The following is a 109,735-nucleotide window of genomic DNA, read 5'->3' as shown; positions in this document are numbered from 1 at the left end:
CAGCGTCCGTTGGCACTGGGCGCGGATCTGGTGATTCACTCCGCGACCAAGTATCTCGATGGACAGGGCAGGGCGGTCGGCGGTGCCGTCGTCGGCCCCGACAAGCTCCTCGAGGAGGTCTTCGGCGTGGTGCGTACCTGTGGTCCGTGTCTCAGCCCCTTCAACGCCTGGATCTTCACCAAGGGACTCGAGACGCTCAGCTTGCGCATGCGGGCGCATTGCGCCAATGCCCAGGCGCTGGCCGAATGGCTGGAGGCGCATCCGGCGGTGGAGCGGGTCCATTACAGTGGGTTGACTTCCCATGCGCAGCATGAGCTGGCGGCGCGTCAGCAAGGGGCGTTCGGTGCCGTGCTCGGTTTCGAGGTACGAGGCGGGCGCGAAGGCGCCTGGTCGGTGATCGATGCCACCCGATTGTTGTCGATCACCGGCAACCTCGGCGATGCCAAGAGCACCATCACCCATCCCGGCACCACGACCCATGGACGCCTGTCGGAAGCACAGAAGGCATCGGCCGGCATCAGCGAGGGATTGATCCGCGTGGCTGTCGGCCTCGAGGACCTCGAGGACATTCGTGTTGACCTGGCGCGTGGTCTGGATGCCTTGGCAGGTGCCTGCACGTCGAATGGTTTTTCCGAATGAAGCGTTCGGCTATTTTCAGCGGACCGGATGATCGGCTCAACGTATAGTGACGCCCATGTCATGACGTTTCGGGAAGATCGCGCATGTGGGGTAACACGCGTTTTGGTTGGGGGCTCGTCAGTATCCTGTTGCACTGGCTCAGCGCGCTGGTCATCGTCGGCCTCTTCGTGCTGGGCTGGTGGATGACCGGGCTGGGCTATTACGATAGCTGGTATAACCTGGCGCCCTGGTGGCACCGCAGCGTGGGCATGCTGCTGCTGTTCGCGACCCTGGGCCGGCTGGTCTGGCGCCTGCTGCAGCCCACGCCGGTTGCTCGGGGACATCGGCTGGAGCGTTTCGCCGCCCATGTCGGGCACATTCTGCTCTATTGCCTCATGCTGCTCGTGCTGGTGAGTGGTTATCTGATCTCCACCGCCGAGGGCGACGGGATCGATGTCTTCGGCTGGTTCCGGGTGCCGGCACTGGTCAGCGGGTTGCCCGATCAGGCGACGCTGGCGGGGACGATCCACTGGTATGCGGCCTGGGCGTTGATCGTGCTGGCGGCTGGCCATGCCCTGGCAGCCTTCAAGCATCATCTGATCGATCGTCACGATGTTCTCGTGCGCATGTTGCTGCCGCGCTACACGCGCCGCCACTGACCGAGGGTGGTGGACGCATTGCATCATCCAACCACAAGGAGAGGACATGATGTTCAAGAAGACTGTGCTGAGCGCCGCCCTGGCCACCGCCACGCTGGTGCCTTTCGCCCAAGCTCAAGCTGCCGACTACACCATCGATACCGAGGGCCAGCATGCCTTCGTGCAATTCAAGATCAGCCATCTGGGCTTTTCCTACATCCTCGGTTCCTTCGAGGAGTTCTCAGGGGGCTTCAGCTATGATCCCGAGAATCCCGATGCTTCCTCGGCGAACGTCGAGGTGGACGTGACCAGCTTGACCACCAATCACGCCGAGCGTGACAAGCACATCAAGAGCGAGGACTTCCTCGACGCTGGGGAGTACCCCACGGCCACCTTCACCTCCACCGGCTTCGAGCCCACCGGCGAGAACGAGGGTGTGCTGACCGGCGACCTGACACTGCATGGGGAAACCAACGAGATCGAGATGCCGGTCACGCTGCTCGGCGAGGGCGAAGATCCCTGGGGCAACTATCGTGCCGGTTTCGAGGGCACTACTACCCTGACGCTTGCCGATTACGGCATCGACATGTCGAGCTTCCCCGAGCCGATGCATGAGCTCGAGCTTTATGTGACCTTCGAGGGAATTCGCCAGTGACGTTGCTCGAATGATGCCGGTGCAGGACGCTGCAAGGCGATCAAGACAGCGATGAAGAACGCGACACCCCCGGCACAGGCCGGGGGTGTCGCGTTTCAGGCGGCAGTCACCGCCTCCGGAACACGAGCTTATGAGGCTTCATTGAGCACGGCGTCCGGGAAATGACGCCGCAGGACCCGGTTCTGGAAAGGATCCACGAACCGGCTGTTGATGATGATGATGAAGCGCTCGAAGGGCTCCTCGGCATTCTGCTGCGTGATGGCATCCACGCTGTGGTAGAGCCGGTCGTCACGCAGGTGCAGAATGTCGCCCGGATCGAGTGTCGCGTCGGCCACCGGCCGGGTACCGGCCTTGTCGGCATAGAGGTGATTGTCGGCACCGGTCACGTTGTGGCGGCTGACCACCATGATGCTCAAGGCCTGGCATCCGTCGGCATGGATGCCCTGGCCCTGGAGAGGGTCGACCTGCCCCTTGCCCCTGACGCCCGTGATCTGCATCAGGATCGGCTCGTTGGCCTGAAGATTCCAGAGCCGCGCCCAGGCGCGCACGAAGGCCTTGACATCGGGGCGCTGCAGGAAGGTCTCCGTCAAGGGGGCATAGTAGCGCAGCCGGTCGGCCATGCTTTCGGCATCATTGAAGGCGCCTCCCTGTGCCATGGGGCAGTGCCCCATGTCCTGAACCTCACCATTCCCGTCCAGGGCCAGCCACGACATGCGCTTCCAGCGTTGATTGACGTAAGGGTCTCTCGGCAGATCCGCCGTGAAGGATTGCCAGGCGGGCAGATCGAGGCGGTCCCGCAGGCTGGTCATCGCCCAGTCCTGCTCCGCCAGTTGCGCCGTGACCTCGGGCGACCAGTAGTCGCCGAGGGAGTCCGACGGCATGGTGGTGCTATCAAATCCATACTTGAGTGTGTCGAGTTTCATGGAATGACTCCTTTCCTGAGAGTGTGACTTTTCGGATCGTTGCCGGAGAACACCGGGCAACAGTAAGGAAAGGAGGAGAGATGTAACTCAATGTCAAAGTCTCGAAGCCATGGGATGGCACCGAAATCAATGAGGCATGCCGTCAGGAGCGGAACGATCGTATTCGTGGCGCTTGAACTCGTGCGGCATCAATGACAGTTTTCATCATGCTTGGTCATGGATGACGTATGAGAAATCTCATACCCTTGTCGGCTACTTCCTACAACAATGAGGGTGGACATGGTCGGTCGCGCTTCGCGTCTACGACAGTGGTTGCGTCGCATCGGAGTGAGACGTCGTGGGAAGCCACCGAACTATACTTGCCCGACGCCGACGGACGACGTGGAGCGGGTCAGGCGTCAGTACCAGGAGAGCGAACAGCGCTTCCGGGCGCTGCTCGAGAGTCTCCCCAAGGTTGCGGTGCAGGGTTATGACCGGGATCGTCGCGTCATCTACTGGAACGAGGCCAGCACGACGCTTTATGGCTACACGGCCGAAGAGGCAAGCGGCAGGCGACTCGAGGACCTGATCATTCCCGACGAGATGCGCGAGGACATGATCGAGGCGCATCGTGCCTGGATCCAGGAAGGGAAGGAGATTCCGGCCGAAGAGCTCGAACTCAGGCATCATAGCGGGGAACGGGTACCAGTGTTCTCCCACCATGTGATGCTTGGTGAGCATACCGAGTCTCCGCTGATGTTCTGTATCGATGTCGATCTGTCCGATCAGAAGCGCGCACGTCGCGACCTGGCCTTCGTCACGCATTTCGATGCCTTGACCCATCTGCCCAATCGGCATGCTTTCGAAACCGAGCTGGAAGAGGTGCTGGAAAACTGCCTTCAGCGACAAGCCGGCCTGACGGTGATCTATCTCGATGTCGACCGTTTCTCCGAGATCAATGATGCCATGGGCTATGAACAGGGCGATCGTCTGCTGGTCGAGCTGGCCCGGCGGCTGGGACAGGAACAGCGATTGGCCGATCTGATGTCCCGTGCGGCAAGTGATGAGTTCGTGATGGCCTTTCCCGGGGTGGATCAGCAAGAGGATATCAGCCGCCTGGTCGGCAAGGTGCAGCAGACGCTGCGCCGACCCTTCGTGATGGAGGAGGGGGAGCGTCGGATCACCGCAGCGATGGGAGTCAGTCTGTTTCCCGATAATGGCCTGAGTGCCCGGGAGTTGATCCGCAATGCCGACGTCGCCAAGAATCGCGCCAAGCTGGATGGACCGGGCGGGCTGCAATTCTTCCAGCAGCATCACCATGATGAGCTGGTCCGCGAGCAGCGGATGGTCGAACAGCTTGAGCTGGCCATCGAGCATCGGGAACTGAGCCTGCATTACCAGCCCCAGGTTTCCGTGGTCAGCGGTCGTATCGAGAATCTCGAAGCCTTGCTGCGCTGGCAGCCACGCGATTCTTCCTCCTTTGTCCCGCCGGGAGAGTTCATCTCGCTGGCCGAGCGGTCGGGGTTGATCCATCGGCTCGGCGATTGGGTGATGGAGGAAGTGTGTCGACAACAGGCCGCATGGCGCAGAGCAGGGTTTTCGACCTCGCGAGTCGATATCAACCTCTCGGGGCGCCAGATGCTGCGGCCCGACACCTTGGCGCGCTTCGAGGCATGCCTGGAACGATATGGCCTGACGCCGCAGGATATCGGAATCGAGTTGACCGAGAATGTGCTCATCGAAGCCGCTCCCCTGGTGCTGGAAGACCTGAGGCGCCTGTATCATCGCGGGGTGCGCATTGCCATTGACGATTTCGGGACCGGCTATTCTTCGCTGAGCTATCTCAAGCACTTTCCCGTCACGGCCCTCAAGGTCGATCGCGCCTTCATGCGCGATGCGCCCAAGCAGCCCGAGGACCGCGCCATCATGGAAGCCGCCATCTTCATCGGCCATCGCCTGGGGCTTGAGGTCGTGGCCGAAGGCGTCGAGAGTGCGGAGCAGCTCTCCCTGATACGCGAGATGCGCTGCGATCTGGCCCAGGGATATTTCTTCTATCGCCCCATGCCGGCGCCCGATATCCAGGTATTGCTGGGCGGTACGGCGGGGTGGTCGAGGTAAGCCCCGCGCTGGTCTGCGAGATGGCGTAGAATGGGGGCTTATCGTGCACTATCCGGAGTCATCGTGAGTCATACCGATACGACCCCTGCGCCGTCGCTGGGCGTGACGCTGTGGCGCCAGACCTGGCCGATGGCCATTGGCGTGTTGTCTCTGCTCGGCTTTCAACTGGTCGACAGTGCCTTCATTGCGCGGCTGGGAACGGCACCGCTGGCGGCGCAGTCCTTCACCTTTCCGCTGAGCTTTCTGATCATCGGCGTTCAAGTGGGAATGGGCATCGCCATTGCCGCCTTGATATCGCGAGCCCTGGGCGCGGGCGAGCAGGCCCGGGCAAAACGCCTGGGCAGTCTGGTACTGCTGAGCGGTACCGGCGTGATCGCACTGCTGGTGCTGTTGCTGTGGTGGCTACAGGCGCCTATCTTCCTGCGTCTGGGGGCAGCGCCCGAATCGCTGGGATTGATTCGCTCCTATTGGACCCCCCAGTTGCTGTCCGCCTGGCTGGGGGCCTGCCTGTATTTCGGTTACAGCCTGTTCCGGGCCCATGGCAACACGCGTCTGCCGGGCGTGTTGATGGTCGTGACCAGCCTGGTCAACCTGGCGCTCGATCCCCTGTTGATCTTCGGTGCCGGCCCCTGGCCCGGCCTGGGGCTGCCCGGTGCTGCCATTGCCACGGTGCTGGCCTTCGCCCTGGGACTGATGATACTGGGCTGGCGACTGGCGGGCCTCGACTGGTTGTCGTGGCAAGGGCTCGTGGACGAATGGCGTCTCTCGCTTCGTCCCTTTGCGGGCATTGCCGGCCCCGCGATGATCAGCCAGTTGATGCCTCCCCTGGCGGCGATGCTTGCCATTTCGGCGGTAGCGAGCCTGGGAGAGGCCCAAGTCGCAGCCTGGGGCCTGGCCAATCGCCTGGAAACGGTATCCTTGATGGTGGTGCTGGCCATGACGATGTCGCTGCCACCCTGGCTGGGGCGCTGCTATGGCGCTGGGGACTGGGCGCAGATACATCGTCTGCTGCGACTGGCGCTGCGGGTTGTCGTGGTCTGGCAATTGGCACTGGGGCTGATCCTGGCGGTGGCCGCGCCCTGGGTGGCGCAGGCGTTGTCGGGCAATCCCGAGGTGCGTGGAGACCTGGCAATGCTGGTACGCTTCATGCTGCCGAGCTATGCGGCCCTGGGGGTCTGCATGCTGGTGGTGTCCGCCGGCAATGCCTTGGGTTGGCCTCTGCGCGCCATGTTGATGTCCGCGGCGCGGTTGTTCGTTTTCTATCTGCCTTGCCTGTGGATTGGGACCTGGCTGGCTGGTCTGACGGGGCTGGCGGCCGGCGCGGCCCTGGGGAATCTGCTGGCCGGTCTGGCAGCCTGGGGACTGTTGCGTCGTGTGCTTTCCAGTCCACGTCGCATGGCGGCGGTATCATCATAGTGTTTTGTTCTGTTTTTGTTGTTTTCTATAGGATTTTAAAAATATTTGGAAATATAATTTGAATTTTATATCTGATTATTATCCATAAAACAGAATAAACATCTATCTTATCGTCCTTATACTGCTTTCCCGAGGCGCCGGGCGGGTGCCGATGGCCTGCTGGCAGCGACCACAAGCACAAGAGGGGAAAGCATGAAGGTATTGATTCTGGGAAGTGGCGTCGTGGGCGTCACCAGCGCTTATTATCTGGCACGCCAGGGCCATGAGGTAACGGTGGTGGACCGTCAACCGTCGCCGGCCATGGAGACCAGTTATGGCAATGCCGGCCAGGTATCCTTCGGTTTTTCCTCTCCCTGGGCGGCGCCTGGCATCCCGCAGAAGGCCGTGAAGTGGATGTTCCAGGAACACGCGCCGCTCAAGATCCAGCCAAGAATGGACCCGACCATGGCGCGCTTCATGCTGCAGATGTTCGGCAACTGCAATGCCGAACGCTATGCGGTGAACAAGGAGCGCATGGTGCGTATCGCCGAACATAGCCGGGCCTGCATCGATGCCCTGCGTGCGGAGACGGGCATCCGCTACGAGGATCGTCAGCGGGGCCTGCTGCAACTGTTCCGCCACGAGAGCCAGGTCGAGGCAGTGGCCAAGGACATGCAGGTGCTCGCCCAGTGCGGCGTGCGCCACGATCTGCTCGATGCCGAAGCGATCAAGGCGGTGGAACCCGCGTTGGCCCGGGTGCCCGGGAAGTTCGTCGGCGGCCTGCACCTGCCCGATGATCAGACCGGGGATTGCCACCTATTTACCAATCGGTTGGCCGACTATTGCCGCGAGCAACTCGGCGTGGATTTCCGCTTCAATGTCGAGGTCCAGCGCCTCAAGCGTGGCGGAAGCGGCATTGAAAGTGTGGTGACCAGCGCCGGCGAATGGACCGCTGATGCCTATGTGGTCTGTCTGGGCAGCTATTCGCCCTTTCTCGTCAAGGACCTCGATATTCGCCTGCCGATCTATCCCGTCAAGGGCTACAGCCTGACCGTGCCCGTCGTCGATGACGGCGGCGCGCCGCAATCCACGGTGATGGACGAGACCTTCAAGGTGGCGATTTCTCGCTTCGATGACCGCATTCGCGTCGGCGGCACCGCGGAGCTGGCGTCCTATGACCTGAGCCTGCTGGAGAAGCGTCGTGCGACCATCGGCATGGTGGTGCGCGATGTCTTCCCAGAAGGGGGGGATGTGGCCAGGGCGGAGTTCTGGGCCGGTCTTCGTCCGATGACGCCGGATTCCACGCCGATCATCGGCGCAACCCGACATGACAACCTGTGGCTGAACACCGGCCACGGTACCCTGGGTTGGACCATGAGCTGCGGCAGTGCCCAGTTGCTGGCCGACCTGATCGACGGGCGTGATACCGCCATCGATCCCGCAGGCCTGGACGTATCGCGCTACGCGGCATGAAGGTGTCATGAGCCGGCATCGAAAAGGCCCCGTCGGACATGCCGGCGGGGCCTTTCGGTTGCCTGCCCGGCCATGCTGCCGGGCAGAGGCCTGGGGAGGCCTCGGCGAACTCAGTTGACGGCGGCGATCGCCTTGGCGAGATAGGGCAGGTTCTCCTGGGAGAAGCCGGCGACGTTGGCACGGCCGGAACGCACCATGTAGATGCCGAACTCATCGCGCAGGCGATCCACCTGTTCCGGCGTCAGGCCGGTATAGGAGAACATGCCGCGCTGCTCGGCGACACAGGCATACTTCTGATCCAGGCCATAGGGCTTCAAGGCCTCGACGAAGTCGCGACGCAGGGTATTGATGCGGTCGCGCATTTCGGTGAGTTCCTCGCGCCAGATGGCGGCGAGCTCGGCCGAATGAAGAATCTCGGCGACGATGGCGCCGCCGTGGGCCGGCGGGTTGGAATAGTTCTCGCGGGCCACGATGGCGACCTGCGAGCGCACGTTTTCCATCTGCTCATTGTCCTTGGCGACCATGATCAGGCAGCCGGTCCGCTCGCAGTAGATGCCGAAGTTCTTCGAGCAGGAGCTGGTGATGATCACCTCATCGAGGTTCTCGGCCAGCAGGCGCGGGCCATAGGCATCCTCGTCGAGACCTTCGCCGAAGCCCTGGTAGGCGAAGTCGACCAGCGGCAGCAGATTGCGCTGCTTGACCACTTCCAGGACCTGTCCCCACTGTTCGCGGGAGAGATCGAAGCCGGTCGGGTTGTGGCAGCAGGCGTGAAGCAGCACCACGTCACCTTCGGGAATCTCCTTGAGGGCGGCGAGCATGCCGTCGAAGTCGAGCCGGTTCTCGGCATCCACGTAGGGATACTTCTTCAGGGTGAGGCCCGCAGCCGGGAAGATGCCGAGGTGGTTCGGCCAGGTCGGGTCGCTGACCCAGATGTCCTTGCCGGGCAACTGGGTGGCGATGAAGTCCGCCGCCAGGCGCAGGGCGCCGGTACCGCCGGGCGATTGGGTGGCGCTGGCGCGACCGGCCTCGAGCACCGGCGAGCCTTCACCGAGCACCAGGGGCAGTACAGCCTGGCCGTAGCGTGGATCGCCGTGGGAACCGATGTAGGTCTTGGTGGACTCGTTCTTGAGCAGCAGGGCCTCGGCATCCTTGACCGCGCGCATCACCGGGGTGTTGCCCTGAGCGTCACGATAGACGCCGACGCCGAGATCGACCTTCTGGGGATTGGTGTCCTTCTTGAAGGCCTCGATGAGCCCGAGGATGGCATCCCCGGGGACCCGCTCAATTTGCTCGAACATTTACTTCGCTACCTCGTCGGTTCTGGCGGCAAGAATGAAATCGTTCTTGTGCAGGCCCTTCATCTCGTGGGACCACCAGGTCACGGTGACCTTGCCCCATTCGGTCAGCAGCGCCGGGTGATGCCCCGCCTGCTCGGCGATTTCGCCAACCTCGTTGGTAAACGCCAGGGCCTGACGAAAGTTGCGGAACTTGAAGATCCGCTCCAGTTGCATGATGCCATCGCGCTCGACGATCTGCCACTCGGGGATGTCGCGACGGTATTGCTCGATTTCGCTCTCGGTGACGTGAGGGGCGTCCCAACTGCACGCCTCGCACTGCTGTTCGGAAAGCTCGCTCATGATGACTCCTCGTCGTTGGGTCTTCCTGGAATGTCTGGGGATGCCAGGGCGTGGACTCAAGGGCACTGGCGCGTTCCGGCACCGACGGCTTCGGTGACTGTGGGGTCAGGCGGAAAGTGACTTGGGCGGAAAGCGCGGCTCGAAGAGCCCCTGCGCCATGGCGTCGTGGACCATGCCCATGATGTCGCGTTCCGATAGTTCATGCAGGGTTTCCAGGCTGTCCAGTACATAGTAGAGCGGCTGGAGAATATCGATGCGATAGGGAGTGCGCAGGGCATCCATGGGGTCGAAGGGAGCATGAACCGGCGTGTCGGACAGCGCATGCAGGGTCTCCTTGGGCGAGGAGATGATGCCGCCGCCGTAGATGCGCCGTCCTGCGGCGGTATCGACCAGGCCGAATTCCACGGTCATCCAGTACAGTCGTGCCAGATAGACCCGCTCCTTCGGTGCCGCCTCCAGGCCCAGCCGGCCATAGGTGGCGGTGAATTCGGCGAAGGCCGGGTTGGTGAGCATCGGGCAGTGGCCGAAGATCTCGTGGAAGATGTCCGGTTCTTGGAGGTAGTCCATTTCTTCCGGGGCGCGGATGAAGGTCGCGACCGGGAAGCGTCGGGCGGCCAGCAGTTCGAAGAAGGTGTCGAAGGGGATCAGGGCCGGTACCTGGGCGGTTTCCCAGCCGGTGGCGGCCTTGAGAACGTGATCGACATCAGCGAGCTGGGGCACATGGTCGAGCGGAAGCGCCAGACGTTCGAGGCCATCCAGATATTCCTGGCATACGCGTCCTTCGATCAGCGCGAGCTGTCGCTCCATGAGAGTCTGCCAGGTGGCATTCTCGCGCGCCGACCAGGCAATGTGCCCGTCGTCATCCGGCATGTGGACCCGATAGCCGGTCTTGCTGGTGATCTGGTCGTCTCGTGCCTTCATGGGATCTCCCGCGGTGGATTGAGGTTGTTATGTGCCTGAGGGATATCCTTGAGCCTAGGCGCTGCGGTGCGGGGATGGCAGGGCCATGCCGCATCGACGGGTGGTTCGTCGAGAGCGGAAGCGTAAGGGAAACGTTACAGTTGTTGGCACCCACGGCCACTCTGGCGAGGTGAAGCGGGATGAGGCGCGTTGTGGCAGGGCAGGTGTCACGTTATCTTGACACTCGAGTCACGTCGACCTGACACGTAATGTCGCGTCGCCCGTTTTCCGATCGAAGAGACCTCCATGCGCTTGAGATTTCATTGCCAGAACCGGATCGGTATCCTGCGCGATATCGTTGCCCACTTTGCTGATTATGGGCTCAACGTCGCCCATGGTGAGGTCGGCGGAGAGCACGGCAATGCCATCTACCTGCATGTGCCCAACCTGCTCAATGCCCAACTGGCCACCTTGAGACCCGAACTGGAGCAGGTGCCAGGGGTGTTCGGGGTGCGCCGCGTCAGCCTGATGCCCAGCGAGCGTCGCCATCTCGAGCTCGACGCGCTGCTGTCGTCGCTTTCCGATCCCGTGATGTCCATCGATATGGAAGGCCATCTGGTGGCCGCCAATCGCGCGGCCGGCCAGCTGCTCGGCGTGCGTGTCGATGAAGTGCCGGGGCTGTCGTTGGACCGATATCTGCCCGATCTGGACCTGCCGGCGCTGATTCGGCGCAACAATGCCCGGGTCAACGGGCTGCGTATCCGCTTGCACGAGGCCACCTATCTTGCCGACATCGCGCCGCTGCATCGCGAGAACCTGGAAGACGTGGCCTCGCTGGCCGGCGCCGTGGTGACCCTGCATCGCGCTGATCGCATCGGCGAGCGCATCTATCAGGTGCAGCGCCAGGAACTGCGGGGGTTCGAATCGCTGTTCCAGTCGAGCCCCCGGCTCGAAGCCTTGATCCGCGAGGCGCGGCGCATGGCACCGCTGGATGCGCCGCTGTTGATCCAGGGCGAGACGGGCACCGGCAAGGAACTGCTGGCGCGGGCCTGCCATCTGGCCAGTGCGCGGGGGCAAGCCCCCTTCATGGCGCTGAACTGTGCCGGCTTGCCGGAATCCATGGCCGAGACCGAACTGTTCGGCTATGCACCGGGGGCCTTCGAGGGGGCTCGCCCAGAGGGCAAGCTCGGCCTGCTGGAGCTGACCGCCGGCGGTACCATCTTTCTTGACGAGGTGGGCGAGACCAGCCCGCGCATGCAGGTCAAGCTGCTACGCTTCCTGCAGGATGGCGGTTTCCGGCGGGTCGGCAGCGACGAGGAGACCTACCTGGATGTGCGAGTGATCTGCGCCACCCAGCAGGATCTTCCCAGCCTCTGCAGTGCGGGACGGTTTCGTCAGGATCTCTATCATCGCCTCAACGTGCTCACCCTGACGGTGCCGCCGCTGCGCGATTGCCTGGATGGCATCGAGGCGTTGGCCGGACACTTCGTCGATCGTGCTGCGCGACAGATCGGCTGCCCGTTGCCGACCCTGTCGCCGGCCGCCGTGGCCAGGCTCTGTGCCTATCATTGGCCAGGCAATGTGCGTCAGCTGGAGAATGTGCTTTTCCAGGCTGTCTCGCTGTGCGAGGGCGGGACCATCGAGCCCGGTCAGTTGCGTCTTCCCGACGTCGGCCAGGCTCCGGGCCTGTCCGGCATCGATCTGGATGGTTCGCTGGCCGATATCCTCGGCGAGGTCGAGCGCCGGGTGCTGGCTACGCTCTATCCGCAGAATCCATCGAGCCGCCAACTGGCGAAACGCCTCGGCGTCTCGCACACCACCATTGCCAACAAGCTCAAGCGACACGGCATCGGTGGAGGAGAGGAGGCATGAAGGCCGGTTTTTCCGGGCGTCTGCCCTTGTGGTTGAAGGTGGCGTTCACGCTATGGATCCTGTTCTGGGCACCGGCCGTGGCCCTCAAGGTCGGCATTCAGAATTATCTGTGGCTGTGCAACCTGGCCAATTTCCTGCTGCTGATAGGCCTTTGGGCGGAGAGTCGCCTGATCATCTCGATGCAGTGGCTGGCCACTGCCCTGGTGGGCAGCCTCTGGGCACTGGATGCAGGCGTTGCCTGGGTGTCCGGATGGCATCCCATCGGTGGCACCGAATACATGTTCGACGCCAATACGCCCCTGGGAGTAAGGTTGCTGTCGCTCTACCACTTGATTCTGCCGCTGGTCGCCGGTGCCGGCGTCGCCCGCCTGGGGTATGCTCCCAGGGCGTTGGTCTGGCAGACCGCATTGACCTGGGTGGCGGTACCGGCCGCCTTCCTGCTGACTGAGCCCTGGCGCAACGTCAACTGGGTGCATGGCCCGTTCGGGACGCCGCAAGGCCTGCTCGACCCTGTCGTCTACTTGATCGGTCTGATGCTGGCCTGGCCACTACTGCTGTATCTCCCCGTCCACCTGGCGACCCGTTTATGGCAGCGGCGTCGCCTGTGACCGTCGTTATGAGACGGTGGGATCAGCGAGGCGCGTCGTAGCGACCGTCCCGACGATGCGAATAGACGACTTGCCAGAGCTGCAGGTCCCGAGCGCGGAAGGCGCCGGCACAGACCGAGAGGTAATAGCGGAACATTCGACGGGTCCGCTCGTTGTAGCGATCGGCGATCTCGTGCCAGTGGGCATCGAAGTTGGCCAGCCAGGCCATCAGGGTACGGTCGTAGTCGGCGCCGAAGTTCTGCCAGTCCTCCATCAACAGCTTGCCCTCGCTGGCGTCGGCGATGTGCTTGATCGACGGCAGGACGCCGTTGGGAAAGATGTAGCGGTTGATCCAGGGGTCGGCGCTGATATCCGACTTGTTGGAGCCGATGGTGTGAAGAACGAAGAGACCATCTTTCGCCAGCAGGCGTTGCACCGTATCGAAGTAAGTGGCGTAGTTGCGGTGGCCGACGTGTTCGAACATGCCGATGGAAACGATGCGGTCGAAGGACCCTTCCAGGTCGCGGTAGTCCTCGAGGAGGATCTCGACCGGTAGTCCCTGGCAACGCTGCCGGGCCAGTTCGGCCTGCTCGCGGGAGATGGTGATGCCGGTGACTTCGACGCCGTAATGGCGTGCAGCGTGCTCGGCGAAGCTGCCCCAGCCGCAGCCGATGTCCAGCACGCGCATGCCGGGGTGCAGGTCCAGCTTGCGGCAGGCGAGGTCGAGCTTGGCGACCTGGGCCTCGTGCAGGTTTTTCGCGTCTTTCCAGTAGCCGCAGGAATAGCACATGGTTTCATCGAGCATGCGCTGGAAGAGGTCGTTGCCGAGGTCATAGTGCGCCTCGCCGACGATATAGGCTCTGGCACGGCTCTGCAGGTTCATGACGCCCGACAGCAGGCGATACTTCCAGCGTTCCGAGCGTGACTTGGCATGCTCGCCCAGCCCGTGGCGCAGCATCAGGTGTGCCATCTCGTCGATGCGCTCGCACTCCCACCAGCCATCCATGTATGCCTCTCCCAGGCCCAGGGTGCCCTGGCGGAGGACGCGCGAGAAGAAATCGGGGTGGTAGACCTGAATGTCCTGGGGTGAACTACCGTTCAGGGTGACGCCGGAGCCGTCCAGCAGCTTCTCGACGGTGTGGCGAGCCCGGGAGTCGGGCAGGGCGACGGGGCCAAGGTGCGGTTCGCTGGTCATGGAAGTCCTCCTGGTCCTTCAGACGCGAATGGGAGAGTGTAGCGGGCCGGGATGTGGCATGTTGGATCAGGTGCGGGTCCTTCAGGACTCCTGTTATAAATACTGAGCGTAGACCAGGCCCAATTGTTCTTGGTAATCAACCCTTTTGACATTCTGCATGAAGGAGTACGGATGAATGTGATCATCGATATCTGTGTGGTGCCCATCGGGGTCGGCGTTTCGGTGTCCGCCCATGTTGCGGCCTGCCAGGATGTCATCCGCGAGGCGGGGCTCGAGCATCGCATGCACGCTTACGGCACCAATGTCGAGGGCCCTTGGGACGACGTGATGGCCGCGGTCAAGCGTTGCCATGAGGTCGTCCATGACATGGGGGCGCCGCGCATCACCACGACGATGAAGATTAGCACGCGAACGGATCGTGTGCAGCACATGGACGACAAGGTCTCGAGTGTGGTCGAGCGACTCGGCGACAAGGCATGATGGCGTCATTGGTGTCAGCCTGATGTGACGCAGTGTAAGGATATCGTTACACGGAGGGAGGGCTGAGCGGGGCGGAGACGGTGCTGTCACGCAGTCTTTACACCAGGGAGCGGTCGATGCCGGTCGATACCGATCGATGCCGGTGATTCGGGCATTCCGGGGTCACGAGGGGAGCACTAGGCTGGAGGCATCTCAGGGCCGAGTGCCCGGTAGACAGCAGCGACCGATACAACCACAACCGACATCGGAGGATGCATGAACGCTCCCGCCAAGACGCCCCGGACCATCAGCGAAACCAATCCCATCGGTACCGATGGCTTCGAATTCGTCGAGTATACCGCTCCCACCGAGGAAGGTATCGAGGCCCTGCGCGCCCTGTTCCTGACCCTTGGCTTCACCGAAACCCGTCGTCATCGCTCCAAGGCGGTGAGCCTGTTCCAGCAGGAGAACATCAATTTCGTGCTGAACGCCGAGCCCGGTAGTCATGCCGCTGCATTCGCGGCCAAGCATGGTCCTTCGGCCTGCGCCATGGCCTGGCGTGTCGCCGATGCCAAGCTGGCCTTCGAGCACGCTGTCGAGGCTGGCGCCAAGGCTGTGGAAACGCCGGTTGGCCCTGGCGAGGTGGGCATTCCCGCCGTCGAGGGGATCGGTGGCTCCCTGCTGTACTTCGTCGACCACAAGGTGGACGGCGAGGGGCGCACTATCTATGACATCGATTTCGAGCCGATTCCGGGAACGAGCCCGCAGGACAACAGCGCCGGCCTGCAGGTCCTGGATCACCTGACCCACAATGTCGATCGAGGCCAGATGAATGTCTGGGCCGACTTCTATACACGCCTGGCCAACTTTCGCGAGATCCGCTACTTCGATATCGAAGGCAAGAAGACCGGCCTGCACTCCCGGGCGATGACGGCGCCCTGCGGCAAGATGCACATTCCGATCAACGAGTCCGCCGACGATACCTCCCAGATCGCCGAATTCCTGCGCGAGTACAATGGCGAGGGCATTCAGCACCTGGCCATGGCCACCGATGACATCTATGCCACGGTGCGCGCGCTCAAGGCCAATGGCATCACCTTCATGACCACCCCGGACACCTACTACGAAAAGGTCGATGCCAGGGTGCCCAACCATGAGGAGAACCTCGAGGAACTGCGTGAGCTGAATCTGCTGGTGGATGGCGGTCCCGAGCAGGGCGTGTTGCTGCAGATATTTACCGAGACCGTGATCGGACCGATCTTCTTCGAGATCATCCAGCGCAAGGGCAACGATGGGTTCGGCGAAGGTAACTTCAAGGCCTTGTTCGAATCCATCGAGGAAGACCAGATTCGTCGTGGCGTGCTCAAGGACGACTGAGCCGTGACGTTCGCCCCCGCCACCTCCTGGCGGGGGCGGGCACGAGGCGCCTGACGAGAACAATCTACCGCCTCTCTGCCCAATCACGACAAAATCCGTCACAATATCGTCGCTGCAATCTGCCATGTCGCGTGGTAGGCGACCTAACAGTGACGGGTAAAACAAGAGTTCCGTGATTCCTGGTGTAACATGACAAAGACTGAACGACCCCGTATCCAGTGGCTCGGCCGCTGGGGCTTCGTCCTGGCGGCTACCGGCTCTGCGGTCGGCCTGGGCAACGTATGGAAATTCCCTTACATGACCGGTGAGTACGGAGGAGCGGCCTTCGTGCTCGTTTACCTAGTCTGCATCCTGTCGGTCGGGGTTCCGGTGATGATGACCGAGATCGCCCTCGGGCGACGCGGTCGTGGTAGCCCCATCGACGCCATTCGCCGGATGGCCAGCGAATCGGGCCGTTCATCGGCCTGGTCGTTGCTTGGCTGGATGGCCATGCTGTGCGGTTTCATGATCCTGTGCTTCTACGTGGTCGTGGCAGGATGGTCATTCGCCTATTTATGGAAGATGCTCAGCGGCGGCCTGGCGGGCTCCAGTGTCGACGACATGGCCGCCATCTTTTCCGCCAACAATGCCAATCCCTGGAGCCTCGGTGCCTGGAGCACGGTAGTGGCGGTGGCCACCATGGTGATCGTCGGCAAGGGGGTGCAGTCCGGTATCGAGAAAAGTGTCAGCTGGATGATGCCCGGCATGGTCATCATGCTGCTCATCATGATCGGCTATGGCGCCTTCTCGGGCGGCTTCGGCGACGCGTTGCGCTTCCTGTTCGCCTTCAATGCCTCGAGCCTTTCGAGCGAGGGCATGCTGGCAGCCATGGGGCACGCTTTCTTCACCCTCTCGCTGGCTTCGGGCGCCATCCTCACCTACGGCAGCTACCTGCCGCGCGAGGCCTCCATCGGTCGTACCACCCTGACCGTAGCGGTGGCCGATACGCTGGTGGCGTTGATGGCGGGCCTGGCGATCTTCCCGGTGATCTTTGCCAACGGCATGGAACCGGGCAGTGGCCCAGGGCTGATCTTCATGAGCCTGCCCCTGGCGTTCCAGGCCATGCCTCTGGGCACCCTGTTCGGCATCCTGTTCTTCGTGATGTTGTCCATGGCGGCGCTGACCTCGTCGATCTCCATGGTCGAGGCCACGGTGTCCTGGTTGACCGATAACAAGGGACTCAGCCGTCGTGCGGCCTCCTGGGGGACCGGCATTGTCCTCTGGGTGATCAGCACGCTGGCGATGCTGTCGTTCAATGTCGGCGCCGAGTGGACCCTGCTCGGCAAGCACTTCTTCGACTGGCTGGACTTCCTGACCTCGCGTCTGATGATGCCCTTGGGTGGACTGGGCATGGCACTGCTCGCCGGCTTCGTGCTCAAGAGCGAGACGCTTCGCGAGGAGCTCGGCCTGTCGCCGCTGATCCATGGTCTTTGGTTGTTCATGGTGCGTTACGTGAGTCCGCTCGGTATCCTGCTGATCTTCGTCGATGCCCTGGGTTGGCTCGATATCGATTTCGCCGCCCAGTGGCCTTGGCTGGCGCTGGTGCTGGCGATCATCACCCTGATTGGCGAACTGACCCGTCCGGGATTGAAGCGCGCCTTCTGCCCCTGACGGCCATAGCAGCCGATCCTTGAACATCGCCCCCGCTTCGCGGGGGCGATGTCATTTCACCCCCTTGGTTGGTTATATGCTTGCGCTGAGTCGTTAGTGGTAATTTTTCGACAATTTTATTACTTTATTGCATATAAAATTTATCCGGTCAGGAATATTGGAATATGAGTGCCGCCTCCCGAACCTCGTCGAGCGATGCCTTGCCGCCGTCGTCTTCCGTATCGATGCCGGGGCGAGTCAGTCTGGTGGGCGCCGGGCCGGGAGATCCGGAACTGTTGACCATCAAGGCCTGGCGTCGCCTGCAGTCGGCGGAGGTGATCCTGCATGATCGCCTGGTGAGCGAGGAGATTCTGGCGCTGGCCAATCCGGATGCCCGACGACTTTACGTCGGCAAGGAGCGTTCCAGGCACAGCGTGCCTCAGGAGGGCATCAACCAGGCGTTGGTAGACTGGGCGCGTGCCGGTCAGCGGGTCGTGCGGCTCAAGGGCGGGGACCCCTTCATCTTCGGCCGGGGAGGCGAAGAGCTCGAAGCCCTGGTCGGCGCGGGTATCATGGTCGAGGTCGTGCCCGGCATCACCGCCGCCTCGGGGTGTGCTGCCTATGCCGGCATTCCCCTGACCCACCGCGACCATGCGCAGTCGGTGCGTTTCATCACCGGCCATCTGCGCGATGGAGGGTGCGAACTGGATTGGCCGACGCTGGCTCGACCGGGGCAGACCCTGGTGTTCTACATGGGGCTCGGGAGTCTCGAGATCATCGGAGAGCGCCTGCAGGCCCATGGTCTGGCGCCCGATACCCCACTGGCGCTGATCGAGCAGGGAACCACGCGACGCCAGAGGGTCCACGTGGGAACCCTGGCCGATTTGCCTTCGGCGGACGATGCGGATAAGATTCGACCGCCGACACTGATCATCGTCGGCGATGTGGTGACGTTGCACGGCGCGCTGGATTGGTTCGATAACGCACGAGCCGGGGCCGCTGGCTGGTTGCAGGGAAAGCACCCGACGCCGTCTGACACGTCTCGAGGCACCTGATTACCGTGAGGAGGCTGGTATGGGTGTACAAGCTGTCGTGAGGTGACGCATGGGGTTTTCCAACAAGACGAGTGGCGCTAAGCGCCATTTCCTGCGACATGGCGTGCTTGCCGTGGCGCTTTTTCTGTTGAGCGGTTGCGCGAGTGATGGCGTGGCCAGCGAATCAGGAATGACACCGATCCAGAAAGGGGTGGCATCCTATTACAGCGACCGTTTTCAGGGGCGCACCACCGCCAGCGGTGTGCCGTTCGATCAGCGGGCGTTGACGGCGGCCCACAAGTCCTTGCCGTTCGGCACCAAGGTGCTGGTGACTCGCCGCGACAATGGTCGCCAGGTCGAGGTCATGATCAATGACCGGGGGCCCTATGTCGATGGGCGCGTCATTGATCTTTCCAAGAGTGCCGCCCGGGAACTGGGCATGCTGGGGCGCGGTGTGGCGCCGGTGGAGCTCAGCTACGTGCGCTGAGCCTTGTATTTGTCGGAAAGGTACCTGGGCTCGCCGAGGTCCTCGACAGTGCTTGACGCTGTCGGGTGATCCGGCGAAGCCTGCTTCTTCTTCCTTCTTCCTTCTTCCTTCGAAACGACCTCTCAGCGTGAGGCATCCTCACGGCCGAATTCGCGACGCCAGCGTGTCAGCAGCGCCTGGCGTTTGAGATCGTCGAGGGTCGCCAGCAGTCCGGGACTCAGCGTGAGCGGGCGCAAGGCGTTGCCGTGCTCGGCACGCCAGGCATCGGCCGTGCCAGGACCGCTCAATGCCGGATGCACGGCTCCGAGGGAGGTCTGCTCGGCGATCACGCCTTGCCCGGCCTCGCTGATCAGATAGTCGAGAAAATGCGCCGCGCTGCTTGGGTGCGGCGCCTGATCTGCCATGAAGGCCAGGCGCTGGATCACCAGGGTATAGTCGTCCGGGACGACCATCTCGAGGTCGGGGTCGGCATTGACGACACGGCGAGCGTAACTGCCGAGCAGGTTGTAGCCGATCCAGTAGCGCCCCTCGGAAAGGCCCTCCAGCATCTCGCCGGTGGTGTCGACCAGTGAGGTGTCGACATCGCCCAGTGCCGTGACCAAATCCCAATAGCGTGGCGAGAGTCGTGATTCCTCGATCGCGTAGGTGTAGCCGGCACCGCTGCGCTGCGGGTCGTAGGTCACGACGCGACCGCTCAGCTCGTCGCGGTGATCGCGCAGGGTCGCCAGCAGCTCGGTGTGGCTGTCCGGCCGACCGTAGCGTTCCACCAGCTCGCGGCGCACCACCATGACGATGGGCTCGAAGGTGAAGGCGAATAGCTCGTGACGCCAACGTGCCCAAGCAGGCCAATCCTGCGCGCCGGGCGTGTCCAGCGGCCGGGCATGACCATCGTTGGCGAGCCGGTACTGCCAGGGCATGGCCGAGGAGATGAGGATATCGGCCTTGTCGGGTGATGCCAGGAAGCGTCGGTACAGGGGCAGGGTATCCAGGTTGCGATAGGTCAGATCGATGTGCGGATGGCGGCGATGGAAGTCCTCCAGCAATGGCCGGATATGTGACACGTCCAGGGCTCCGTGCACGACCAGCTGTGCCGGCCGCTCGGTGTCGGCCGGGTAATGCACCACCTCGGCGATGACGTTGAGTGGAAACAGCAGGACGAACAGCGCAACGAGATGCTTCATCGGGGATCTCCGGGAAACCTCAGAATGACCCTCAGCCCCTGGGCGTCGTGGCCGTCTTCAAGGGACAGACGTGCACCATGGGTCCGGGCGATGCCGTCGACGATGGCCAGCCCCAGCCCGGAGCCATCCGGGTCGTCACTGCCGCGATGGAAGGGGCGCAGCATGAGCAGTCGCTTGGTTGCGGGGATGCCGGGGCCATCGTCCTCGACCTCGAGCACTGGTGGGGCATCGGTGACCCTGACGGTGATGCGGCGGGCGCCATAGCGTCGACCGTTGTCGATCAGGTTGCCCAAGGCCTCCTCGAGTTGCCAGTCCAGCCCTTGTACCTGGACCGTCGCCGTTGGCGCTTCCACGCCGAGATCGACGCCGTCGCGATGACAGGCGCTCCAGTGCTGCTTGACGGTTCGTCGGGCCAGCTCATCGAGGGCGACAGGCGCGAGTTCGGGGCGATATTCGGGGTTGTCGAGCCGGGTCAGCGACAGGAGTTGAATGGCCAGCCGGGAGGTGCGGGCGCTGGTCTCCTGCATGGCGACCAGGGCTTGATGCCACTGGGCCGGATCGTCCTGGCGCAGTGCCAGCTCTGCGCGGGCCGAGAGGCCGGCCAGGGGCGTGCGCAACTGATGCGAGGCATCGCCGATGAAGCGCTCCTGATTGGCGCGTACGCGGCGCATGCGTGCCAGCAATTCATTGATCGTCTCGCGCAGTTCGGCCAGTTCCCGGGGCAGGGGCAGTTCCAGGGGGGCCAGAGTGCGCGGATCCCTGGCGCGGATGGCGCGGCGCAAGCGGGTGAGCGGAGCGAGGGCGGTACGGATGGCGATCACCAGGATAGCGGCGGCCAGCAGGGCCATGCCGAGAATGTAGGCCAGATTGCCGCGCAGTAGTTGGTGGGCCAGGCGCTCGCGTCCTTCCTGGGTATGTGCGACCCGCACCTCGAAGCGTTCACGCTGGCGCCAGTCCTCGAGGCGCGTGCGACGAATACCTTCGCGCAGGGCCATGCCGCGCCATTGGATGTCACGATAGTGGAGCTCGTCATCGGCGCCGGTAGCGGCATCGGCCATGCCCGGCAATTCGGCGTTGCCGGTAACGAAGCGCCCCCGGTCGTCATAGATGGCGTAGAAGACTCGCTCCTCGGCGTCGGTCGCCAGCATCTCGAGTGCGACGGGCGGCAGGTCGAGCCACAAGCGTTCATCCTGCCACTGGACCTGCTCGGCGATCGCCAGGGTCGAGGCCTCGAGCAGTCGATCGAAGGCGCGATCGGCCGTCTGACGGGCATCGAGCCAGGCCTGGAACAGCATCAGTCCGCCCAGTGCCAGCAGTGGCAGCAGCAGCCACGTCAGCAGCCGGCGATAGAGGCTATCCCGGGTGATCACGTTGCCTCCAGCAGGTAGCCGATGCCGCGTACCGTGCGCAGAGCGATGCCGTCATTGTGCAGCCGCTTGCGCAGGCGGTGGACATAGACCTCGATGGCATTGTCGCCCATGGGCTCGCCCTGGAAGGCTTCCTCGGCCAGCCGTGCCTTGTCCACTGGCTCGCCGGCATGACGCATCAGGCAGGCCAGCAGGCGCTGTTCACGTGGTGGTAAGGCAAGGGGTGTGTCGGAGAGGCTGAAGCGTTGTGCCAGGCCATCGAAGCTCAGCGGGCCCACCTGGAGCACCTGGTGACGTTCGCGGCGGCGCAGCAGGGCGCGAATCCTGGCCTCGAGTTCGTCCAGCGCGAAGGGCTTGGCGAGGTAATCGTCGGCACCGAGATCCAGGCCGCGTACCCGATCCTCCACGGCGCCACGTGCGGTGAGGATCAGTACGGGGGTGTCGGGGTCGTGTCGACGCAGGACTTCCAGCACATCCAGACCGCTGCAGCCGGGCAGATTGAGATCCAGCAGAATCAGGGCATGGCCATGATCCGGTGTGTCCAGGTGGTTGCGTGCTTCGCTGCCGTCGGCCAGGTGGCGAACCTGATGCCCCTCGAGTTGCAGGGTATCCACCAGGGTTTCGGCCAGCAGGCGATCGTCTTCCACCAGCAGTACCGTCATGGTGTCGCCTCCTTGCTCTTGTGGAGCCGCGCCACGGCGCTGTCGAGCGCATGGCGCGCTCGTTGCGGGCTGAGTCGGCTCGCCGGCCCGGAAAGCGTCAGCCACAGCGAGGGGGCATGCGGATCGCCTTCCAGCAGATGACATTCCATGGTGCCGCCCGGCAGCGATGGGCGGGGATCTTCGGGGGTGGCGATTTCCCAGCGTTGTCCTGGTCTGAGGTCATGGCGCAGATCGGCAGCGGGCAGAGCGACCAGCCGGCATTCGGCGATGCCTGGCTGGACCTCCAGCAGGGCGGCGGTTTCGCCGGTTTCGGCCGTCAGTCGATCGAGCAGGGGCTGAATGCACGTGGCCAGTTGGCGCGAAGGAGCATGCCGACGTGCCAGGCGCGACGGGCTGCTGCCCAGGCGCCAGCGTCCGTCGGCGCCACGCTGGACATAATCGTGGCGTTCCAGCGAACCGAGCAGGCGCAGCAGAGTGCTCTTGTAGAAACCGGTGGCCTGGGCCAGGTCGGCGAGGGTGAAGTGCTCCTGGGGTGAGTCGAAGGCCTCGAGTACCGTCAAGGCGCGTTCGACGGCTTCAACGCGATCCTGTGCCATGCCATGCCTCTATGTCTCACGGGGTTAAACTTTGGTCGCAATTTGCCTCGGAGGACGTTGACCCGCCGGAGCGTCACGCCTAGCTTTCTATCCTAAGGAACGTTGTTCTGCCTTACAGAATTGTAAGCTAGCCGTCAGCGTCCTTCAAGCGATCTCCATTTCATTGACCTCAGGGGACAACAACAATGTCCATCAAGACGCCGCTCACTTTTGTCGCCGTCGTCGCCTTAACGGCCGGCGCGAGTTCTGCCATGGCCTTCGAGCCGGAGGGCAAGATGGAATGCCTGGCGCCCGCCGACCCGGGTGGCGGCTGGGACTTCACCTGCCGCAGTGTCGGCAAGGTCATGGAAGATCTGGACTTGGTGCCGGCCAGTGTGCAGACCATCAACATGGCCGGTGCCGGCGGTGGCGTGGCCTATGCGCACACCGTCAGCAAGCGCGCCGGCGATGACCAGTTGCTGGTGGCCGCTTCCACGGCGACGACAACGCGCCTGGCCCAAGGGCAATTCCCGGGCATGAACGCCGACATGGTCAACTGGATCGGTGCTCTGGGGGCCGATTACGGCATCATCGCCGTGTCCGACGATTCCGAGTACGACGACCTGCCGGAACTGATGGATGCGCTCAAGGAGGACCCGCGCAGCGTCAAGTTCGCCGGTGGTAGCGCCAAGGGAGGCTGGGATCATCTCAAGGTGCTGATTGCCGCTCAGGCCGCCGGTGTGGAGAACCTGCCGCGAGTTCCCTATCTCTCCTACAACAATGGCGGCGAGGCCATGACCCAGGTGGTCGGCGGCCACGTCGATGCCTTCACCGGTGACATCACCGAGGCTCAGGGGTTCATGGAGTCGGGCGACCTGCGGGTGCTGGCGGTGCTCTCCGAGGAACGCCTGCCCGGTGAGTTCAGCGACATCCCCACCGCCAAGGAGCAGGGCATCGATGCCGTCGGTCCCAACTGGCGTGGCTTCTACATGCCGGCCGATATCTCCGACGACGCCAAGGAGTACTGGACCGATGCCATGGACACCATCTACCAGAGCGAGGAGTGGAAAAGCGTCATGAAGCAGAACGGCCTGATGCCGTTCCACATGAGCGCCGGTGAATTCGAGACGTTCGTCAAGAACCAGATCGATGACATTGAGACACTCTCCAAGGACATCGGGTTGATCAAGTGATGACCTTCAATGACCGTATCTTCGGTATTCTGATGATCGTCCTGGCCGTCGCGTACGGCTGGGGCGCGACCCAGTTTCCCGAACCGTTTGGCGGCAGCGAGGCTGTCGGTCCCGAGACCTTTCCCTATCTGCTGGCGGCAGTGCTGACGGTGTCGAGCCTTTACCTGATCGTGCGGCCCGACCCGGACAACGCCTGGCCCTGGAGCCGTACCGGCGTCGAGCTGGTCATTGCCGTGGTGGTGCTGTTGCTCTACACGGCCCTGCTGCAGCCATTGGGCTTCATCATCAGCACTACCTTGGCAGTCGGCACGCTGTGCTGGCGGATGGGTGCGACCCTGCCCAAGGCCTATGTGACCGGCGCCGTGGCCGGCGTGGTGGTGTTCCTGGTATTCAACTATGCCCTTGGCCTTGCGCTGCCGCTGGGTCTGCTGTCGTTCCTGGAGGTTGGCTGATGGAAACTCTGGGTTATCTGATGGACGGTTTTGCGGTCGCGCTGGCACCGCACAACCTGATGTTCGCCTTGCTGGGGGCCTTTCTCGGCACCCTGATCGGCGCTCTGCCGGGCCTCGGGCCGGCCAACGGCGTGGCGATTCTGATTCCGCTGGCCTTCACGCTGGGGCTGCAGCCTGAGACCGCGATGATCATGCTCACCGCGGTCTACGCGGGTGCCATGTATGGTGGGCGCATCTCGTCGATCCTGCTCAATATACCCGGTGACGAACCGGCAATGATGACCTGCCTGGATGGCTACCCGATGGCCAAGAAGGGCAAGGCCGCCGAAGCCCTGGCGATTTCTGCCGTGGCCTCCTTCATGGGCAGCCTGATTGCCACCATCGGCCTGATTCTGCTGGCTCCCTTGCTGGCCGATTTCGCCCTGACCTTCGGCCCGGCCGAGTACTTCGCGCTCTTCCTGCTGGCCTTCGCGACCCTGGGCGGCATTACCGGCAAGAACCCGATGAAGACGGTGGTGGCGGCCTGCATCGGCCTGATGATTGCCACCGTGGGCATCGATACCACCGGGGTGCAGCGTTACACCTTCGGCGTGCTGGAACTCTACGAAGGGGTGGATTTCATCATCGCCATCGTCGGGCTGTTCGCCATCTCCGAGTTGTTGTTCTTCATCGAGGACAAGGCCGGTGGCGGCAAGGAGAAGATGGCCGTCAACAAGCTGACGCTTTCCTGGAAGGACATTCGCGAGATCATGCCGTCGAGCATCCGGGGTGGCATCCTGGGCTTCATCGCCGGCGTGCTGCCGGGGGCGGGCGCCTCGCTGGGCAGTTTCATCGGCTATACGCTGGAAAAGAAAGTCGTCGGCAAGAAGGGGTATTTCGGCGAGGGTGACCCGCGTGGCGTCGCAGGCCCCGAGGCGGGTAACAACGGTGCCTCCAGCGGTGCCCTGGTGCCCATGCTAACCCTCGGTGTACCGGGCAGCGGCACCACCGCCGTGCTGCTGGCGCTGCTGATCTCGCTGAACATCACCCCCGGACCGCTGATGTTCACCCAGAACGCCGACATCGTCTGGGGCGTCATCGCCGCGTTGCTGATTGGCAACTTCCTGCTGCTGGTGCTCAACATTCCGCTGGTGGGGATTTTCGTCAAGCTGCTGTCGGTACCGCCGATGTATCTGTTGCCGATCGTGACCATGATCGCCTTTGTCGGCATCTACTCGATCAGCAATACCACCTTCGACCTCTACTTCATGGTGGCCTTCGGCGTTGCCGGTTATGTGCTGCGCAAGCTGGAGATCCCGCTGGTGCCGGTCATCCTTGGCTTGTTGCTGGGGCCGGAGATGGAGAAGAACCTGCGGCATGCCATGGACATCTCCGACGGTGACTGGACCGTGCTCTGGAACAGTGGTCTGGCCATTGGCCTGTGGGTGTTTGCCGGCCTGGGGTTGATCCTGCCCTATATCGTCGGGCCCATCCTGCGTCGGCGGATGAAGGTCGCTACCGGGACGGGAGGTCCCGAAGGCGACTGAACCTTTCAGTACCGGCGATTCCCTGACGGGGGGCACTGGCATGGCCAGTGCCCCCCGTCTTGTTATGGGTCGCACGGTAGCGGTGCAGAGCGGACGATGTGGGCACTGATTCGAGGCAATGGCCGCTCGTTGACTGCACCAAGGCAGCACATCGAGAAGATGCGATAGGTGGCGAGACGCGCTATTGGCCTGACATCAAAGCAATAATCACATGAAAGGTGATTCTGGCGCGACCCTTGCAAAGGATTGCGGGCAGGGTGCGCTCGGCGCATGCCCTGACTGTCGATCACTGACTTCCGATAACAATGATCCGGATCGCAAGGAGATCACCATGACCTCACGTCGTCCCGCCATGCGACCTCACTGGCTGGCCGCTCCATTATTGAACCTGGCCGTCGCCACACCTGCCCTGGCGGAGGAAGATCCCATCAAGGTGGGCATCCTGCATTCCCTGTCCGGCACCATGGCGATCAGCGAAACGGTGCTCAAGGACACCGTGGAGATGCTGATCGAGCAGCAGAATGCGGAAGGTGGCCTGCTGGGCCGTGAACTGGAAGCGGTAGTGGTCGATCCCGCCTCCGACTGGCCGCTGTTTGCCGAGAAGGCCCGCGAACTGCTCGCTCAGGAGAAGGTTGACGTCATCTTCGGCAATTGGACGTCGGTGTCGCGCAAGTCGGTGCTACCGGTAGTCGAGGAGCTCAACGGCCTGCTCTTCTATCCGGTGCAGTACGAGGGCGAGGAATCTTCCGAGAACGTTTTCTACACGGGGGCGGCGCCCAACCAGCAGGCGATTCCTGCTGTCAATTACCTGCATGATCAGGTCGGCGTCGAGCGCTGGGTGCTGGCCGGCACCGACTACGTCTATCCGCGTACCACCAACAAGATCCTCGAGGCCTATCTGAAGAACGAATTCGGCGTATCCGACGAGGACATCATGGTCAACTACACGCCCTTCGGACACTCGGACTGGCAGAACATCGTCTCCGAGATCAAGGCCTTCGGCAGTGAGGGCAGAAAGACCGCGGTGGTTTCCACCATCAACGGCGATGCCAACGTGCCATTCTACCGCGAGCTTGGCAATCAGGGCATTGATGCCGCCGACATCCCGGTCGTCGCCTTCTCGGTGGGCGAGCAGGAGCTCACCGGCATCGACACCGGCCCGCTGGTCGGCCATCTGGCCGCCTGGAACTACTTCATGAGCGTCGATACCGAGGCCAACTACGACTTCATCGACGCCTGGATAGAGCACACCGGCGACGAGATGGCGGTGACCAACGATCCCATGGAAGCGCACTACATTGGCTTCAACATGTGGACCGAGGCGGTGCGCAAGGCAGGCACCACCGAGGTGGACGCGGTCAAGGAGGCCATCGTCGGTGTCTCGGTGCCCAACCTCTCGGGCGGCTACGCGACGATGATGCCCAACCACCACATCACCAAGCCGGTGCTGATCGGCGAGATCCAGGACAATGGCCAGTTCTCCGTCGTCTGGAAGACGCCTTCCACCGTGGCCGGCGACGCCTGGTCCGACTATCTGGATGGCTCCAGGGACCTGATCAGCGACTGGCGCAAGCCCATGGAATGCGGCAACTACAACGTGGTGCGCGGTAGCTGCGGCGGCAGCCAGGCCGAGGAAGAGGCATCCCAGGAGTAATCAGCCTCGTCACTGCCACAGGGCCGGCTACACCCTGGACTATCGAAGAACGCGGTAGCTCGGGGCTGTTCCGTCGACAAGCCTGCGAGGAGGCGCTGTGAACCCATCCCTGGGCGCTACCGACGTCATCCATGACGTCGGACCTCCTCTTCGGCTTGTCCCTGGCGCCCCTTGCTGCGGGCAACAGCGATTGCCTTGGCGAACGCCGGTCCGATGGATCATGTCATCTCCCTGCTTCATACAGGACACGCCCATGAGGATGCTCCCACGCTTCCTGTCAGGCCTGCTGTGCCTGTGCCTGCTGTGCGGCCTGCCGCTGGCTGTTCAGGCGCAGGACGATCCCGGCCAGGCTTTGCTGGATCCCCTCGCTACCGCCTCCTACGCCGAGAAGGGCGAGGCGATCGAGGCCATCATCGAAAGCGGCGACGCGCGCAGTCGCCGCTGGCTCGAGGCGCTGCTCGGCGGCCAGCTGCAGCGCCACAAGAACACCGGCCGTTTCGTCGTGGTCGTCGAGAATCGCGGCCGCAACTGGCCGGTGGTCGATGCGCTGAGCTTCGAGGACGCCGGCGAGATGTCGCGCCGCGATCTTGACCGCATCGGCATCAACAATGCCCTGCGCGGCCAGTTGCAGGGCGCGTTGGCGGTGCTCGACCTGCATGCCGATGAGGTCGCCGAGCGTCGCGAGGCGGCCAGAGCGCTGCTTGGCGCTGTCGATGCCGGCCTGGTCGAGCCAATCCGGGCGGTCATCGACGGTGAAGAGGACGCCGAGGTGCGTCGCCTGCTCGAGCAGGCCCTGTCCATTCAGCGCCTGGAAGCGGGCGAGGTCGAAGCGGTGGAGACCTTGAGCGGCAGCCTCAATGCCCAGGTACGCTCGGCGCTGAATGCCGCCAGCCGCAGCGAGGATGCCGAGCTTGCCGCTGCCGCGACCTCGGCCATGGCCGATATCGAGCAGAAGATGGCGCTCAACCGGGGCCTGGAGACGCTCTACTTTGGCCTCTCTCTGGGCTCGGTTCTGGTGCTGGCGGCCATCGGCCTGGCGATCACCTTCGGTGTCATGGGGGTGATCAACATGGCCCATGGCGAGCTGATAATGCTCGGTGCCTACACCACCTGGGCCATGCAGCAACTGTTGCCCGGCCAGCCCGGCTTGGCGCTGTTGCTGTCGATTCCCGCTGGCTTTCTGGTGGCGGCACTGGCGGGAGTGGTCATCGAGCGAGGTGTCATCCAGTTCCTCAAGGGACGACCGCTGGAGACCCTGCTGGCCACCTTTGGTGTCAGCCTGATCCTGCAACAACTGGTGCGCACGGTGATCTCGCCGCAGAACCGTACCGTGGTCACGCCGGAGTGGATGAGCGGCTCGCTGATGCTCAACGAGGGTCTTTCGCTGACTCTCAATCGCCTCTATGTGCTGGGCTTCGCTCTGGTGGTGTTCGCCGTCCTGATGCTGGTGATGCGACGTACCCGCCTGGGCCTGGAGGTGCGGGCGGTGACCCAGAACCGCAGCATGGCACGCGCCATGGGCATCCGCGCCACTCGAGTGGACATCCTGACCTTCGCCCTGGGCTCCGGGGTGGCGGGACTGGCCGGGGTGGCGCTCTCGCAGCTCACCAACGTTGGCCCCAACCTTGGCCAGAACTACATCATCGACTCCTTCATGGTGGTGGTGTTCGGCGGTGTGGGGAATCTCTGGGGAACCCTGGTGGCCGGCCTGTCGCTGGGCGTCATCAACCAGGTCCTCGAGCCCTGGGCTGGTGCGGTGCTGGCCAAGATCGTGGTGCTCGTGTTCATCATCCTGTTCATCCAGAAGCGCCCCCGCGGACTCTTTCCGCAGAAGGGCCGGGCAGCGGAGGGCTGATTCGCCATGTGGTTGACGAGACCTTTTCGTGAGCGCGCCACCCGGCTGTTCCTGGGCATCCTGCTGGCCGCCCTGGCGTTGGTGACATTGCTCAACCTGGCCGTGCCGGTGGGCCATCCTCTGCATGTCTCCACCTATGCGGTGACGCTGCTCGGCAAGTACCTCAGCTATGCACTGCTGGCGGTGGCCGTCGATCTGGTGTGGGGCTATCTGGGCATTCTCAGCCTCGGCCATGGCGCCTTCTTCGCCCTGGGCGGCTATGCCATGGGCATGTACCTGATGCGACAGATCGGTGATCGGGGTACCTACGGAGACCCTGTGCTGCCGGATTTCATGGTGTTCCTGGACTGGGACAGCCTGCCCTGGTACTGGCTAGGCTTCGACATGCCGTGGTTCGCCTTCTTGATGGTGTTGCTGGCGCCGGGCCTTTTGGCGCTGGTGTTCGGTTTTCTGGCATTTCGCTCGCGTGTCACCGGGGTGTATCTGTCGATCATCACCCAGGCCATGACCTTCGCCCTGATGCTGGCCTTCTTCCGCAACGAGATGGGCTTCGGTGGCAACAACGGCCTCACCGATTTCCGCGAGCTGCTGGGCTTCGACCTGAGAAGCGACGCCACCCGGCTGGGACTGTTCCTCGCCACCGGCATCGCTCTGGCACTGGGCTATGTGCTGTGCCGGGCGATCGTCGCCAGCAAGCTGGGCCGGGTCAGCGTGGCCTGCCGCGACGCCGAGGCGCGAGCCCGCTTTCTGGGCTATCGGGTCGAGCGTTTCCAACTGTTCGTCTTCGTGGTCTCGGCGATGCTTGCCGGGCTGGCCGGCGCTCTCTACGTGCCCCAGGTGGGCATCATCAATCCCAGCGAGTTCTCGCCGATCTTCTCCATCGAAGTGGTGCTGTGGGTAGCGCTCGGCGGCCGCGCCACCCTCTACGGGGCGGTGATCGGCGCGCTGCTGGTCAACTATGCCAAGACGGTATTCACCGGGGTGATGCCCGATGCCTGGCTGTTCGCCCTGGGTGGCATGTTCGTGCTGGTCACCGTCTTCCTGCCCAAGGGCATCGCCGGTTTGCTGTGCCTGCGTCTCCGGCGTCGCGCCGCAACATCACAACCGACCGCAGGGGAGGCTGCCACATGAGTTTCCTGCAATCCCTGGCCGATCGCGATCGCGTCTTCGACTTCCTGGCGCCGGCGGCGTCGCCGGTGGACGTGCGCCACGGTCCCATCCTTTATCTGGAAGACGTCAGTGTCAGCTTCGACGGCTTCAAGGCCATCGATGCCCTCAACCTGACCATCGACGACGGCGAGCTGCGTTGCATCATCGGTCCCAACGGGGCCGGCAAGACCACCATGATGGACATCATCACCGGCAAGACCCGACCCGATACCGGCTCGGCGTGGTTCGGCAGCCGTCACGACCTGCTGACCATGAACGAACCGGAGATCGCCAGCCTCGGTATCGGCCGCAAGTTCCAGAAACCCACGGTGTTCGAGGCATTGACGGTCTTCGAGAACCTGGAGCTGGCCATGGCCGCCGACAAGCGCATTCTGCCCACGCTGACCGCGCGTTTGACCGGCGAGGTGCGCGACCGCATCGAGGAGGTGCTGGCGACCATTGGCCTCATCGAGTTGCGTCATGCGCCGTCGGGCATCCTGTCCCACGGCCAGAAGCAGTGGCTGGAGATCGGCATGCTGCTGATGCAACGGCCGCGCCTGCTGCTGGTGGACGAGCCGGTGGCCGGCATGACCGAGCAGGAGATGGAGCGCACCGCCGAGCTGCTCACCGGCCTGGCCGGCAAGGGCAGGCAGTCGGTGGTGGTCGTCGAACATGACATGGGCTTCGTGCGTTCCATCGCGCGCACCGTGACGGTACTGCACCAGGGTAGCGTGCTGGCCGAGGGCAGCATGGACCGGGTCGCCAGCGATCCCAAGGTGGTCGAGGTGTACCTGGGAACCGAGGAGGAGGTCGACTGATGCTGAGCATCGACACGCTCAACCAGTTCTACGGCGAGAGCCACACGCTCTGGGATCTCGACCTTGAGGTGCCGGCGGGGCAGTGCACCTGCGTGATGGGACGCAACGGGGTTGGCAAGACCACGCTGATGAAGGCGGTCATGGGCGAGGTGGCCACGGCCTCCGGCAGTATCCGCTATGCCGACGACGTGGAATTGACCCGCAAGCGCGTGGAGGAGCGCTCGCGACTGGGCATCGGCTATGTGCCCCAGGGCCGACAGATATTTCCGCTGCTCACGGTCGAGGAAAATCTGCGTACCGGCCTGGCCGCGCGTGGCGACGGTCGCAAGTCGATTCCCGAGCGCATTCATGAGCTTTTCCCGGTGCTGGCCGAAATGCGTCATCGCCGCGGTGGCGACCTCTCCGGCGGCCAGCAGCAGCAACTGGCCATCGGGCGCGCCCTGGTGCTGGAGCCGCGTCTGTTGATCCTCGACGAGCCGGGAGAGGGCATCCAGCCCAATATCGTCACCCAGATCGGCGAGGTGATCCGCCGGCTGATCGCCGAGGACGGCCTGACCGTGCTGCTGGTGGAGCAGAAACTGCCTTTTGCGCGCCGGTACGCCGATCGTTTTGCCATCCTGGACCGCGGTCGGTCGGTGGCCGGAGGCGACATCGGCGAGCTCTCCGATGCGCTGATCAAGGAGCATTTGACTGTCTAGGTTCTGGCGCCACGAGCGCCCGCCACGGTGTCGACCGCAGCGGGCGTTATGCTCTGTGTCGGTGCAATTGGGGCTATTGCGCACTCGTATGGTGCGCAAAGCGGGCTGTTCACCGGTTGCTGTGGTGCATGCCGGTAGCTGGATACCTTTCTGTGTACAAGGTAACTCAATGATTGAAAATGGTTTTTTCGTCACTTCACCAGATTGGTACGCGGCTTGCTCAGTATGAGGCAATGATTGCCACCGGATGCATAAGGACCCTCGTCAATGACGGCCATTCCGCGCGCCATTCCGTCGACCACCGAGTCCGGTCACCGTTTCGATGGTCATCGCCGTTGGGCGGCCTCGCTGGAACTGGGCTTCGATGCTCATGCGGATGGCCGTACCCGCCTGGTGCGGGCGCATCATCGGGGCCCATTGCGCGTCCAGCGATCCTTTTATCCGGAAGGGCGTACGGGGACTTGCCATGTCTATCTGTTGCATCCGCCCGGCGGGGTGGTCAGTGGCGATGCGCTGAACATCGAGGTCGAGGTGGCAGCCGGTGCCCAGGCGCTGTTGACCACGCCGGCCGCCAACAAGCTCTACCGAACGGACAGCCACGCCGTGGCCTGGGAGCAGAACGCTCGATTGCGGGTGGCGGACAACGCCCTGCTGGAGTGGCTGCCCCAGGAGACCATTGCCTTCGATGGCTCGCGGGGCAGGCAGACGACGACCATCGAGCTCGGCAGCCAGGCCCGTTGTCTGGGCTGGGAGGTGCTGGCCTTGGGACGGCCGGCGAGTCATTTGCCGTTTGCGACCGGATACCTGGAACAACGCTTTCACATGACACGGGAGGGGCGTCCGCTATGGCGGGAGCGACAACCCCTGGACCCTGATCATCCGCGCTTTCTTGGTCATTGGGGGCAGGGTGGCGCCACGGTCCAGGCCTCGCTCTGGGCAGTGGGGCTCGACGACCCACAAGACGCCATCGCGGCCTTGCGTGATGCATTGCCGAGTTCGCGACGCTGGGCCGTCACGGCCCGCAACGAGGTTCTGCTGTTGCGTTATCTGGGCGATGCGCGCAACGAGGCCTGGTCGTTGTGCGAAGCGGCCTGGACGGTGTTGCGGCCACGACTGGCGGGGCGCGAGGCGCAGGTGCCACGGATCTGGAAGACATGATGGGAGCTGGAAGCTTGAAGTCAGAAGCTGGAAGTCTCCGGTATCCAGGCAATGGGGTTTCTTCCTGCTTCCCGCTTCCAGGCGCGGAGCGCCGCTCTTCCAGCTTGGTTGCAACATCTAGGACACAGAAGATCAACGACATGGTTCGGGAGCTACTGCTATGGAACTGACCCCTCGCGACAAGGACAAGCTGCTGCTGTTCACGGCGGGACTGCTGGCGGAGCGGCGGCGTGATCGCGGCCTCCGGTTGAATTACCCCGAGGCCATGGCATTGATCAGCTGCTGGATCATGGAAGGAGCCCGTGACGGCCGCAGCGTGGCCGAGCTGATGAGTGAAGGACGAGAGGTCCTCGGACGCGACGATGTCATGGAAGGGGTAGCCGAGATGATCGATCAGGTGCAGGTGGAGGCCACCTTTCCGGACGGGACCAAGCTGGTCACCATCCACGATCCCATCGTCTGAGCCTGGCGGCACTCGGCCATGCGGCGTTGGCTTCGTGCGTTCCGTTTCAGCCGTTGATGACAGCCACACATCGAAGAGGGACGAGCTCTATGATTCCCGGTGAATACCAGCTCCAGGATGGCGAGATTGCGCTTTGTGAAGGACGACCGCGGATCACCATCGAGGTTGCCAATACCGGCGATCGGCCTATCCAGGTCGGCTCCCATTATCACTTTGCCGAGGTCAATCCGGCCCTGGTGTTCGAGCGTGATCGGGCACGAGGCTATCGCCTGGACGTGGCCGCCGGTACGGCGATTCGCTTCGAGCCCGGGCAGAGCCGCGACGTCACGCTGATTCCCTATGCGGGGAGCCGGCATGTCTTCGGCTTCCGCGGTGAGGTGATGGGGCCGCTTTCCAGCACGCCCGCGACTGCCGGGACCGACGGCAAGGGAGCGTCATCATGAAGATAAGCCGGCAAGCCTATGCCGATATGTACGGACCGACGACGGGGGATCGGGTACGACTCGGTGATACCGAGCTGTGGATCGAGGTGGAAAGCGATGCCACCCACTATGGAGACGAGGTGAAGTTCGGCGGTGGCAAGGTGATTCGCGATGGCATGGGCCAGAGCCAGCGCCATGACGATGCGGTGATGGATACCGTGATCACCAATGCGCTGATCCTCGATTGGTGGGGCATCGTCAAGGCCGATGTGGGACTCAAGGGCGGACGCATCGCCGCCATCGGCAAGGCCGGCAATCCCGATACCCAACCCGATGTGCAGATCGTCATTGGTCCCGGTACCGAGATCATCGCCGGCGAGGGCAAGATCCTCACCGCCGGTCACATCGATTCACACGTGCACTTCATCTGCCCACAGCAAGTGGAGGAGGCGCTGTCCAGCGGTGTGACCACCATGCTGGGAGGTGGCACGGGACCGGCTACTGGCTCCAATGCCACGACCTGCACCCCAGGCGCCTGGCACATCGGCCGGATGCTCCAGGCCGTGGATGAGTTACCGATGAACATCGGCCTGCTCGGCAAGGGCAATGCCAGTCTGCCCGAGTCGCTCGACGCCCAGATCGAGGCGGGCGCCATGGGGCTCAAGCTGCACGAGGACTGGGGCACCACACCGGCATCCATCGACAACTGCCTGAGCGTGGCCGAGCGCTTCGACGTCCAGATCGCCATCCATACCGATACCCTGAACGAATCGGGCTTCGTCGAGGATACACTCGCCGCCTTCCGGGGGCGCGGTATCCACACCTACCACACCGAAGGCGCTGGGGGCGGGCACGCACCGGATATCCTCACCGCCTGCGCCCTCGACCATGTCCTGCCGTCTTCCACCAACCCGACCCGGCCCTACACGGTGAACACCATCGACGAGCACTTGGACATGCTGATGGTGTGCCATCACTTGGATCCGTCGATCCCCGAGGACGTGGCCTTCGCCGACTCGCGCATCCGGCGCGAGACCATCGCCGCCGAGGATATCCTTCAGGATATGGGCGTGATTTCCATGATCGCCTCGGATGCCCAGGCCATGGGACGGGTCGGCGAGGTGATCTGCCGGACCTGGCAGACCGCGCACAAGATGAAGGTTCAGCGTGGCCTGCTGTCAGAGGATGCCAAGCGCGGTGCCGACAACTTTCGCGCTCGCCGCTATATCGCCAAGACCACCATCAATCCGGCATTGACGCATGGCATTGCCCACGAGGTGGGCTCGGTAGAGGTCGGCAAGCTGGCCGACCTGGTGCTGTGGGACCCTGCCTTCTTCGGCGTCAAGCCAGCGCTGGTTCTCAAGGGAGGCATGATCGCTCTGGCCCCCATGGGCGACCCCAATGGGTCCATTCCCACGCCTCAGCCGGTGCATTACCGACCGATGTTCGGTGCGCTGGGGCGGGCAGCGAGCCGCACGCGCCTGTCGTTCGTCAGTCAGGCGGCCCTGGACGCCGGGATCAAGGAAAGGCTGGGGCTGGCCAGCGAGCTTTCCGCCTGTCGCCACGTGCGCGGCGTGCGCAAGGCTGACATGAAGCTCAACGACGCCTGCCCCGACCTGAAGGTCGATCCCCAGACCTATGAGGTGCGTTGTGACGGCGAGCTGCTGACCTGCGAGCCGGCCAGCGAGCTGCCGCTGGCGCAGCGTTATCACCTGTTCTGAACCCTGTGGAGATAGCGCCATGCTTGGCAGAAAGCCCGGAGGCAAGGAAACGACGACGATGCTGACACTGATCGAACGCCTGGGACCCATCGCGGCAGACCGCGCCACCGATACCCTGACGTTGCCCTATGAGCGTCGTGTGCTGGGCCGGCTCAAGGCGATGAGCGATGCGGGACGCGAGCTCGGCCTGTTCCTGGAGCGCGGCCCGGTACTGCGCGACGGCGACGGCCTGCGTGCCGGAAGCGGCGAGGTGATCCGGGTGAGGGCGGCCGACGAGTCGGTAGTCACGGCATGGGTCGATGCCGGATTGCCGCAGGCCAGGCTCGCCTACCATCTGGGCAACCGCCATGTGCAACTGGCGCTGGGAGAGGGCGAACGCGGCGGTTTCGTGCGCTTCCCGCCGGACCATGTGCTGGAGGCCCTGGCCGAACGGCTCGGCGCCAGACTCGAGTATCACGAGGCGCCATTCGATCCCGAGCCTGGCGCCTACGACGGTGGCCGCCATCATCATGGCCACGATCATGCCCATTGAATCCGGCCACCCTGATCCGTTGGCGCTGGTGGGGCTGCTGCAACTGGTCAGCCCGGCGTTGCCGATCGGGGCCTTCGCCTGGTCGCAGGGGCTGGAGAGCGCCTTCGAGCTTGGCTGGGTGGGCGACGAAAAGAGCCTCGAGACCTGGGTGCATGGCGTGCTCGACGATGGGCTGATGCATTGCGATCTGCCGGTGCTGGCCCGTGCCATGCGAGCCTGGGCGGCAGGCGATTCGGCGGCGCTGACGTACTGGAACGACTGGCTCCTGGCCAACCGCGAGACCCGTGAATTGCTCGAGGAGGAGGAACGCCTGGGTGCTGCGCTGGTACGCCTTCTGGACAACCTGGCGCTCTTGCCGTCAGCGCCGCGGCCTCCCGAGTCACCAGGCTATGTGGTGATGTTCGGCCTGGCTGCCTGGCGGCGCGACATCGATGAGCGGTCGGCACTGCTGGGCTTTGCCTGGGCCTGGCTCGAGAACCAACTGGCCGTGGCCTGCAAGGCATTGCCGCTGGGCCAGACGGCGGCGCAGCGTATCATCGAGCGCATGCGGCCCGCCCTGACCCGAGCGGTCGAGACGGCGTTGACGCTGCCCGACGATGAGCTCGGGCCGGCACTGCCCGGCCTGGCGCTCGCCAGCGCCCTGCACGAGACCCAGTATTCGCGGTTGTTTCGAAGTTGACAGATGGAAGCCGGCCAGGCCTGCGCACTGCGCGCACCACGCCCCGCGTCCGAAACCCTGGCGCCTCGGTCGGTCTCCTGTGGTCGGAAAGACGGCACCGCCCTGTGCCGGCTTTCCTCGATCTTCCTCCCTGAAGATCGACCGCGTCGCCTCGACCGAGTCACCAGCGGCCACGCGAGGTGGATTCGGCAGCGGCCTGGCTGTACCGCAAACCTGACAGAGCCGCCCTGACGGCCAAGGAGAAAATGAGATGAAACATTGCCTGCGTGTAGGCGTCGGTGGTCCGGTGGGCTCCGGCAAGACGGCGTTGCTCAAGCAGTTGTGCCTGGCATTGCGCGATCACTACGACCTCGCGGTGGTGACCAACGATATCTATACCCGTGAGGATGCCGACTTCCTGACACATCATCAGGCGCTGCCTGCCGACCGGATTCTCGGGGTCGAGACCGGCGGTTGTCCGCACACCGCGATCCGCGAGGATGCCTCGATGAATCTCGCTGCCATCGACGATCTTCAGGCACGCCACCCAGGGCTCGAACTGGTGCTGGTCGAATCCGGTGGCGACAACCTGTCGGCGACCTTCAGCCCGGAGCTATCCGATCTGACGCTGTATGTCATCGATGTCTCGGCCGGCGACAAGATCCCGCGCAAGGGAGGGCCAGGCATTACCAAGTCGGACCTGCTGATCATCAACAAGATCGACATCGCCGAGCAGGTTCACGCCTCGCTCGACGTGATGGAGCGCGATGCCACCATGATGCGTGGCGAGCGGCCCTTCGTGTTCACCAACCTGCACGATGGCATAGGACTGGATACCATCGTCGATTTTCTCCTCGAGCGCGGCATGCTGCCCGACCGGCTTGGCAGGTGCCGTCGCGGATGACTGACCCTTTTCACCTCCAGACCTTCGATCACGATAAGGAGATCCCCATGCCCCTTCTGCCTCATTTTCGTGTCTGGCTGACCGTTCCCGGCCTGTTGCTGGCGTCCGGCCTGGCCATGGCACATCCCGGACACGGCGCCGAGCACGGCGGTTTCATGGCTGGCCTGACACATCCGCTGCTGGGCCCTGATCACTTGCTGGCGATGGTGGCCATCGGCCTGTGGAGTCTCGGCCAGCCGCTCCGGCCGCGTTTGGCTATTCCCTTGCTGGCGGTGGGGGGCATGATCATCGGTGCCGGACTGGCCGTTGCCGGCATCAGCCTGCCAGGCGTGGAAAGTGCCATTGCCCTGTCTGTTCTGCTGGCAGGTATTCTGGTCGCGACCCTGGCAAGACTGCCGAGCCTCGTCGGCGGCCTGTTGGTGGTGGGCTTCATGCTCTTTCACGGCTATGCCCATGGCACCGAGATGCCGCATGGCGCCTCGCTGGTCACTTATCTGGCGGGCTTCAGTCTGGCAACCCTGGCCATCACCCTGGCCGCGCGCTTGGCCGGCGGTTGGCTGCAGGCTCGGCAGAGTCGCCCCTTGCGCGTTGTCGGTGCCGTGATCGCGGCGATTGGCGCCTTCTTCGCCCTGTCCTGATTCTGGCAGGTAACGGAACCTGCACGGCGGACGGCAAGCCGGTATGCTGCTTGGCAGGGGGTCAGAGGACTGGCCGTCATCAGCAGGGAGCGCCGGCATGCCAAGACTCGCGAGTACCCGCCGGGGAGGCGGCAGGATCATGTGGTTGTGGGGAGCCTTGGCCATCGCGTTGGTGCTGTGGGGGGCCATGGCCGCCTGGCAGCGATACAAGCCGCTGCCGGAAGGCATCGGAAAGGCCTATCCCGAACGCCCCGTCACCGGGGCGCGGCTGCTCGTCGACGAGACCTGGTACGACGCCTCGGGCCGGCGGCATCTCGACCAGGCGATCTTCGACGAGGCCCTGGCGATGATCGCCCAGGCGCGACGCCTGGTCGTGATGGACATGTTCCTGTTCAACGACTTCGCGGGCTCCGCGTCGGGAGACGCCGATTTCGTGCCGCTCTCGTCCCGCTTGACTCAAGCATTGATCGCACAGCGCTCCCGTCATCCCGACCTCGATGTGGTGGTCATCACCGATCCGCTGAACACGCTGTACGGTGGCTTGGCGCTGGCTCACCTGGAGCGGCTACGCGAGGCTGGCATCAAGGTCGTGGAGACCGATCTGGACCGACTGCGAGCCTCCAATCCGCTTTGGTCCGGTATCTGGCACCTGGGACTCGACCGGCTGGGCAACGATCCCGAGGGCGGCTGGCTGCCCAATGCCCTGGGGCGAGGACACGTGACCCTGCGCAGTTATCTGGCGATGCTCAACTTCCGCGCCAATCACCGCAAGACCCTGGTGGTGGACCAGGGGGATGGCTGGGCCGGACTGGTGACCTCTGCCAATCCCCATGATGCGAGCAGCCTGCACGATAACCTGGCGCTGCGCTTCGAGGGGCCGGCAGCGCTCGACCTGCTGGCCTCGGAACGCCCGGTCGCGGCCTGGGCCGGGGTGGAGCTGCCGGGGCCTCTACCGCCGCCGTCATCCACCGAGCCTTCGGGCACGAGCTTGAAGATACTGACCGAAGGGGCGATCCGTGACGCTTTGCTGCAGATGGTGCGTGGGGCGGCATCCGGCGATCGGCTCGATGTCGCGGTCTTCTATCTGTCGCATCGGCCCTTGATTGAAGCGCTGGTCGAGGCCCGGCGTCGCGGCGTGGAGGTGCGGGTGCTGCTCGATGCCAATCGCGAGGCCTTCGGCATCGAAAAGGGTGGCATTCCCAATCGACCGGTGGCCGAGGAGCTCGAGGCGGCCGGCATCGAGGTGCGCTGGTGCGTTACCCGAGGCGAGCAATGCCACACCAAGCTGCTGCTGCATCGACCCGCTGCGGGCGGTGAAGCCTCGATGATCTTGGGGTCGGCCAACTACACGCGGCGCAATCTCGATAATCTCAATCTGGAGACCAGCGTACGTTTGACGGGCGTGTCGAGCGAGCCGGTGCTGGCCGCGGCCATCGACTACGTCGAGCGACGCTGGCATTCGACGCCGCAGCGAACCACCAGCCGCGAATACGTCGAGGCCGATGACGTGGGCGCCATGGCCTGGTGGCGATATCGACTGATGGAGGCCAGTGGGCTGTCCACCTTCTGATGCCGGAAGGTCGGGGCGTCAGTCGACGTGGGTGACGGCCTGGTGGCGGGAGTCGATGTGCCAGGCCAGGCCCAGGCGGGTGTTGCGTTCCAGCTCGGCGATGACCTGGGCGCCGAGCAGCAGGATGATGGCGCCGACCTCCAGGATCAGCAGGATCACGATCAGCGTCGCTAGGGAGCCATAGACGGCGTTGACGAAGGAGAGGTTGGTGAAATAGAGGACCAGCAGCAGGCGCGCGCCTTCCCAGAGCAGGGCGGCGACGAAGCCGCCGACCAGGGCGCGGTGCAGGGCGATCCGTACGACCGGCATGACCTTGTAGATGGCGCTGAACAGCAGGAAGACGCCGACGAAGCTGGTCAGGTTGAGCATCGGGCCGGAGAGTCCCGACAACGGCAGTTCACGCCCGAGCAAGGCCATCCAGACCGCATTGACGGTATTGGCCAGGCTGACCATGAGCGTCAGGCTCAGCAGGCTGGCGCCGAGCACCAGCATGAAGGCATAGGGCATCAGCACCGAGACCCACACCGAGCGACCGGCGTGGGTATCCGGGGCATGGAAGATGATCGCCAGGGCATCCTCCAGCATGCGGAAGGCGAAAGAACTGAAGACCAGCAGCACCGGGATGCCGAGAATGCCGATGGCATCACGCGAGTCGAGCAGCGAGCGCACCGCATCGAGTACCACCTCGGCATAGGCGGGAGTGAGGTGGCGCACCTGGATGGCCAGCACGCCCATCAGTTGCTGTTCGTCCACCACGCCGGCCAGCAGCACGACTAGCAGGGCAAACAACGGCACGATCGACAGCAGGACGTTGTAGCCGACGCCGCCCGCCAGCAGGATGCCGCGATTGCGCAGGAAGGTGGTCAATACCCGCCAGGCGAAGTGTGCCACGCGACTGGCGAGAAGTGGCAGGCGGCGTCGGGAGGATGGCACCGGAGAATCAGACATGGGCAAGCCGGTCGAGGATCTTCCGGCATGATACGCTGTTCGACGCGATTCACGTCAATCGCCGCATGCCGGGATGGCGAACGTCTGCCCCATGAGGTTCGCTTGTGAAGGATTGTGCCCCGGTGTGGACGAGGGGGCGCAAGGTGGCGCCCCAGGGTGTATGCTGAATCGACCCATCGCGTATGGCCCGGGAAGGGGCCTATACCATCCACATCGACCCATGTCGGGGGAGAAAGCCGATGTCAGACAGTTCCATGCGAGAGCTCTTTCAGGACAACCGCGTCAGGGTGCTGGCTATCGTGGCCGTGGTGGCCGTGATCTGGGCGCTGTTCGCTCAATCCAGTGTCAGCTCCAGCAACGAGGCGCGTCGTTCCCTGCAATCACGCCTTGAGACGGCGCAGACCGAGAACCAGACGCTCAAGAGCCAGGTGGCTGAGTACGAGGCGGCGCAAACCGAGGTCGAGGAACTCCAGGCGCGTACCGCTGAGCTCGAACAGCAGCGCAAGGCCGCCGAGGCAGAGTTGGAGAGCGTCACCTCCGAAGTGGAGCAGGCCGAGGCGCAGCTCGAGCAAGCCAATGCTGCCCTCGAGCCCTTGCAAGCCAAGGTTGACAAGGCCGAGCAGCAGCTCGAAACGCATCAGGCGTCTCTGGAGCAGGCCCAGCAGGAGGCGGAAAAGGCCACTCAGGCTCGGGACGAAGCTCAGGCGGCTCGCAAGGAGGCCGAGCAAGCGCGCAAGAAGGCTGAACAGCAACGGGAGACCCTGGCGAAAGAGGTTGCCGAACTCGAGGAGCAGCGCGACGAGCTCAAGTCTTCCCTGAAGCCATTGCGCGAGCAGCACCAGCAACTGCAGGCTCAGCGTGACGATGCCAGCAGCAAGCTGGAAGCCTTGCAGGCCAAGCTCCAGGAAGGACGCCAGGAGTTGGCCGGGCTCGACGCCAAGGTCGATGCGCGCAGCCAGCAATTGGCACAACTGAAGAGCGACCTGGCGGGCTGGCGCGATGCCCTGGCTGACCTGGATGCCGAGGTGGCATCCGACGATGGCGCCAGTGACGGCAAGGCTCGCCCGGAAGCCGGTGACGACGCCTCGACGTCTTCCGGGTCGAGCGAGGGCGACGCCTCCCGCTCTCAGGATGGCAAGGCCGCATCGTCTTCCTCCGAGTCAGGCGAGGGCGACGAGAAGGCGCAGGAGTCATCCGACCAGGAGAAGGAGGCTCAGGAGGCCTGAGCGTCTCGAGTTGCCGATGAAAGGACGCGCCAAGGCGCGTCCTTTGTCGTTCATGGGCATGCTCGACGTTGCATGACGCCGAGCGGGGACAGGTATACTGGTCACTCCGGCCGCAAGGCGGTCGGCCCCCCAAAGTGCAAAAGGAGCGAGTCGTGATCGAAGGGGTCAAGCATATCGTTGCCGTGGCGTCCGGCAAGGGAGGCGTCGGCAAGTCCACCGTCACCGCCAACCTGGCCTTGGCCATGGCGGCCGAAGGGTATCGCGTCGGCATTCTCGACGCCGATATCCATGGGCCCAGCCAGGCTCGCATGCTGGGTGTCGCCGAGGGGACAAGGCCCGAATCGGCCGGCGAGAATCGTCTCAAGCCCCTGGAAGCCCATGGCCTGCAGGCGATGTCCATGGCATTCATGATCGACGTTCGCGAACCGACGGTGTGGCGTGGCCCGATGGTGGCCGGTGCCTTCCAGCAGTTGCTGACCCAGACAGTGTGGGATGACCTGGATGTGCTGTTCATCGACATGCCGCCCGGCACGGGGGACATCCAGCTTACGCTGGCGCAGAAGGTGCCGGTGGACGGCGCCGTGATCGTCACCACTCCCCAGGACATCGCGCTGCTGGATGCCCGGAAGGGCATCGAGATGTTTCGCAAGGTCAATGTGCCCACCTTCGGCGTGGTGGAGAACATGAGCCTGCATGTCTGCTCGAACTGTGGCCACAGTGAGCCGATTTTCGGCGAAGGCGGGGGCGAGCGCATCGCGGCGGAATATGATACCCGCCTGCTGGGACGCTTGCCGCTGACCCTGGCGATTCGCGAGCAGGCCGATGGCGGCGAGCCGACCGTGGTGGCCGAGCCCGATGGCGAGGTGACCGCTACCTTCCGTGATATGGCGCGCCAGGTGGCCGAGCAACTGGGCGGGCCGGTAGACGAGGGACCGGAGATCTCGTTTAGCGAATGAGCTTTGTTGAACCGTGACGACAGGCGTCGTGCCCGCTATCATGGCGGGCCTTGTTTCGACCCACCAGGACGACCCCATGAGCATCAAATCCGACAACTGGATCCGTCGCATGGCCGAGCAGGAGGGCATGATCGAGCCCTTCGAGGCCGATCAGGTACGTTATGTGAACGACCAGCGGGTGATCTCCTACGGGACGTCCAGCTACGGTTACGATGTCCGCTGTTCCGATGAGTTCAAGGTGTTCACCAACATCCACTCGGCGGTGGTTGACCCCAAGGGGTTTGACGACAAGAGCTTCGTCGACATCAAGGGCGATGTCTGCGTGATTCCGCCCAATTCCTTTGCCCTGGCGCGCACCGTCGAATACTTCCGCATTCCCCGCAGCGTGTTGACCATCTGCCTTGGCAAGTCCACCTATGCGCGTTGCGGCATCATCGTCAACGTGACGCCGCTCGAGCCGGAATGGGAAGGGCATGTGACCCTGGAGTTTTCCAATACCACCAACCTGCCGGCCAAGATCTATGCCAACGAAGGGGTAGCCCAGATGTTGTTCCTGGAATCCGACGAGGTCTGCGCCACTTCCTACAAGGATCGTGGGGGCAAGTACATGGGGCAGCGTGGGGTGACGCTGCCACGGACCTGAATGAGCCTGTGCCGAAGCGGAGGGGCGACCTGCCAGGTTGCTTGTCAGGTTCCTTCGGCTTTTGTCGTGGCAGGCTCGCGATGCGGTTATTCGAGGCCGAGCTCCCGCCGGTACCTTTTGCTCAACCCCATCGTCACTAGATGATGCGATTCGCTGAGATAGTGGCTCAATTCGTCGTTCGGGCATTGGCGGCCGTCGTATAGCTGTATCCATTTCAGGCCGCGCGAGGCCAGGTAGGGAGCGGGTCTGAATCCTGGCTGATCGCGCAGCACCTCGAAGTCGAGCTCCGAGACCTTGAAAGTGAATGCCGGCATATCGAGCTTCTCCCAGCCGCCGATGGCGAATACCTTGCCTCCGACCTTCCAGACATGAGAACCGCCCCATTGCATGACGTAGGTGGTCGCCGGCAGGGAACGGCAAACGTCATTGTATTCGTCGTACGTCACTCCGACCTCCTTGGTGGCGACATTCCCCGGGCGGCGTTCCATCAGGTTTCTGCGTGACCACAGGGCGCCCAACGTTCATTCGTGTGTCTGTTATCCGGGTTTCCCCGGAGATTGTAATGAGCTCTTGGTAAAAAATGTTGCAAACACTTGATTGAATCGTACGTTTTGCTGCCAATCTTTTCAGATATCGGTGGCGCTGGATCGCACCGATCTTCAAGGCAACAGGGCAATAAGACAAAAGGATACGATAATGATCAAGGGACTTCCCTCTGGAACCACGGCTGGAATAACTCAATACTTCGAGCTTCGCCGCCTGATGGCTACCATCCTCTGTGCCGGAATGGGAGTGGCCGGGCTCATGGCCTCGGCTCCGGCGATAGCTTATTCCAGCGTCTATGTGTTCGGCGACAGCCTGAGCGACACGGGGCAGTTTCCGGATGGCGAGTCGGGCGGGCTGAATGCGCAACGCTTTACCAACCGGCTGGGACCGGACCACGACACTACACCCTATGGGCCAGTAGCGACGCAGTTGCTGGCACAAAAGCTGGGCCTCTCCGCGATTCCTTCGACTTCCATCGGCCGGCAGCAGGCCGGCTTGCTGGATGGCACCAATTATGCGGTGGGCGGGTATACCACCGGCCAGATATGGGCCTCGATCACCCAGGAGGGTGGCTCGGTTGTGCAGGCGGGAACGCCATTTGACCGGACCCAGAACGGCTATCTCCCCGCTGTCGGCGGCATGGCCGCCCCGGAGGCGCTCTACTACATCAACGGCGGCGGCAATGATTTCCTGAGTGGCCAGGTGACAAGGCCGGAGGAAGCCGTCAGCGCCGCTCATACCTTGGCCGATGCGGTGGATGCCCTGGCCGAGGCGGGGGCGCACGCTCTCGGGTGATCCGGAGGGGGATGGGGTCAGTGCTGAAGTGCGATTCGATTATCGATTCGCGGACAGTGATTCGCCCTGGTACCCCGCGCCTTTCGTGGCGTATCGCCCCCTCGACGCTGACGAAGTGGCCGAGGTGCGCCTGGCCAGCCTGCCGAGCAATGCATGGAGTGCCGATGACATGGAGCGCGACAGCGATCACTACCTGCGCGTCGATGCCGGCTGGCGCATGCGGCTAGGCGAGAATGGCAGGCTGCATCTAGGGGCCGGTGCCGAGACATGGGATGACATCGCCGCCCATTTCGAGGTTGGCGTTAGCCTGGCCTTCTAAGTGGCGACGCTACCAGCCCCCGATGTGGTCAGTGGGGGCTGGTAAAGTGTTCAGTCGTCTTCGTCCAGCTCCTCGGCGGCATCGTCGTGGGAAAGGCGCATGCCGGTAGCGGGCAGGGGGGTGCCGTCCATGGTGACGGCGTCGCCCGCCAGCTTGAGGCGGCCTTCGAGGAACCAGTTCACGGCGATGGGCAAGATCAGGTGTTCGCGGGCCTGCACCTTGTCCTTCAGGCTGTCTTCGGAGTCCGTGCGGTCGACCCTTACCTCGGCCTGGAGTGCCACCGGGCCGCCGTCCAGCTCTTCGGTGACGAAGTGCACGCTGCAGCCATGCTCGGTCACGCCATCGGCGAGGGCTCGGGCATGGGTGTGCAGGCCCTGGTAGGCTGGCAGCAGCGAGGGGTGGATGTTGAGCATTCGGCCCAGGAAGCGCTGGACGAAGCGAGGGGTGAGAATGCGCATGAAGCCGGCCAGGACCACAAGGTCGGGCTCGTGGCGCTCGATAACCTTGATCAGCGCACCATCGAAGGCTTCACGGCTCTCGTATTCCCGATGGGGCAGCGCCACGGCGTCGATGCCAGCATCGCGAGCCCGCTTGAGGCCGTAGGCGTCGGGCTGGTTGGAGATCACCGCGGCGATCTCGCCGCCGAGGCGGTCGTGCTCCTGGGCTTCGATCAGTGCCTGGAGATTGCTGCCGTTGCCGGAGATCAGCACCACGATCCGCCGCGGCTCGGCGGGCTCGGGGGTGAAGTCCTGCAGGGTGTCGCTGGGGTAGTCGGTCTCGCTCATTCGTTCAGGTTCTCCAGTCGGACCGCCTCGTCATTCTCGCCGCGTGCGACGATGTCGCCGATGCGGTATACCGTCTCGCCCTGGGCCTGGAGGTGGGCGCGGGCCTGGTCGGCCCGATCCGCCGGTACCACCAGAACCATGCCAATGCCGCAGTTGAGCACGCGATGCATCTCGTGTTCATCGACGTTGCCCTGGGTCTGTAGCCAGTCGAAGACCGCCGGACGTTTCCAGCTTGCGGCGTCGATGCGGGCGGCAGTGCCCTCGGGCAGGACCCTGGGGAGGTTCTCGAGCAGCCCGCCCCCGGTGATGTGGGACAGCGCATGGACCGGGATGTCGGTTTCCTTGAGCAGGGACAGCAGCGGCTTGACGTAGATGCGGGTCGGCGCCATCAGGGCATCGCCCAGAGGGCGGCCGTCGATGGCGGTGTCCAGGGATGCCTCGCTGAGCTCGAGAATCTTGCGGATCAGCGAGTAGCCGTTGGAGTGGGGCCCGGATGAGGCCATGCCGAGCAGGACATCGCCTTCGTCGACCCGCTGGCCATCGAGGATCTCGTCTTTCTCGACCACGCCGACGCAGAAGCCGGCCAGATCATAGTCGCTGCCCTCGTACATGCCGGGCATTTCGGCGGTTTCGCCGCCGACCAGAGCACAGCCGGCCTGTTCGCAGCCCTGGCCGATGCCGGTCACCACATCCGCGGCGATGTCGACATCCAGCTTGCCCGTGGCATAGTAGTCGAGGAACAGCAGAGGCTCGGCGCCGGCAACGACCAGGTCGTTGACGCACATGGCCACCAGATCGATGCCGATGGTGTCGTGCCGGCCGAGATCCATGGCCAGGCGCAGCTTGGTTCCCACGCCATCGGTGCCGGAGACCAGCACCGGCTCGCGGTAGCCGCTGGGGAGCTGGCACAGCGCGCCGAAGCCGCCCAGCCCGCCCATCACCTCGGGACGAGTCGTGCGACGGGCGACGCCCTTGATGCGGTCGACCAGGGCATTGCCGGCATCGATGTCGACGCCGGCATCCTTGTAGCTGAGCGAGGCGCCGTTCGGGCGCTTGGTGGAATCGGTCATGGCCTGTCCTGTTATGAACATTGCTGTCGAAGGCGCGTCCCGGTGCCTTGGCCGTCAATTGGCGCAAGGACGCCGCGGTGGGCAAGATCGGGCGCAGATTGTAGCATCACGAGGCGTGGCACGCACCGCCACACCGGGCATCGCACAGGGAGAGCAGGATGCGTAGACAAGGTTGGATAGCGGCCGTACTGGCGGCGCTGGGGTTATGGTTCCTGATCAGCATAGAACCGGTGTTGATGCCGTTTTTCGTCAGCATGGTGCTGGCCTATCTCGGTGACCCGCTGGCCGATCGGCTCGAGGAGAAGGGGCTGTCGCGACGACTGGCGGTATCGCTGGTGTTCTTGCTGCTGACGCTGATCATCGTCTTGAGCCTGTTGCTTGTCATCCCGGTCCTGGGCCGGCAGATAGGACAACTGATCGAGTCGTTGCCCGCCATTCTTGGCTGGGTGCAGAGCACGGTGGTGCCGCGCGTCCAGTCGATGACGGGGATGGATCTCAGCACGGACTTCGATCAGATGCGTCAGGCACTGGTCGACAACTGGAAGGAAACCGGCACCTTCGCTGCGACCTTGCTGGCCCAGGTGTCGAAGTCGGGACTGGCACTGGTCGCGATGGTCGGCAACCTGGCGTTGATTCCGGTGGTGACCTTCTACCTGCTGCTGGACTGGGATGACCTGGTGGCCAAGGTGCGCGGTTCGCTGCCGCGTCGCTGGGAGCCGACGGTGGTGCGACTGGCCGGGGAATGCGATGAAGTTCTCTCGGCCTTCCTGCGCGGGCAACTGATCGTCATGTTGTGCCTCGGGATTATCTATGCCATTGGCCTGACCTTGCTCGGCGTGAAGTTCGGGCTCTTGATCGGGCTGCTGTCGGGGCTTGCCAGTATCGTGCCCTATCTCGGCGTGATTGTCGGTATCTCGGTATCCGGCCTGGTCGCCTTCTTCCAGTCAGGCGAGATATGGATGCTGCTGGGCGTGGCGGCGGTCTTCGGCTTTGGCCAGTTCATCGAGAGCATCGTGCTGCAGCCCAAGCTGTTGGGTGACAAGATCGGCCTGCACCCGGTGGCGGTGATCTTCGCCGTGCTGGCCGGCGGCCAACTGTTCGGCTTCACCGGGGTGCTGGTGGCGCTGCCGGTGGCGGCCATGGTCATGGTGGTGTTGCGTTATCTGCACGATCGCTATAAAAACAGTGCGCTCTATGACGCGGACCACCGAGCTTCGAACGAGGAGTCGCCATGAGTCGAGCGCCCGCGCAGTTGCCCCTGGGCGTGGGGCTGCGAGACGATGCCACCTTCGCCAACTTTCATCCTGGCCCCAGCGCGACCCTGGTGGCCTGCCTGAAGCATCAGCTGGACGAGAGTGGCGAGCCGTTCCTCTACCTGTGGGGGAGCGATGGCGTGGGACGCAGCCATCTCCTGCAGGCGGCCTGCCATGCCGCTTCCGATCAGGACCGGCGGGCCCTCTATCTGCCACTCGAGGAGCTGGGGCACTTTCCGCCGTTGATGCTCGAGGAGGTGGAAAGGCTCGACCTGGTGGCCATCGATGATCTGGATCGGGTGGTTGGTCGCAAACGCTGGGAAGAGGCATTGTTCCATGCCTTCAATCGGCTGCGGGACGACGGGCGACGCCTGATCGTCGCCGCTTCGGTGCCCCCTCGGCAACTGGCGGTCACCTTACCCGATCTGGCATCCCGCCTGACCTGGGGAATGACGTTTCAGGTCCCCGGGCTCGATGACCAGGGGCGCCTCGACGCCCTGCGGTTGCGCGCTCGGGGGCGAGGCATGGAGCTGCCCGACGAGGTCGCCCGATACATCCTGCATCGTGGCCCCAGACGCCTGGATGCGTTGTTCGACGTCCTGGAAACCCTTGACCGAGCTTCGCTCTCGGCCCAGCGCAAGCTCACCATTCCTTTCGTCAAGCAGGCGCTGGGCTGGTAGCGCGCTCATGTCTCCTGGCGGCACAGCCACTCGGTCTCGAAGCGGAAGGCATTGAGGACGTCATCCTGGGTGAAACCGTGGCGCGTCAGGGTGTCTTCCCATTCCTGGGTATGACGATAGTCCGTGAGGGCGTCATCGAAGGCATCCCGCAACGTCTCGGCGTCGGTGGGGAAGGTGAACCCGCCCCAGCTCCGGACGATCTTGCCGTCTACCTTGGGATCCTCGAAGCCTTCCACCACCTCGACATCCGGACTCTGGCCACCGAGCTGACTGACCGTGAGGCCGGTGCCGGCATAGGCATCGGCGCGATCGGACAGCAGCGCTTCGATGGCGGCGTCGTTGGACGCGATGGTGGTCATCCGATCGTCGGGAACCTCGAGTGCCCGAAGGATATCGACCTGGGTCGCGCCCTGCAGAACGGCGACGCTGATGTCGTCACGACTGGCGAAGTCTTCGTAGCCGCGAATGTCGAGGGGATTGGTGGCCCTGACCAGCAGTCCTTCGCCATAGGAAGTGTTGGGCGCCGAGAACAGCACGCGTTCGCACCGTTCGGGACGAATGGCCATCTCGGCGGCGGCCATGTCGAAGCGTCCTTCCTCGAGGCCCGGTATCAGGTCGCCGAAGGACGTGGCGACCCACTCGATATCATCGATGCCGATTTCCTCGAGCACGTGGCGCGCCACCTCGGGGCCGGCGCCCTGGCCCTGACCTTCATCGTCCAGATAGCCGTAGGGCACCTCGTTGGCCACGGCGACACGGATGCTGCCCTGCTGGCGAAGTTCCTCCAGTGATGCGGCCAGGGCGGTCGGAGCCGCCAGGATCACTGCCAAGGGCACGGCCAGCCAGGCGAGGCGTGTGCTGTCGATGTCCTTTTCGTCCATTACCTACCTCCTCCGTTTGGCACCACCAGGCAGGGAGACATCGCTGGAATGCCTGCCAAGGCAGGCATTCCGAGTCTCCTGCGTGGCGTGAGACTCCTCTCACAGCGTAGATCGCTACCCTGGTGGCCGCCATCGGCGGTGGCGTTACCGGTTCAGTTGTATCTCGCGGTGTTGGCCATCACCCAGGCGTGTCTCGTGAATGATGACCTTGCGCTGGCCGCTCGAAGGGTCAACCAGGCTACCTGATACATAGAAGTGTCCGGAGGGCAGGCCGCGCAGCATGAAGTAGCCATTGCCATCGGTGCGGGTCGTGTGGGTATAGGCGCGGGCTCGTGGATCCGCCCGTTCCACCGCGCGGCCGGCCAGGGCCTGTTCGGCCGCTTCAGCGGAATAGGTGGTGACCGGCGCCGCCGAGACGGTCTCGCCGGCGCCGACCACGGTGCCGGAAGGGGTGTCGAGGGTCAGGCGACCACTGAGCGCGGCGTTGCCGGTTTTCTCGAGGGCGGCATACTCGTCCGCGGGAAAGTCGACCTGTCGCGGTACGCGACCAGTATCGGTAGCGGGCTTTTCGCTGATATCGGTGATGTCGACCGAGTCATCGCGCTGCGTGCCGCTCGATGGGGGAAGGGCCTGGCAGCCCGCGAGAACGGTGCCCAGTAGAAGGGGCAGAAGGATATGGCGCATGGCGTCTCTCTTTCTTTAGCATTGGCCCTGTGTGCCGCAAGAGCTTAACGCAAAAGGGCCACCGCCAGTAGCGGTGGCCCTTGGGGCGCCGTGTCGGAACGAGGATCAGGCCTTGCGGGTGGCCTTCTCGACGCTCTCGGAGGCTTGCTTGACGTTGGCGTCGGCCAGCTTCTGGCTTTGCTGGACGAAATCCTGCTGCAGGGAGACGACCTTTTCGGCGTCATTCTTGAAGCGTTCGGTCAACTCCTTGGCGACCTTCTGCTGGCCTTCCATGTAGGTACGCAGACCGTCGGCATCCTTGACGTCGAGCAGGGAACGCAGCTGGGCGATGCCGGTTTCGGTGTAGGCCTGGCTGGCATCCAGCTGAGCGCGCAGCAGCTTTTCGGTGTAGTCCACGGACAGCGACGCATAGGCGCGTGCCGGGCCGAAGAAGAGGGATTCGAATTGCTCGGTGAACTGTTGGGTATTGAAGTCGCGCATCGTCTGCACCCTCCTGGGGTCGGTCTTCGGTGAAGGCCTGGGCGATCCGCCGATGCCTTCTCGTTCATGTTGCAATGCACAATAGCAGGCGTTTTTGTGCGTCGCAACATGCCGAATGTAAAAAAATGCACGTGCGCAACGGCGCATCCCGGAGGAGAAGTGAACGATGCGATCAGGAATCGTTCATAAGCGCCTTGCAAGCTGACCGCGGCATCGCCATGGTGAGAGCAGGATATGCCGACGAGGAAGCGAAAATGAGCGACAAGCGTATCGAGCGTGACAGCATGGGCGAGCTGGAAGTGCCGGCCGAGGCCCTCTACGGCGCTCAGACTCAACGTGCGGTGAACAACTTCCCGGTCTCCGGGCAATCCATGCCGGCGGCCTTCATCCATGCCATCGCGCATATCAAGCGTGCTGCGGCCAGGGTCAACCATGACCTGGGGCTGCTCGATGGGCCGCGTGCCGAGGCCATCGTCAAGGCGGCCGAGGCGGTGATCGACGGACGGCATGACGATCAGTTTCCGGTGGATGTCTTCCAGACCGGCTCCGGGACCTCGAGCAACATGAACGTCAACGAGGTGATCGCTCACCTGGCCGCCGCCGAAGGTGTCGATGTCGGCCCCAATGATCACGTCAACATGGGACAGTCGAGCAACGACGTGATTCCGACAGCCCTGCACCTGTCGGCGGCGCTGGAGGTGACTCGCGAACTGCGCCCGGCACTGGTGCACCTGCGCGAAACGATCGACAGTCGGGCCGCCGAGCTCGATGAGGTGGTCAAGACCGGCCGCACCCACCTGATGGATGCCATGCCGCTGCGCATGAGCCAGGAACTCGGTGGGTGGTCGAGCCAAGTGGGGCAGGCCATCGAGCGAATCGACAGTGCCATGGCGCGGCTTTGCCGTCTGGCCCAGGGCGGCACGGCGGTGGGAACCGGTATCAACGCCCATCCCGAGTTCGCCGAGCGCATGGCCCGGGAACTCGGCCAGCGCACCGGGCTGACGCTGACGCCCAACGACAGCTTCTTTGCCAGCCTCGGTTCCCAGGATGCCGCGGTGGAGCTTTCCGGCCAGCTGCGAGGCCTGGCCTGTGTGGTGATGAAGATTGCCAACGACCTGCGCTGGATGAACTCCGGGCCATTGGCCGGTCTCGGCGAGATCGAGCTCGAGGCGTTGCAGCCGGGCAGCTCGATCATGCCGGGCAAGGTCAATCCGGTGATTCCCGAGTCGGCCGCCCAGGCCGCCGCCCAGGTCATCGGCCTGGATTCGGCGGTGACCGTGGCCGGCCAGAGCGGCAACTTCCAGCTCAATGTCATGCTGCCGCTGGTGGCCAACAACCTGCTCACCGCGATCACCCTGATGAGCAATACCTCGCGCCTGCTGGCCGATCGTGCCATTGCCACCTTCAAGGTGCGCGAGGATCAACTGCGCGAACCGCTCTCGCGCAATCCCATCCTGGTCACGGCATTGAACTCGGTGATTGGCTACAACGCTGCGGCGGCCATCGCCAAGCAGGCCTACCAGGCGGGGCGGCCGATCATCGAGGTTGCCGAGGAGCAGACCGAGCTGTCGCGCCAGGAGCTGGAGCGCCTGCTCGACCCGGCGGCCCTGACACGGGGTGGGATACCGGAATGACCGGGGCGCCCGGGAGCTTGAAGTCGTACGCTTGAAGCGGGAAGAAAAGCCCCTTGACCCGATGTTGTCGGGGGCATCCAGCTTATGTCTCCTGTTCCCTTTCCTTGCCTTCGCGGATCGTGGAGTGCGCTTCGTGGTGCTCGTCTCGGTCCGCCTCAGGTGTTTCATGTTCATCGGCTCGGGAGGGGCGATAGCAGAGCGTGGTGAGAATCGGGAAATGGTCCGAGCCGAACCCCGGCAGACGCCGCATGTCGCGTAGCGTGAAGTGTTCGCTGGAGAAGACATGATCGAGTGGCCAGCGCAGCAATGGATAATGTGCGTGGAAAGTGCTGAACATGCCGCGACCTCGGCGTGGATCGAGCATGCCGCTGATGCGACAGAAGAGCCGGGTCGTGCGTGACCAGGCCACGTCGTTGAGGTCGCCGGCCACGAGGGTCGGGGCGGGGGCATCGTGGATGCGCTTGCCGATCAGCAGCAGTTCGGCGTCACGCCACAGCGATTCCTCGCTTTCGTTGGGTGCCGGCGGTCGAGGATGCACGGCGTACAACTGGATGTCGTCCCCGCAGGGCAGGGTGACCCCGGTTGATATGGACGGAATGTCGTCCTGGATCAGCCGCTCGACCTGCGGTGAAACCAGGGGCAGTCGTGAATAGAGGTGCATGCCGTACAGGTTGTCCTGGGGAATGCGTACGGCGTGTGGCCATTGGTTGGCCAGGGCGGCATCGAGTTGACGGCCCCACCAGTCGTCTGACTCGAGGGTCAGGACGATATCCGGCTGATGCGCGTGAATGAGATCGACCAGCCCTTCGGCATTGCGATTGGGTGTCAGCACATTGGCGACCAGCAGACGAATGCAGCGATCGTCATGGCCGGGTTCGCTGCGCTGGACCTGCACGGGCCAAAGGCGTGTCCACGGCAATATGTAGCAGGCCTGGACCACGAGGGTGGCAAGGCTGCTTGCCACGATCATCCAGCGCCATGGTGCCTCGGTGAGAGGGGCGAGCAACAAGGTCAGCAGTGCCAGCGTGGCGATCTGTAGACGCGGAAACTCGCAGCTGCGTATCCACCACCAGTGAAACGGCAGTCGGGCAAGAATCGTGATTCCCAGAAGCAGGATGGCGAGGGTCGCGATGATGACGGACAGCACGGCACGTCCTCCATGTCGATGCCAGTGGTATAGCGGAGCATACCGCGGATAGTGCAGCGATGGGAGAGCCGGCCGCTGGTCCGTCGTGCGCGTCGCGGCAGGGTCTCACGCGACACGATCAAGGAGCGCGACATGGCATGCCTCGAGACTCGTTGGTATACAGACGCATGCGTTTCGGGAAGTGTGGTGATGATTCCTTCTCGAAAGACGTTTCAGTTTCTGCGTTTCAGGAGTGTATCGACTCGATGTCAGACACGTTATCGCTCGACCCGTCAGGTTGCCGCAATCGTTACCTGTTGATGCGTCACGGCCATAGCGAGGCCAATCGACAGGGGCGCATCATCAGTTCACCGGGGCAAGGCATCGCGTCTTTCGGGCTGTCGCCGCAAGGACGCAAGGAGGTGGACGATATCCTGGAGACTTGGCATTGGGAGGTGCCGACACATGTCGTGCATTCCGGTTTCCTGCGTACGACCCAGACGGCGGTCCGAGTGGCGGAGCACTTTGGTGTCACCGTGACGCCGAATCCCGGGCTGCGTGAGCGAGGGTTCGGGGAGCTCGAGGGGGAGGAGGACGCCCGCTATGCGGATGTCTGGGCCTGTGACGCCGTCGATGCGAGCCATGCGCGATTCGGCGTCGAGCCCGTCGAGGCGGTTGCCGCGCGCATGGTGGCGGTCGTGCGCGAGCTGGAGCGTCGCGCAGCAGGAGGCGTCGTGTTGCTGGTGAGCCATGGCGATCCGCTGCAGATCCTGTTGTCCGCCGTGGCGGGTTTCGATCTGCGACGTCACCGCGACCGGTCGCCGTTGCGACCCGCCGAGGTGGTGGCGTTGTTCGAGAGCTGAGCCAATCTCCTGGTATTGGCCTCAGCGACATTCTCGTCACCGCGCCTAGGCGATGGCAGTGAGTCGGTCGCGTGCCAGGTATTCCGCCAGGCGCTGCTGCTGGTCGGGCGTCAGCCGCAAGGCCAGCTTGGTGCGTCGCCAAAGGATGTCCTCTGGTCGACGTGCCCACTCATGCTCCACCAGGTAGTCGACTTCGGCGGCGGTCAGGCCGGCACCGAACGATTCCCCGAGATCCTCGATGCTACGCGCTCCATCCAGGAATGCCAGGCACAGGGTGCCGTAGCTGCGTGCGAAGCGCTGCGCCTGGGCCTTGCCCAGGAAGGGATAGTCGGTCTCGAGGCGTGCCGCGAAACTTGCCTGATCGTCGATGTCGCCACCGGGGAGCGCGGCGCTCTCCGTCCAGCTACCGCTCATCCCGGGAAAGTGCGGGGTGAGGGCATCGAGGGCCGCTTCGGCGAGCTTGCGATAAGTGGTGATCTTGCCGCCGAACACCGACAGCAGCGGTGCGCCGCTGCTGTCGTCCAGGTCCAGCGTATAGTCGCGGGTCATGGCGGAAGGATCTGCCGATTCGTCGTCGCACAGGGGGCGCACGCCGGAGAAGGTGCGCAGGACGTCCTGGCGCGTCAGGGGCGTGGCGAAGTGGTCGTTGACGACGTCGAGGAGATAATCGATTTCTTCCTCGCTGGCCTCGACCCGGGACGGGTCGCCCTGATAGCGACGATCCGTGGTGCCGATCAGGCTGAAATCCTCCTCGTAGGGCAAAACGAAGACGATGCGCTGGTCGGTGTTCTGCAGGATGAAGGCTCGCTCGTCGGCGTTGCGGCGCGGCACGATCAGGTGGCTACCCTGGATCATGCGAACGCCGTAGCGCGAGACTCGTCCCGCCTGGCCGCGCACCACACTGTCAACCCAGGGGCCGGCGGCATTGACCAGGGCTCGGGCGTAGCGAGTGAAGCGTCGACCGGTATCGCCGTCTTCCAGCTCGATCTCCCAGTGGTCGCGATGGTCCCGCGCGGCGACACAGCGTGTTCTGACCATGATGCCGGCACCATGGCGCTGGGCATGCATGGCATTTTGCACCACCAGTCGAGCGTCGTCGACCCAGCAGTCCGAGTATTCGAAGCCTCGGCGGATGTCTGGCTTCAGGCCCAGTGATGACGACAGGCGAATCCCCCGGGAGCCGGAGAGTCTCTGGCGCTTGCCGAGATGATCGTAGAGGAACAGACCGGCCCGCAGCATCCAGGCGGGCCGCAGATGTGCGCGATGCGGCAGCACGAAGCGCAGGGGGCGGATGATGTGCGGCGCCTTGGCGAGCAGCACTTCGCGCTCGCGCAACGCTTCCCTGACGAGTCGGAATTCGTGGTGTTCAAGATAGCGCAGGCCGCCGTGGATCAGCTTGCTGCTGGCCGAGGAAGTGGCGCTGGCCAGGTCGGCCTGTTCGCATAGCGCGACCGAAAGGCCGCGACCGGCGGCGTCGGCTGCGATACCGGTGCCGTTGATGCCGCCGCCGATCACGAAAAGATCCAGGATGTGGTCCTTGGAAGTGCTCATCGCACAAGCTCCGACCGGCGAGCTGCCGGGTTCGTAGGTGAACATGATGTGTTTGAAAACGAAAATATAACAATCGAATTCGAACATCAAGCCGGCCCGCTCATTCAAGTGGGCGTGACGCGGGGCTGGGTGGAGTGGCGTTGAGCGATGCGGCGAAGGAGGGCGGCGCCGGCAGCACAAGCGCCACGGATCGTGGGATCAGGCCAGGTAGAGTGTCACGTCGTGCTGCGTCAATAGCCGCTTGATGCTCTCCGGGGGCTCGCGATCGGTGAACAGTGCGTCGAGTTGGGCGAGGTTGCCCTGGCGTACCACGGGATTGCGCTGAAACTTGGAGTGATCGGCGGCCAGGAAGACCTGACGGGAATTGTGGATGATGGCCTGGGCGACTCGGACTTCCTGATAGTCGAACTCGAGCAATGAGCCGTCTTCGTCGATGCCACTGATGCCGATAATGCCGTAGTCGACCTTGAACTGATTGATGAAGTCGATGGTGGCCTCGCCGATGATGCCGCCATCCCGGGAGCGTATCTGGCCGCCGGCGATGATGACGTTGAAGTCCTCCTTGTGCTGCAGGATGGCCGCGACATTGAGGTTGTTGGTGATGACCTCCAGGCCGTGATGATGCAATAGTGCCTCGGCGATGACCTCGTTGCTGGTGCCGATGTTGATGAACAGCGAGGCATGGTCGGGAATCTGCCGGGCGAGCAGGGCAGCGATGCGTTGCTTGGCTTCCAGATTGAGTGTCTTGCGGGTCGAATAGGCGGTGTTGACCGTACTCGATTCAAGCCCGGCGCCGCCATGCACGCGGCGAATGCGGCCCTCGCTCGAGAGCTGGTTGAGGTCGCGACGTATGGTCTGCGGCGTGACCGCGAAATGCTCGGTGAGCTGCTCGATACTGGCGTAGCCCTGGCGTCCTACCAGTTCGAGAATGCTGGCCTGGCGTTGTTGTTGATTCATGGCGACTCCTTGGATGTCGACGATTCTACTGCATCGGTGGCGGTGATGCAGTGAGTCGCCGGTATGCGCCGAAGGTCGTAGTCATCACGGCCTTTCTCCAATTGAGTGGGCAAGGCCACTGGAGTAGGCTTTATGATCGTAAACGAACATTGACGTTGCAAAACGAAATTGGCCGATCAGGAAGCGCTGAAAGCTGCGCTTCTTACAACGACAGGACGCTTTCATGGCTTCTCATCTGCTCGCCATCGATCAGGGCACCACCAGTTCCCGCGCCATTCTCTTTGATCGCGAGGGCCATGTCGCCGTTACCGCCCAGCGAGAGTTCCCCCAGCAGTTTCCCGAGGATGGTTGGGTCGAGCACGACCCCGAGGCGATCTGGGAAACGGTGGTCGCCACTTGCCGGGAGGCCATCGACAACGCGGATATCGGCATCGGTGACATTCTCGGCATCGGCATCACCAACCAGCGAGAAACCACCCTGGTATGGGACCGTGTCACCGGCGAGCCGCTTTACAATGCCATCGTCTGGCAGGACAGGCGTACTGCCGAAACCTGTGAGCGGCTTCGTGAGGCGGGGCATACCGAGCTGGTGCAATCGCGCACCGGCCTGTTGATCGATCCCTACTTCTCGGCCACCAAGCTGGCCTGGATCCTGGATAACGTGCCTGATGCCCGGGAGCGTGCCGAGCGGGGCGAGCTGGCCTTCGGCACCGTCGATACCTTTCTCATCTGGCGCTTGACCGGTGGACGGGTGCATGCCACGGATGCCACCAATGCGTCGCGTACCGCCTTGTTCAATATCCATGAGCAGCGCTGGGATCCATCGCTGCTCGAGCTCTTTGGCATTCCCGAAAGCCTGTTGCCGGAGGTCAGGGATTCCAGTGATGACTTCGGCCATGCCGATGCCGAATGGCTGGGGGGAGAGCTGCCCATCGCGGGCGTGGCGGGCGACCAGCAGGCGGCGCTGGTCGGGCAGGCCTGCTTTGCGCCGGGCATGGGCAAGAGCACCTATGGCACCGGCTGCTTCATGATCGTCAACACCGGTCATGAGGCGGGTGTGTCGCGCAACCGACTGCTGACGACGGTCGGGTACCGCCTGAATGGCGTGACGACCTACGCCATGGAAGGCAGCATCTTCGTCGCCGGGGCCACCGTGCAGTGGTTGCGAGACGGCTTGCAGCTGTTCGCCGATGCCGCCGAGACCGAGGCGCTGGCGCGCAAGACGCGCCGTGGGCACAGCGTCTATCTGGTGCCGGCCTTTACCGGGCTAGGGGCGCCGTACTGGGATCCCAAGGCACGCGGCGCCATCTTCGGCCTGACCCGCGACACCGGCATCGCCGAGATCGTCGCCGCCGGCCTGCAGGCGGTCTGTTACCAGACCCGGGATCTGCAGATGTGCATCAATGACGACATGACGGCCGCGCCGGGAACCCTGAGAGTCGATGGCGGCATGGTGGCCAACAACTGGGTGATGCAGTTTCTGGCCGACATGCTGGGCGTGAGGGTCGATCGGCCCACGGTGCTGGAGACCACGGCCCTGGGGGCCGCCTATCTGGCGGGGCTGAAGCTCGGTTGGTATCAGGACCTCGAAGAGATCGCCGGTCTATGGCGTTGCGAGCGAAGCTTCGAGCCGGAGATGCCGGAAGAGGAGCGCAGCCGACTCTATGCCGGTTGGCTGGAAGCGGTGGAGAGGGTGCGTTCGGCACCTTCGGCGCATGACCCAAGTCACTGATCCTCGGGCCGTTGAAGGAATCGGCTCGTGACAATCGGGGGTTGCATTTCGGCTCGGGATGCGTAGAATACGCATCCGTTGTCGAGGCGAACATCGCCGAGGGACGTAGGACCATAGCTCAGTTGGTTAGAGCGCCACGTTGACATCGTGGAGGTCGGCGGTTCAAATCCGCCTGGTCCTACCAAGATATTGCTTCCCATCTCGGCACGCCTTCGATAGAGGACCATAGCTCAGTTGGTTAGAGCGCCACGTTGACATCGTGGAGGTCGGCGGTTCAAATCCGCCTGGTCCTACCAGATCCCGAAAGCCCCATGGTCTTCTTGCCGTGGGGCTTTTTCGTGTGCGCCCGGTGTCCGGGAGTCGGTTGCTTGTGAGGCGAATCGTACAAGGCTGCGACGGCTGGCGTCAGGCCCCGACGTCGTGGCTGGCGCCGGGGAGAGTGTCAGAAGGTCGTGCGGGCGATGAATATCTCGACCAGTGATTCGATGCCGGCCTGGTCGGCCTCGGAGAAGCGATTGCGTTCGGGACTGTCGAGGTCGAGTACGCCCCACAGGCGATCATCGACGACGACAGGCACGACCAGCTCGGCCTGGGAGGCGCTGTCGCAGGCGATGTGGTCGGCGATGGCGTGGACGTCGTCGATGCGCTGGGTCTGGCGGGTCCGGGCTGTCGCGCCGCATACGCCCTTGTCGAAGGGAATGGGGTGGCAGGCCGGCTTGCCCTGGAAGGGCCCTAAATGGAGCATGTTCGGCTGGCGTTGGAGATAGAAGCCCGCCCAGTTGAGAGCGGGGATTTCCTGCATGAGCAGTGCGCAGGTCTGGGCGCTGTTGGTCAGCCAGTCGGGAGTATCCAGCAAGGCATCCAGCTGTCGGCCGAGCAGGGTGTAGTCGGTCATGGTCTCTCCTTACAACGCGAGGGGCCGGCACAGCGGCCGGCCCCGACATTCCGATGCTTCGATGATCCGGACGGGCACCAGGGGTGCCCGTCCGTCTCTGTTCATTTCCAGCCAGGTACCGCCTGGGCGCCGAACAGTTCCTCGGCCTTGGCTTCCACTTCGTCGCTCTGGTAGGCATCGACCAGCTGCTGGATGCTTTCCTTGTCCTCGTCGCCGGCACGTACGGCGATGATGTTGACGTAGGGCGACTCTGCGCCTTCCTTGAGCAAGGCGTCGTCCAGGGTCAGGCCTGCCGGCTGCGCGAAGGTGTTGTTGATGAAGGCCATGTCGACATCGGGCAGCACGCGGGGCAGCTGGGCGGCCTCGATCTCGCGGAACTCGAAACCATGGGGGTTTTCAACCACATCCAGCGGCGTGGCTTCGAGGTTTTCCGGATCATCCAGCGTGATCAGCCCCTCGTTGTGCAGCAGGATGAGGGAGCGCCCCTCGTTGGACGGGTCGTTGGGCAGGGCGATGGTCGCGCCATCCGGCAGTGCCTCGATGCTGTCGTACTTCTCGGAATAGGCGCCGATCGGGTACACGAAGGTGCGGCCGGCGATGGCGAAGTCATAGCCGCGGTCTTCGACCATCGACTGCATGTAGGGCTCGTGCTGATAGGCGTTGGCGTCCAGGCTGCCGTCGGCCAGGGCGGCATTGGGGGTCACATAGTCGGTGAACTCTATGATCTCGACGTTCAGGCCGTGCTCGCGCTCGGCGATATCCGCGGCGACTTGCATGACCTCGGTTTCCGGGCCGGCGACGGTGCCGACCTTGAGGGTCTGCTCATCGGCATTGGCTTGGCCGAAGGCCAGGACGGAGGCGGCCAGGCCGCCGATCAGGATGTTGCGCATATGTGATGTCTCCCTTCGAGGAAATCATGAGCTCATGGTTATGTTATTGGAATAACCAGGGTATGTGTAATTCTTTTTGGTTATCAGCGTCCGTGGTACATCATTTGTGGTCGCTCTTGCGTACCAGGTAGTCGCCGAGGCTCTGAAAACCTTGGACCATGATCACCAGGATTGCCACGGTGATCAGCATGATGGTGGGGTTGAAGCGGTTGTAGCCATAGCGAATGCCCAGGTCGCCCAGGCCGCCGCCGCCCACCGCGCCGGCCATGGCAGAGTAGCTGACCAGGGTGACGATGGTCACCGTCAGGGCGGTGAAGATGCCTCCTCGCGCCTCGGGCAGCAGTACCTTGGTGATGATCTGCCAGGGCGTGGCGCCCATGGATTGGGCGGCCTCGACGAGCCCGGGGGATATCTCATTCAGCGCCCCTTCCACCAGTCGGGCAATGAAGGGAATGGCGGCGATGGTCAGCGGAACGGCAGCCGCGTTGGTGCCGATAGAAGAACCGACCAGGGCGCGGGTGAACGGAATGATGGCCACCATCAGGATGATGAAAGGAATCGAGCGTCCGATGTTGGTGATGATGCCGAGCACGCTGTTGAGCACGGGCTGGGCGAGGATCTGGCGCGGCCGGGTGACATAGAGCATCACGCCCAGCGGGATGCCGAGCGCCGCGGCGATCAGGCCGGATACCGCGACCATGTAGAGGGTATCCAGGGTGGCCCCGAGGATCAGGTTAATCATCGCGCTGGACATGGCCGAGCACCTCCACTTGCAGATCGTGGTTTCGCAAATAGTCGAGGGCGCGGCGCGTATCGTGCGCATCGCCCATCAGTTCGGCAATCATCAGGCCCAGGGTGCGGTCCTGGATCGATTCGACCTTGGCCTGGAGGATGCTGACATCGACACCGCATTCCCGAGCCAGGCGCGAGACGAGCGGGGTGGAGACGGCATCGCCGGAGAACGCCAGGCGCACGACCGGGTGGCTGTGCTCGCCCGGCGTCTCCTCGAGGCGTTCGATGAGCGCGGCGGGCGGCTCGAGTTCGAGGAAGTCGTTGAGAAAGTCGCGTCCCAGCTGGGTGGTCGGCGAGGTGAAGAAGTCGCCGACATCGGCTTCCTCAACCAGCTCGCCGTCGGAGATCAGGCTGACCCGGTGGCAGATCGACTTGACCACCTCCATCTCGTGAGTGATCAGCAGGATGGTCAGACCGAGCTTCTGGTTGATGTCGCGCAGTAGCTCGAGAATGGCGCCCGTGGTGTGGGGATCGAGCGCTGAGGTGGCCTCATCGCAGAGCAGCACCCGTGGACGGCTGGCCAGGGCGCGGGCGATGGCCACGCGCTGTTTCTGGCCGCCGGAGAGCTGGGCCGGATACTGGCGCGCCTTGTCGTCCAGGCCGACCAGTTCGAGCAGCGGTGTGATCCGTTCGCGAATGTCGCCACGCTTCATGCCCATGAGTTCCAGGGGGAGGGCAATGTTGTCGTATACGGTGCGCGAGGTCAGCAGGTTGAAATGCTGGAAGATCATGCCGATGCGATGGCGTGCCTGATTGAGAGCTTCGCCGGACAGCCCGGTGAGCTCCTGGCCATCCACGGTCACCGTGCCGGTGGTAGGGCGCTCGAGGAGGTTGACGCAACGAATCAGGGTCGACTTGCCGGCCCCGGAGAGGCCGATCACGCCATGGATCTGTCCCTGGGGGACATGCAGGTCGACCGCCTTGAGGGCTTCGATACCTCGGGCGTTGCGGCGCTTGCTCGTGGGAAAATAGGTCTTGGAAACGTTCTGCAGTCGGATCATCTGGCCACCAGGCGGTGGCGCCGCAGGGTCGCGGAGCGGGCGGGCAGGTTCGGGAGGCCAAAAAAAGGCCACCCTGACGGGTGGCCATCAACGCTGGACACACCCTTTTAGCTGCATTTCACAACGCGCCGGACATGCCGCCGCGACGTCGGCGCCCGCAATCCGGGTACAAATCGGCGCCTACGAAATGTAGCGCGAAATCCTAGGTGTCATACGGGTGTTTGTCAATCGCTTTGGACGACTCTGGTGGCGATGCTGCCTTGATACAGCAAAAAAGGACTATGCGTCGCTCAGGTGCAGTAATATTTATGGCATCACGGCGACAGCCAGGTGCCGCGGCGGTAGCTGGCGCAAGCTGGTGACGTGGACGCCGGCTGGCTGGTTTTCATAGACTGGTTACCTTTTCGCCGTTCGGCATTGGCTCAATCAATGGGGATTCGTCATGTTCACGGGTATCGTCCAGGGAACCGCCGAGGTGGTGGTCATCAAGGAGGCCGAGGCTTTTCGCACACATGTGCTGTGGTTGCCGGAGGCGCTGTGCGAGGGGTTGGAGATCGGCGCCTCGGTGGCGCACAACGGTGCTTGCCTGACGGTTACCTCCATCGATGGGAGGCGTGTCGGCTTCGACCTGATGCGCGAGACGCTGAGAGTCACCAATCTGGGGGATCTTGAGGTCGGGGATCGCGTCAATATCGAGCGTGCAGCGCGTTTCGGCGATGAGATCGGCGGTCATGCCATGTCGGGTCACGTCATGGGGACGGCCGAGCTGGTGGACGTCGAGCAGGCGCCCAACAATCGGCGGCTCTGGTTCGAGCCGCCCGAGCGGCTGGCGCGCTTCCTGTTCGACAAGGGGTACGTCGGCCTGGACGGGGCCAGCCTGACCATCGGCGAGGTGCGACCTGGCACCGAGGGGCGCGGAACGCGTTTCTGCGTGGACCTGATCCCCGAGACGCTGGCGCGCACCGTGTTTGCCGACCGTGTTCCGGGAGATCGCGTCAATCTCGAGATCGATCCCCAGACCCAGGCGATCGTCGAGACGGTCGAGCGAGTGATGGCCGAGCGTGTCGACTGAGCCGTTCAGCCCGCGTTGGTGACCGGAGTGGCGCTCTGAACCGGGAGCCGCTTATATAGACAGTCATGTGCCGTGCCGGCGGGGTGGTGTCTCGCATCCCGGAGCGCCATCCGCTACCATGTGCGGCTTTTCTCGCACCCCGGACGCATGACGTCCCCGCGCAGGATGTTCCCCATGTTGAAACGTCTGATCGATGACCATTTCAAGCTTGCCGAGCATGGCACGAATGTGAAGACCGAGGTGATCGCCGGTATCACCACTTTCCTGACCATGGCCTACATCATCTTCGTCAATCCGAGCATCCTCTCGGAATCGGGGATGGACTATGGCGCGGTGTTCGTGGCGACCTGCGTGGCGGCGGCCATCGGGTGTCTGATCATGGGGCTGTGGGCCAACTATCCGATCGCCCAGGCGCCGGGCATGGGGCTCAACGCCTTTTTCACCTATGGCGTCGTGATGGGCATGGGCTACAGCTGGGAGACCGCGCTAGGGGCGGTGTTCCTGTCCGGCTTCACTTTCTTTCTGCTCAGCATCTTTCGTATCCGCGAGTGGATCATCAACTCGATCCCCATGTCGCTGCGGCTCGGCATCGCCGCGGGCATCGGCCTGTTCCTGGCGATGATCGCCCTGAAGAATGCCGGTATCGTGGTCGCCAACGAGGCCACCTACGTGGCCCTGGGCGATCTTTCGGCACCTTCGGCCCTCTATGCGCTGCTCGGCTTCTTCGTGATCACGGCCCTGGCATACCTGCGTGTGACCGGCGCGGTCATGATCGGCATCCTCGGCGTGACCCTCCTGGCCATCCTGCTGGGGCATAACGAGTTCGGCGGCGTGATGTCCATGCCGCCGTCCATCGCGCCGACTCTGATGTCGCTGGATATTGCCGGCGCTCTGGACGTGGCGATGTTCAGCGTGATCTTCGCCTTTCTGTTCGTCGATCTGTTCGATACGTCCGGCACTCTGGTCGGGGTGGCGCATCGTGGAGGATTGCTCGACGAGAACGGCAAACTGCCTCGCATCGGGCGTGCCATGATGGCCGACAGCACCGCGTCCATGGCGGGTGCCGTGCTGGGAACCTCGACCACGACCAGCTACATCGAATCCACGGCCGGCATTGCCTCCGGCGGCCGTACCGGGCTCACCGCCGTGGTGGTGGCCGCGCTCTTTCTGATCAGCCTGTTCTTCTCGCCGCTGGCCGGCTCGATTCCTGCCTATGCCACGGCCGGTGCACTGCTTTACGTGGCAGTGTTGATGGCCGGCAGCCTGGCCCACGCCGATTGGGACGACGCCACCGAGGCGGCCCCGGTGCTGATCGCTGCACTGGCCATGCCGCTGACTTTCTCGATTGCCGAGGGCATCGCGCTTGGCTTCATCAGCTTTGTGGCCATCAAGGCGCTTTCAGGGCGTTTCAAGGACCTGAACCCTGCTGTGGTGGTGCTGGCGCTGATCTTCGCTGCCAAGTTCCTGTTCCTCGACTGACACTTACTGACTGAGATTCGTGATGAGCATCTACGGCGACTACATCAAGTCCGTGATCCGTACCGTCCCCGATTGGCCTCAGCCTGGGGTCAACTTTCGCGATATCACGCCGCTTCTGCAGAACAGTGCGGCGTTTCGCAAGTTGATAGACAGCTTCGTGCACCGCTATCAGGAGATGGACCTCGATGCCATCGCCGCGATTGATGCGCGAGGCTTCATCGTCGGCGCGCCCCTGGCGTATGAGTTGGGCTGCAGTTTCGTGCCGGTACGCAAGAAGGGTAAGCTGCCGTTCAAGACCATCAGCGAAACCTACACGCTGGAATACGGCGAAGCCGAGGTGGAGCTGCATTCCGATGCCTTCCGCGAGGGGGATCGCATTCTGGTGGTGGATGACCTGATCGCCACCGGCGGCACCATGCTGGCCGCGGCCAAGTTGATCTCCCGCAGTGGCGGCCTGGTGGTCGAGACCTCGACGATCGTCGACCTGCCGGACCTGGGCGGTGCCCAGCGGATCCGCGATGCGGGATTCGGCGTCTTCGCGGTCTGTTCCTTCACCGAGGACGAGTGAGCCGCTCATGAGTACCCATCGTTATCATCAGCATTTCACCGTGTCCTGGGATCAGTTGCACCGGGATGTGCGTGAACTCTGTCATCGGCTCGTCGAGCGCGATTTCAAGGGCATCGTCGCCATCACCCGGGGCGGGTTGATTCCCGCCGCGCTGTTCGCACGAGAACTCAACGTGCGTTTGATCGACACGGTGTGCATCAAGAGCTACGACCACATGGAGCAGGGCGGCCTGGACGTCATGAAAGGCGTCGAGCATGATGGAGATGGCTGGCTGCTCGTCGATGACCTGGTCGATACCGGCAAGACGGCGCGGCGGGTCCGCGAGATGTTGCCCAAGGCACACTTCGTGACGGTCTATGCCAAGCCCGAAGGGCGCCCCCTGGTGGACCAGTACCTGACCGAGGTCGCGCAGGACTGCTGGATTCAGTTCCCTTGGGACATGGGCGTGGCCTATGTCGAACCCCTGGCGGATCAGATCAAGCGGTGACCCATGAGCATTCCGCTGCCCGACAGCTGGCAACAATGGCTGGGTGCCGAGTTCCAGGCACCCTACATGCAGGCATTACGTGATTTCCTGGCCGGGGAGAAAGCAGCCCGCAAGGTCATCTATCCGCATTCGTCGAACTGGTTTCGTGCCTTCGAGCTGACGCCGCTCGACGAAGTGAAGGTGGTGATCCTGGGCCAGGATCCCTATCACGGCCCGAACCAGGCGCATGGCTTGTGTTTCTCGGTACGGCCCGGCGTGCAGGTGCCGCCTTCGTTGGTCAATATCTACAAGGAACTGGCCGCCGACGTCGGGTTCCAGCCGGTCAACCATGGCTTTCTGGAAAGCTGGGCGCGACAGGGTGTCTTGCTGCTGAACACCTCGCTGACGGTGGAGCAGGGCAATGCCGGCTCGCACCGTGGACGTGGCTGGGAGACCTTCACTGATCGTGCCATCGCCACGGTCAACGAGCATGCCGGTCCCACGGTGTTCCTGCTCTGGGGCAGTCATGCTCGCAAGAAGAAGGCTCTGGTGGACACCAGCCGCCACCTGGTGCTCGAGTCGCCCCATCCCTCGCCGCTGTCGGCGCATCGCGGCTTTTTCGGCAACCACCATTTCTCGCGGGCCAATGCCTTCCTCGCCGAGCAGGGTCGTACGCCCATCGATTGGCAATTGCCTCAGCAACCCTGATCCAGCTTGCCTGGCCGCGGCCTTGGGCTCCATGCCCCGGGCTGTGGCTGACCAACTTAACCTCAACGCAGGATGCGGGTAGAATGGCGCGCAATTTGCGCATGCCCCATGCGACAAAGGCCGCCATCGATCCCATCGCCGCCGAAGAGGTTCCCGCCCATGAGTGTTCATGCCATTCAACATCCCCTTGTCCAGCACAAGCTGGGGCTGATGCGTGAAGCCGGTATCAGTACCAAGAGTTTTCGTGAGTTGGCCGGCGAGGTGGCCAAGCTGCTCACCTACGAGGCGACTCAGGATCTCGAGCTCGAGACGCAGGATATTCCGGGATGGAGTGGCGAGCCGATTGCCGTCAACCAGCTCAAGGGAAAGAAGGTTACCATCGTGCCGATCCTGCGTGCCGGCCTCGGGATGCTGGAAGGCGTGACCGACCTGATTCCCAGCGCCAGGGTCAGTGTGGTGGGCCTCTACCGCGACGAAGAGACCCTGCAGCCGGTGCCGTATTTCTCGAAGTTTGCCGGCGATCTGGATGAGCGGATGGCCATCGTCATCGACCCGATGCTGGCAACCGGCGGTTCCATGGTGGCGACCCTGGACATGCTGCGTGACCGGGGCTGCAAGCACATGAAGGTGATCGTCCTGGTGGCGGCGCCGGAAGGGATCGAGCGGGTGCAGCGGGACTATCCGGACATCGAGATCTACACGGCCTCGGTGGATGACCATCTCGACGAGAATGGCTACATCGTGCCGGGTCTGGGGGACGCGGGCGACAAGATCTTCGGCACGCGCTGATCGACGGCGGCAGGGCGCCGTCGTGACTGCCAATCGCCAATAGCCTATCCCGGTTCGCTTGCCTGATGGGCGTCAATGGATCCCGGTTCATGGTGGTGACCGGGGGATGTCAAAAGGGTCGCTTAGAGCGGCCCTTTTTTATGTTCGAGTTATGTTCGAAATCGAAAAAACGTGGTGGAGCATGGCACGTCGTCCATCCGACATGTCGACCATCTGTGTGTAGACAAAAGTTTTACTGATAAAAATAATCTATATAAAACATATAATTATGAATAATCTTCGACGAGTTTCGGTCGTCGAGACAGTGTTTTCGCTAAACTACATTTGTGTCCGAAATCGAATCTCGGCTAACGTGATGCTACGCATGCCTCAAGCGTGATCGCATAACAAAGAACAGCCGAGATCCGTATGTCATTGATCCTAGAAAACATCGACCGGGTGGTCGGCGGTGAAACACATATCGCCGACATGAACCTGTCCCTCGAACCCGGATCGTTCAATGTCCTGCTGGGCCGGACGCTCGCCGGCAAGACCACGCTGATGCGGCTGATGGCTGGCCTCGATACGCCGACCCGTGGGCGTGTCCTGATGGACGGCGAGGATGTGACCGGCCGTTCCGTCCGCCATCGCAATGTATCGATGGTCTATCAGCAGTTCATCAACTATCCCAGCCTGACCGTCTACGACAACATCGCCTCGCCGCTCAAGCTGGCGAAGGTCGGGCGTGCCGAGATCGATCGCCGGGTGCGGCATATTGCCGAGATGCTGCATATCGAGCACCTGCTCGATCGACAGCCTCTGGAGCTGTCTGGTGGCCAGCAGCAACGTACCGCCATGGGACGTGCTCTGGTGAAAGATGCCGACGTGGTGCTCTTCGACGAGCCGCTGGTCAATCTGGACTACAAGCTCCGCGAGGAATTTCGCGAGGAGCTTCGGGCAGTCTTCAGCGAGCGTAACTGCATCGCCGTTTATGCCACCACCGAACCCGCCGAGGCGCTGGCGCTGGGCGGCAACACGGCGGTACTGCACGAAGGGCGCTTGCTTCAGTATGGCCCGACCGAGGAGGTCTATCACCGTCCTCGGGATATTCTGAGCGCCGAAATGTTCTCGGAACCCCCCATCAACATCATCGACGGCGTCATCGAGGGCGCCTCGGTCTCCTTCGCCGATGGACATCGGCTGCCGGCAGCAGCCAGCTTCGGTGGCTTGGCCGCTGGTGCTTATCGGTTCGGTGTACGGGCATCCCACCTGTCGCTCGAACGAGTGTCCGAGCATGACGTCGCCATGGAGATGATCGTCGACCTCGCCGAGATCAGCGGTTCCGAAACCTTCCTGCATGTGCGCAACGACCACCTCTCGATGACGGCCCACCTGACCGGCGTGCATCACTTCGAGGTGGATGATCCGGTGACGCTCTATTTTTCCGCCCAACGTGCCTATGCCTTCGATTCGCAGGGCGCGGTCAGGCACATACCGGCCCACCTGGGAGGCGTTTGACGATGGCCGAGATTACCCTCAGGTCCCTGGCCCACACTTACCTGCCAAACCCGCGGACACCGGAAGACTATGCGATCCGCGAAATGAATCACGTCTGGCACCAGGGGGGCGCCTATGCGCTGCTCGGGCCTTCGGGGTGTGGCAAGTCGACGTTGCTCAACATCATCTCCGGCTTGCTCGAACCCTCCAGCGGCGAAGTGCTCTTCGACGGTGAGGTGGTCAATGCCTTGCCGCCGGAAGCACGCAATATCGCCCAGGTTTTCCAGTTTCCTGTCATCTACGACACCATGACGGTCTACGACAACCTCGCCTTTCCGTTGCGCAACGTGAAGACGCCTGAGGCGAGGGTCCATGAGCGTGTCATGGAAGTTGCCGATGTCCTGGAGCTCACCGCCCAGCTCAAGCGCAAAGCCAAGAACCTGACCGCCGACGAGAAACAGAAGGTCTCCATGGGGCGTGGCCTGGTACGCGACGATGTCTCGGCCATCCTGTTCGACGAACCCTTGACCGTCATCGACCCACAGCTCAAGTGGAAGCTGAGACGCAAGCTCAAGGAAATTCATCAGCGCTTTCAGATCACCATGGTCTATGTAACCCATGACCAGCTCGAAGCCTCGACCTTTGCCGACAAGATCGCCGTGATGTACGAGGGGCAGGTGGTGCAGTTCGGCACGCCAAGAGAGCTGTTCGAGGCGCCGAACCATACCTTCGTCGGTTACTTCATCGGCAGTCCGGGGATGAATTTCCTGGATGTCATGGCGCGCGACGGGAGCGTGATGACCGGTGATACCGAACTGACGGTCGGGCGGGGCATTCATGATGCCGTGGCTCGAGCGAGCTCCTCCAACATCAAGCTGGGAATCCGACCTGAATTCGTCGAGGTGCATGCCGAGCCGGTGGAGGGTGGTATGCCGGCTCGCGTGGATCATGCGCAGGATCTGGGAACTTATTCGATCGTCTACCTGACGCTTGGCAGCGTCTCGCTCAAGGCCCGTATCGAGGAAGATCAGGTAACGCCCACGGAGCAGGCCTGGCTACGCTTCCCCGATGCGCATCTCGGCCTGTATGTCGACGAATATCGCGTGGAGTTCGACCATGAATAAAGTCTACAACAACCGGGCCTGGTGGCTGATCTTGCCGATGCTGCTGTTGGTGGCCTTCTCGGCGATCATTCCGCTGATGACGGTGGTGAACTATTCCGTACAGGACGTCTTCGATGCCCATACGCGCTTTTTCACGGGTGCCGAATGGTTCAAGGAGATGCTCAATGATCCGACACTGCAGGCGGCCGTGCTGCGTCAGTTTGCCTTCTCGCTGACCGTGCTGGCCATCGAGGTGCCGTTGGGTATCGGCATCGCCCTGCTCATGCCCAAGAAGGGATGGCAGGCCTCGGCGGTGTTGATCCTGGTCACCATGCCATTGCTGATTCCCTGGAATGTGGTGGGCAGCATCTGGCAGATATTCTCCCGGGGCGACATCGGCCTGATGGGCTGGAGCCTGCGCGAACTGGGCTATGGCTACAACATCACGGCAAGCCCCGTGGATGCCTGGGCGACCATCATTCTGATGGATGTCTGGCACTGGACGCCGCTGATCGCACTGCTCTGCTTCAGCGGCCTGCGCTCGATTCCCGATGCCTATTACCAGGCAGCGCGCATCGATCGCGCCTCGAAGTGGGCGGTCTTTCGCTACATCCAGTTGCCCAAGCTCACCAATGTACTGGTGATCGGGGTTCTGTTGCGCTTCATGCATTCCTTCATGATCTACGCCGAGCCTTTCGTGCTCACAGGAGGAGGGCCGGGAAGCTCCACTACCTTCCTCAGCCAGTCGCTGACGACCATGGCCATCGGTCAACAGGATCTGGGGCCCTCGGCGGCGTTCTCGCTGATCTATTTCCTGATCATCCTGCTGGTTACCTGGGTGTTCTATACCGCGATCATGAACATGCAGAAAGACGACAAGAACAAGGAGGCATGAAATGAGTCATTCAGCGCCCACGACCCCCGATGATGTGCGCCAGCGTGCGGCGGCCGCCAACAACCGGCGTCGTCGCCAGGCTCGCCCGGCTTCCCGGCAGTGGCGCCGTCGGGGGCTGATGGCGGCCTATATCGTGTTCGTACTGTTGCCGATCTATTGGTTGCTCAACATGTCCTTTCAGTCCAACACCGAAATTCTCGGTGGGCTGACCCTGTGGCCCGAGGACTTCACCATCGAGCACTACGCCAAGATTCTGACCGAATCCAGTTGGTACATGGGGTATGTGAACTCGATCATCTATGTGCTGATGAACATGCTGATCAGCATCGTGGTGGCGTTGCCGGCTGCCTATGCATTCAGCCGTTATCAGTTCATCGGGGACAAGCACCTGTTCTTCTGGCTGCTGACCAACCTGATGGCACCGCCCGCCGTCTTTCTGCTGCCGTATTTCCAGCTCTATTACACCGTCGGGTTGTTCGACACCCATGTGGCGGTCGCTCTGGCCCATTGCCTGTTCAATATTCCGCTGGCCGTGTGGATTCTCGAAGGCTTCATGAGCGGTGTCCCCAAGGAGATCGATGAGACCGCCTTCATCGATGGCTACAGCTTTCCGCGATTCTTCGTGAAGATTTTCATTCCCATGATCAGCTCGGGGATCGGTGTGACGCTGTTTTTCCTGTTCATGTTCTCCTGGGTCGAGCTGCTGCTGGCCAGCACTCTGACCTCGACCAATGCCCAGCCCATCGCCTCGGTCATGACTCAGACCAAGGGAGCGTCGGGGATCGATTGGGGGGCGTTGGCCGCTGCGGGAACGCTGACGATCCTGCCGGGCATCGTGGTGGTCTATTTCGTTCGCAACCATATTGCCAAGGGCTTTGCCCTGGGCCGTACCTGAGGAGGGCGCGACATGGAATGGATGGTCTGGACCACGCCCACCGCGGTCTTCTTTACCGTCATCGCGGCCATGCTGGCCGGCATGACGGCCTGGGAAGTCATCTCGCCGACAGTCGAGCGAAAGGGCTTTCTGCCGATCTCGACCACGCGAGGTGATCGTTTTTTCATCGGTCTACTTTCCGCCGCCTATATTCATCTGGTGGTGGTGGGGTTCACCCCGCTCAGCATCTGGCTGGCGCTGGGCGCATCGGTGCTCTGGCTGCTGATCCTGATGCGCTGGGGCTGACAGCAACGCATGGAGCCGAATATCCAGGGACGGACGACAACAACCCAAGAGGTCAACATGAAAGCGAGAACAATGAGACTCTCTCTACTGGCTGCCGGTGTGATGCTGGCAAGCGGTGCTCTGCACGCCGACGATCAGGATGCCCGCGCCATCGCCGAGCGCCTGGTCGATGAACACTTCCAGGAATCGACGCTTTCCCGCGAGGAACAGATCGAAGAATTGATGTGGTTCGCCAAGGCGGCCGAGCCCTTTCAGGGCATGGAGATCAACACCGTCGCCGAGGGACTGACCACGCACATCTATGAGCGGGATGTGCTGGCCGAGGCGTTCAGCGAGCTGACGGGCATCGAGGTGACGCACAACATCATCGGCGAGGGGGATGTCGTCAACAACATGCAGACCCAGATGCAGTCGGGTCGCAATATCTACGATGGCTACGTCAACGACACCGACTCCATCGGCACGCACATTCGCTACGGCACTACCATCAACCTTTCCAAAGCCATGGAAAACGAGTGGGCCGACTACACGCTGCCGACCCTGGATCTCGATGATTTCATCGGCTTGCAGTATGGCACCGGCCCGGATGGCAGTGTCTATCAGTTGCCGACCCAGCAATTCGCCAACCTCTACTGGTTCCGCTATGACTGGTTCCAGCGCGAGGATCTGCAAAAGCAGTTCCGCGAACGCTATGGCTATGACCTGGGCGTGCCGACCAACTGGACCGCCTACGAAGACATCGCCGAGTTCTTCACCGAGCATGTCGGCGAGATCGATGGGGAGAAGGTCTATGGCCACATGGACTATGGTCGTCGCGATCCGTCGCTGGGCTGGCGTTTCCATGACTCCTGGCTCTCCATGGCGGGCATGGGCAGTCCCGGCGTGCCGTTCGGCAACCCGGTGGATGACTGGGGGATTCGCGTCAACGAGCAGAGCCAGCCGGTCGGGGCCAGCGTGTCTCGCGGCGGGGCCACCAACTCGCCGGCTTCGGTGTTTGCCGTCACCAAGATGGTCGATTGGCTCGACAAGTATGCCCCGCCCGAAGCCAGCGGCATGACCTTTGGTGAAGCTGGCCCCGTGCCGGCTCAGGGCAATGTCGCGCAGCAGATCTTCTGGTACACCGCTTTCACGGCCGACATGACCGACCCTGAGCTGCCGGTTACCGACGAAGAGGGCAATCCCAAGTGGCGCATGGCGCCGTCCCCGACGGGGCCTTACTGGGAAGAGGGCATGAAGGTCGGTTATCAAGATGTGGGAGCCTGGACCTTCTTCGACTCGACGCCCGAGGATCGTCGCACGGCTGCCTGGCTGTTCGCGCAGTTCACCGTCTCCAAGACGGTATCGCTGGAAAAACTGATGGCCGGTCTGACGCCGATCCGCGAATCGGACATCTTCTCCGAACAGATGACCGAGATGGCCCCCAAGCTGGGTGGTCTGGTGGAATTCTATCGCAGCCCGAACGAATCCAACTGGACGCCGTCCTCCACCAACGTGCCGGATTACCCGCGCATGGCGCCGCTGTGGTGGCAGAACCTGTCGCCGGCGGTCAGCGGGGATATCTCGCCCAAGGAGGCGCTCGACAACCTGGCGGGGGATCTCGACAGCATCATGGCGCGCCTGGCGCGAGCCAAGGTCTTCGATACCTATGCGCCCAGCTTGAACGACGAGCGTGACCCGCAGTACTGGCTCGATCAGCCGGGTTCGCCGAAACCGCAGCTCGACGACGAGATGCCGCAGGGTACGACGGTTCCCTATGACGAGATGATGGAGGCGTGGATGGCCGCCGGTTCTCGCGAATGATGATGGGGCGGATCAGCTGATCCGCCTCCGTTGCCCCGGCGACTGTCGGGGCCTCTCCAAGATCGTGTAACCGGTTGCCTGAACGGGACTGAGGCCCCGCTCGGTGCATGCCGAGCGGGGCCTTCTGCTTTGAAAAGGGCCAGACATGCAACTCAGACAGCACAACATCAGCAAGCTTCCCGAGCGGATCTTCGACGCTCTGGTCATCGGGGGAGGCATCAACGGCGCCTCGGCTGCCGCCGCCCTGAGTGGCAAGGGAGCCAAGGTGGCCTTGATCGATCGCGGCGACTTCGCCGGCAGTACCAGCATGCATTCCTCCAATCTGATATGGGGGGGCATCAAGTACATGGAAAGCGGTGACTTCAAGCTGGTGCGCAAGTTGTGCAAGAGCCGGAATCACCTGATCAAGAGCTATCCGTCCACGGTCCAGGAAATTCGCTTCTTGACCACCATCAACAAGGGGTTTCGCCATCATCCGCTCTATCCCTGGGCGGGGACCTGGCTGTATTGGCTGATGGGCAGTGCCTTTACGCGAATGCCGAACTTCCTGCGTCCTGCCGGAATCAAGGCGCGGGAGCCGATCATCGATACACGCAACGCCCTGGGCGGGTTCGAATACTCCGATGCCTACCTGTACGACAATGATGCACGTTTCGTCTTCAGCTTCGTGCGAGGCGCACTGGACTTTGGCGGTGTGGCGGCCAATTACGTAGAGTCGCTGGGCTCGCGCCGCGAAGGCGATGTCTGGGTTACCAGTGTGAAGGACCGTATCGATGGCTGTGCCTTCGAGATTCGTTCCCGGGTGCTGATCAACGCCGCCGGTCCCTGGGTCGATCAGCACAATCGTCTCTCGGGGCAGCGCACCGACCATCATCACGTCTTCTCCAAGGGCATTCATCTGATCGTGCCGCGCTTGACCGAGAACAAGCGCGTCCTGGCCTTCTTCGCCGACGATGGTCGATTGTTCTTCGTCATCCCCATGGGGCCGCGCACCTGCATCGGGACCACCGACACGCGCGTGGACAAGCCCGAGGTCGAGGTCACGGAGGAAGACATCCGTTTCGTGCTCGACAATATCAACAAGCGGCTCGAGCTTCGGAACCCGCTCGGCGAGGGGGATATCATCGCCACTCGCTGTGGGGTGCGTCCTCTGGCCGTCAAGCCCAATGGTGGCAACGACCGCGACTTTCTCAATCTGTCGCGCAAGCACGCCATCGATACGGACGACGAGAATGGCCACCTGAGCATCTTCGGCGGCAAGCTGACCGATTGCCTGAATGTCGGCGAGGAAGTCGTCGAGGAGGTGGCCCGGCTCGGTATCGAGATTCCGAAGCCTGATTTTCGCTGGTACGGTGAGCCCGATGCCTCGGCCCGCGAGACGTTCATGCACCAGGCTCGGCTCATGGAACTGGACGCGATGACCAGCGCCGAGGCCATGGAGCCGCTCAGTGTCCGGCTGTGGCGACGCTATGGCACCCAGGCACTGGAGTTGCTCGAGGACATTCGACAGGACCCGCGCCAGGCGGAAGTGCTCATCGAGGGCACGGAATACCTGCGTGGTGAGCTGAAACTGGCCAGGCGCCGCGAAATGGTGACCAAGCTCGAGGATTTCCTCAGGCGTCGCTCCAAGATCTCGTTGGTCGTTTCGCGCGCCAGCCTGCGTGATTCGCCGGGGCTGAAGGAAGCCTGCGACATCCTGTTCGGCGAAAAAGCGGAGCAGCGGCTGGCGGAGTACTGGTCTGTCGAGGCTGGAGAGATCGAGGCTGACTCGGCCTGACTGCGATTTAACGGTCGGGGTTGCTAGAATGCCGCGCGTTCGACTTCTCCTCCCTCCAACGCCAGGAGCTTCCTACCATGACCGACGATACGTCGGCCTCGGCGATGCCGACCGATACTCCCGTGCGCACCCTGCTGGTGGGTGCCCAGATGCTTTTCGTAGCCTTCGGCGCCCTGGTGCTGGTGCCGTTGCTCACCGGACTGGACCCCAATGTGGCCCTGTTCACCGCCGGTATCGGCACTCTGGTCTTCCACGCCGTGACGGGCGTCAGCGTGCCGGTGTTCCTGGCCTCCTCCTTTGCCTTCATCGCGCCCATCCAGAGTTCGGTGACCAACTTCGGCATTCCCGCCACCCTGGGCGGCATGCTGGCGGCCGGCCTGGTCTATGTTCTGATTTCCCAACTGGTGAGGCTCAAGGGCACCGCCTGGTTGCATCATCTGCTCCCGCCGGTGGTCGTGGGGCCGGTGATCATGGTCATCGGCCTGGCGCTGGCGCCGGTGGCGGTCGACATGGCGACCGGCGAGACCAGCGATGCCATCGGTTACGGGCGGGCCATTGTCCTCTCCATGGCGAGCCTGCTGGTGACCCTGGTGCTGGCGGTGTTCGGACGGGGGCTGATCCGGCTGGTGCCGATCATGGGCGGCATCGTGACCGGCTATGCGCTGTCGATGATGATGGGGGTGGTGGATTTCACGCCGGTGCGCGAGGCAGCCTGGCTGGCGCTGCCGGAGTTCACGGCCCCGACCTTTCATTGGGCGGCGGTGCTGTTCATGATCCCGGTGGCCATCGCGCCGGCGGTGGAGCACATCGGCGACATGGTCGCCATCGGCTCTGTGACGCGCCGGCACTACCTCGAAAAGCCGGGGTTGCATCGCACGCTGCTGGGCGATGGCCTGGCGACCTGTTCGGCGGCGCTGTTCGGTGGACCGCCCAATACCACCTACTCAGAGGTGACCGGTGCCGTCACCCTGACGCGCGCCTTCAATCCGCGCATCATGCTGGTGACCGCCGCCATTGCCATCGTGCTGTCTTTTCTCGGCAAGCTGGGCGCCTTGCTGCAGACCATCCCGGCGCCGGTGATGGGGGGCATCATGACGCTGCTGTTCGGCTCCATCGCCGTGGTGGGCATGAATACCCTGGTCCGGGCGGGGAGCGCCTTGACCGAGCCGCGCAACCTGGTGGTGGTGTCGCTGATCCTGGTCTTTGGCATCGGAGGCATGCAGTTCGGTGACGGCCAGTTCACTCTGCAGGGGGTGAGCCTCGCGGCGCTGGTCGGCATCGGGCTCAACTGGCTGCTGCCCAGCGCCCCCGAGGCCTGACCGAAGGACGTTCAGCAAGACGGCGCCATCTCGGAAAGCCGAGGGGGATCAGCCCTCGGCACCATTCTGGCCATGATGCAGCACCTCGCCGCCATCCGAGAAGGAGGGCGGGGTGTTGGCGCTGACGATCACGCATTCGGTGTCGCCGACATTGCGGAAGCGGTGGGGCAGCCGGGAATCGAAGTAATAGGCGTCGCCCGCTGACAGAATCGCCACTTCGCCGTTGACCGTGATTTCGATGCGGCCGGCGATGACGACGCCACCTTCTTCGCCGTCGTGCTCGAGCATGTCTTCGCCGCTGTCGGCGCCGGGAGGATAGCGTTCATGCAGTACCGACATGCGGCGGTCGGGACGACGTGCGGCCACCAGGCGCCATGAGAGCACGCCGTCGCCGATTTCGGTGAGCTCGTCGGCCTTGTAGAAAGGACGAGGGTGGCTGGGTTCGTCCCCGGCAAAGAAGGCGTTGATCGAGACCGGCAAGGCGTCGAGTATTTTCTTCAGCGAGCTGACCGACGGGCTGACGCTGTTCTGTTCGATCAGCGAGATGGTGCTGTTGGTGACCTGGGCGCGCTTGGCGAGCTCGCGCTGCGAAAGGTGTCGTTCCTGTCGAAGCTGACGCAGGCGTGCCCCGACGTCGAATCCTTCTTCCATCCTGTGTCCTGTATGCGGCGTTGCCGCCATCCTGCATCGTGGAAAATTCTTGACGAATGATACCCGCTCGAGGCCCTGTCGGTCACCATTGCGGGCCGGGGCCATGGCACCGCATCGCAGGGTAAGGCATCATGGCAGAAGTGAAGCATTGCCGAAGGCAGGAGACGACATGATCCGTCGCGACGACCTGACCGGTCTGGTACTGGCCGGTGGTCGGGGGAGCCGCATGAGAGGGTGCGACAAGGGGCTCGAGCCTTTTCTCGGCCGTCCCCTGGCGGCTCATGCCGGTGCTGTGTTGCGCGGGCATGTCAGCGAACTGCTGATTTCCGCGAATCGGCATCTTGGCGCCTACGCGGCATTGGCCGATCGGGTCGTCGAGGATATCACGTCGGATTATCAGGGGCCGCTGATGGGGCTTTACAGTGGTCTGCGTGCTGCCCGCACCCCCTGGCTGGTGGTCGTGCCCTGCGATGCACCGGCACTGCCGCTTTCGCTTGTCTCCCGTCTGGTTGAGACCATTGGCGAGGGGGACATCGCAGTCGCCCACGACGGTCGACGGGCGCATCCCGTGGTGGCTCTGGTGCGCGTCGCTCTGGCGGATGATCTGGCGCGTTGCCTGGCCGAGGGCGAGCGCAAGGTCGAAGCCTGGCAGGCGCGCCATGCGCGAGTCTGGGTCGATGTCTCCGACTGCCCCGAGGCCTTTGCCAACCTGAACACCGATGCCGAGCGGCAGCGTCTAGCGCAGGCGCTCGGAGGGGAGGCATCGCCGACATGACCGAAGGGATGTCCACGACACTGACAATGCCGGAAACGCCGGCCCTGCTGGGCATCGCGGCCTGGAGCGGAACGGGCAAGACGACGCTGCTCGAGCAGTTGCTGCCCGCCCTGCGGCAGCGAGGTCTGCGGGTGGCGGTGATCAAGCATGCACACCATGCCTTCGATGTCGATCAACCGGGCAAGGATAGCCACCGCTTGCGTCAGGCCGGTGCCATGCCGATGCTGGTGGCATCCCGGGCACGCATCGCGATGATGCTGGAGACGCCGGACCAGGAAGAAGCGGACCTGGCACAACTGATCGAGATGGTACGCCCGCAGGCACCGGACCTGATCCTGGTGGAGGGGTTCAAGGCCTGGCCGCTGCCCAAGCTGGAACTGTATCGGAGTGAGCTCGGCAAGCCGCCGCGCGCCGCGGAGGACCCTTGGGTGAAGGCCGTGGCCGCCAAGGGGGACTGGCAGCCGCCGGTCGGCGTCGAGAGCCTGGATCTCGATGACCTCGACACCTTGATCGACTGGGTAGCGGCCTGGCCGGTGCGCTGGCCTTCCGAACGCGCACCCCGGCCCGTGGCAGGTGATCGGTGAGATTGTCCGGCGTCGCGGTCCTGCCCGGTCATCCTGACGTAGATGATGATCGCCGGAGGGCCGGCTTTGGCCTGTCAGCGGGCGACCATCCAACCCTATACCGTGACCGTCATGAGGCATTGAATCCATGACCCTGACTCATCTCAACGTACGCGGCGAGGCCCGCATGGTCGATGTGGCCGACAAGCCGGAGAGTCGTCGCGAAGCCAGCGCCTCTGGCTTCATCCATATGCAACAGTCGACATTGCAACTGTTGGTCGAGGGCAATCTTCCCAAGGGCGACGTGCTGGCCACTGCGCGCATTGCCGCGATTCAGGCCGCCAAGCGTACCCATGAACTGATCCCCTTGTGCCATGCCTTGCCCTTGTCCAAGGTCGAGGTCGATTTCCATGTCGACGAGGCCGAAGGCGGCGTGCGTGTCACCGCGAACTGTCGGTTGAATGGCCGAACGGGTGTGGAAATGGAAGCCTTGACGGCGGTTTCCGTGGCGTGTCTGACGCTCTACGATATGTGTAAGGCGGTGGACAAGGATATGGTGATCGGTGAGATCCGCCTGGAGGAAAAGCGTGGAGGCAAATCTGGCGAGTATCGACGTGCGGCACCGGCCGAGCCGGCGCCCATCGTGACGGGCGAGGGTGCCAGCGGAGAGGTGTCGCTGGGTGTGCGCTGTGCGTTGGGTGAGCCCTGCGTCCGCGTCAAGTGTCTGGCGGAGCTTCGCGAGCGTCTTGGCGTCGGAGAAGTCGCGGTACCCTTCGATCGACTCGAGAGTGCTGACATCAATGGCCTCAAGGCGGTATTGAAAGAGATGGACGCACGTTTTGCCGGTCTCGAAGAGGGCCGTGTCCTGTGCGCCGTCAATCAGGTCATGGCAGGAGGTGCCACGCCATTGACCGCCGATGACGAAGTTGCCTTCTTCCCCCCGGTGACCGGAGGCTGACAGCATGATCCGCGTACAACAACAATGCTTCGATGCGGGCGATGAACAGCGGGCGTTGCTGGCCGGGCGCCATGATATCGGTGCGGTGGTCGGCTTCACGGGACTGGTGCGGGACTTCAACGAGCGCCCCGATGTTCAGGCGCTGACTCTCGAGCATTATCCCGGAATGACCGAGGCCGCCTTGGCCGAGATCGTTGCCGAGGCCGAGTCGCGCTGGCCACTGCAGGACGTGCGCTTGGTGCATCGTGTGGGACGTCTTGAGCCTGGAGACCCTATCGTCCTGGTGTTGGTCGCCAGTGCACATCGACGCTCGGCCTTCGAGGCCTGCGATTTCATCATGGATTATCTCAAGACGCGTGCGCCTTTCTGGAAAAAGGAGCATACCGCCAGTGGCGATTACTGGGTCGCCGAACGCGAGACTGACCACCGAGACGCCCGACGCTGGGAGGCCATATCATGACCGATGAGCTCATCGACGATTTCGGCAGACGGGTGAGCTATGTGCGCATCTCCGTCACGGATCGCTGTGACTTCCGATGCGTGTATTGCATGAGCGAGGAAATGACGTTTCTGCCACGCGAGCAGGTGCTGACCCTCGAAGAGCTCGGGCTGGTCGCCAGAGCCTTTACCGAGCTGGGCGTGGAAAAGATTCGCCTGACCGGTGGGGAGCCTCTGGTCAGGCGTGACATCGATCGTCTGGTGGCCGATATGGGGGCGTTACCGGGGCTCAAGGACTTCGCCATGACGACCAATGGCGCAGGCCTCGGTAAATATGCATCGCGCCTTCGCGAAGGGGGACTGCAACGTCTCAACATCAGTATCGATTCTCTGGATCCGGAACGCTTTCGGCGCCTGACGCGAACTGGTGACCTCAACAAGGTCATCGATGGCATGCGGGCTGCTCGAGAGGCAGGCTTCGAGCGGATCAAGCTCAATGCCGTGATTCTCAAGGGGCGCAATGATGACGAAGTGACATCACTGGTCGAATTCGCTCGCCAGGAGGGCGTCGATATCAGCTTTATCGAGGAAATGCCGCTTGGTGACGTCTCCGATCATTCGCGTGCGGAAACCTACTGCTCGAGCGACGAGGTCCAGGCGTTGATCGAGCAGCACTACGAACTCATTCCCACTGCCGAGACCACTCTGGGCCCATCCCGCTATTTTCGTATGCCCGATAGCGAGAGCCGAGTAGGCTTCATCTCGCCGCACAGCCATAATTTCTGCGCTTCCTGCAATCGTGTGCGTGTCACGGTCGAAGGGCGTCTCCTGCTGTGTCTGGGCAATGAACACTCCGTCGACCTCAGGGCCGTGTTGCGCCGTCATCCCGGCAATATCGAGGAACTCAAGAAAGCCATCGTGGCGGCAATGCCTCTCAAGCCGGAGCGTCATCACTTCACCACCGATGGGGATGTGCAAGTGGTTCGTTTCATGAACATGACCGGTGGCTGATTGCTTCCAGTGGCTCGATTGATCGTTTTTTACGATTGATGATCCGAGTGTTTTCACTGGCTTTTCTTGCCAAACCTGCATTGGCGAATATACTTTTGTTTAGGCCGGATGATCGGCTTTTGGGAAAGCCTGAGTGCTTCGGCGCGATGCAGGCTCGGTGACCGATTGCAAATGCCGGGATTCGCGATCGTATATTCAGTATTTCCCTTGCACGTCAAAATTCGTCATGGAGGGGGTAATGTCCAATCAGACCCTGGAGCGAATCGCTCGAAACAAGAATGTGGCACGCGCGGCGGCTCGTCAGTTGAGCATGGAGCAACTGCATAAACTGGCTGAGGTGATCGGCGAGGTTATCGAGCAGAAGAACGACGAGGAAAAGCGCCGTCAGGAAGAAGAGGCGCAAAAGGCGCGCAAGCTTGCGGAAATCCGTGAGCAGATCAATGAGGCCGGCCTTTCCCTTGAAGATCTGGTACCTGACCAGCCGAAGCGCAAGCGCGGTCGTCCGCCGAAGAATGCCAAGGATGCCGACAAGGGGTAAAGGAAAGGCAACGCGCTGAAGGACAAGGCCAGGAGAAGGGCATGCACTCTGTGCCACTTCTTTTGGTCGGCTCGTTACTTTTCCATCACGGCTTGGGTCTCCACGGCGAAGATCTGAAAATGGACGTCGGGCACGCGGTGGAGATGGTCGGCTAACCAGGCCATCAAGTCGGGATAAAGGATTGCACGCAAGTCCGCCAGGGAATCCCCTTGGGCGGTTTCCAGGCATTCGTCGAGCCGATCGGCCAATGATGCTTCGTCGAGAGGGCTGGTGTGACTGTCGTCCAGCATGAGGCGCCCGATGCGTGTCCATCCTTGTTCGGTGGCAGCCACGGAAATGGCCAGGAAGAGCTGGCCATGGCGTGTGCTAGAATCCCCTTCCGCTCCCACAACGGGCGCGATCTTGTCTTGATCGATGATGTGTGGTGTCAGTCGATAATGTCGCTCGAGCTGGAGGCCCTGATCATCCAGCCGTATTAGGTCTCCGTTATGCGGCGTCAGCGGTGCCTCGATCGACATCTCGCGCGCGATAGCCTGGTGAGCCTTCTGGTGGCGCGCTTCACCGTGTACGGGCAGCAAGCGATGCGGTGAAACCCACTCGTAGAAGGTACGCAATTCATCCTGATAGGGGTGGCCCGAGGCATGCAGCCCTGGTCGCTGTATGTCGTCCAGCAGCGTGACGCCGGTCAGTCTCAAGGCATGCTTCAAGCGCTCGATGAGGCGTTCGTTGCCGGGAATGGCACGGGCCGAGAAGATGACGCTGTCGCCCGTCATCAATTCGAAATGCGGATGACGCCCTGCCGCCAGTCGTGACAAGGCCGCGCGGGGTTCGCCTTGACTGCCGGTAGCGATCACCAGGACTTCCTCGGCGGGCAGATAGCCCAGGTCCCGCACCGGAACCAGGGGAGGGAAATCTTCCAGATAACCGAGTCCCTGGGCGATTCGCACCATGCGTTCCATGGAACGTCCCATCAGGCTGATGCGTCTTCCGCAACGGTCGGCTGCGCGGGCTATGGCCAGTACCCGGTCGAGGTTGCTGGCAAAGCAGCTGACCACCACACGACCGGTGAGTGGGGCGATGGCGCTTTCCAGGGCAAGCGCTACCTCACTTTCGCTGCGTGAATGCCCTGGCTCCGGCGCGCAGGTAGAGTCGCCGACCACCAGGTCAACCGGCGCAATCGCGCGGTAGGTGTCGGGATCGATGGGTGCGCCGAGCAATGGGGCGGGATCGAGCTTCCAGTCGCCGGTGTGCAGAATGCGGCGTTCGCCGGCTTGTATCAGCAGGGCGCAGCTTTCCGGTATCGAATGCGTCAGGGGCAGGTAGCGCAGTGCGAAGTAGCCGACCTCGATCGCTTCCCCGGGCTCGATGACGTGGATAGCATCGGTGCGCAGGCCGCGTTCCGCGAACTTGCTGTGCAACAGGCCGGCGGCAAGGGGAGTGGCATGGATCGGGCAACCCCATTGCGGCCACAGCCAGGCGGCCGCGCCGATATGGTCCTCGTGGCCATGGGTGATGACGAGCGCCTCTGGCGCGATGCCGAGTGTGTCGATCGGGGTCAGATCGGGCACTTGCAGGGGGGCGCCAGGCAGGTCCTGGCGAATCATCATGCCGCAGTCCACGGCGATCCAGCGGTCCCGGTGCCCATAGAGCGTGAGGTTCATGCCGATCTCGCCACAACCGCCGAGCGGAAGGAGATGAAGCGGGGCGCGGCGGCGGGAACGGATCTGGACGCGGGGCTGAGGCATCGAGCAAAGCTGAGCAAGGTGTGTGCCATTCACTATACGGGATCGTCGCCATGCCCCACAATGCGCCGCTTCGTGGTGTGTGGTGGCTGCTGGATTTCGCTACAATGTCGCCCCTTGTGGTTACCCCAATTTGTTCTTCCAATGGAATGCGTTTGCGATGTCTCATTACTATCGTCTGGTGATTTCCTGCCCTGATCGTCTGGGAATCGTGGCCCGAGTGTCCAGCTTTATCACCGGACATGGTGGTTCCATTACCGAAGCTAGCCAGCATTCCGATCTCGAGTCCGGGCGTTTCTTCATGCGCTACGAGATCCTGGCGGACTCTGTCGACATGACGCCGGAAGACCTGCGTGAGGCTTTCGAGCCCATTGCCCGGGAATTCGATATGCAGTGGGCGCTGACCGATACCCGACAGCGTCGTCGCGTGGTGCTGATGGTGTCCCGGGAAAGCCATTGTCTGGTGGATCTGCTTTACCGTTGGACCGCTGGTGAGCTCGACTGCGATATCGCGGCGGTGATTTCCAATCACGACGACCTGCGCAGTCTGGTGGAATGGCACGAGATTCCCTACCACCATGTGCCGGTGCCGAGCGAGGACAAGGCGCCGGCCTTCGCCGAGGTCGAACGACTTGTCGAGTCGGCGGGCGCCGATTGCGTGGTGCTGGCGCGTTACATGCAGATTCTCCCTCCAGGGCTCTGCCAGCGCTATGCTGGCCGCGTGCTCAATATCCATCACAGCTTCCTGCCATCCTTCGCCGGAGCCAAGCCTTATCACCAGGCATACCAGCGCGGGGTGAAGCTGATCGGTGCCACCTGCCATTACGTGACCGAAGAACTGGATGCCGGTCCCATCATCGAGCAGGATATTCATCGGGTCAGCCATTGCCACACGCCCGATGACCTGGTGCGTTTCGGTCGCGATGTCGAGAAGGCGGTGCTGGCGCGAGGCGTGCGTTGGCACCTGGAAGATCGCGTCTTGCGCCATGGCAACAAGACGGTGGTCTTCGCCTGAGGCGCGGGATCGGCTACAACGGCAGGGGGAGTTGCAGGCGGGCTTCTTCGGACACCAGGCGTGCGCCCACGCCGAGCAGTCTGACGGGGCGGTGGGCGCGTGACCAGGCGTGTTCGAGCAGCTGCGAGAAGCTCTCCTGAGACACCGGAAGGCCTCGGCTCTCTAGGGTGGTGAGACTGAAATCGTCGAAGCGAACCTTGACGAACAGGCCGGCAAGAGGCGGCTGGCCGTGTCGATCCAGCCGTTCCGTCAAGCGTTCGCACAAGGGGACCAGTGCCTGTCGGGCGCTGTCGAGGTCCGGTAGATCCTGCCCGAAGGTCGTCTCGACGCTGATCGATTTGCGCTCTCGCTCGGTGCGTACTGGGCGTTCGTCGATGCCTCGCGCCAGTTCGAACAGCCGCCGTCCGAACTTGCCGAACTCGTCGATCAGTCGCTCGAAGGGCTGGTGTCTGAGGTCGGAGCAGGTCGTGATGCCCAGGGCTTCCAGCCGTGCCGCGGTGGCGGGGCCAACGCCGTGGAGCTTGTTCACCGGCAGCGAGGCGACGAAGTCGTCGACCTGTTCCGGAGGAATCACTGTGAGACCATCGGGTTTTTCCCAGTCGCTGGCGATCTTGGCCAGGAACTTCGCCGGCGCGACGCCCACCGACACGGTGATGCCGGTGCGGGCCAGGCATTCCCGCTTGAGCCATTGGGCCATCCAGGTTGCGCTGCCCTGGAAGTCCTCGACATCGGTGACGTCCAGAAAGGCTTCATCGAGCGAGAGGGGTTCGACCAGCGGCGTCAGCTCGTGGAAGATTCGCTGAATATCCCGGGAGACCGCACGGTACTTGTCGAAATCGCCGGGCAGCAGGGTCAGGTGGGGGCAGAGCCTCAGTGCCCGGGCAGTGGGCATGGCCGAATGGATGCCGTAGGCCCGGGCCGGATAGTTGCAAGTGGCGATCACGCCGCGGCGTTCCCGTGAGCCTCCGATGGCCAGGGGGATGTCGCGCAACGAGGGATCGTCGCGCATCTCGACGGCCGCGTAGAAGCAGTCGCAGTCGGCATGCAGGATCTTGCGCACGGCCGTCTCCGCACCTCTCGTCCACCGGGGTCAGGCCAGGGCCTGGCCGTTGCCACCCCGGATGACACCCACGCCGATACCCTCGATCTCCAGTTCCTGATGGCGAAGATCAACCTCGATGGGAGCGAAGTCGGGATTCTCGGCTTCCAATACCACGTGATGGCCCTGGCGATGGAAGCGTTTGACGGTGACCTCATCCTCGAGCCGTGCCACCACGATCTGCCCGTCGCGGATGCGCTCGGTACGATGCACGGCCAGCAGATCACCCTCGAGAATGCCGATGTTCTGCATGGATAGGCCGCGAACCCGCAGCAGGTAGTCGGCACGGGGAGTGAAATATTCGGGCGGCAGTGGGCAGTAGCGATCGATATGCTCGGTGGCGAGGATCGGGCTGCCGGCTGCCACTTCGCCGATGATCGGCAACCCTTGGGAGGAGGTGGTATCTCCGGAGGCATCGCCGACCGCCTGGGTGTCGTTCTCCTGGGCCGGCAGACGAATGCCCCTCGATGTGCCGCGAATCACTCGGATGACCCCCTTGCGTTCCAGGGCGCGGAGGTGTTCTTCGGCGGCATTGGGCGAGCGAAAGCCGAGAGCACGGGAGATTTCGGCCCGGGTCGGGGGATAGCCCAGCTCGTTCATGGTCTTGACGATGAAGTCGAGGACATTCTGCTGGCGGGGCGTGAGGGAGCGAGTCATGCGACCTCCGGGTCGAGAACCTGTTAGTGGACGGTTCGGTGAGCCTGGTGCGCTTGAAACGCCGGGCGAGCCCGGGCATTTTCTGGCAGCGTCAGAGCCGACCTCCATGTTATTGGTCAAGTATACAGCATGATGATCTATCCAGTAAAAGAGGGCCGCGTTGTCGGTCTACGCTGTGTGCTCGATTCGACATTTCAAACAGTTGACGGTTCGTGACATTGAGGCAATGTGATGGCTGTCGTACACTTGCTTCATATTCAAACAATTGTTTACAACATTGGACCCGATTCATGGCCCAGCCCGACACCGTCACGCGTATTCTGGACACCGCCGAAGTGCTGTTCGCCGAACGAGGGTTCGCCGAGACATCATTGCGCAACATCACCAGCAAGGCCAAGGTCAACCTGGCAGCGGTGAATTATCACTTCGGCTCCAAGAAGTCGTTGATCCAGGCTGTCTTCTCGCGTTACCTGGATCCCTTCACCACGCGCTTTCATGCCGCCCTGGATGATCTGGAGGCGCGGCACCGCCAGGATGGCAGCATTATTCCCCTCGAGGAACTGCTCGAGACCATGGCACGAACTGTGCTCGAGGTGCCGGCGGAGCGTAATAGCCTGAAAGTGTTCATGCGCCTACTGGGCCTGGCGTACAGTCAGGCTCAGGGGCATCTGCGTCGTTATATCCAGGAAGAGTACGGCAGCGTCTTCACGCGGTTTACCGAACTGGTGAGAAAGGCGACGCCGGAACTGCCGGACGCCGAGCGTTTCTGGCGCCTGCACTTCGTGCTCGGCACGGTGATCTTCACGCTCTCGGGGCTGGATGCGTTGCGTGATATCGCCGAGCAGGATTACCACGAGCATGTCTCGGTACGTGACCTGATCCGGCGCCTGCGCCCCGTGGTGGTATCGGCAATGCAGGCCCCATTGCCTGAGCCGCCGGTACAGGAAGTAAGTTGATTGGTGCGCACACCGTGTCCTGAACCCATAAGCCCCTCAAGGGGCCTTCGATGCGCTATTGAGTGTTGCTGACCGCCAGGATGTCGCGCACCGCCACGCGTCGGCGTTTTCCTAGATAGCACCGCCGAGCGCGAAGATGGGCAGATACATCGCCACGACCAGCCCTCCAACCATCACCCCCAGGATCACGATGACGGCGGGCTCGAGCAGCGATGTCAGCACATCGACACGTTCATCGACTGCCTGTTCGTAATGGTCGGCGATACGATCGAGCATCTGATCCAGGGTGCCGGATTCTTCGCCAATGGCGATCATCTGGATCGCCAGTGAGGGAAAACCTTTCGAATGGCGCATGGCGACGTGAAGAGGCTGGCCGTCCAGCACGTCGTGCCGGATATGATCGACGGCCGTGCCGAAGGCGCGATTTCCCGTGGCGCCGGCAGCACTTTCCAGCCCTTCTACCAGGGGGACGCCAGCACCGACGGTGGTCGCCAGAGTCCGGCAATAGCGGGCCACGCAAGACTTCGCGAGAATGTCGCCAAGCACGGGCAAGCGGAGCGCCAGCGCATGCAGGCGGCCAGCGAAAGTCGAGGAACGACGTTGGCCGACATGCACCAGCAGGGGCAGGCCGATCACCAGCATGACTCCCCAGAGCCAGTAGTGTTGGACAGCCTGGGAAAGCATCAGGGTCAGCCGCGTCAACGCCGGCAACTCGGCGCCGAAATCGCGAAACAGCCCTTCGAAGCGGGGCACGACCTTGATCAGCAGCAGGGTGGCGACCACGATCCCGGTGGCAAGAACGACGGCCGGATACCAGAGAGCCTTGCGGACGCGGGCCTGGAGCCTTTCGACCTTTTCCTTGTGGGTCGCCACGCGGTCGAGCATGCGCTCGAGTGTCCCGGATTGCTCCCCGGCTGCCACCAGATGAGTGAACAGGCTCCCGAAATGCCGAGGATGTCGCTCCAGTGCCTCGGCCAGGCTGGCGCCCTCGGCCACGTCCTTGCCCAGGGTTTCCACCAGCAGACGCATGGCCGGCTTCTCGACGCCGTTGGCGATCACCTTGAACCCTTGCAGCACGGGAATGCCGGCACGGAGCAGGGTGGCCATCTGGCGTGCAAACAGCATGATGTCACGGGACCCGACACGGCCTGCCCCCGTGCCGAAGCCTCGCTTGAGCCGAATATGTCGGACGAGGATGCGTTGCTCGGCAAGGCGTCTGGCGACGTCTTCGCGTCGTGGGGCAACGACCTCGCCGGTGATGCGTCGTCCGTCCGCATCCCGCCCCGTCCAGCGCCAGCGGCGTGGTCTGGTGTCATCACCACGGTGAGCTTTGGCATCTTCCATATTGCGCTGTCTCAGTGATTGCCGGTGACGCGGTTTACCTCGGCGAGACTGGTCAAGCCTTGCAGGGCCTTGTCGAGCCCATCGTGCCACAGACTCGGGTAGCCACTGCGTCGTGCCTGTGCCTCGAGATCGGAGGCCTTGCCGCGACGCAGTATCCGCTCGCGCATCGCCGAGTCGATCGGCACGGTTTCGTAAAGGCCGATGCGCCCCTTGAAGCCTTGCGTGCAATAGCTGCAACCAACGGGTTCATGAAGGTCGGCATGGCTGGCGGCCTGCTCATCGATACCGAGATCCTGAAGGGTTCGCTCATCCAGCACGACGGGCCGCTTGCAGTGGTCACAGAGTCGACGCGCCAGTCGCTGGGCGATGATCAGGCTCACCGAGCTGGCGATGTTGAAGGGGGCGATCCCCATGTCGACCAATCGGGTCAGGGTCTGTGCGGCGGAGTTGGTATGTACCGTGGAGAGCACGAGATGGCCGGTCTGCGATGCCTTGATGGCGATCTCCGCAGTTTCCCGGTCACGAATCTCGCCGACCATCACCACGTCCGGGTCCTGCCTCAGGAAGGCACGCAGAGTGCTGGCGAAATCCAGCCCGATGCGTGGCTGGACGTTGACCTGATTGATGCCTTCCAGCTTGATTTCCACTGGATCTTCGGCAGTGCAGATATTGCGGCTGGCCTCATTGAGCCGTCCCAGGCCGGTATACAGCGTTACCGTCTTGCCACTCCCGGTGGGGCCCGTGACCAGAATCATGCCCTGTGGCGCGGACAGGGCGGATTCGTAGAGCCGCCTTTGTATCGGGGAGAGGCCGAGCTGGTCGATATGCCAGTGTGCCGTGGTGGGATCGAGCAGGCGTAGCACGATTTTTTCGCCATGCACCGTGGGCAGGGTGCTGACGCGGAAGTCGATTCCGGGGCCTCCGAGGTGACGCCACTTGATGGCACCATCCTGGGGAAGCCGCCGTTCCGAGATATCCAGGTGTGCCATCACCTTGAGGCGAGCGGCGATGCGTGAGCGCATCGAGACGGGCGGGTGCGCCACATCGTGCAGCATGCCGTCGATCCGCAGGCGGATGCGCAGATGTTCCGCGTAGGGTTCGAAGTGGATGTCGGAGGCTCCATGCTGGATGGCCTCCTGAAGGATGCTGTCGATGAAGGCAATCAGCGGGGCGTCGTCATGCGAGGTGCCGGATGCCGCGATGTCATCCTCACGGCCTGCCCCCGTGGAGATGGGGGTTGCCTCCATGCGAGCCAGCGCCGCCAGTGCATCGTTTCTGGGGGTGAGGTAACGATCCAGCCAGGCCGCGAGCTGGTCCCTGGGCGCCAGGACGCCCTCCGGGGTTAGACCGGTGGCGAAGCGTAGTTTTCGTCCAGTTCGGCCAGCTTCGCAGGATGGTCGATGGCGACGGTGAGGCGCTGCCCGTGATGACGCAAGGGTAGTACTTCTAGCCGGCGAAGCAGAGCTTGCGGATACTGCTCGACGGGAGGCAGCTCGCCGAACGCCAGCGTCTCCAGGTCGATCACGGGCAGCCCGTATTCTCTCGACGCCACCTCGGCGACTTGCCGTGCCGTCAGGGCCCCGACATCGATGAGGTGGGACATAAACGAGCATTCCTGCCGCTGGGCCTGACATTCCAGGCGCTGTGCACTCCGGGCATCGAGCAGGCCCTCATCGACCAGGCGCCGAGCCAGGCCAGCAAGCTCCTCGGAGGATGGCTCGGGTTCCTGCCCCATGTCTTCACCTGCCGGATATCCACTCATGGCAGCTCGCGATACTGGTTGGATCACTGCCGAGTCTAGTCAGTCGGTGCGATGTCGGCCCTAGGCGTTTTGCGTAGGGAGGGCGAGGAATTTGCAGACTCCTTCATGCGAAATATCGACGCCGAGAAGACAGAGAATCTTCCTTGTCGGGTTTAGGCTCGCTTCCTACCGTCAAGGTCAAGAGCGGCAGGCATGGAGGGAAGTGCGGATACAACCGACAGAAGTCCCGCGGCTTCTGATCAGCCAATGCGGATAGGCAATCGGGGAGACAGACATGGAAAGGATGACACAAGACGCGAGCGTGCACGCGCCGATGAGGCAAGCCGGCTTTACCCTGATCGAACTGCTGATCGTGGTGGCGATCATCGGCATATTGGCGGCAATTGCCGTACCTCGTTACCAGGATTATACGGAACGCGCCAGACACAGCGCCGCGTTGTCGGAGCTGAGTGCGGCGAAGCTGCGTGTCTCAATGAATATTTCCGAGGGCCTGGAGGACCCCTGCGAGGACGTGGGATGGAACTGCACCGTCAGCGGGGATTCCGGCTCCATCGAGAATACCGAGCAGAGCAATGAGACCGGCTCCGAGAATGTCCATCCCAACGCCGTGCTGACCTGGAATGCCGACAACGAGGACGGCATTACCTGGCAAGCGAAGGACTGGAACGATGAATGAGGGCCATGCAAGGCGGCGACACAGTCAATCGCTCCGGCAGCGGTGATCACGCCGGCCGAGTCATTCGGCCGGCTTGCCGGCCCAGAGCTCGCCGATACGGCACTCGGCCAGGCTGCGGTAGGCCTCGCCACGCAGCTTGCTGGCGGTCAAGGAGGCTTGGATGGCGGGCCAGCGCTCGTCGGTACGCCGCGGCAACGGGCGGACGTGGGCATCGATCCAGTTCAGGTGCCCCTGGTCATCCACCATGAGATTGTTGTAGTGCAGGTCCCGATGTACGTAGCCGGCATGGGCGAGTTGCACGACTTCCTGGCAGAAGTGCTCGAGAAAGCGTTGTCGTCCGTCCTCGTCGAGTTCATCGAAGACCTCCCCACCCACTCGGGCATTGTGTAGCTGTTCCATCAGCAGCAGTGACGGATTCCGGTTGGCGGGATTGAAGGAAATGCCCCAACCGTAACAGTCGGGCACGCGCAGACCTGCATGCCGCAGGATGCGACGGCTGAGAAACTCCTTGCGGGCATCGGACTGCATCAGCAAGCGCTTCTCGAGATAATCGCGATACATCCATTTCAGTGGCTGCCGTTGCTTGCGGTACTTGTCCGGTACCACCTTGGCGAGGATTCGCTGATCCTGCGAGACATAGAATCGGCTGCTGCCCAAAGCCTCGAAGGCTGCCGTCGTCGTAGTGCTGGCCAGTCGCAGGCGATCCGGCAGATTACGAGGATGAAAGATGAGATAACGTCGGCGACGATCATCGAAGGGAATGTCGAGCAGTTTCACGAGCGGACTCTTCTCGGGACCTGTTTGGAGCAGGTCATAGGACAAGTAGAATCGGCATGCCGAGATGGTGTGCTGACATTCCTGCCGATGCTAGGCCATTGATTCTACCGTTTCGGGAGGTAAGCGCCTAGCCATGATCACCATGCGGCAGAGAGCCCGGCGTTCTCTGCGAGGCGGCGTTGCACGATCACTCGCCGTTGAGCGTTGCGATCAGGCGTCGGGGACCGCCATGGTCACGATGCTCGCCGAGCCAGATGCCCTGCCAGGTACCGAGTGCCAGACGACCGTCACGCACGGCCAGTGTCAACTGGTTACCGAAGAGGCTGGCCGCGATATGGGCGGGCATGTCATCGGGCCCCTCCATAGTGTGGCGAAAATAGGGCAGATCGCCCGGGATTCGATCCCGCAGGAACGCATCCATGTCGTGGCGTACATCGGGGTCGGCATTTTCGTTGAGAGTCAGCGAGGCGGAAGTGTGCAAAAGCTGCAGGTGCAGCAGGCCCCTTTTCAAGGTGCTCAGTCGAGGAACCGACCCGACGATCTCTTCGGTGATCAGGTGAAAGCCGCGTGAACGCGGCGCGAGGCGGATTTCTTGCTGATCCCACATGGTCACTTGCCCTCGAGAGTGTGGATACCCGTCGAAGGATAGGGGATATGAAGAAACGCGGATAGTTGCTCACCGCGCCTCGCTGTCCTTGCGCTCATCGAGCAGGGCCTTCTGGAAGTAGTCGTCGATGCGGGCATGGCTGCGAGCGTACCAATCGTCGTCCTTGGTGATGGCGCGCTCGGCATTCAATGGATGGGTGGGAATGTGAAGGCGCATGTCGACGCCGCTGTCGGGATGATGGGTAACTTGCAGGGTAGCCGAGCGACGCGAGGGGCCGTAGGGGATGAGCCGGGCCAGGGCGGCCTGCCGTTCGCTGGAGGTGGCGAAACGGATGAAGTCGCGGGCGATGTCGGGATGGGCAGCATACCGGGGCACAGCCCAGGTTTCGTGCTCCTGGACCTGGCCGTCCCAGAGAATGTCGATAGGCAGGTCGCGGTTGATCATGGCGTCGAAAAAGCGCCCATTGTAGCCCGAGGCCATGACCACTTCGTTGTCAGCGAGCAGTCGGACCGGGGTGTCGCCGGCCTTCCACCAACGGAGGTTTTCGAGGCTGTCGATTCGTTCGAAGGCGAGCGAGAGGCCACGATGCGTGCTGAGCAACCGATAGATTTCTTCCCGAGGCACGCCATAGGAGAGCAGCGCCCACTCCAGGTTGACCGCGGGCGTGCGTTGCAGGGCGCGAGGGCCGGGGAAGCGCTGCTGGTCGAAGAGATCGGCGATCTCGGTGGGGCGCCGACCGGGAAAGGCATCGCGGCGATAGGCGACGACGGTGGCGAAGACCGAGTGGGTGATGGAGCAGCGATTCAGGGCACCGTCGATGAAGTCGCGTTCGGCGGGGGTACCGTCAGGCGCGGGAGCGGGCAGATCGGGCGACAGTGGCTCGAGCAGCTGCTCGGCGCAGGCGGACTTGGCCTGGCTACGGGTCATGTCGATCAGGTCCCAGGGCACCTTGCCTTCGGCCACGGCGTGGCGCAGCTCGGCGATATCGCCGTCGTACTGATGGACCTCCACCGGAATGCCCGTGACCTCGGTGAAAGGTGCGAACAGGGCGCGCTGCTGGGCCCGCTCATAGGCGCCGCCCCAACTGAGCACGGTCAGTGCGTCGACCGGGGTGTTATCGCCGTGGGGCGAGGATGCCAGCAGGAGCATCATGCAGAGCAGCGCGCCAGAACAGGCGCGGCGTATGCCGTGATCAACCCGTGCCATGTTCCTCCCGTCGCAGTGCTTCGCTGTGCTGCAGGTAAGCGCGAGCGATACTTGCCTCATAGACCACGCCGAGGAAGGCATCGCCGGCCTTGTCGTCGACCACGGCGATCGCCTCGCCAGTGACGTCCTGGAGTTGGTGCATGGCCTCCCACACCGAGGCTTCCGGTCCCAGCACTGGGCGTGGGGTGCGCGGGCAGTCGCGGACCTGGCGCCTCCCCCGGTCGCGTTCGCGCATGACCTCGAGGTCGGCCAGTGTCACGCTGCCCCGATAGCGGCCCTTGTCGTCGACCAGATAGGCCTCGCCGTGACCTCCATGGCCGAGGATTGCCACGGCATCGTCAATGCGCGTGCTCGGTTGCAGGGTCACGCAGTCCTGGCTCAGCAGGTGCTTGAGTCGAGCGCTCTGCAGCAGGGCCCGGCCACGTCCGGCCGAGAGATCCAGGCCGCGCTTGGCGAGCTGGATATCGAAAAGTGAACGGCCGAACAGTTGCGCGGCGATGGGGCTGGCCAGGGTCACGCTGGCCAGGGCGGCGGTGGTCAGTACGTAGCTGCCGGTGAGTTCGAAGACGATCAGCAAGCTGGTCAGCGGGGCTCCGATCACCGGCGCGGTCACCGCGACCATGCCGCATACGGCATAGAAGACGAAGGTGTCGCCGGCCAGGCCGGCATTGCCGATCAGGGTGCCGCACAGCGCACCGAACAGCGTACCGATCACCAGCGCAGGACTGAACACGCCACCGCCGAAGCCCATGCCGATGCACAGTGCCGTGGCGACCAGCTTGAGCAGCAGGACGGTGACCAGCTCGATGCCGTCGAAGGCGCCTTCGATGGTGGCGAAGCGCAGCGTCTCCTGCCCCATGCCGAGAATGTCCGGCACCCAGAGGGCAACGAGGCCGAGCGCCGCGCCGGCCAGGGCAGGGCGCAACGAAGGCACCACCGGCAGCCGGCCAGCCCAGCGGCCGACAGCGAGAATGGCATGCATGTAGGCACCGGCCACCAGGGCACCGAAACCGCCGATGACGATGAAGGCTGCAAACTCCCAGGGACGCGGGACGGCAGTGTCGCTCACGTGGAAGAGGGCGCCGCTCGACAGCACGTTGGTGGCGATGACGTGTCCGACGATGGCGGCGGCCGCCACCGGGGCGAAGGCTCGCAGCGCATAGTGACGCAGGACCACCTCGTGCGCGAAGACGATGCCGGCCAGCGGCGCGTGAAAGGCCGTGGCAATGGCCGCCGCCACCCCGCAGGCGATGGTCACGTTGTCGTCGGAGCGTCCCAGTCTGAGCCATCTGGCACTCAGCGAGCCCAGGCTGGCGCCCAGGTGCACCAAGGGGCCGTACTGCCCCACGGAAGCGCCGGCACCGAGCGAGACCAGCCCGGACAGTGCCGAGAGAACCCCGGCCCGAGCCGGGAGACGACCGCGACGCGTCTGCACGGCGGCAATCACGTCGGCGGGGGTGTGGGGGTGACGCTCGCGGATGGCGCGGTGCAGTTGTCCCACCACCAGGCCGCCGAGAGCGGGAACCAGCACGGTGGTGATGGCCAGCGCCTCGGGGTGAGCGAACATCATGCGTCCGCGCGGCGAGATCAACAGCGCGTCGTTGAGCCAGAGCACCGCGCTCACGAAGCCCACGGCGGCAAGCGCTGCCAGGCCACCGATCAGCGCGCCCAGCACCACCAGGCCGAGAAAACGCAGCATGCCCCGTGCCCCCTGAACCGGCTGTTCGGGGTCGCTTGCATGGCTTGTTTTCGGCTCGCCTGCCACGTCGATGCATCCCTGTTGTGTATGGTGCTGCTTTTCGCTGGCACTTTTCAGACATTGCCTAGGCCATGTGTAGGGGGAATCTCGAGAATGGGCAAGCGGGGGCTGTCGTTGCCGGCGCGGGGACAGAGGCGTGCCGGGGAGCGGGCTCGGAACCTGCGAGCGCGTGAATGGCGACGCGGCGGAGTTCGGTCGTGTGGCAGGTGCTAGCCCGGCGTCGTTGAATCAGGGTGAACCGAGCGTGGGTTACATGGTGTGCCAGGGTGAGCAGGGCGGCTCCGCCAACGTCTCGAGAATGATGCACAGGCCTCGGTCGAGTTCTTCCTGGCTTGCCGGTGGCCCCAGACAGAGGCGCAGCGCCTGGGGAGCTGGCTCGCTGCCCACGCAAAAGGGTTCCGGCGTCGAGACACGCACGCCGCGTTGGGCGAGCAGTTCCTGAACCTCGCTGCCCCGTCGGCCGGCGGGCAGGGTGACCCAGAGATTGGAGGAGCGCTCGCGGCCGCTGGTCGGGTAATTCGCCAGTCGTTGTCGGGCCAGGCGCTGACGGGCCTCGAGTTCGCGGGTCTGCCAGTCGAGCAAGCGGCGGCTGGCGTCGCTGGCGATCCAGCGGCAGGTCGTCTCCACCATCAGCGGTGGCACCATCCAGGTCTGGGCGCGCAGGGCACTGCCGATTCGCCCCAGCAGCGGTTCGGGAAGCTCCAGGGTGCCGATGCGCAGACCGCCGGCCAGCACCTTGGAGGTACTGAAGATGCGCAGGGTTCGTTCCGGGGCCAGCTCGATCAACGGCGTGCCCCGGTCGGCCTCGGGTAGATACTGGACGTTGTCCTCGATGAGCCAGAAATCGTGCTCGCGAGCCAGGGCGACCAGTCGTTCCCGACGCGCCTCGGTGAGGCAGGCTCCGGTCGGGTTGTTCTGCTCCGGTGTGGTATAGACGAGCCGTGGCGGTTGGCGGGCGCAGAGGCGCGCCAGAGCGTCGATATCCATGCCCTGTTCGTCCAGCGGCACGCCCAGCAGCTTGAGGTGCGCCTGTCGGGCCGCGCCGATGAAGCCAGGGTAGGTGAGGGCATCGGCGGCGACCAGCTCTCCCGGCCGCGTCAGGGCCTGGAGGGCGAGCGTCAGGCCATGCTGGCCGCCCTGGGTGATGACCAGCGAGTCGGGGTTGGCCGACATGCCCAGCCGACCGAGCCACTCGGCGAGCTGGTGGCGATGCCCTTCCAGGCCGTATTCCGGCTGGTAGTCCACGGCGCGCTGCAGGCTCGCCGAATCCTCGGCCAGGGTGAGCAGGGTGTCGCGCAGCCCTTGCGGGCGCAGCGGGTGGGGCGGTGGCAGGCTCATGCTCATGTCGACGACGCCGTTCTCGACCGGCTGGCCGGCGCGAAAGGTGGCCGTCGATTCGGCCTCCCGGTGCCGCACATAGGTGCCGCTGCCGACCCGGGATTCCACCCATCCCTGGCGTTGGGCCTCGGCGTAGGCGCGGGTGATGGTGCCGATGGTCACGCCGAGCTGGTCGGCGAGCCGGCGCTGGGGCGGCAGGCGTTCGCCCGGTGCGAGTTCACCTCGGGTAATGGCATCGGCCATGGCGTCAGCAATGCGACGGTAGCGCGGGCCGTCTTCGGGTAGCTCGGGTGTCCAGATTGTCATGGTGACAATAAAACCTTTGACGCCAAATTTGTCCCCATTATGCTCAGAGAAATGCGAAAAGTTAACCCAATCCGCCTTGATTGTATGGGTACAAAATGATGGACACCCTGACGCTTCTGGGCCCGGTGACCCTGTTCATGATCTCGATGACCATCACGCCCGGCCCCAACAACGTGATGCTGACCGCCTCCGGCGCCAACTATGGCTTTCGGCGTACCATGCCGCATCTGCTGGGCATCCTCGGCGGATGCTTCGTGCTGTTTGCCGCCGTCGCCCTGGGGCTTGGCATCGTCTTCGAGCGCTATCCGATGGTGCAGACGGCGCTGCAGGTCATCGGCAGTCTGTATCTGTTGTACCTGGCCTGGAAGATCGCCACCGCGCCGCCGCCCGAGTTCGATGATGTCGAGGGGCGGCCCTTCGGGTTCTGGCAGGCGGCGGCCTTCCAGTTTGCCAATCCCAAGGCGTGGGTCATGGGGCTGACGCTGATGGCGAGCTTCCTGCCGGAAGGGGGCAATACGGTTGTCAATGCGCTGCTGCTGGCTGCCTTCGCCGAGCTGGTGGCGCTGCCCTGCATTTCCCTGTGGGCAGGGTTCGGCATGGCCATCGGTCGCTGGCTCAAGGGGCCACGCTCATGGCGGATCTTCAACGGCACCATGGGCGCGCTCACCGCGGCCTGCGTGTTCTTCATCCTCGGTTGACGGCGAGGTCGTCATCGTCCGAGCGTCGTGCCACCAGGGTGATCTCGACGTTGGCACCGTCCAGCAAGGCCGGTGACTGGGTGCAGGTGCGGGCCGGGTAATGTGGCGACTCGAAGAAGTCGGCGTAGGCCGCATCCAGGTCATGGACCTTCTCGAGGTCGGTCAGATGTACATCGGCGCGCACGATGTCGGCCAGCGTGCAGTCCACTGAATCGAGCAGATGCTGCACGCGACGCATGATCCAGCGGGTCTCCTCGCCCACGTCGCCGAGAATGGCCTCGCTGCCCTGAATGTCGGCCGCCGTCAGGCCGGAGAGGTACACATAGCGATCGTCCAGCACGACATGGCTGCCGGGGAAGGTCGGCGTCGGCAGGGTGGCGTCGTTATGAAAAGTCGGCATCTTGGCTCCTGTTCCATGGCATGGCCTTTCACGCCCTGCGACAGGAGCCCGTGCCGAGAGGTTCCTCGTCGCGAGCGCCGGCACTATATTCGCTCAGATACTATTCCACTAGAGCCAGCGTGTATCGGCGGTAAACGCTACGGTGAACCAGCGATGCTCGGCAGGGATGCTCAACCCGGTGGCAATTGCCTCGCGGACCTCGTCGAGCTCGGCCACCCCGCGTTCGGCAGCGAACTCCGGGGTGGTGACGATGTGAATCTCGATGAAGTGGCCACGACCGCTCTTGGCCACGTGGCTGCGGTAGTCGAGCAGCCCTTCGCGTTCCATCACCGGGGCCATGGCCGCATGCACTTCCCGGTCGATGGCGCTCGGTGCGATCAGAAACACCTCCTTCATGGCCCGACGCATGATGCCGATGGGCACCGGCATGAAGGCCACCGTCAGGATCGTCAGCAGCAGCGAATCGACGTAGGGCGTGAGATGGGCGTAGGGCGTGCGCTGGAGGATCAAGGCGACGATGAAGGCTGCCAGCAGGGCGCTGGTGATCAGCGCTGCCATCAGCCAGCTATGCATGTCGATGCGCACGAACTCCGAGTCGATGCGACGATTGAGGCGGCGTTGATAGGCGGTCATGGAGAAGCAGACGGCGGCCACGACCACGGCATAGACGCTCGCCAGGCCAAAGGCCAGCTCATGGCCGCCGGTCATCAGCCCTTGGACGGCATTGAGGAAGGCATAGAAGCACAGCAACAGCAGGATGGCACCGTTGAGTGCCGCCACCAGCGGTTCCAGATGCCAGTAGCCGTGCTGGAAGCGCTGGCTGACCTCCCGGGCGATCAGCCGCGTGACCACCAGTGCCAGCGTCGACATGGCCGCGTCGATGGTCGAGAAGACCCCATCGAAGAGAATCGACCGGGACCCTGCCAGTAAGCCGAAGGTGACCCCGAGGCTCGAAACCAGCAGGGTCATGACGATGGATACCTTGAGGGCGCGTTGTTCGAGAGCGGATGACATGGGGCGTTCGTCTGATGATCGAAAACCGTCAGTCTAGCCGAGGCCCGGTAGCAGGGCAGTACCCCAAAGGGCATATGACCATGCCGCAGAGCTTGTCGATTTGCGTGTTCCCGAAACGACCCATGAAGGCAGCGACGGCAATGTCTGTCGTCGCGCGTCATTTCAATGTCGAACAGGGGAGCACAACATGACATATGTCGATGGGTTCGTGGCTGCCGTTCCTACTGCCAATCGGGAAAAATACCTGCAGCATGTCCGCGATTGTGCGGCGGTATTCAAGGAATACGGCGTTCTCAAGCTGGTGGAATGCTGGGGCGATGACGTGCCCGAGGGCGAAGTCACCTCCTTTCCCATGGCCGTGAAGCGTCAGCCGGATGAAACCGTTGTCTTTGGCTGGATCCTCTGGCCTTCGCGCGAGGTACGCGATCAGGCCATGCCCAAACTCATGGAAGATCCGCGTCTGCAGCCCGACGTCAATCCCATGCCCTTCGACGGCAAGCGGCTAATCTATGGGGGGTTCGAGGTCATTTTCGACGAATAGCCAGTCCTGTTGTTCCTTCTGGTTCATCAAGCGGCAGGCCAGCCTATCGAGAGGAGGCTTTCATGCAGCGGATCACTCCCTTCCTGTGGTTCGATGGTCAGGCGGAAGAAGCGGCTCGCTTCTACGTCTCGGTATTTCCCGATTCCCGCATCGAGCGGGTGGTGAAGGCGCCGACCGAGACGCCGAGCGTGTCGGCCGGCGAGGTGCTGCTCGTCGAGTTTACCCTGGACGGTGCGCGTTACGCCGGACTGAACGGTGGCCCCGGCGTGCCGTTCAACGAGGCGGTGTCGTTACATGTCGATTGCGCCGACCAGGCCGAGGTGGATCACTACTGGGAAGCGCTGAGCGCGGGTGGTCGCACGATCCAGTGCGGCTGGCTCGAGGACCGTTGGGGGCTTCGCTGGCAGGTGGTGCCCACTCGGATGCATGAACTGCTCAGTGACCCCGATCCCGAGCGCGCCCGGCGGACCATGGAGGCGATGATGCAGATGGAAAAACTCATCATCGCCGACCTGGAACGCGCCGCAGACGGTGGGTGAGAGCGTGGCGGGCCAGTGGCTGAGAGGTGGCTTCAGCCCTGGCGAGCGGCGCCGAGAACGGGGATACTGTGGCGTTTCGCCGTGCCGCCCCTGTGCCAGGGGAACACCGGCATCGCCACGCATCGCTGACAGGAATTCTCCGCCATGGACTCAGGCCTGCCACTCGTCCGTATCGACGCCCATTCGCCGCATGTTGCCACCCTTGCTGGCTGGACCCATGCCGAATGGGGCCACCTGAACCCTGGTCGCGACCTCGCCGCCACCATCGGGCATTTGCGCGGCGACTGCGGCTCGGCTGGCGTGCCCTCGGTGTTCGCCGTCATGGACGGCGAGCGGCCGGTGGGCATGGCCAGCCTGGTCGTCGACGACATGAGCGACCGCCGTGAGCTGACGCCCTGGCTGGCCTCGGTCTATGTGCTGCCTGAATGGCGCGGTCGCGGCATCGCCTCGCGGCTGGTGCGCCGGGTGGAGGAAGAGGCTCGAGCGCATGGCGTCGAGCGTTTCTATCTCTACACGCCGGACCAGCAGGCACTCTACCGCCGGCTGGGCTGGCAGGACGTCGAGCAGCGCGAATATCGCGGCGAGATGGTGACCATCATGCAACGCGACCTCCCGGCTCCGGTCTGAGCCATGCACTGGCGAGCCCTGCGCTACTTCGACACCGTGGCCCGCTGCCATTCGCTGCGCGAGGCGGCGGCCCGGCTGCATATCGCTCCGACGGCCATCAGCCGCCAGATCGACCTGCTGGAGCACCAGCTCGGGGCGCCCTTGATCGAGCGTGGCCCCGGTGGCATCCGACTCACCGCCGCGGGGGAGTTGCTGGCGATCCAGGCGCGCCGCACCTTGCGCGATCTGGAGCGGGTGCAGGAGCACATCAGCGACCTCAAAGGTCTGCGTACCGGCAAGGTCAGCCTGCGAGTGGCCGAAGGCGTGGTCTCCGGGCTGCTCGTGCCGGTGCTGAGCGAGCTCAACCAACGCCATCCGCAGCTGCAGTTCGACATTCAGATCGCCAGTGCCGGCCAAGTCGTCGAGGCGCTGCGCAGTGGCGATGCCGACATCGGCCTGACCTTCTTCATGCCCCGCCACGACGACATCCAGCCGTTCGCCAGCAGTCGCCTGGAACACCATGCGGTGATGGCACCCGACCATCCACTGGCGGGGAGGGCCGAGCTGCGTCTGGCCGAACTGGCCGACCATTCCCTGGCGCTACCCGATGAGCACTATGGAGTGCGGCAGGCACTCGACGAGGCGGCACGACGCCAGGGCGTGAAGCTCAAGCCCATCTTTCACACGGCCTCTCTGGAAACCCAGAAGGCGTTGGCCATGTCGGGCGCCGGGCTGTTGATCCTGCCGCCCATGGCGGTGGCTCGGGAGTGTCGGGACGGCCAGCTGGTCAGCGTGTCCCTGGCCCGGGGCGAGCTCGAACATACCCGGCTGGACCTGTGCCTCCACCGGCATCGGCAGCGCAGTTTTGCCACCGAAGCCTGTCTCGGATTGCTGGCCGCATCGCTTCAGACGCTGGGCGAGTCTTGAAAGGGTGCACACAAAAAGTGGACGCCCTGGTATCAGAATTGTAATGGCAGTAGACACCGCTTGGCACCAAGCTGAAGGCACCGACAACAACGCCAAGAGTGAAAGATGCCAGAACTCTACCTGATGACGGCCACTCAACTGCTGGATGCCTATCGCCAAAAGAGGCTGTCGCCTCTGGATATCGCCGAGGCGCTGATCCGGCACATCGACCGCTGGGAGCCTCACCTCAATGCCCTCTACGGCTACCGGGCAGAGACCTTTCTGGACGCGGCGCGTGCCTCGAGCGAACGCTGGACGCGCGGTGAGCCCAGCGGCCCGCTGGATGGCATACCAGTCACCCTCAAGGAACTGATTGCGACGCGTGGCATGCCGGTGCCGAATGGCACGGGTCTGGGCTCACAGACACCGGCCACCGAGGATGCGCCACCGGCGGCGCGACTGGCCGAGGACGACGCACTGTTGATGGCCAAGACGACCTGCCCGGATTTCGGCATGCTCTCCTCGGGCCGTTCCTCCTTTCATGGTACAACCCGCAACCCCTGGCGGCTCGACTGCAATCCCGGTGGCTCGAGCGCCGGGGCTGGGGCCGCGGCGGCGGCCGGCTATGGCCCCTTGCACGTGGGCACCGATATCGGCGGCTCGGTGCGCCTGCCCGCTGCCTGGTGCGGCGTGGTGGGGTTCAAGCCGACGCTGGGGCGCATTCCCATCGATCCCTACTATGTGGGGCGCTGCGCCGGCCCGATGACCCGCAGTGTGGACGATGCGGCCCTGATGATGACGGCCCTGGCACGTACCGACCGTCGCGACGCCACGCGCCTGCCGCCGGAATCGATCGACTGGACGGACCTCGCGTGCGACGTCTCGGGGCTGCGCATCGGCGTGATGCTGGAGGCCGGCTGCGGCTTGCCGCTGGACGACGAGATCGCCACCGCCGTGGAGGCTTCCGCCGCGCGACTCGAGGCGGCCGGCGCCACCCTGGTGCCGCTGGCGCCGGTGCTGACCCGTGAAATGCTCGATGGCCTGGACCGCTTCTGGCGTACTCGCCAGTGGAGCGCTCTGGAGGCGCTGACGCCCGAACAGCGTGAGCGCGTGCTGCCGGCGATCCTCGCCTGGGCCGATGATGGCGGGCGGATCAGTGGTGTCGAGGCGGTGCGCGGCTTCGAGCAGACCCTGGCCATGCGACGCACGACGGAAGCCGTGTTCGATGATGTCGATGCCGTGATCTCGCCTACCACGCCCAACGTCGCCTTTCCCGCCGACTGGGTCTCGCCGACCAATGATCCGCAGCAACCCTTCGAACACATCGCCTACACCGTGCCGTGGAACATGGGCGAGCAACCGGCGCTATCGCTCAATGCCGGGTTCTCCAGAGAGGGCATGCCGCTCGGCGTGCAGTTGATTGGCCCGCGTTTTGCCGACCATCGTGTGCTCAAGCTGGCCAAGACTCTGGAGACGCGACTGGCGCTCGAACCGCGTTGGCCGTCACCGCCCGTCGCGCAGTAAGCTTCTCGGTCAATTGCCTCGTCTCGTCATCGTGGGAGATCCGCATCATGTCTCGTCTTGTCGTCCTGCCCACCTGTCGCGCCGGATGGGCGCTGCTGGTCGCCTTCATCGCCGTGGTGGCGGCTGGCATCTGGCCGGTCATCGGCTGGGTGAACCGCGCCGTGCTGATATTGGGCCTGCCGCTGCTGGTGGTGTGGAGCTATGTGGTGATCTTCGCCTGCTTCGCCGTCATGCTGATCGCCAATCGTGTCCTCGAGCGCAAGGAGGACCACCATGACTAGCCCCTGGCCGTTGCTCATCACCCTGGCCTACGTTGCTATCGCCATGTTCATCGGCCTGCGTGCCCGGGGCGGGCGGCGCATGAACAGCCTCGAGGAGTGGGGTGTGGCCGGGCGCAGCATGGGCCCGGTAACGCTCTACCTGCTGATCGCCGCCGGCAGCGTCAGCGCCTACACCTTCATGGGCGCGCCGGGCTGGGCCTACTCGAAAGGCGTGCCGGTATTCTACGTGGCCGTCTATCTCGCCTACCTGGCGCTGGTGGCCTGGTACGTCGGTCCCAAGGTGTGGCAGTTCGGCGAGCGCTTCGGCCATGTGACCCAGGCCAGCGCCATTGCCGACCGCTACCAGAGCCCGCTGTTGGGCGCCCTGGCATCGCTGGTGATGTCGATCGGCTCGATCGCCTACGCCGTGCTGCAGACCATCGGCTCCGCCTACATCCTCAACGTGATGAGCGGCGGGGCGATTCCGATATGGCTTGGCGTGCCGCTGGTGCTGGCCTGCATCGCCGTCTACCTGTTCGTCAGCGGCCAGCGGGCCATCGGCCGGACCAACGCCTTCCAGGGCGTGCTGATGCTGGTGGTGGCCTGGGCCGTGGGGCTCTGGGCATTGCACAGCGCTACCGGTGGGCTCGATGTCGGCGCGCTGTTCACGCGGCTCCAGGCCGAGCACGGCGAGTTCCTGACCCTGCCTGGCGCCGGCGGCGACATGAGCTTCAGCTTCTGGACGACTTCCGTCATCGTCTCGATGTTTTCCTTCATGCCGCCGGTGTGGACCCAATGGATGAGCGCTTCCTCGGCGCGGACCATTCGGCGCAGCGCCACCTGGCTGCCGACCTACTACGTGGTGATCCTGCCGATGGTGGTGGTGGGCTTCATCGGCATCTTCGCGCTGCCCGACCTGGCCCGCGCCGACACCGTGGTGCTGGAGTACGCCATGCAGCACCTGCCGGTCGTGCTGGTCGGGCTGCTCGGTGCCGGCACCCTGGCCGCCTCGATGTCCTCCAGCGAGCCGTTCATCCACTCGGTGGCACTCTCCTGGAGCCGGGACGTGCTGCAGCCGCTGTTTGGCCTCTCCGACGCCTTCACCGGGAAGCTGGCGCGCTGGATGATCCTGCCGCTGATGGCCCTGGTGATCGCCCCGCTGGCCATCGCCGAGCCGGGCAGCCTGGTGATGATCTTGCTGGTCGGGCTAGGCTTCGCCACCCAGGTGATGCCGGCCTTCATCGGCATGTTCCTGTGGCCGCGCGCCTCCAAGCTGGGCGTGCTGGCGGGCATTGTCGCTGGGTTTCTGGTGACCGTGGCCTTCACCACGCTGTGGAAGCACCCGCTGGGTATCCACGCCGGCTTCTGGGGGCTGATGCTCAACCTGCCGGTGTTCGTCATCGTCTCGCTGGTGACCGCGCCCACCCAGGCCGATGTCGTCGAGCGCTTCTTTCGTATCGCCGCCCCTCATGGCCTTACCCGACTCGGCGGAGGACACGTCGCCCAAGCCAGTGACTGCTTGCAGCAGTAAACAAACAGCATCTTGAGTTTCAGGGAGTAAGACAGCGATATGATTCGCGCGTATCGGGAAGCGGATATCGATCAAGTCCTGGACATCTGGCTTTCAGCATCAATTAAGGCCCATGGGTTTGTCGATCCAGAGTTCTGGGAGTCGAAAGTCGGTGAGATGCGCGACAGGTATATCCCCGCTTCGGAGACATTCGTCTATGAACGCAATGATCGAGTCGTCGGGTTCTATAGCCTGTTCGAGGACACCCTGGCGGCCATCTTTGTGGATCTCGACCTGCAGGGAAAGGGGATCGGAGCAGCCTTGCTTGATGATGCCAAGGGCAGAAGAGAGAAACTGCGCCTGACGGTCTACAGAGAGAATGCGCCAAGCGTCAGGTTTTATGAGAAGCATGGTTTTGTTTCGCTTGGCGAGCAGGTCGATGAAAATACCGGTCATGCCGAAATTGTCATGGGATATCGTGTCTGACCATGCGTAAACTGTGGGCTTTAATGTACTTCGTCCTTGTGGGCCTGCGGAGAACTTATGGAACGCTTTTATAACGCGCCCGAGCGTGTCGTCGACGACATTCTTCATGTAACGGCTGCTACCGCGGATCTGCGTATTGCCGAGCCGGAAAGCGGTCTGCGGATTCTGGTCAGGGGCGATTGGGACAGACAGCGAGAGGGCAGCCGGCAGGTAGCCGTGCTATCCGGCGGCGGTGCCGGCCATGAGCCCGCCCATGCCGGCTTTATCGGCGATGGCATGCTGACCGGCGTCATTTCCGGCAATCTGTTTGCCTCGCCCAGCGTCGAGCCGATTCTGGCGGCCATCCGTGAAGTCTGTGGCGATGCCGGTTGCTTGCTGGTGGTCAAGAATTACACCGGCGATCGGCTGAATTTTGGCTTGGCGGCCGAGCGTGCTCGTGGCGAAGGGCTCAATGTCGAGATGGTGATCGTCGCCGATGATGTCGCCATCGCCGAAGCACCGCAGCCACGCGGTATCGCCGGCACACTGCTGGTACACAAGCTGGCCGGTTATCTGGCAAGCCAGGGCGCGTCGCTTGCCGAAATTCAACAGCGCACCCGGACACTCTGCGAACGGATGGGATCACTGGGCATGGCGCTCAAACCCGCCGCCCAGCCCGGTCAGCCGGCATCAACGCGTTCCCCCGAGCTGGGGCTGGGCATTCATAACGAACCCGGTACCCGTGCGGTCGACCCTCAAAGTGCGGATGACGCGATGCGCCTGGTGCTGGAGCCGTTGCTCCAGGCCGTGGCGCCTGTGTCTGCCCCTGGTTCGTCGTTCGGCACCGCCTGGGTAGCCATGCTCAATAACCTGGGCAGTTGCTCGTCCCAAGAGATGGGTGTGCTGGCTGAGAGCCTGTTACGCCAACTGGGGGAGGAGCGGGTCAGTCATCTGATTGGCCCCGCGCCGCTGATGACCTCGCTCGACATGCACGGTTTCTCCGTCACGCTGGTGGCCAGCGAGCCCGAGCTGATCGAAGCGCTGACAGCACCGAGCACGGCGCCGGCCTGGCCGGGTATTCAGGTGGTGCGCAACGTTGTCACATTCAAGCCGGACACGGCACAAGGCAACGCAGCCCTGCTCGAGAATGCCCCACAGGATGCCGAGTCGACGGCGGTACTGTGGCGGGTGACCGAGACATTGCGCGAGTCGCGTGAGGAACTGGACGCCCTGGATGCCAAGAGTGGTGACGGCGATGCCGGGGCCAGCATGCAGAGTGGCGCCGACAGCATCGCCAAGGCACTCGACGCTCAGCGCCTGGACACTAGCTCCCTGTCTCCATTATTCACGGGTATCGGCCAGCTACTGGCTCGCGACATGGGCGGTTCCAGCGGCGTACTGCTGTCGATCCTGTTTACGGCGGCAGGCGGTGCCCTGGAGCGCGGTGACAATCCAGGGGAAGCGCTCGCGGCGGGCGTCAGGAAAATGCAGGAATACGGCGGTGCTCGAGCCGGGGATCGCACCATGCTCGATGCCCTGATACCGGCGATCGAGTCGTTGCAACACGGCAATACGCTGGCGGAAGCCGCCCAGGCGGCGCGCACCGGTGCGCAAGCCACCGCCTCGCTGACCACGGCCAAGGCGGGGCGCTCGGCCTATGTGCCGGAGAGTGCGCTGGAAGGCATCGTCGACCCCGGTGCCGAAGCCGTAGCACGCGTATTCGAGGCATTGGCGCGACCATAATGTGATATGGCCGTCGGACATCTTTCCCGTCGAAGGCGGCGTTATACCGTACAGGAGACATCGTGATAGTCATCTATGGCATCAAGGAACATCTGAATCCCATCAAGGCACAGCTCTCCGATGTTATCCATGGCTGCATGCAGTCGGTACTGGGAATGCCGGAGGACAAGAGGGCGCATCGTTTCATTCCGATGGACGCCGAAGACTTCTACTACCCGGGTGGCCGAACGCCGGCCTATACGGCCATAGAAATCAATATGATGCAGGGACGCTCGGCGGAGACCCAGAAAGCCTTGATCAAGACGATCTTTCAGCGCCTGGAGGCTGAGGTAGGTCTCGCCCCCGTTGATGTGGAAGTGACGCTCAAGGAACAACCTCCGCACTGTTGGGGCTTCCGAGGCATGACCGGCGACGAGGCGCGAGACCTCAAATACTCGGTCAAGGTATAGCCATAGCACGTTACTGGAATGCCCTGATAGGCGAGAGCGGCCTGCATCCCGCCCATCCCCGCTTTGCACTTATATGCCCGGTTGATTAGGCTCACAAATGCAAGGCGACCGAGATCGCCGTGATAACGACACAATCCAGATACGCGATGCATAGTCAGAAAAGTCGACGAGCGAAGGTTAGACTAGGCGAAAATTTGCGAAAGATGCGGAGTTTACAGAGGTAAATGAGCATTTTGAGCGGATTTTCAACGCCGTATAACCGAGCACAGGCACTTTTCTGACCATGCATAGGGACTACCGCGGGAAGATGGCCAAATTGTCATTGCATCGTGCAGGGTAGGTGGCGGTAGCGTGCCTGAAACTTTTTCCTCCTCACCCCAGGGGACCGCGTACACCCGCGAATTCGCTGCCGAGGACGTGCGTATAAATCTGGGTCGTCTCGACGCTCTTGTGCCCCAGCAACTCCTGAACCGTGCGGATATCCGTACCCTGACTCAACAACTGCGTCGCGAAACTATGACGGAGTGCATGGCAGGAACCGGGACGCTGCAGTGAGGCGGCTCGCATGGCCCGTTTGACAGCCTTTTGTACTGCTGAAGGGTGGATGTGATGGAGCACAACGTCTCCTTCATCATTGAAACAAGGACGGCTGGCAGGAAACAGCCATTGCCAGGACAGCGAGAGTCCGGCAGTGGGGTATTTGCGATTCAGAGCATGGGGCAACGAAACAGGAACACTGGCTTGTTTCAGGCGGTATCCAAGCTGATCCCTGGAGGTGTTGATCTGCTGCTGTAATGCGGGAGCGCAAGATGACGGCAATAGCGTGGTGCGATCTTTATCGCCCTTGCCAGCCCTGACAGTAATGACTCGTCGATCAAAGTCGATATCCCGTACGCGCAGGCGGCAGGTCTCGAGTACCCTCAAACCAGAGCCATACATCAAGGTGGCCATCAGGTGCATGGGCCCCGAGAGGTTATCCAACACTCGCATGACTTCGTCGTGAGACAGCACGATCGGGAGTCGGCGTGGACGCTTGGCGCGCGAGAAATCACCAATGTCGCCCAATGGTTGATCCAGGACGTGACGATAAAGAAAGACTAAGGCATTCAGTGCCTGGTTCTGAGTAGCCGCTGCAACATGCCGCTGGATTGCCAGGTGTTCGAGAAAGGCATGCACTTCGGATTCTCCCATGCTTGCAGGGTGGCGCACCCCGTGGAATCGTATGAAAAAGCGAATCCAGTAGCAGTAGGTCTTCTCGGTGCGGGGACTGTAGCGCTTCACCCGCATGGTCGCCTTGACCCGGTCCATCAGCTTCGGCGGCCTGGTGTGCATGTCCATACCCATATCCGTTGCTTTTAATATGGATGTATGTGGCTCTTCATCTATTTCAG

General features: G+C 63.2%; 112 protein-coding genes and 2 tRNA genes (1 of these 114 cut by a window edge). 76 read left to right on the top strand and 38 right to left on the bottom strand.

Annotated elements, in window-relative coordinates:
• From A9O65_RS05055 to A9O65_RS05045, 3 genes are all read left to right on the top strand, one after another.
• Positions 1 to 639 carry the 3' portion of an O-succinylhomoserine sulfhydrylase gene (locus tag A9O65_RS05055; RefSeq protein ID WP_064700389.1) on the top strand. The gene continues 588 nt to the left of window position 1, outside the view, so the window shows 639 of its 1,227 coding nt (coding positions 589–1,227); its start codon lies off the left edge, out of view; it ends in the stop codon at positions 637 to 639.
• Positions 640 to 722: 83 nt separating this feature from the next.
• Entirely contained in the window at positions 723 to 1,277 is a 555-nt protein-coding gene (locus A9O65_RS05050; RefSeq protein WP_064701526.1) for a cytochrome b, read from the top strand.
• A gap of 49 nt (positions 1,278 to 1,326) precedes the next feature.
• Positions 1,327 to 1,911 (top strand): YceI family protein, encoded by a 585-nt coding sequence (locus tag A9O65_RS05045; protein WP_064700511.1) that lies wholly within the window; start codon positions 1,327 to 1,329, stop codon positions 1,909 to 1,911.
• Between the two features lie 128 nt (positions 1,912 to 2,039).
• On the opposite strand, the gene A9O65_RS05040 is transcribed toward A9O65_RS05045, so the two are convergent.
• On the bottom strand, positions 2,040 to 2,834 hold the full coding sequence (locus A9O65_RS05040; protein WP_064701525.1) for a 2OG-Fe dioxygenase family protein: 795 nt from the start codon (positions 2,832 to 2,834) through the stop codon (positions 2,040 to 2,042).
• Between the two features lie 279 nt (positions 2,835 to 3,113).
• Here A9O65_RS05040 and A9O65_RS05035 point away from each other — a divergent pair, with 279 nt between their 5' ends.
• The 3 genes from A9O65_RS05035 to A9O65_RS05025 all read left to right on the top strand — a co-directional run bounded on the left by A9O65_RS05035 (position 3,114) and on the right by A9O65_RS05025 (position 7,799).
• A complete protein-coding gene (locus A9O65_RS05035) occupies positions 3,114 to 4,931 on the top strand; it encodes a putative bifunctional diguanylate cyclase/phosphodiesterase (RefSeq protein WP_064700386.1) in 1,818 nt (605 codons plus the stop codon).
• A 129-nt stretch (positions 4,932 to 5,060) separates the two neighbouring features.
• Positions 5,061 to 6,347 carry an MATE family efflux transporter gene (locus tag A9O65_RS05030; RefSeq protein ID WP_064700510.1) on the top strand — a complete coding sequence of 429 codons (1,287 nt, stop codon included), beginning with the start codon at positions 5,061 to 5,063 and terminating at the stop codon, positions 6,345 to 6,347.
• Between the two features lie 192 nt (positions 6,348 to 6,539).
• Positions 6,540 to 7,799, top strand: coding sequence for a D-amino acid dehydrogenase (locus A9O65_RS05025; RefSeq protein ID WP_064701524.1), 1,260 nt, complete (start codon positions 6,540 to 6,542; stop codon positions 7,797 to 7,799).
• A gap of 110 nt (positions 7,800 to 7,909) precedes the next feature.
• On the opposite strand, the gene A9O65_RS05020 is transcribed toward A9O65_RS05025, so the two are convergent.
• The 3 genes from A9O65_RS05020 to phhA form a co-directional block, all read right to left on the bottom strand.
• Positions 7,910 to 9,097, bottom strand: a complete 1,188-nt coding sequence (locus tag A9O65_RS05020; protein WP_064700384.1) for an amino acid aminotransferase — start codon at positions 9,095 to 9,097, stop codon at positions 7,910 to 7,912.
• Entirely contained in the window at positions 9,098 to 9,436 is a 339-nt protein-coding gene (locus tag A9O65_RS05015) for a 4a-hydroxytetrahydrobiopterin dehydratase (protein WP_064700383.1), read from the bottom strand.
• Positions 9,437 to 9,541: 105 nt separating this feature from the next.
• A complete protein-coding gene (gene phhA, locus A9O65_RS05010) occupies positions 9,542 to 10,357 on the bottom strand; it encodes a phenylalanine 4-monooxygenase (RefSeq protein ID WP_073292155.1) in 816 nt (271 codons plus the stop codon).
• A gap of 285 nt (positions 10,358 to 10,642) precedes the next feature.
• On the opposite strand from phhA, the gene A9O65_RS05005 reads away from it, so the two are divergent.
• Positions 10,643 to 12,208, top strand: a complete 1,566-nt coding sequence (locus tag A9O65_RS05005; protein WP_064700382.1) for a sigma-54-dependent transcriptional regulator — start codon at positions 10,643 to 10,645, stop codon at positions 12,206 to 12,208.
• Positions 12,205 to 12,816 carry a hypothetical protein gene (locus A9O65_RS05000; RefSeq protein ID WP_064700381.1) on the top strand — a complete coding sequence of 204 codons (612 nt, stop codon included), beginning with the start codon at positions 12,205 to 12,207 and terminating at the stop codon, positions 12,814 to 12,816. Before A9O65_RS05005 ends, A9O65_RS05000 begins: the two co-directional genes overlap by 4 nt.
• Positions 12,817 to 12,838: 22 nt before the next feature.
• On the opposite strand, the gene cfa is transcribed toward A9O65_RS05000, so the two are convergent.
• Positions 12,839 to 13,990 carry a cyclopropane fatty acyl phospholipid synthase gene (gene cfa / locus A9O65_RS04995; RefSeq protein ID WP_064701523.1) on the bottom strand — a complete coding sequence of 384 codons (1,152 nt, stop codon included), beginning with the start codon at positions 13,988 to 13,990 and terminating at the stop codon, positions 12,839 to 12,841.
• Positions 13,991 to 14,161: 171 nt separating this feature from the next.
• Here cfa and A9O65_RS04990 point away from each other — a divergent pair, with 171 nt between their 5' ends.
• From A9O65_RS04990 to A9O65_RS04970, 5 genes are all read left to right on the top strand, one after another.
• Entirely contained in the window at positions 14,162 to 14,470 is a 309-nt protein-coding gene (locus tag A9O65_RS04990; protein ID WP_064700379.1) for an MTH1187 family thiamine-binding protein, read from the top strand.
• 255 nt (positions 14,471 to 14,725) lie between these two features.
• Positions 14,726 to 15,826, top strand: coding sequence for a 4-hydroxyphenylpyruvate dioxygenase (hppD, locus tag A9O65_RS04985; protein WP_064700378.1), 1,101 nt, complete (start codon positions 14,726 to 14,728; stop codon positions 15,824 to 15,826).
• 189 nt (positions 15,827 to 16,015) lie between these two features.
• Positions 16,016 to 17,476, top strand: a complete 1,461-nt coding sequence (locus A9O65_RS04980) for a sodium-dependent transporter (RefSeq protein WP_064700377.1) — start codon at positions 16,016 to 16,018, stop codon at positions 17,474 to 17,476.
• Between the two features lie 224 nt (positions 17,477 to 17,700).
• A complete protein-coding gene (gene cobA, locus A9O65_RS04975; RefSeq protein WP_064701569.1) occupies positions 17,701 to 18,510 on the top strand; it encodes a uroporphyrinogen-III C-methyltransferase in 810 nt (269 codons plus the stop codon).
• Between the two features lie 49 nt (positions 18,511 to 18,559).
• Positions 18,560 to 18,976, top strand: coding sequence for a septal ring lytic transglycosylase RlpA family protein (locus A9O65_RS04970; protein ID WP_064701522.1), 417 nt, complete (start codon positions 18,560 to 18,562; stop codon positions 18,974 to 18,976).
• A gap of 122 nt (positions 18,977 to 19,098) precedes the next feature.
• On the opposite strand, the gene A9O65_RS04965 is transcribed toward A9O65_RS04970, so the two are convergent.
• The 4 genes from A9O65_RS04965 to A9O65_RS04950 are packed head-to-tail and all read right to left on the bottom strand — an operon-like array spanning position 19,099 to position 22,782.
• Positions 19,099 to 20,157 carry an ABC transporter substrate-binding protein gene (locus A9O65_RS04965; protein ID WP_064701521.1) on the bottom strand — a complete coding sequence of 353 codons (1,059 nt, stop codon included), beginning with the start codon at positions 20,155 to 20,157 and terminating at the stop codon, positions 19,099 to 19,101.
• The gene (locus A9O65_RS04960) at positions 20,154 to 21,527 is read right to left on the bottom strand and encodes a sensor histidine kinase (protein ID WP_064701520.1); all 1,374 of its coding nucleotides are present in this window, start codon (positions 21,525 to 21,527) and stop codon (positions 20,154 to 20,156) included. Before A9O65_RS04960 ends, A9O65_RS04965 begins: the two co-directional genes overlap by 4 nt.
• Positions 21,524 to 22,186 (bottom strand): response regulator transcription factor, encoded by a 663-nt coding sequence (locus tag A9O65_RS04955; RefSeq protein ID WP_064700373.1) that lies wholly within the window; start codon positions 22,184 to 22,186, stop codon positions 21,524 to 21,526. Before A9O65_RS04955 ends, A9O65_RS04960 begins: the two co-directional genes overlap by 4 nt.
• Positions 22,183 to 22,782: a helix-turn-helix domain-containing protein gene (locus A9O65_RS04950; RefSeq protein ID WP_064700372.1), complete on the bottom strand. Its 600-nt coding sequence runs from the start codon at positions 22,780 to 22,782 to the stop codon at positions 22,183 to 22,185. The genes A9O65_RS04955 and A9O65_RS04950 overlap by 4 nt, the downstream gene beginning before the upstream one ends.
• 185 nt (positions 22,783 to 22,967) lie before the next feature.
• Here A9O65_RS04950 and A9O65_RS04945 point away from each other — a divergent pair, with 185 nt between their 5' ends.
• The 17 genes from A9O65_RS04945 to A9O65_RS04865 all read left to right on the top strand — a co-directional run bounded on the left by A9O65_RS04945 (position 22,968) and on the right by A9O65_RS04865 (position 40,172).
• The gene (locus A9O65_RS04945; RefSeq protein WP_064700371.1) at positions 22,968 to 23,954 is read left to right on the top strand and encodes a Bug family tripartite tricarboxylate transporter substrate binding protein; all 987 of its coding nucleotides are present in this window, start codon (positions 22,968 to 22,970) and stop codon (positions 23,952 to 23,954) included.
• Positions 23,954 to 24,406 (top strand): tripartite tricarboxylate transporter TctB family protein, encoded by a 453-nt coding sequence (locus A9O65_RS04940; RefSeq protein ID WP_064700370.1) that lies wholly within the window; start codon positions 23,954 to 23,956, stop codon positions 24,404 to 24,406. The genes A9O65_RS04945 and A9O65_RS04940 overlap by 1 nt, the downstream gene beginning before the upstream one ends.
• On the top strand, positions 24,406 to 25,932 hold the full coding sequence (locus A9O65_RS04935; protein ID WP_064700369.1) for a tripartite tricarboxylate transporter permease: 1,527 nt from the start codon (positions 24,406 to 24,408) through the stop codon (positions 25,930 to 25,932). The genes A9O65_RS04940 and A9O65_RS04935 overlap by 1 nt, the downstream gene beginning before the upstream one ends.
• Positions 25,933 to 26,263: 331 nt before the next feature.
• The gene (gene urtA, locus A9O65_RS04930) at positions 26,264 to 27,586 is read left to right on the top strand and encodes an urea ABC transporter substrate-binding protein (protein WP_064701519.1); all 1,323 of its coding nucleotides are present in this window, start codon (positions 26,264 to 26,266) and stop codon (positions 27,584 to 27,586) included.
• A 253-nt stretch (positions 27,587 to 27,839) separates the two neighbouring features.
• The gene (gene urtB / locus A9O65_RS04925; protein WP_064701518.1) at positions 27,840 to 29,441 is read left to right on the top strand and encodes an urea ABC transporter permease subunit UrtB; all 1,602 of its coding nucleotides are present in this window, start codon (positions 27,840 to 27,842) and stop codon (positions 29,439 to 29,441) included.
• A gap of 6 nt (positions 29,442 to 29,447) precedes the next feature.
• Positions 29,448 to 30,572, top strand: a complete 1,125-nt coding sequence (urtC, locus tag A9O65_RS04920; RefSeq protein WP_064701517.1) for an urea ABC transporter permease subunit UrtC — start codon at positions 29,448 to 29,450, stop codon at positions 30,570 to 30,572.
• Positions 30,569 to 31,408 carry an urea ABC transporter ATP-binding protein UrtD gene (gene urtD, locus A9O65_RS04915; protein WP_064701516.1) on the top strand — a complete coding sequence of 280 codons (840 nt, stop codon included), beginning with the start codon at positions 30,569 to 30,571 and terminating at the stop codon, positions 31,406 to 31,408. Before urtC ends, urtD begins: the two co-directional genes overlap by 4 nt.
• The gene (gene urtE / locus A9O65_RS04910) at positions 31,408 to 32,106 is read left to right on the top strand and encodes an urea ABC transporter ATP-binding subunit UrtE (RefSeq protein ID WP_064700364.1); all 699 of its coding nucleotides are present in this window, start codon (positions 31,408 to 31,410) and stop codon (positions 32,104 to 32,106) included. Before urtD ends, urtE begins: the two co-directional genes overlap by 1 nt.
• Positions 32,107 to 32,373: 267 nt before the next feature.
• Positions 32,374 to 33,264, top strand: coding sequence for an urease accessory protein UreD (locus A9O65_RS04905; protein ID WP_064700363.1), 891 nt, complete (start codon positions 32,374 to 32,376; stop codon positions 33,262 to 33,264).
• Positions 33,265 to 33,424: 160 nt separating this feature from the next.
• Entirely contained in the window at positions 33,425 to 33,727 is a 303-nt protein-coding gene (locus A9O65_RS04900) for an urease subunit gamma (protein ID WP_064700362.1), read from the top strand.
• Between the two features lie 89 nt (positions 33,728 to 33,816).
• Positions 33,817 to 34,170 carry an urease subunit beta gene (locus tag A9O65_RS04895; RefSeq protein WP_064700361.1) on the top strand — a complete coding sequence of 118 codons (354 nt, stop codon included), beginning with the start codon at positions 33,817 to 33,819 and terminating at the stop codon, positions 34,168 to 34,170.
• Positions 34,167 to 35,870: an urease subunit alpha gene (ureC, locus tag A9O65_RS04890; protein ID WP_064701515.1), complete on the top strand. Its 1,704-nt coding sequence runs from the start codon at positions 34,167 to 34,169 to the stop codon at positions 35,868 to 35,870. Before A9O65_RS04895 ends, ureC begins: the two co-directional genes overlap by 4 nt.
• A gap of 58 nt (positions 35,871 to 35,928) precedes the next feature.
• Positions 35,929 to 36,402: an urease accessory protein UreE gene (gene ureE / locus A9O65_RS04885; protein WP_064701514.1), complete on the top strand. Its 474-nt coding sequence runs from the start codon at positions 35,929 to 35,931 to the stop codon at positions 36,400 to 36,402.
• Complete coding sequence (locus tag A9O65_RS04880; protein ID WP_244534460.1) at positions 36,392 to 37,081, top strand: urease accessory protein UreF; 690 nt, start codon at positions 36,392 to 36,394, stop codon at positions 37,079 to 37,081. The genes ureE and A9O65_RS04880 overlap by 11 nt, the downstream gene beginning before the upstream one ends.
• A gap of 250 nt (positions 37,082 to 37,331) precedes the next feature.
• Positions 37,332 to 37,964, top strand: coding sequence for an urease accessory protein UreG (gene ureG / locus A9O65_RS04875; protein ID WP_064701513.1), 633 nt, complete (start codon positions 37,332 to 37,334; stop codon positions 37,962 to 37,964).
• A 47-nt stretch (positions 37,965 to 38,011) separates the two neighbouring features.
• Positions 38,012 to 38,602 carry a HupE/UreJ family protein gene (locus A9O65_RS04870; RefSeq protein WP_064701512.1) on the top strand — a complete coding sequence of 197 codons (591 nt, stop codon included), beginning with the start codon at positions 38,012 to 38,014 and terminating at the stop codon, positions 38,600 to 38,602.
• 97 nt (positions 38,603 to 38,699) lie between these two features.
• Entirely contained in the window at positions 38,700 to 40,172 is a 1,473-nt protein-coding gene (locus tag A9O65_RS04865; protein WP_082920037.1) for a phospholipase D-like domain-containing protein, read from the top strand.
• A gap of 18 nt (positions 40,173 to 40,190) precedes the next feature.
• On the opposite strand, the gene A9O65_RS04860 is transcribed toward A9O65_RS04865, so the two are convergent.
• On the bottom strand, positions 40,191 to 41,120 hold the full coding sequence (locus A9O65_RS04860) for a YihY/virulence factor BrkB family protein (RefSeq protein ID WP_064700356.1): 930 nt from the start codon (positions 41,118 to 41,120) through the stop codon (positions 40,191 to 40,193).
• Positions 41,121 to 41,359: 239 nt separating this feature from the next.
• On the opposite strand from A9O65_RS04860, the gene A9O65_RS04855 reads away from it, so the two are divergent.
• From A9O65_RS04855 to dcd, 3 genes are all read left to right on the top strand, one after another.
• The gene (locus A9O65_RS04855) at positions 41,360 to 42,346 is read left to right on the top strand and encodes a coiled-coil domain-containing protein (protein WP_064701511.1); all 987 of its coding nucleotides are present in this window, start codon (positions 41,360 to 41,362) and stop codon (positions 42,344 to 42,346) included.
• Between the two features lie 134 nt (positions 42,347 to 42,480).
• A complete protein-coding gene (gene apbC, locus A9O65_RS04850) occupies positions 42,481 to 43,302 on the top strand; it encodes an iron-sulfur cluster carrier protein ApbC (protein ID WP_073292152.1) in 822 nt (273 codons plus the stop codon).
• A 76-nt stretch (positions 43,303 to 43,378) separates the two neighbouring features.
• Positions 43,379 to 43,945 carry a dCTP deaminase gene (gene dcd, locus A9O65_RS04845; RefSeq protein WP_064700354.1) on the top strand — a complete coding sequence of 189 codons (567 nt, stop codon included), beginning with the start codon at positions 43,379 to 43,381 and terminating at the stop codon, positions 43,943 to 43,945.
• Positions 43,946 to 44,031: 86 nt separating this feature from the next.
• On the opposite strand, the gene A9O65_RS04840 is transcribed toward dcd, so the two are convergent.
• Positions 44,032 to 44,433 (bottom strand): MmcQ/YjbR family DNA-binding protein, encoded by a 402-nt coding sequence (locus A9O65_RS04840; RefSeq protein WP_254783115.1) that lies wholly within the window; start codon positions 44,431 to 44,433, stop codon positions 44,032 to 44,034.
• Positions 44,434 to 44,749: 316 nt separating this feature from the next.
• Between A9O65_RS04840 and A9O65_RS04835 the strand changes: the two genes are divergently transcribed.
• A complete protein-coding gene (locus A9O65_RS04835) occupies positions 44,750 to 45,286 on the top strand; it encodes an SGNH/GDSL hydrolase family protein (protein ID WP_139180672.1) in 537 nt (178 codons plus the stop codon).
• An 85-nt stretch (positions 45,287 to 45,371) separates the two neighbouring features.
• Entirely contained in the window at positions 45,372 to 45,605 is a 234-nt protein-coding gene (locus tag A9O65_RS04830) for a hypothetical protein (RefSeq protein ID WP_139180671.1), read from the top strand.
• Positions 45,606 to 45,655: 50 nt separating this feature from the next.
• Here the strand turns inward: A9O65_RS04830 and purN are convergent, their stop codons facing one another.
• Positions 45,656 to 46,390: a phosphoribosylglycinamide formyltransferase gene (purN, locus tag A9O65_RS04825; protein WP_064700351.1), complete on the bottom strand. Its 735-nt coding sequence runs from the start codon at positions 46,388 to 46,390 to the stop codon at positions 45,656 to 45,658.
• Entirely contained in the window at positions 46,387 to 47,460 is a 1,074-nt protein-coding gene (purM, locus tag A9O65_RS04820) for a phosphoribosylformylglycinamidine cyclo-ligase (RefSeq protein WP_064700350.1), read from the bottom strand. The genes purN and purM overlap by 4 nt, the downstream gene beginning before the upstream one ends.
• 158 nt (positions 47,461 to 47,618) lie before the next feature.
• Here purM and A9O65_RS04815 point away from each other — a divergent pair, with 158 nt between their 5' ends.
• Positions 47,619 to 48,695 (top strand): AI-2E family transporter, encoded by a 1,077-nt coding sequence (locus tag A9O65_RS04815; protein ID WP_064700349.1) that lies wholly within the window; start codon positions 47,619 to 47,621, stop codon positions 48,693 to 48,695.
• Positions 48,692 to 49,393 carry a DnaA regulatory inactivator Hda gene (hda, locus tag A9O65_RS04810; protein WP_064700348.1) on the top strand — a complete coding sequence of 234 codons (702 nt, stop codon included), beginning with the start codon at positions 48,692 to 48,694 and terminating at the stop codon, positions 49,391 to 49,393. Before A9O65_RS04815 ends, hda begins: the two co-directional genes overlap by 4 nt.
• 5 nt (positions 49,394 to 49,398) lie before the next feature.
• Here hda and ehuB read toward each other — a convergent pair whose 3' ends face one another.
• The 3 genes from ehuB to A9O65_RS04795 all read right to left on the bottom strand — a co-directional run bounded on the left by ehuB (position 49,399) and on the right by A9O65_RS04795 (position 51,438).
• Positions 49,399 to 50,274, bottom strand: a complete 876-nt coding sequence (ehuB, locus tag A9O65_RS04805; RefSeq protein ID WP_064700347.1) for an ectoine/hydroxyectoine ABC transporter substrate-binding protein EhuB — start codon at positions 50,272 to 50,274, stop codon at positions 49,399 to 49,401.
• Positions 50,275 to 50,418: 144 nt separating this feature from the next.
• Positions 50,419 to 50,958, bottom strand: a complete 540-nt coding sequence (locus tag A9O65_RS04800) for a hypothetical protein (RefSeq protein ID WP_064701508.1) — start codon at positions 50,956 to 50,958, stop codon at positions 50,419 to 50,421.
• A gap of 105 nt (positions 50,959 to 51,063) precedes the next feature.
• Positions 51,064 to 51,438 (bottom strand): phasin family protein, encoded by a 375-nt coding sequence (locus A9O65_RS04795; protein ID WP_064701507.1) that lies wholly within the window; start codon positions 51,436 to 51,438, stop codon positions 51,064 to 51,066.
• A 254-nt stretch (positions 51,439 to 51,692) separates the two neighbouring features.
• Here A9O65_RS04795 and A9O65_RS04790 point away from each other — a divergent pair, with 254 nt between their 5' ends.
• The gene (locus tag A9O65_RS04790; RefSeq protein ID WP_064700344.1) at positions 51,693 to 53,072 is read left to right on the top strand and encodes a class II fumarate hydratase; all 1,380 of its coding nucleotides are present in this window, start codon (positions 51,693 to 51,695) and stop codon (positions 53,070 to 53,072) included.
• An 82-nt stretch (positions 53,073 to 53,154) separates the two neighbouring features.
• On the opposite strand, the gene A9O65_RS04785 is transcribed toward A9O65_RS04790, so the two are convergent.
• Positions 53,155 to 54,219, bottom strand: a complete 1,065-nt coding sequence (locus tag A9O65_RS04785; protein ID WP_064700343.1) for an endonuclease/exonuclease/phosphatase family protein — start codon at positions 54,217 to 54,219, stop codon at positions 53,155 to 53,157.
• 245 nt (positions 54,220 to 54,464) lie between these two features.
• Here A9O65_RS04785 and A9O65_RS04780 point away from each other — a divergent pair, with 245 nt between their 5' ends.
• Positions 54,465 to 55,061 carry a histidine phosphatase family protein gene (locus A9O65_RS04780; RefSeq protein WP_064701506.1) on the top strand — a complete coding sequence of 199 codons (597 nt, stop codon included), beginning with the start codon at positions 54,465 to 54,467 and terminating at the stop codon, positions 55,059 to 55,061.
• Between the two features lie 45 nt (positions 55,062 to 55,106).
• Here A9O65_RS04780 and glpD read toward each other — a convergent pair whose 3' ends face one another.
• A complete protein-coding gene (gene glpD, locus A9O65_RS04775) occupies positions 55,107 to 56,612 on the bottom strand; it encodes a glycerol-3-phosphate dehydrogenase (RefSeq protein ID WP_064701568.1) in 1,506 nt (501 codons plus the stop codon).
• Between the two features lie 198 nt (positions 56,613 to 56,810).
• A complete protein-coding gene (locus tag A9O65_RS04770; RefSeq protein WP_064700341.1) occupies positions 56,811 to 57,569 on the bottom strand; it encodes a DeoR/GlpR family transcriptional regulator in 759 nt (252 codons plus the stop codon).
• A 223-nt stretch (positions 57,570 to 57,792) separates the two neighbouring features.
• Between A9O65_RS04770 and glpK the strand changes: the two genes are divergently transcribed.
• From glpK to A9O65_RS04755, 3 genes are all read left to right on the top strand, one after another.
• Positions 57,793 to 59,301, top strand: coding sequence for a glycerol kinase GlpK (gene glpK, locus A9O65_RS04765; RefSeq protein ID WP_064700340.1), 1,509 nt, complete (start codon positions 57,793 to 57,795; stop codon positions 59,299 to 59,301).
• Between the two features lie 107 nt (positions 59,302 to 59,408).
• Positions 59,409 to 59,485: transfer RNA gene (locus A9O65_RS04760), tRNA-Val, on the top strand.
• A gap of 35 nt (positions 59,486 to 59,520) precedes the next feature.
• Positions 59,521 to 59,597, top strand: a tRNA-Val gene (locus tag A9O65_RS04755).
• A 146-nt stretch (positions 59,598 to 59,743) separates the two neighbouring features.
• On the opposite strand, the gene msrC is transcribed toward A9O65_RS04755, so the two are convergent.
• The 4 genes from msrC to A9O65_RS04735 all read right to left on the bottom strand — a co-directional run bounded on the left by msrC (position 59,744) and on the right by A9O65_RS04735 (position 62,879).
• Positions 59,744 to 60,196 carry a free L-methionine (R)-S-oxide reductase MsrC gene (gene msrC, locus A9O65_RS04750; protein ID WP_064701505.1) on the bottom strand — a complete coding sequence of 151 codons (453 nt, stop codon included), beginning with the start codon at positions 60,194 to 60,196 and terminating at the stop codon, positions 59,744 to 59,746.
• Positions 60,197 to 60,297: 101 nt separating this feature from the next.
• Complete coding sequence (locus tag A9O65_RS04745; protein WP_064701504.1) at positions 60,298 to 61,086, bottom strand: MetQ/NlpA family ABC transporter substrate-binding protein; 789 nt, start codon at positions 61,084 to 61,086, stop codon at positions 60,298 to 60,300.
• 100 nt (positions 61,087 to 61,186) lie between these two features.
• On the bottom strand, positions 61,187 to 61,840 hold the full coding sequence (locus tag A9O65_RS04740; protein ID WP_064700503.1) for a methionine ABC transporter permease: 654 nt from the start codon (positions 61,838 to 61,840) through the stop codon (positions 61,187 to 61,189).
• The gene (locus tag A9O65_RS04735) at positions 61,821 to 62,879 is read right to left on the bottom strand and encodes a methionine ABC transporter ATP-binding protein (protein ID WP_064700337.1); all 1,059 of its coding nucleotides are present in this window, start codon (positions 62,877 to 62,879) and stop codon (positions 61,821 to 61,823) included. Before A9O65_RS04735 ends, A9O65_RS04740 begins: the two co-directional genes overlap by 20 nt.
• A 442-nt stretch (positions 62,880 to 63,321) precedes the next feature.
• On the opposite strand from A9O65_RS04735, the gene A9O65_RS04730 reads away from it, so the two are divergent.
• The 14 genes from A9O65_RS04730 (at position 63,322) to A9O65_RS04665 (ending at position 77,511) form a co-directional block, all read left to right on the top strand.
• Entirely contained in the window at positions 63,322 to 63,951 is a 630-nt protein-coding gene (locus A9O65_RS04730) for a riboflavin synthase (protein ID WP_064700336.1), read from the top strand.
• Positions 63,952 to 64,125: 174 nt separating this feature from the next.
• Positions 64,126 to 65,430, top strand: coding sequence for an NCS2 family permease (locus A9O65_RS04725; protein ID WP_064700335.1), 1,305 nt, complete (start codon positions 64,126 to 64,128; stop codon positions 65,428 to 65,430).
• Positions 65,431 to 65,452: 22 nt separating this feature from the next.
• Positions 65,453 to 65,998, top strand: a complete 546-nt coding sequence (locus A9O65_RS04720; protein WP_064700334.1) for an adenine phosphoribosyltransferase — start codon at positions 65,453 to 65,455, stop codon at positions 65,996 to 65,998.
• 7 nt (positions 65,999 to 66,005) lie between these two features.
• Entirely contained in the window at positions 66,006 to 66,485 is a 480-nt protein-coding gene (gpt, locus tag A9O65_RS04715; RefSeq protein ID WP_064700333.1) for a xanthine phosphoribosyltransferase, read from the top strand.
• 3 nt (positions 66,486 to 66,488) lie between these two features.
• Positions 66,489 to 67,172, top strand: coding sequence for a uracil-DNA glycosylase (ung, locus tag A9O65_RS04710; protein ID WP_064700332.1), 684 nt, complete (start codon positions 66,489 to 66,491; stop codon positions 67,170 to 67,172).
• 159 nt (positions 67,173 to 67,331) lie between these two features.
• On the top strand, positions 67,332 to 67,961 hold the full coding sequence (upp, locus tag A9O65_RS04705; RefSeq protein WP_064700331.1) for a uracil phosphoribosyltransferase: 630 nt from the start codon (positions 67,332 to 67,334) through the stop codon (positions 67,959 to 67,961).
• A 408-nt stretch (positions 67,962 to 68,369) separates the two neighbouring features.
• On the top strand, positions 68,370 to 69,458 hold the full coding sequence (locus tag A9O65_RS04700; RefSeq protein WP_064700330.1) for an ABC transporter ATP-binding protein: 1,089 nt from the start codon (positions 68,370 to 68,372) through the stop codon (positions 69,456 to 69,458).
• Positions 69,459 to 69,460: 2 nt separating this feature from the next.
• On the top strand, positions 69,461 to 70,561 hold the full coding sequence (locus A9O65_RS04695; RefSeq protein ID WP_064700329.1) for an ABC transporter ATP-binding protein: 1,101 nt from the start codon (positions 69,461 to 69,463) through the stop codon (positions 70,559 to 70,561).
• Entirely contained in the window at positions 70,554 to 71,435 is an 882-nt protein-coding gene (locus tag A9O65_RS04690) for a carbohydrate ABC transporter permease (RefSeq protein WP_064700328.1), read from the top strand. The genes A9O65_RS04695 and A9O65_RS04690 overlap by 8 nt, the downstream gene beginning before the upstream one ends.
• Before the next feature lies 1 nt (position 71,436).
• Positions 71,437 to 72,330 carry a carbohydrate ABC transporter permease gene (locus A9O65_RS04685; RefSeq protein WP_211598179.1) on the top strand — a complete coding sequence of 298 codons (894 nt, stop codon included), beginning with the start codon at positions 71,437 to 71,439 and terminating at the stop codon, positions 72,328 to 72,330.
• A gap of 12 nt (positions 72,331 to 72,342) precedes the next feature.
• Positions 72,343 to 72,615, top strand: coding sequence for a DUF2160 domain-containing protein (locus A9O65_RS04680; RefSeq protein ID WP_064700327.1), 273 nt, complete (start codon positions 72,343 to 72,345; stop codon positions 72,613 to 72,615).
• A 72-nt stretch (positions 72,616 to 72,687) separates the two neighbouring features.
• Complete coding sequence (locus tag A9O65_RS04675) at positions 72,688 to 74,415, top strand: ABC transporter substrate-binding protein (protein ID WP_244534458.1); 1,728 nt, start codon at positions 72,688 to 72,690, stop codon at positions 74,413 to 74,415.
• Positions 74,416 to 74,560: 145 nt separating this feature from the next.
• Positions 74,561 to 76,192 (top strand): glycerol-3-phosphate dehydrogenase/oxidase, encoded by a 1,632-nt coding sequence (locus tag A9O65_RS04670; protein WP_064701503.1) that lies wholly within the window; start codon positions 74,561 to 74,563, stop codon positions 76,190 to 76,192.
• Positions 76,193 to 76,269: 77 nt separating this feature from the next.
• Positions 76,270 to 77,511: a uracil-xanthine permease family protein gene (locus A9O65_RS04665; protein ID WP_064700324.1), complete on the top strand. Its 1,242-nt coding sequence runs from the start codon at positions 76,270 to 76,272 to the stop codon at positions 77,509 to 77,511.
• A 48-nt stretch (positions 77,512 to 77,559) separates the two neighbouring features.
• On the opposite strand, the gene A9O65_RS04660 is transcribed toward A9O65_RS04665, so the two are convergent.
• Positions 77,560 to 78,162 (bottom strand): cupin domain-containing protein, encoded by a 603-nt coding sequence (locus tag A9O65_RS04660; RefSeq protein ID WP_064700323.1) that lies wholly within the window; start codon positions 78,160 to 78,162, stop codon positions 77,560 to 77,562.
• Between the two features lie 169 nt (positions 78,163 to 78,331).
• Between A9O65_RS04660 and mobA the strand changes: the two genes are divergently transcribed.
• From mobA to A9O65_RS04630, 6 genes are all read left to right on the top strand, one after another.
• Positions 78,332 to 78,937, top strand: coding sequence for a molybdenum cofactor guanylyltransferase MobA (gene mobA, locus A9O65_RS04655; protein WP_064701502.1), 606 nt, complete (start codon positions 78,332 to 78,334; stop codon positions 78,935 to 78,937).
• Positions 78,934 to 79,521: a molybdopterin-guanine dinucleotide biosynthesis protein B gene (mobB, locus tag A9O65_RS04650; RefSeq protein WP_064700321.1), complete on the top strand. Its 588-nt coding sequence runs from the start codon at positions 78,934 to 78,936 to the stop codon at positions 79,519 to 79,521. The genes mobA and mobB overlap by 4 nt, the downstream gene beginning before the upstream one ends.
• A gap of 127 nt (positions 79,522 to 79,648) precedes the next feature.
• Entirely contained in the window at positions 79,649 to 80,458 is an 810-nt protein-coding gene (gene moaC / locus A9O65_RS04645) for a cyclic pyranopterin monophosphate synthase MoaC (protein WP_064700320.1), read from the top strand.
• Between the two features lie 4 nt (positions 80,459 to 80,462).
• The gene (gene moaE, locus A9O65_RS04640; protein ID WP_064701501.1) at positions 80,463 to 80,918 is read left to right on the top strand and encodes a molybdopterin synthase catalytic subunit MoaE; all 456 of its coding nucleotides are present in this window, start codon (positions 80,463 to 80,465) and stop codon (positions 80,916 to 80,918) included.
• Positions 80,915 to 81,907 (top strand): GTP 3',8-cyclase MoaA, encoded by a 993-nt coding sequence (moaA, locus tag A9O65_RS04635; protein WP_064700318.1) that lies wholly within the window; start codon positions 80,915 to 80,917, stop codon positions 81,905 to 81,907. The genes moaE and moaA overlap by 4 nt, the downstream gene beginning before the upstream one ends.
• A 238-nt stretch (positions 81,908 to 82,145) precedes the next feature.
• Positions 82,146 to 82,445, top strand: coding sequence for an H-NS family histone-like protein (locus A9O65_RS04630; protein WP_064700317.1), 300 nt, complete (start codon positions 82,146 to 82,148; stop codon positions 82,443 to 82,445).
• Between the two features lie 74 nt (positions 82,446 to 82,519).
• On the opposite strand, the gene A9O65_RS04625 is transcribed toward A9O65_RS04630, so the two are convergent.
• Complete coding sequence (locus tag A9O65_RS04625; protein ID WP_064701500.1) at positions 82,520 to 84,106, bottom strand: ribonuclease J; 1,587 nt, start codon at positions 84,104 to 84,106, stop codon at positions 82,520 to 82,522.
• Positions 84,107 to 84,347: 241 nt separating this feature from the next.
• Between A9O65_RS04625 and purU the strand changes: the two genes are divergently transcribed.
• Complete coding sequence (purU, locus tag A9O65_RS04620) at positions 84,348 to 85,202, top strand: formyltetrahydrofolate deformylase (protein ID WP_064700315.1); 855 nt, start codon at positions 84,348 to 84,350, stop codon at positions 85,200 to 85,202.
• A gap of 13 nt (positions 85,203 to 85,215) precedes the next feature.
• Here purU and dinB read toward each other — a convergent pair whose 3' ends face one another.
• Positions 85,216 to 86,262 carry a DNA polymerase IV gene (gene dinB / locus A9O65_RS04615; protein ID WP_064700314.1) on the bottom strand — a complete coding sequence of 349 codons (1,047 nt, stop codon included), beginning with the start codon at positions 86,260 to 86,262 and terminating at the stop codon, positions 85,216 to 85,218.
• 30 nt (positions 86,263 to 86,292) lie between these two features.
• The gene (gene lexA, locus A9O65_RS04610; protein WP_064700313.1) at positions 86,293 to 86,958 is read right to left on the bottom strand and encodes a transcriptional repressor LexA; all 666 of its coding nucleotides are present in this window, start codon (positions 86,956 to 86,958) and stop codon (positions 86,293 to 86,295) included.
• 290 nt (positions 86,959 to 87,248) lie between these two features.
• On the opposite strand from lexA, the gene A9O65_RS04605 reads away from it, so the two are divergent.
• Positions 87,249 to 87,914: a TetR/AcrR family transcriptional regulator gene (locus tag A9O65_RS04605; RefSeq protein WP_064700312.1), complete on the top strand. Its 666-nt coding sequence runs from the start codon at positions 87,249 to 87,251 to the stop codon at positions 87,912 to 87,914.
• Between the two features lie 111 nt (positions 87,915 to 88,025).
• On the opposite strand, the gene A9O65_RS04600 is transcribed toward A9O65_RS04605, so the two are convergent.
• The 3 genes from A9O65_RS04600 to A9O65_RS17550 form a co-directional block, all read right to left on the bottom strand.
• Positions 88,026 to 89,258 carry a type II secretion system F family protein gene (locus A9O65_RS04600; protein ID WP_064701499.1) on the bottom strand — a complete coding sequence of 411 codons (1,233 nt, stop codon included), beginning with the start codon at positions 89,256 to 89,258 and terminating at the stop codon, positions 88,026 to 88,028.
• 11 nt (positions 89,259 to 89,269) lie between these two features.
• Positions 89,270 to 90,505, bottom strand: a complete 1,236-nt coding sequence (locus A9O65_RS04595) for a GspE/PulE family protein (protein ID WP_367888823.1) — start codon at positions 90,503 to 90,505, stop codon at positions 89,270 to 89,272.
• A gap of 95 nt (positions 90,506 to 90,600) precedes the next feature.
• Complete coding sequence (locus tag A9O65_RS17550) at positions 90,601 to 91,020, bottom strand: GspE/PulE/PilB domain-containing protein (RefSeq protein WP_367888822.1); 420 nt, start codon at positions 91,018 to 91,020, stop codon at positions 90,601 to 90,603.
• Positions 91,021 to 91,294: 274 nt separating this feature from the next.
• Here A9O65_RS17550 and A9O65_RS17530 point away from each other — a divergent pair, with 274 nt between their 5' ends.
• A complete protein-coding gene (locus A9O65_RS17530; RefSeq protein WP_302846709.1) occupies positions 91,295 to 91,696 on the top strand; it encodes a pilin in 402 nt (133 codons plus the stop codon).
• A gap of 60 nt (positions 91,697 to 91,756) precedes the next feature.
• Here the strand turns inward: A9O65_RS17530 and A9O65_RS04585 are convergent, their stop codons facing one another.
• The 5 genes from A9O65_RS04585 to A9O65_RS04565 all read right to left on the bottom strand — a co-directional run bounded on the left by A9O65_RS04585 (position 91,757) and on the right by A9O65_RS04565 (position 97,689).
• The gene (locus A9O65_RS04585; RefSeq protein ID WP_064700501.1) at positions 91,757 to 92,473 is read right to left on the bottom strand and encodes a lipopolysaccharide kinase InaA family protein; all 717 of its coding nucleotides are present in this window, start codon (positions 92,471 to 92,473) and stop codon (positions 91,757 to 91,759) included.
• Between the two features lie 187 nt (positions 92,474 to 92,660).
• Positions 92,661 to 93,080 carry a secondary thiamine-phosphate synthase enzyme YjbQ gene (locus A9O65_RS04580; RefSeq protein ID WP_064701498.1) on the bottom strand — a complete coding sequence of 140 codons (420 nt, stop codon included), beginning with the start codon at positions 93,078 to 93,080 and terminating at the stop codon, positions 92,661 to 92,663.
• Between the two features lie 69 nt (positions 93,081 to 93,149).
• The gene (locus A9O65_RS04575; RefSeq protein ID WP_064701497.1) at positions 93,150 to 94,286 is read right to left on the bottom strand and encodes an extracellular solute-binding protein; all 1,137 of its coding nucleotides are present in this window, start codon (positions 94,284 to 94,286) and stop codon (positions 93,150 to 93,152) included.
• Positions 94,273 to 95,985: a chloride channel protein gene (locus tag A9O65_RS04570; protein ID WP_064701496.1), complete on the bottom strand. Its 1,713-nt coding sequence runs from the start codon at positions 95,983 to 95,985 to the stop codon at positions 94,273 to 94,275. The genes A9O65_RS04575 and A9O65_RS04570 overlap by 14 nt, the downstream gene beginning before the upstream one ends.
• 309 nt (positions 95,986 to 96,294) lie before the next feature.
• Positions 96,295 to 97,689 carry an aminotransferase-like domain-containing protein gene (locus A9O65_RS04565; protein ID WP_064701495.1) on the bottom strand — a complete coding sequence of 465 codons (1,395 nt, stop codon included), beginning with the start codon at positions 97,687 to 97,689 and terminating at the stop codon, positions 96,295 to 96,297.
• Positions 97,690 to 97,787: 98 nt separating this feature from the next.
• Here A9O65_RS04565 and A9O65_RS04560 point away from each other — a divergent pair, with 98 nt between their 5' ends.
• Positions 97,788 to 98,387, top strand: coding sequence for a LysE family translocator (locus A9O65_RS04560; RefSeq protein ID WP_137055321.1), 600 nt, complete (start codon positions 97,788 to 97,790; stop codon positions 98,385 to 98,387).
• On the opposite strand, the gene A9O65_RS04555 is transcribed toward A9O65_RS04560, so the two are convergent.
• Both A9O65_RS04555 and A9O65_RS04550 read right to left on the bottom strand, forming a co-directional pair.
• On the bottom strand, positions 98,374 to 98,787 hold the full coding sequence (locus tag A9O65_RS04555; RefSeq protein WP_064700303.1) for a RidA family protein: 414 nt from the start codon (positions 98,785 to 98,787) through the stop codon (positions 98,374 to 98,376). The two genes, A9O65_RS04560 and A9O65_RS04555, sit on opposite strands and share 14 nt — an antisense overlap.
• Positions 98,788 to 98,895: 108 nt before the next feature.
• The gene (locus tag A9O65_RS04550; protein WP_064701494.1) at positions 98,896 to 99,801 is read right to left on the bottom strand and encodes a cation diffusion facilitator family transporter; all 906 of its coding nucleotides are present in this window, start codon (positions 99,799 to 99,801) and stop codon (positions 98,896 to 98,898) included.
• A gap of 187 nt (positions 99,802 to 99,988) precedes the next feature.
• On the opposite strand from A9O65_RS04550, the gene A9O65_RS04545 reads away from it, so the two are divergent.
• The 10 genes from A9O65_RS04545 (at position 99,989) to A9O65_RS04500 (ending at position 108,344) form a co-directional block, all read left to right on the top strand.
• Positions 99,989 to 100,342 (top strand): DUF1428 domain-containing protein, encoded by a 354-nt coding sequence (locus A9O65_RS04545; protein ID WP_064700301.1) that lies wholly within the window; start codon positions 99,989 to 99,991, stop codon positions 100,340 to 100,342.
• A 62-nt stretch (positions 100,343 to 100,404) separates the two neighbouring features.
• Positions 100,405 to 100,881 carry a VOC family protein gene (locus A9O65_RS04540; RefSeq protein WP_064701493.1) on the top strand — a complete coding sequence of 159 codons (477 nt, stop codon included), beginning with the start codon at positions 100,405 to 100,407 and terminating at the stop codon, positions 100,879 to 100,881.
• A 144-nt stretch (positions 100,882 to 101,025) separates the two neighbouring features.
• Positions 101,026 to 101,508 carry a GNAT family N-acetyltransferase gene (locus A9O65_RS04535; RefSeq protein WP_064700299.1) on the top strand — a complete coding sequence of 161 codons (483 nt, stop codon included), beginning with the start codon at positions 101,026 to 101,028 and terminating at the stop codon, positions 101,506 to 101,508.
• Positions 101,509 to 101,511: 3 nt separating this feature from the next.
• Positions 101,512 to 102,414, top strand: coding sequence for a LysR family transcriptional regulator (locus A9O65_RS04530; RefSeq protein WP_064701492.1), 903 nt, complete (start codon positions 101,512 to 101,514; stop codon positions 102,412 to 102,414).
• Between the two features lie 105 nt (positions 102,415 to 102,519).
• The gene (locus tag A9O65_RS04525) at positions 102,520 to 103,917 is read left to right on the top strand and encodes an amidase (protein ID WP_064701491.1); all 1,398 of its coding nucleotides are present in this window, start codon (positions 102,520 to 102,522) and stop codon (positions 103,915 to 103,917) included.
• A gap of 47 nt (positions 103,918 to 103,964) precedes the next feature.
• Positions 103,965 to 104,198, top strand: coding sequence for a hypothetical protein (locus A9O65_RS04520; RefSeq protein ID WP_064700296.1), 234 nt, complete (start codon positions 103,965 to 103,967; stop codon positions 104,196 to 104,198).
• Complete coding sequence (locus A9O65_RS04515) at positions 104,191 to 105,708, top strand: sodium:solute symporter family protein (protein WP_064701490.1); 1,518 nt, start codon at positions 104,191 to 104,193, stop codon at positions 105,706 to 105,708. The genes A9O65_RS04520 and A9O65_RS04515 overlap by 8 nt, the downstream gene beginning before the upstream one ends.
• Before the next feature lie 39 nt (positions 105,709 to 105,747).
• A complete protein-coding gene (locus A9O65_RS04510) occupies positions 105,748 to 106,173 on the top strand; it encodes an N-acetyltransferase (RefSeq protein ID WP_064701489.1) in 426 nt (141 codons plus the stop codon).
• Positions 106,174 to 106,230: 57 nt separating this feature from the next.
• On the top strand, positions 106,231 to 107,895 hold the full coding sequence (locus A9O65_RS04505) for a dihydroxyacetone kinase subunit DhaK (protein WP_064701488.1): 1,665 nt from the start codon (positions 106,231 to 106,233) through the stop codon (positions 107,893 to 107,895).
• A 62-nt stretch (positions 107,896 to 107,957) separates the two neighbouring features.
• On the top strand, positions 107,958 to 108,344 hold the full coding sequence (locus A9O65_RS04500; RefSeq protein WP_064701487.1) for a tautomerase family protein: 387 nt from the start codon (positions 107,958 to 107,960) through the stop codon (positions 108,342 to 108,344).
• 372 nt (positions 108,345 to 108,716) lie between these two features.
• Here the strand turns inward: A9O65_RS04500 and A9O65_RS04495 are convergent.
• Positions 108,717 to 109,735, bottom strand: a 1,019-nt coding sequence (locus tag A9O65_RS04495; protein ID WP_369691732.1) for an integron integrase, incomplete at its 5' end; no start/stop codon positions are given.

This window comes from Halomonas caseinilytica, assembly GCF_001662305.1.
GTDB classification, from domain to species: domain Bacteria; phylum Pseudomonadota; class Gammaproteobacteria; order Pseudomonadales; family Halomonadaceae; genus Halomonas; species Halomonas caseinilytica.
The sequence above is the reverse complement of the archived record's forward strand: the minus strand, read 5'-3'. Positions and strand labels throughout refer to the sequence as shown.

What these genes read in the sequence shown, in the direction of transcription:
- A9O65_RS05050 (WP_064701526.1), top strand. Translation starts at nt 723, where the DNA reads ATGTGGGGTAACACGCGTTTTGGTTGGGGGCTCGTCAGTATCCTGTTG.
- A9O65_RS05045 (WP_064700511.1), top strand. Translation starts at nt 1,327, where the DNA reads ATGTTCAAGAAGACTGTGCTGAGCGCCGCCCTGGCCACCGCCACGCTG.
- A9O65_RS05040 (WP_064701525.1), bottom strand. Translation starts at nt 2,834, where the DNA reads ATGAAACTCGACACACTCAAGTATGGATTTGATAGCACCACCATGCCG.
- A9O65_RS05035 (WP_064700386.1), top strand. Translation starts at nt 3,114, where the DNA reads ATGGTCGGTCGCGCTTCGCGTCTACGACAGTGGTTGCGTCGCATCGGA.
- A9O65_RS05030 (WP_064700510.1), top strand. Translation starts at nt 5,061, where the DNA reads ATGGCCATTGGCGTGTTGTCTCTGCTCGGCTTTCAACTGGTCGACAGT.
- A9O65_RS05025 (WP_064701524.1), top strand. Translation starts at nt 6,540, where the DNA reads ATGAAGGTATTGATTCTGGGAAGTGGCGTCGTGGGCGTCACCAGCGCT.
- A9O65_RS05020 (WP_064700384.1), bottom strand. Translation starts at nt 9,097, where the DNA reads ATGTTCGAGCAAATTGAGCGGGTCCCCGGGGATGCCATCCTCGGGCTC.
- A9O65_RS05015 (WP_064700383.1), bottom strand. Translation starts at nt 9,436, where the DNA reads ATGAGCGAGCTTTCCGAACAGCAGTGCGAGGCGTGCAGTTGGGACGCC.
- phhA (WP_073292155.1), bottom strand. Translation starts at nt 10,357, where the DNA reads ATGAAGGCACGAGACGACCAGATCACCAGCAAGACCGGCTATCGGGTC.
- A9O65_RS05005 (WP_064700382.1), top strand. Translation starts at nt 10,643, where the DNA reads ATGCGCTTGAGATTTCATTGCCAGAACCGGATCGGTATCCTGCGCGAT.
- A9O65_RS05000 (WP_064700381.1), top strand. Translation starts at nt 12,205, where the DNA reads ATGAAGGCCGGTTTTTCCGGGCGTCTGCCCTTGTGGTTGAAGGTGGCG.
- cfa (WP_064701523.1), bottom strand. Translation starts at nt 13,990, where the DNA reads ATGACCAGCGAACCGCACCTTGGCCCCGTCGCCCTGCCCGACTCCCGG.
- A9O65_RS04990 (WP_064700379.1), top strand. Translation starts at nt 14,162, where the DNA reads ATGAATGTGATCATCGATATCTGTGTGGTGCCCATCGGGGTCGGCGTT.
- hppD (WP_064700378.1), top strand. Translation starts at nt 14,726, where the DNA reads ATGAACGCTCCCGCCAAGACGCCCCGGACCATCAGCGAAACCAATCCC.
- A9O65_RS04980 (WP_064700377.1), top strand. Translation starts at nt 16,016, where the DNA reads ATGACAAAGACTGAACGACCCCGTATCCAGTGGCTCGGCCGCTGGGGC.
- cobA (WP_064701569.1), top strand. Translation starts at nt 17,701, where the DNA reads ATGCCGGGGCGAGTCAGTCTGGTGGGCGCCGGGCCGGGAGATCCGGAA.
- A9O65_RS04970 (WP_064701522.1), top strand. Translation starts at nt 18,560, where the DNA reads ATGGGGTTTTCCAACAAGACGAGTGGCGCTAAGCGCCATTTCCTGCGA.
- A9O65_RS04965 (WP_064701521.1), bottom strand. Translation starts at nt 20,157, where the DNA reads ATGAAGCATCTCGTTGCGCTGTTCGTCCTGCTGTTTCCACTCAACGTC.
- A9O65_RS04955 (WP_064700373.1), bottom strand. Translation starts at nt 22,186, where the DNA reads ATGACGGTACTGCTGGTGGAAGACGATCGCCTGCTGGCCGAAACCCTG.
- A9O65_RS04950 (WP_064700372.1), bottom strand. Translation starts at nt 22,782, where the DNA reads ATGGCACAGGATCGCGTTGAAGCCGTCGAACGCGCCTTGACGGTACTC.
- A9O65_RS04945 (WP_064700371.1), top strand. Translation starts at nt 22,968, where the DNA reads ATGTCCATCAAGACGCCGCTCACTTTTGTCGCCGTCGTCGCCTTAACG.
- A9O65_RS04940 (WP_064700370.1), top strand. Translation starts at nt 23,954, where the DNA reads ATGACCTTCAATGACCGTATCTTCGGTATTCTGATGATCGTCCTGGCC.
- A9O65_RS04935 (WP_064700369.1), top strand. Translation starts at nt 24,406, where the DNA reads ATGGAAACTCTGGGTTATCTGATGGACGGTTTTGCGGTCGCGCTGGCA.
- urtA (WP_064701519.1), top strand. Translation starts at nt 26,264, where the DNA reads ATGACCTCACGTCGTCCCGCCATGCGACCTCACTGGCTGGCCGCTCCA.
- urtB (WP_064701518.1), top strand. Translation starts at nt 27,840, where the DNA reads ATGAGGATGCTCCCACGCTTCCTGTCAGGCCTGCTGTGCCTGTGCCTG.
- urtC (WP_064701517.1), top strand. Translation starts at nt 29,448, where the DNA reads ATGTGGTTGACGAGACCTTTTCGTGAGCGCGCCACCCGGCTGTTCCTG.
- urtD (WP_064701516.1), top strand. Translation starts at nt 30,569, where the DNA reads ATGAGTTTCCTGCAATCCCTGGCCGATCGCGATCGCGTCTTCGACTTC.
- urtE (WP_064700364.1), top strand. Translation starts at nt 31,408, where the DNA reads ATGCTGAGCATCGACACGCTCAACCAGTTCTACGGCGAGAGCCACACG.
- A9O65_RS04905 (WP_064700363.1), top strand. Translation starts at nt 32,374, where the DNA reads ATGACGGCCATTCCGCGCGCCATTCCGTCGACCACCGAGTCCGGTCAC.
- A9O65_RS04900 (WP_064700362.1), top strand. Translation starts at nt 33,425, where the DNA reads ATGGAACTGACCCCTCGCGACAAGGACAAGCTGCTGCTGTTCACGGCG.
- A9O65_RS04895 (WP_064700361.1), top strand. Translation starts at nt 33,817, where the DNA reads ATGATTCCCGGTGAATACCAGCTCCAGGATGGCGAGATTGCGCTTTGT.
- ureC (WP_064701515.1), top strand. Translation starts at nt 34,167, where the DNA reads ATGAAGATAAGCCGGCAAGCCTATGCCGATATGTACGGACCGACGACG.
- ureE (WP_064701514.1), top strand. Translation starts at nt 35,929, where the DNA reads ATGCTGACACTGATCGAACGCCTGGGACCCATCGCGGCAGACCGCGCC.
- A9O65_RS04880 (WP_244534460.1), top strand. Translation starts at nt 36,392, where the DNA reads ATGCCCATTGAATCCGGCCACCCTGATCCGTTGGCGCTGGTGGGGCTG.
- ureG (WP_064701513.1), top strand. Translation starts at nt 37,332, where the DNA reads ATGAAACATTGCCTGCGTGTAGGCGTCGGTGGTCCGGTGGGCTCCGGC.
- A9O65_RS04870 (WP_064701512.1), top strand. Translation starts at nt 38,012, where the DNA reads ATGCCCCTTCTGCCTCATTTTCGTGTCTGGCTGACCGTTCCCGGCCTG.
- A9O65_RS04865 (WP_082920037.1), top strand. Translation starts at nt 38,700, where the DNA reads ATGCCAAGACTCGCGAGTACCCGCCGGGGAGGCGGCAGGATCATGTGG.
- A9O65_RS04860 (WP_064700356.1), bottom strand. Translation starts at nt 41,120, where the DNA reads ATGTCTGATTCTCCGGTGCCATCCTCCCGACGCCGCCTGCCACTTCTC.
- A9O65_RS04855 (WP_064701511.1), top strand. Translation starts at nt 41,360, where the DNA reads ATGTCAGACAGTTCCATGCGAGAGCTCTTTCAGGACAACCGCGTCAGG.
- dcd (WP_064700354.1), top strand. Translation starts at nt 43,379, where the DNA reads ATGAGCATCAAATCCGACAACTGGATCCGTCGCATGGCCGAGCAGGAG.
- A9O65_RS04840 (WP_254783115.1), bottom strand. Translation starts at nt 44,433, where the DNA reads ATGGAACGCCGCCCGGGGAATGTCGCCACCAAGGAGGTCGGAGTGACG.
- A9O65_RS04835 (WP_139180672.1), top strand. Translation starts at nt 44,750, where the DNA reads ATGGCCTCGGCTCCGGCGATAGCTTATTCCAGCGTCTATGTGTTCGGC.
- purN (WP_064700351.1), bottom strand. Translation starts at nt 46,390, where the DNA reads ATGAGCGAGACCGACTACCCCAGCGACACCCTGCAGGACTTCACCCCC.
- purM (WP_064700350.1), bottom strand. Translation starts at nt 47,460, where the DNA reads ATGACCGATTCCACCAAGCGCCCGAACGGCGCCTCGCTCAGCTACAAG.
- A9O65_RS04815 (WP_064700349.1), top strand. Translation starts at nt 47,619, where the DNA reads ATGCGTAGACAAGGTTGGATAGCGGCCGTACTGGCGGCGCTGGGGTTA.
- hda (WP_064700348.1), top strand. Translation starts at nt 48,692, where the DNA reads ATGAGTCGAGCGCCCGCGCAGTTGCCCCTGGGCGTGGGGCTGCGAGAC.
- ehuB (WP_064700347.1), bottom strand. Translation starts at nt 50,274, where the DNA reads ATGGACGAAAAGGACATCGACAGCACACGCCTCGCCTGGCTGGCCGTG.
- A9O65_RS04800 (WP_064701508.1), bottom strand. Translation starts at nt 50,958, where the DNA reads ATGCGCCATATCCTTCTGCCCCTTCTACTGGGCACCGTTCTCGCGGGC.
- A9O65_RS04795 (WP_064701507.1), bottom strand. Translation starts at nt 51,438, where the DNA reads ATGCGCGACTTCAATACCCAACAGTTCACCGAGCAATTCGAATCCCTC.
- A9O65_RS04790 (WP_064700344.1), top strand. Translation starts at nt 51,693, where the DNA reads ATGAGCGACAAGCGTATCGAGCGTGACAGCATGGGCGAGCTGGAAGTG.
- A9O65_RS04780 (WP_064701506.1), top strand. Translation starts at nt 54,465, where the DNA reads ATGTCAGACACGTTATCGCTCGACCCGTCAGGTTGCCGCAATCGTTAC.
- glpD (WP_064701568.1), bottom strand. Translation starts at nt 56,612, where the DNA reads ATGAGCACTTCCAAGGACCACATCCTGGATCTTTTCGTGATCGGCGGC.
- A9O65_RS04770 (WP_064700341.1), bottom strand. Translation starts at nt 57,569, where the DNA reads ATGAATCAACAACAACGCCAGGCCAGCATTCTCGAACTGGTAGGACGC.
- glpK (WP_064700340.1), top strand. Translation starts at nt 57,793, where the DNA reads ATGGCTTCTCATCTGCTCGCCATCGATCAGGGCACCACCAGTTCCCGC.
- msrC (WP_064701505.1), bottom strand. Translation starts at nt 60,196, where the DNA reads ATGACCGACTACACCCTGCTCGGCCGACAGCTGGATGCCTTGCTGGAT.
- A9O65_RS04745 (WP_064701504.1), bottom strand. Translation starts at nt 61,086, where the DNA reads ATGCGCAACATCCTGATCGGCGGCCTGGCCGCCTCCGTCCTGGCCTTC.
- A9O65_RS04740 (WP_064700503.1), bottom strand. Translation starts at nt 61,840, where the DNA reads ATGTCCAGCGCGATGATTAACCTGATCCTCGGGGCCACCCTGGATACC.
- A9O65_RS04735 (WP_064700337.1), bottom strand. Translation starts at nt 62,879, where the DNA reads ATGATCCGACTGCAGAACGTTTCCAAGACCTATTTTCCCACGAGCAAG.
- A9O65_RS04730 (WP_064700336.1), top strand. Translation starts at nt 63,322, where the DNA reads ATGTTCACGGGTATCGTCCAGGGAACCGCCGAGGTGGTGGTCATCAAG.
- A9O65_RS04725 (WP_064700335.1), top strand. Translation starts at nt 64,126, where the DNA reads ATGTTGAAACGTCTGATCGATGACCATTTCAAGCTTGCCGAGCATGGC.
- A9O65_RS04720 (WP_064700334.1), top strand. Translation starts at nt 65,453, where the DNA reads ATGAGCATCTACGGCGACTACATCAAGTCCGTGATCCGTACCGTCCCC.
- gpt (WP_064700333.1), top strand. Translation starts at nt 66,006, where the DNA reads ATGAGTACCCATCGTTATCATCAGCATTTCACCGTGTCCTGGGATCAG.
- ung (WP_064700332.1), top strand. Translation starts at nt 66,489, where the DNA reads ATGAGCATTCCGCTGCCCGACAGCTGGCAACAATGGCTGGGTGCCGAG.
- upp (WP_064700331.1), top strand. Translation starts at nt 67,332, where the DNA reads ATGAGTGTTCATGCCATTCAACATCCCCTTGTCCAGCACAAGCTGGGG.
- A9O65_RS04700 (WP_064700330.1), top strand. Translation starts at nt 68,370, where the DNA reads ATGTCATTGATCCTAGAAAACATCGACCGGGTGGTCGGCGGTGAAACA.
- A9O65_RS04695 (WP_064700329.1), top strand. Translation starts at nt 69,461, where the DNA reads ATGGCCGAGATTACCCTCAGGTCCCTGGCCCACACTTACCTGCCAAAC.
- A9O65_RS04690 (WP_064700328.1), top strand. Translation starts at nt 70,554, where the DNA reads ATGAATAAAGTCTACAACAACCGGGCCTGGTGGCTGATCTTGCCGATG.
- A9O65_RS04685 (WP_211598179.1), top strand. Translation starts at nt 71,437, where the DNA reads ATGAGTCATTCAGCGCCCACGACCCCCGATGATGTGCGCCAGCGTGCG.
- A9O65_RS04680 (WP_064700327.1), top strand. Translation starts at nt 72,343, where the DNA reads ATGGAATGGATGGTCTGGACCACGCCCACCGCGGTCTTCTTTACCGTC.
- A9O65_RS04675 (WP_244534458.1), top strand. Translation starts at nt 72,688, where the DNA reads ATGAGACTCTCTCTACTGGCTGCCGGTGTGATGCTGGCAAGCGGTGCT.
- A9O65_RS04670 (WP_064701503.1), top strand. Translation starts at nt 74,561, where the DNA reads ATGCAACTCAGACAGCACAACATCAGCAAGCTTCCCGAGCGGATCTTC.
- A9O65_RS04665 (WP_064700324.1), top strand. Translation starts at nt 76,270, where the DNA reads ATGACCGACGATACGTCGGCCTCGGCGATGCCGACCGATACTCCCGTG.
- A9O65_RS04660 (WP_064700323.1), bottom strand. Translation starts at nt 78,162, where the DNA reads ATGGAAGAAGGATTCGACGTCGGGGCACGCCTGCGTCAGCTTCGACAG.
- mobA (WP_064701502.1), top strand. Translation starts at nt 78,332, where the DNA reads ATGATCCGTCGCGACGACCTGACCGGTCTGGTACTGGCCGGTGGTCGG.
- mobB (WP_064700321.1), top strand. Translation starts at nt 78,934, where the DNA reads ATGACCGAAGGGATGTCCACGACACTGACAATGCCGGAAACGCCGGCC.
- moaC (WP_064700320.1), top strand. Translation starts at nt 79,649, where the DNA reads ATGACCCTGACTCATCTCAACGTACGCGGCGAGGCCCGCATGGTCGAT.
- moaE (WP_064701501.1), top strand. Translation starts at nt 80,463, where the DNA reads ATGATCCGCGTACAACAACAATGCTTCGATGCGGGCGATGAACAGCGG.
- moaA (WP_064700318.1), top strand. Translation starts at nt 80,915, where the DNA reads ATGACCGATGAGCTCATCGACGATTTCGGCAGACGGGTGAGCTATGTG.
- A9O65_RS04630 (WP_064700317.1), top strand. Translation starts at nt 82,146, where the DNA reads ATGTCCAATCAGACCCTGGAGCGAATCGCTCGAAACAAGAATGTGGCA.
- A9O65_RS04625 (WP_064701500.1), bottom strand. Translation starts at nt 84,106, where the DNA reads ATGAACCTCACGCTCTATGGGCACCGGGACCGCTGGATCGCCGTGGAC.
- purU (WP_064700315.1), top strand. Translation starts at nt 84,348, where the DNA reads ATGTCTCATTACTATCGTCTGGTGATTTCCTGCCCTGATCGTCTGGGA.
- lexA (WP_064700313.1), bottom strand. Translation starts at nt 86,958, where the DNA reads ATGACTCGCTCCCTCACGCCCCGCCAGCAGAATGTCCTCGACTTCATC.
- A9O65_RS04605 (WP_064700312.1), top strand. Translation starts at nt 87,249, where the DNA reads ATGGCCCAGCCCGACACCGTCACGCGTATTCTGGACACCGCCGAAGTG.
- A9O65_RS04600 (WP_064701499.1), bottom strand. Translation starts at nt 89,258, where the DNA reads ATGGAAGATGCCAAAGCTCACCGTGGTGATGACACCAGACCACGCCGC.
- A9O65_RS04595 (WP_367888823.1), bottom strand. Translation starts at nt 90,505, where the DNA reads ATGGAGGCAACCCCCATCTCCACGGGGGCAGGCCGTGAGGATGACATC.
- A9O65_RS17550 (WP_367888822.1), bottom strand. Translation starts at nt 91,020, where the DNA reads ATGAGTGGATATCCGGCAGGTGAAGACATGGGGCAGGAACCCGAGCCA.
- A9O65_RS17530 (WP_302846709.1), top strand. Translation starts at nt 91,295, where the DNA reads ATGGAAAGGATGACACAAGACGCGAGCGTGCACGCGCCGATGAGGCAA.
- A9O65_RS04580 (WP_064701498.1), bottom strand. Translation starts at nt 93,080, where the DNA reads ATGTGGGATCAGCAAGAAATCCGCCTCGCGCCGCGTTCACGCGGCTTT.
- A9O65_RS04575 (WP_064701497.1), bottom strand. Translation starts at nt 94,286, where the DNA reads ATGGCACGGGTTGATCACGGCATACGCCGCGCCTGTTCTGGCGCGCTG.
- A9O65_RS04570 (WP_064701496.1), bottom strand. Translation starts at nt 95,985, where the DNA reads ATGCTGCGTTTTCTCGGCCTGGTGGTGCTGGGCGCGCTGATCGGTGGC.
- A9O65_RS04565 (WP_064701495.1), bottom strand. Translation starts at nt 97,689, where the DNA reads ATGACAATCTGGACACCCGAGCTACCCGAAGACGGCCCGCGCTACCGT.
- A9O65_RS04560 (WP_137055321.1), top strand. Translation starts at nt 97,788, where the DNA reads ATGGACACCCTGACGCTTCTGGGCCCGGTGACCCTGTTCATGATCTCG.
- A9O65_RS04555 (WP_064700303.1), bottom strand. Translation starts at nt 98,787, where the DNA reads ATGCCGACTTTTCATAACGACGCCACCCTGCCGACGCCGACCTTCCCC.
- A9O65_RS04550 (WP_064701494.1), bottom strand. Translation starts at nt 99,801, where the DNA reads ATGTCATCCGCTCTCGAACAACGCGCCCTCAAGGTATCCATCGTCATG.
- A9O65_RS04545 (WP_064700301.1), top strand. Translation starts at nt 99,989, where the DNA reads ATGACATATGTCGATGGGTTCGTGGCTGCCGTTCCTACTGCCAATCGG.
- A9O65_RS04540 (WP_064701493.1), top strand. Translation starts at nt 100,405, where the DNA reads ATGCAGCGGATCACTCCCTTCCTGTGGTTCGATGGTCAGGCGGAAGAA.
- A9O65_RS04535 (WP_064700299.1), top strand. Translation starts at nt 101,026, where the DNA reads ATGGACTCAGGCCTGCCACTCGTCCGTATCGACGCCCATTCGCCGCAT.
- A9O65_RS04530 (WP_064701492.1), top strand. Translation starts at nt 101,512, where the DNA reads ATGCACTGGCGAGCCCTGCGCTACTTCGACACCGTGGCCCGCTGCCAT.
- A9O65_RS04525 (WP_064701491.1), top strand. Translation starts at nt 102,520, where the DNA reads ATGCCAGAACTCTACCTGATGACGGCCACTCAACTGCTGGATGCCTAT.
- A9O65_RS04520 (WP_064700296.1), top strand. Translation starts at nt 103,965, where the DNA reads ATGTCTCGTCTTGTCGTCCTGCCCACCTGTCGCGCCGGATGGGCGCTG.
- A9O65_RS04515 (WP_064701490.1), top strand. Translation starts at nt 104,191, where the DNA reads ATGACTAGCCCCTGGCCGTTGCTCATCACCCTGGCCTACGTTGCTATC.
- A9O65_RS04510 (WP_064701489.1), top strand. Translation starts at nt 105,748, where the DNA reads ATGATTCGCGCGTATCGGGAAGCGGATATCGATCAAGTCCTGGACATC.
- A9O65_RS04505 (WP_064701488.1), top strand. Translation starts at nt 106,231, where the DNA reads ATGGAACGCTTTTATAACGCGCCCGAGCGTGTCGTCGACGACATTCTT.